At 70.0% G+C, this 115,008-nt stretch carries 98 protein-coding genes and 2 pseudogenes (2 of these 100 cut by a window edge); 49 read left to right on the top strand and 51 right to left on the bottom strand.

Going from position 1 to position 115,008, the window contains the following annotated elements; all coding sequences use genetic code 11:
• Nucleotides 1-828, bottom strand: the beginning of a protein-coding gene (locus tag ACFFRH_RS18640; RefSeq protein WP_344747397.1) for a CASTOR/POLLUX-related putative ion channel. The gene continues 1,038 nt to the left of window position 1, outside the view; only the first 828 of its 1,866 coding nucleotides appear in the window; the start codon lies at nt 826-828; its stop codon lies off the left edge, out of view.
• A 367-nt stretch (nt 829-1,195) separates the two neighbouring features.
• Nucleotides 1,196-1,735 carry a DUF4262 domain-containing protein gene (locus ACFFRH_RS18645; RefSeq protein WP_344747396.1) on the bottom strand — a complete coding sequence of 180 codons (540 nt, stop codon included), beginning with the start codon at nt 1,733-1,735 and terminating at the stop codon, nt 1,196-1,198.
• 176 nt (nt 1,736-1,911) lie between these two features.
• Here ACFFRH_RS18645 and ACFFRH_RS18650 point away from each other — a divergent pair, with 176 nt between their 5' ends.
• The 9 genes from ACFFRH_RS18650 (at nt 1,912) to ACFFRH_RS18690 (ending at nt 12,836) form a co-directional block, all read left to right on the top strand.
• The gene (locus ACFFRH_RS18650) at nt 1,912-2,703 is read left to right on the top strand and encodes an IclR family transcriptional regulator (RefSeq protein ID WP_344747395.1); all 792 of its coding nucleotides are present in this window, start codon (nt 1,912-1,914) and stop codon (nt 2,701-2,703) included.
• Between the two features lie 123 nt (nt 2,704-2,826).
• Nucleotides 2,827-4,242, top strand: coding sequence for an aldehyde dehydrogenase family protein (locus ACFFRH_RS18655; RefSeq protein WP_386158086.1), 1,416 nt, complete (start codon nt 2,827-2,829; stop codon nt 4,240-4,242).
• On the top strand, nt 4,239-5,954 hold the full coding sequence (locus tag ACFFRH_RS18660; protein ID WP_386158088.1) for an ATP-binding cassette domain-containing protein: 1,716 nt from the start codon (nt 4,239-4,241) through the stop codon (nt 5,952-5,954). The genes ACFFRH_RS18655 and ACFFRH_RS18660 overlap by 4 nt, the downstream gene beginning before the upstream one ends.
• 166 nt (nt 5,955-6,120) lie before the next feature.
• Nucleotides 6,121-7,173, top strand: a complete 1,053-nt coding sequence (locus ACFFRH_RS18665) for an ABC transporter permease (RefSeq protein ID WP_386158090.1) — start codon at nt 6,121-6,123, stop codon at nt 7,171-7,173.
• Between the two features lie 37 nt (nt 7,174-7,210).
• The gene (locus ACFFRH_RS18670; protein ID WP_386158092.1) at nt 7,211-8,197 is read left to right on the top strand and encodes a substrate-binding domain-containing protein; all 987 of its coding nucleotides are present in this window, start codon (nt 7,211-7,213) and stop codon (nt 8,195-8,197) included.
• A 250-nt stretch (nt 8,198-8,447) separates the two neighbouring features.
• Entirely contained in the window at nt 8,448-10,448 is a 2,001-nt protein-coding gene (locus ACFFRH_RS18675) for a discoidin domain-containing protein (protein WP_386158095.1), read from the top strand.
• A 327-nt stretch (nt 10,449-10,775) separates the two neighbouring features.
• Nucleotides 10,776-11,582 carry an SDR family NAD(P)-dependent oxidoreductase gene (locus ACFFRH_RS18680; protein ID WP_446697421.1) on the top strand — a complete coding sequence of 269 codons (807 nt, stop codon included), beginning with the start codon at nt 10,776-10,778 and terminating at the stop codon, nt 11,580-11,582.
• A 217-nt stretch (nt 11,583-11,799) separates the two neighbouring features.
• Nucleotides 11,800-12,039, top strand: a complete 240-nt coding sequence (locus ACFFRH_RS18685; protein WP_386158101.1) for a helix-hairpin-helix domain-containing protein — start codon at nt 11,800-11,802, stop codon at nt 12,037-12,039.
• A 92-nt stretch (nt 12,040-12,131) separates the two neighbouring features.
• A complete protein-coding gene (locus ACFFRH_RS18690; RefSeq protein ID WP_386158104.1) occupies nt 12,132-12,836 on the top strand; it encodes a DNA alkylation repair protein in 705 nt (234 codons plus the stop codon).
• Nucleotides 12,837-12,869: 33 nt separating this feature from the next.
• Here ACFFRH_RS18690 and ACFFRH_RS18695 read toward each other — a convergent pair whose 3' ends face one another.
• Nucleotides 12,870-14,408 carry a glycosyltransferase family 39 protein gene (locus tag ACFFRH_RS18695; protein WP_386158106.1) on the bottom strand — a complete coding sequence of 513 codons (1,539 nt, stop codon included), beginning with the start codon at nt 14,406-14,408 and terminating at the stop codon, nt 12,870-12,872.
• Nucleotides 14,409-14,725: 317 nt separating this feature from the next.
• Between ACFFRH_RS18695 and ACFFRH_RS18700 the strand changes: the two genes are divergently transcribed.
• Nucleotides 14,726-15,241, top strand: coding sequence for an FBP domain-containing protein (locus ACFFRH_RS18700; protein WP_386158109.1), 516 nt, complete (start codon nt 14,726-14,728; stop codon nt 15,239-15,241).
• Between the two features lie 31 nt (nt 15,242-15,272).
• Here ACFFRH_RS18700 and ACFFRH_RS18705 read toward each other — a convergent pair whose 3' ends face one another.
• Both ACFFRH_RS18705 and ACFFRH_RS18710 read right to left on the bottom strand, forming a co-directional pair.
• Nucleotides 15,273-15,689: an SRPBCC family protein gene (locus ACFFRH_RS18705; RefSeq protein WP_386158111.1), complete on the bottom strand. Its 417-nt coding sequence runs from the start codon at nt 15,687-15,689 to the stop codon at nt 15,273-15,275.
• Nucleotides 15,690-15,903: 214 nt separating this feature from the next.
• Nucleotides 15,904-16,509, bottom strand: a complete 606-nt coding sequence (locus ACFFRH_RS18710) for a MarR family winged helix-turn-helix transcriptional regulator (RefSeq protein WP_386158114.1) — start codon at nt 16,507-16,509, stop codon at nt 15,904-15,906.
• A 163-nt stretch (nt 16,510-16,672) separates the two neighbouring features.
• Between ACFFRH_RS18710 and ACFFRH_RS18715 the strand changes: the two genes are divergently transcribed.
• The 4 genes from ACFFRH_RS18715 (at nt 16,673) to ACFFRH_RS18730 (ending at nt 21,830) form a co-directional block, all read left to right on the top strand.
• Nucleotides 16,673-18,049 (top strand): alpha/beta fold hydrolase, encoded by a 1,377-nt coding sequence (locus ACFFRH_RS18715; RefSeq protein WP_386158117.1) that lies wholly within the window; start codon nt 16,673-16,675, stop codon nt 18,047-18,049.
• Nucleotides 18,050-18,238: 189 nt separating this feature from the next.
• Complete coding sequence (locus ACFFRH_RS18720) at nt 18,239-18,760, top strand: RNA polymerase sigma factor (RefSeq protein WP_386158119.1); 522 nt, start codon at nt 18,239-18,241, stop codon at nt 18,758-18,760.
• Nucleotides 18,757-19,986 carry a CU044_5270 family protein gene (locus ACFFRH_RS18725; protein ID WP_386158121.1) on the top strand — a complete coding sequence of 410 codons (1,230 nt, stop codon included), beginning with the start codon at nt 18,757-18,759 and terminating at the stop codon, nt 19,984-19,986. The genes ACFFRH_RS18720 and ACFFRH_RS18725 overlap by 4 nt, the downstream gene beginning before the upstream one ends.
• A 383-nt stretch (nt 19,987-20,369) precedes the next feature.
• Nucleotides 20,370-21,830 (top strand): serine/threonine-protein kinase, encoded by a 1,461-nt coding sequence (locus ACFFRH_RS18730; protein WP_386158124.1) that lies wholly within the window; start codon nt 20,370-20,372, stop codon nt 21,828-21,830.
• Between the two features lie 175 nt (nt 21,831-22,005).
• Here the strand turns inward: ACFFRH_RS18730 and ACFFRH_RS18735 are convergent, their stop codons facing one another.
• The gene (locus ACFFRH_RS18735) at nt 22,006-22,734 is read right to left on the bottom strand and encodes an FHA domain-containing protein (protein ID WP_386158127.1); all 729 of its coding nucleotides are present in this window, start codon (nt 22,732-22,734) and stop codon (nt 22,006-22,008) included.
• Between the two features lie 163 nt (nt 22,735-22,897).
• On the opposite strand from ACFFRH_RS18735, the gene ACFFRH_RS18740 reads away from it, so the two are divergent.
• From ACFFRH_RS18740 to ACFFRH_RS18750, 3 genes and pseudogenes are all read left to right on the top strand, one after another.
• Nucleotides 22,898-23,341 carry a hypothetical protein gene (locus tag ACFFRH_RS18740; RefSeq protein WP_386158130.1) on the top strand — a complete coding sequence of 148 codons (444 nt, stop codon included), beginning with the start codon at nt 22,898-22,900 and terminating at the stop codon, nt 23,339-23,341.
• 356 nt (nt 23,342-23,697) lie between these two features.
• A pseudogene (locus ACFFRH_RS44815) lies at nt 23,698-24,045 on the top strand (cryptochrome/photolyase family protein); the annotation flags it as partial.
• A 73-nt stretch (nt 24,046-24,118) separates the two neighbouring features.
• Nucleotides 24,119-25,141: pseudogene (locus tag ACFFRH_RS18750) on the top strand (cryptochrome/photolyase family protein); the annotation flags it as partial.
• Nucleotides 25,142-25,234: 93 nt separating this feature from the next.
• On the opposite strand, the gene ACFFRH_RS18755 reads toward ACFFRH_RS18750, so the two are convergent.
• The 6 genes from ACFFRH_RS18755 to ACFFRH_RS18780 all read right to left on the bottom strand — a co-directional run bounded on the left by ACFFRH_RS18755 (nt 25,235) and on the right by ACFFRH_RS18780 (nt 30,138).
• Nucleotides 25,235-25,642 (bottom strand): hypothetical protein, encoded by a 408-nt coding sequence (locus tag ACFFRH_RS18755; RefSeq protein ID WP_344749039.1) that lies wholly within the window; start codon nt 25,640-25,642, stop codon nt 25,235-25,237.
• Between the two features lie 354 nt (nt 25,643-25,996).
• The gene (locus ACFFRH_RS18760; RefSeq protein ID WP_386158133.1) at nt 25,997-27,226 is read right to left on the bottom strand and encodes a serine hydrolase domain-containing protein; all 1,230 of its coding nucleotides are present in this window, start codon (nt 27,224-27,226) and stop codon (nt 25,997-25,999) included.
• Nucleotides 27,227-27,282: 56 nt separating this feature from the next.
• Entirely contained in the window at nt 27,283-27,582 is a 300-nt protein-coding gene (locus tag ACFFRH_RS18765; protein WP_386158137.1) for a hypothetical protein, read from the bottom strand.
• Between the two features lie 19 nt (nt 27,583-27,601).
• Nucleotides 27,602-27,982, bottom strand: coding sequence for a VOC family protein (locus ACFFRH_RS18770; protein WP_386158140.1), 381 nt, complete (start codon nt 27,980-27,982; stop codon nt 27,602-27,604).
• Nucleotides 27,983-28,309: 327 nt separating this feature from the next.
• Nucleotides 28,310-29,041: a CPBP family intramembrane glutamic endopeptidase gene (locus tag ACFFRH_RS18775; RefSeq protein ID WP_386158143.1), complete on the bottom strand. Its 732-nt coding sequence runs from the start codon at nt 29,039-29,041 to the stop codon at nt 28,310-28,312.
• A gap of 503 nt (nt 29,042-29,544) precedes the next feature.
• On the bottom strand, nt 29,545-30,138 hold the full coding sequence (locus ACFFRH_RS18780; protein WP_386158146.1) for an ATP-binding protein: 594 nt from the start codon (nt 30,136-30,138) through the stop codon (nt 29,545-29,547).
• Between the two features lie 943 nt (nt 30,139-31,081).
• Between ACFFRH_RS18780 and ACFFRH_RS18785 the strand changes: the two genes are divergently transcribed.
• A complete protein-coding gene (locus tag ACFFRH_RS18785; RefSeq protein WP_386158149.1) occupies nt 31,082-32,305 on the top strand; it encodes a helix-turn-helix domain-containing protein in 1,224 nt (407 codons plus the stop codon).
• An 87-nt stretch (nt 32,306-32,392) separates the two neighbouring features.
• Here ACFFRH_RS18785 and ACFFRH_RS18790 read toward each other — a convergent pair whose 3' ends face one another.
• Nucleotides 32,393-32,899: a very short patch repair endonuclease gene (locus ACFFRH_RS18790; RefSeq protein ID WP_386158152.1), complete on the bottom strand. Its 507-nt coding sequence runs from the start codon at nt 32,897-32,899 to the stop codon at nt 32,393-32,395.
• A gap of 104 nt (nt 32,900-33,003) precedes the next feature.
• On the opposite strand from ACFFRH_RS18790, the gene ACFFRH_RS18795 reads away from it, so the two are divergent.
• From ACFFRH_RS18795 to ACFFRH_RS18815, 5 genes are all read left to right on the top strand, one after another.
• Nucleotides 33,004-34,263 carry a DNA cytosine methyltransferase gene (locus ACFFRH_RS18795; RefSeq protein ID WP_344748844.1) on the top strand — a complete coding sequence of 420 codons (1,260 nt, stop codon included), beginning with the start codon at nt 33,004-33,006 and terminating at the stop codon, nt 34,261-34,263.
• A gap of 186 nt (nt 34,264-34,449) precedes the next feature.
• Complete coding sequence (locus ACFFRH_RS18800) at nt 34,450-35,901, top strand: PIN-like domain-containing protein (RefSeq protein WP_344748843.1); 1,452 nt, start codon at nt 34,450-34,452, stop codon at nt 35,899-35,901.
• Nucleotides 35,902-35,982: 81 nt separating this feature from the next.
• Nucleotides 35,983-38,505: an ATP-binding protein gene (locus tag ACFFRH_RS18805; RefSeq protein WP_386158157.1), complete on the top strand. Its 2,523-nt coding sequence runs from the start codon at nt 35,983-35,985 to the stop codon at nt 38,503-38,505.
• Entirely contained in the window at nt 38,502-40,250 is a 1,749-nt protein-coding gene (locus ACFFRH_RS18810) for a DEAD/DEAH box helicase family protein (RefSeq protein WP_344748840.1), read from the top strand. The genes ACFFRH_RS18805 and ACFFRH_RS18810 overlap by 4 nt, the downstream gene beginning before the upstream one ends.
• A gap of 30 nt (nt 40,251-40,280) precedes the next feature.
• Nucleotides 40,281-40,859 (top strand): KpnI family restriction enzyme N-terminal domain-containing protein, encoded by a 579-nt coding sequence (locus tag ACFFRH_RS18815; protein WP_344748839.1) that lies wholly within the window; start codon nt 40,281-40,283, stop codon nt 40,857-40,859.
• Nucleotides 40,860-41,131: 272 nt separating this feature from the next.
• Here the strand turns inward: ACFFRH_RS18815 and ACFFRH_RS18820 are convergent, their stop codons facing one another.
• A complete protein-coding gene (locus ACFFRH_RS18820; RefSeq protein WP_344748838.1) occupies nt 41,132-41,941 on the bottom strand; it encodes a hypothetical protein in 810 nt (269 codons plus the stop codon).
• A gap of 226 nt (nt 41,942-42,167) precedes the next feature.
• Between ACFFRH_RS18820 and ACFFRH_RS18825 the strand changes: the two genes are divergently transcribed.
• Nucleotides 42,168-42,890, top strand: coding sequence for an HNH endonuclease (locus ACFFRH_RS18825; protein ID WP_344748837.1), 723 nt, complete (start codon nt 42,168-42,170; stop codon nt 42,888-42,890).
• Nucleotides 42,891-42,909: 19 nt separating this feature from the next.
• On the opposite strand, the gene ACFFRH_RS18830 is transcribed toward ACFFRH_RS18825, so the two are convergent.
• The gene (locus ACFFRH_RS18830) at nt 42,910-43,092 is read right to left on the bottom strand and encodes a DUF6879 family protein (RefSeq protein ID WP_344748836.1); all 183 of its coding nucleotides are present in this window, start codon (nt 43,090-43,092) and stop codon (nt 42,910-42,912) included.
• A 56-nt stretch (nt 43,093-43,148) separates the two neighbouring features.
• A complete protein-coding gene (locus ACFFRH_RS18835; RefSeq protein WP_344748835.1) occupies nt 43,149-43,526 on the bottom strand; it encodes a hypothetical protein in 378 nt (125 codons plus the stop codon).
• Nucleotides 43,527-43,829: 303 nt separating this feature from the next.
• On the opposite strand from ACFFRH_RS18835, the gene ACFFRH_RS18840 reads away from it, so the two are divergent.
• The 3 genes from ACFFRH_RS18840 to ACFFRH_RS18850 all read left to right on the top strand — a co-directional run bounded on the left by ACFFRH_RS18840 (nt 43,830) and on the right by ACFFRH_RS18850 (nt 46,322).
• Nucleotides 43,830-44,300: a glycine-rich domain-containing protein gene (locus tag ACFFRH_RS18840; protein WP_386158164.1), complete on the top strand. Its 471-nt coding sequence runs from the start codon at nt 43,830-43,832 to the stop codon at nt 44,298-44,300.
• Nucleotides 44,301-44,302: 2 nt separating this feature from the next.
• Nucleotides 44,303-45,187 (top strand): phosphotransferase family protein, encoded by an 885-nt coding sequence (locus ACFFRH_RS18845; RefSeq protein WP_386158167.1) that lies wholly within the window; start codon nt 44,303-44,305, stop codon nt 45,185-45,187.
• A 406-nt stretch (nt 45,188-45,593) separates the two neighbouring features.
• On the top strand, nt 45,594-46,322 hold the full coding sequence (locus tag ACFFRH_RS18850) for a DUF8817 family protein (protein ID WP_344748832.1): 729 nt from the start codon (nt 45,594-45,596) through the stop codon (nt 46,320-46,322).
• An 84-nt stretch (nt 46,323-46,406) separates the two neighbouring features.
• On the opposite strand, the gene ACFFRH_RS18855 is transcribed toward ACFFRH_RS18850, so the two are convergent.
• Nucleotides 46,407-46,814 carry a YybH family protein gene (locus ACFFRH_RS18855; RefSeq protein ID WP_344748831.1) on the bottom strand — a complete coding sequence of 136 codons (408 nt, stop codon included), beginning with the start codon at nt 46,812-46,814 and terminating at the stop codon, nt 46,407-46,409.
• Between the two features lie 62 nt (nt 46,815-46,876).
• Between ACFFRH_RS18855 and ACFFRH_RS18860 the strand changes: the two genes are divergently transcribed.
• A complete protein-coding gene (locus ACFFRH_RS18860) occupies nt 46,877-47,242 on the top strand; it encodes a winged helix-turn-helix transcriptional regulator (protein ID WP_344748830.1) in 366 nt (121 codons plus the stop codon).
• A gap of 153 nt (nt 47,243-47,395) precedes the next feature.
• Here the strand turns inward: ACFFRH_RS18860 and ACFFRH_RS18865 are convergent, their stop codons facing one another.
• On the bottom strand, nt 47,396-48,277 hold the full coding sequence (locus ACFFRH_RS18865) for a TIGR03619 family F420-dependent LLM class oxidoreductase (RefSeq protein WP_344748829.1): 882 nt from the start codon (nt 48,275-48,277) through the stop codon (nt 47,396-47,398).
• Nucleotides 48,278-48,630: 353 nt separating this feature from the next.
• Between ACFFRH_RS18865 and ACFFRH_RS18870 the strand changes: the two genes are divergently transcribed.
• The gene (locus ACFFRH_RS18870; RefSeq protein ID WP_344748828.1) at nt 48,631-49,398 is read left to right on the top strand and encodes a MerR family transcriptional regulator; all 768 of its coding nucleotides are present in this window, start codon (nt 48,631-48,633) and stop codon (nt 49,396-49,398) included.
• A 202-nt stretch (nt 49,399-49,600) separates the two neighbouring features.
• Here the strand turns inward: ACFFRH_RS18870 and ACFFRH_RS18875 are convergent, their stop codons facing one another.
• Nucleotides 49,601-49,957 (bottom strand): DoxX family protein, encoded by a 357-nt coding sequence (locus ACFFRH_RS18875; protein ID WP_344748827.1) that lies wholly within the window; start codon nt 49,955-49,957, stop codon nt 49,601-49,603.
• Nucleotides 49,958-49,972: 15 nt separating this feature from the next.
• The gene (locus ACFFRH_RS18880; protein ID WP_386158173.1) at nt 49,973-50,314 is read right to left on the bottom strand and encodes a hypothetical protein; all 342 of its coding nucleotides are present in this window, start codon (nt 50,312-50,314) and stop codon (nt 49,973-49,975) included.
• A gap of 111 nt (nt 50,315-50,425) precedes the next feature.
• Here ACFFRH_RS18880 and ACFFRH_RS18885 point away from each other — a divergent pair, with 111 nt between their 5' ends.
• Nucleotides 50,426-51,322 (top strand): LysR family transcriptional regulator, encoded by an 897-nt coding sequence (locus ACFFRH_RS18885; RefSeq protein ID WP_344748826.1) that lies wholly within the window; start codon nt 50,426-50,428, stop codon nt 51,320-51,322.
• Nucleotides 51,323-51,653: 331 nt separating this feature from the next.
• Nucleotides 51,654-52,127 (top strand): hypothetical protein, encoded by a 474-nt coding sequence (locus ACFFRH_RS18890; protein WP_344748825.1) that lies wholly within the window; start codon nt 51,654-51,656, stop codon nt 52,125-52,127.
• A gap of 82 nt (nt 52,128-52,209) precedes the next feature.
• On the opposite strand, the gene ACFFRH_RS18895 is transcribed toward ACFFRH_RS18890, so the two are convergent.
• The gene (locus tag ACFFRH_RS18895) at nt 52,210-53,064 is read right to left on the bottom strand and encodes a hypothetical protein (protein ID WP_344748824.1); all 855 of its coding nucleotides are present in this window, start codon (nt 53,062-53,064) and stop codon (nt 52,210-52,212) included.
• Nucleotides 53,065-53,429: 365 nt separating this feature from the next.
• Between ACFFRH_RS18895 and ACFFRH_RS18900 the strand changes: the two genes are divergently transcribed.
• Together ACFFRH_RS18900 and ACFFRH_RS18905 are read left to right on the top strand one after the other, a co-directional pair.
• Nucleotides 53,430-54,383 (top strand): endonuclease/exonuclease/phosphatase family protein, encoded by a 954-nt coding sequence (locus ACFFRH_RS18900; protein WP_386158178.1) that lies wholly within the window; start codon nt 53,430-53,432, stop codon nt 54,381-54,383.
• A 97-nt stretch (nt 54,384-54,480) separates the two neighbouring features.
• The gene (locus ACFFRH_RS18905; RefSeq protein WP_344748822.1) at nt 54,481-55,206 is read left to right on the top strand and encodes an HAD family hydrolase; all 726 of its coding nucleotides are present in this window, start codon (nt 54,481-54,483) and stop codon (nt 55,204-55,206) included.
• 93 nt (nt 55,207-55,299) lie between these two features.
• Here the strand turns inward: ACFFRH_RS18905 and ACFFRH_RS18910 are convergent, their stop codons facing one another.
• The 7 genes from ACFFRH_RS18910 to ACFFRH_RS18940 form a co-directional block, all read right to left on the bottom strand.
• On the bottom strand, nt 55,300-56,037 hold the full coding sequence (locus ACFFRH_RS18910) for a phytanoyl-CoA dioxygenase family protein (RefSeq protein ID WP_344748821.1): 738 nt from the start codon (nt 56,035-56,037) through the stop codon (nt 55,300-55,302).
• A gap of 128 nt (nt 56,038-56,165) precedes the next feature.
• Nucleotides 56,166-56,963: an alpha/beta fold hydrolase gene (locus ACFFRH_RS18915; RefSeq protein ID WP_386158183.1), complete on the bottom strand. Its 798-nt coding sequence runs from the start codon at nt 56,961-56,963 to the stop codon at nt 56,166-56,168.
• Between the two features lie 81 nt (nt 56,964-57,044).
• A complete protein-coding gene (locus ACFFRH_RS18920) occupies nt 57,045-57,899 on the bottom strand; it encodes an NAD-dependent protein deacetylase (RefSeq protein WP_386158185.1) in 855 nt (284 codons plus the stop codon).
• Nucleotides 57,900-58,092: 193 nt separating this feature from the next.
• On the bottom strand, nt 58,093-58,965 hold the full coding sequence (locus tag ACFFRH_RS18925; protein WP_344748817.1) for an NAD(P)H-binding protein: 873 nt from the start codon (nt 58,963-58,965) through the stop codon (nt 58,093-58,095).
• Between the two features lie 666 nt (nt 58,966-59,631).
• The gene (locus ACFFRH_RS18930) at nt 59,632-61,524 is read right to left on the bottom strand and encodes an ABC transporter ATP-binding protein (RefSeq protein WP_386158188.1); all 1,893 of its coding nucleotides are present in this window, start codon (nt 61,522-61,524) and stop codon (nt 59,632-59,634) included.
• A gap of 113 nt (nt 61,525-61,637) precedes the next feature.
• Nucleotides 61,638-63,371, bottom strand: coding sequence for an ABC transporter ATP-binding protein (locus tag ACFFRH_RS18935; protein WP_386158191.1), 1,734 nt, complete (start codon nt 63,369-63,371; stop codon nt 61,638-61,640).
• A 311-nt stretch (nt 63,372-63,682) separates the two neighbouring features.
• On the bottom strand, nt 63,683-64,291 hold the full coding sequence (locus ACFFRH_RS18940; RefSeq protein ID WP_386158194.1) for a TetR/AcrR family transcriptional regulator: 609 nt from the start codon (nt 64,289-64,291) through the stop codon (nt 63,683-63,685).
• Between the two features lie 430 nt (nt 64,292-64,721).
• Here ACFFRH_RS18940 and glyA point away from each other — a divergent pair, with 430 nt between their 5' ends.
• Nucleotides 64,722-66,059, top strand: coding sequence for a serine hydroxymethyltransferase (glyA, locus tag ACFFRH_RS18945; RefSeq protein ID WP_386158197.1), 1,338 nt, complete (start codon nt 64,722-64,724; stop codon nt 66,057-66,059).
• A gap of 399 nt (nt 66,060-66,458) precedes the next feature.
• Entirely contained in the window at nt 66,459-66,815 is a 357-nt protein-coding gene (locus ACFFRH_RS18950) for a DUF3140 domain-containing protein (protein WP_386158200.1), read from the top strand.
• Between the two features lie 25 nt (nt 66,816-66,840).
• On the opposite strand, the gene ACFFRH_RS18955 is transcribed toward ACFFRH_RS18950, so the two are convergent.
• The 4 genes from ACFFRH_RS18955 to ACFFRH_RS18970 all read right to left on the bottom strand — a co-directional run bounded on the left by ACFFRH_RS18955 (nt 66,841) and on the right by ACFFRH_RS18970 (nt 70,045).
• Nucleotides 66,841-67,818, bottom strand: a complete 978-nt coding sequence (locus ACFFRH_RS18955; protein ID WP_386158202.1) for an NAD-dependent epimerase/dehydratase family protein — start codon at nt 67,816-67,818, stop codon at nt 66,841-66,843.
• 303 nt (nt 67,819-68,121) lie between these two features.
• Nucleotides 68,122-68,553, bottom strand: coding sequence for a MarR family winged helix-turn-helix transcriptional regulator (locus ACFFRH_RS18960; RefSeq protein ID WP_386158205.1), 432 nt, complete (start codon nt 68,551-68,553; stop codon nt 68,122-68,124).
• 308 nt (nt 68,554-68,861) lie between these two features.
• A complete protein-coding gene (locus ACFFRH_RS18965; protein WP_386158208.1) occupies nt 68,862-69,332 on the bottom strand; it encodes a MarR family winged helix-turn-helix transcriptional regulator in 471 nt (156 codons plus the stop codon).
• A gap of 257 nt (nt 69,333-69,589) precedes the next feature.
• Nucleotides 69,590-70,045: a hypothetical protein gene (locus ACFFRH_RS18970; protein ID WP_386158211.1), complete on the bottom strand. Its 456-nt coding sequence runs from the start codon at nt 70,043-70,045 to the stop codon at nt 69,590-69,592.
• A gap of 380 nt (nt 70,046-70,425) precedes the next feature.
• On the opposite strand from ACFFRH_RS18970, the gene ACFFRH_RS18975 reads away from it, so the two are divergent.
• Nucleotides 70,426-75,969, top strand: a complete 5,544-nt coding sequence (locus ACFFRH_RS18975; RefSeq protein WP_386158214.1) for a non-ribosomal peptide synthetase/MFS transporter — start codon at nt 70,426-70,428, stop codon at nt 75,967-75,969.
• 148 nt (nt 75,970-76,117) lie between these two features.
• Here the strand turns inward: ACFFRH_RS18975 and ACFFRH_RS18980 are convergent, their stop codons facing one another.
• A complete protein-coding gene (locus ACFFRH_RS18980) occupies nt 76,118-77,122 on the bottom strand; it encodes a GAF domain-containing protein (protein WP_386158217.1) in 1,005 nt (334 codons plus the stop codon).
• 622 nt (nt 77,123-77,744) lie between these two features.
• Here ACFFRH_RS18980 and ACFFRH_RS18985 point away from each other — a divergent pair.
• Entirely contained in the window at nt 77,745-78,752 is a 1,008-nt protein-coding gene (locus ACFFRH_RS18985; RefSeq protein ID WP_386158220.1) for an iron-containing redox enzyme family protein, read from the top strand.
• A 248-nt stretch (nt 78,753-79,000) separates the two neighbouring features.
• Here the strand turns inward: ACFFRH_RS18985 and ACFFRH_RS18990 are convergent, their stop codons facing one another.
• The 4 genes from ACFFRH_RS18990 to ACFFRH_RS19005 form a co-directional block, all read right to left on the bottom strand.
• The gene (locus ACFFRH_RS18990; protein ID WP_386158223.1) at nt 79,001-79,591 is read right to left on the bottom strand and encodes a hemerythrin domain-containing protein; all 591 of its coding nucleotides are present in this window, start codon (nt 79,589-79,591) and stop codon (nt 79,001-79,003) included.
• 133 nt (nt 79,592-79,724) lie between these two features.
• Nucleotides 79,725-80,159, bottom strand: a complete 435-nt coding sequence (locus ACFFRH_RS18995) for a hypothetical protein (protein ID WP_386158225.1) — start codon at nt 80,157-80,159, stop codon at nt 79,725-79,727.
• Between the two features lie 14 nt (nt 80,160-80,173).
• Entirely contained in the window at nt 80,174-80,752 is a 579-nt protein-coding gene (locus ACFFRH_RS19000; RefSeq protein WP_386158228.1) for an RNA polymerase sigma factor, read from the bottom strand.
• A gap of 66 nt (nt 80,753-80,818) precedes the next feature.
• A complete protein-coding gene (locus ACFFRH_RS19005; protein WP_386158231.1) occupies nt 80,819-82,264 on the bottom strand; it encodes a S8/S53 family peptidase in 1,446 nt (481 codons plus the stop codon).
• Between the two features lie 183 nt (nt 82,265-82,447).
• Between ACFFRH_RS19005 and ACFFRH_RS19010 the strand changes: the two genes are divergently transcribed.
• A complete protein-coding gene (locus ACFFRH_RS19010) occupies nt 82,448-85,093 on the top strand; it encodes a CHAT domain-containing protein (protein ID WP_386158233.1) in 2,646 nt (881 codons plus the stop codon).
• Between the two features lie 271 nt (nt 85,094-85,364).
• Here the strand turns inward: ACFFRH_RS19010 and ACFFRH_RS19015 are convergent, their stop codons facing one another.
• Complete coding sequence (locus ACFFRH_RS19015) at nt 85,365-87,770, bottom strand: helix-turn-helix transcriptional regulator (RefSeq protein ID WP_386158235.1); 2,406 nt, start codon at nt 87,768-87,770, stop codon at nt 85,365-85,367.
• Nucleotides 87,771-87,935: 165 nt separating this feature from the next.
• Here ACFFRH_RS19015 and ACFFRH_RS19020 point away from each other — a divergent pair, with 165 nt between their 5' ends.
• The 3 genes from ACFFRH_RS19020 (at nt 87,936) to ACFFRH_RS19030 (ending at nt 91,438) form a co-directional block, all read left to right on the top strand.
• The gene (locus ACFFRH_RS19020) at nt 87,936-88,994 is read left to right on the top strand and encodes a M12 family metallopeptidase (protein WP_344743453.1); all 1,059 of its coding nucleotides are present in this window, start codon (nt 87,936-87,938) and stop codon (nt 88,992-88,994) included.
• Between the two features lie 87 nt (nt 88,995-89,081).
• On the top strand, nt 89,082-89,528 hold the full coding sequence (locus ACFFRH_RS19025; RefSeq protein WP_344743455.1) for a VOC family protein: 447 nt from the start codon (nt 89,082-89,084) through the stop codon (nt 89,526-89,528).
• A 653-nt stretch (nt 89,529-90,181) separates the two neighbouring features.
• Nucleotides 90,182-91,438, top strand: a complete 1,257-nt coding sequence (locus tag ACFFRH_RS19030; RefSeq protein WP_344743456.1) for an RNA-guided endonuclease InsQ/TnpB family protein — start codon at nt 90,182-90,184, stop codon at nt 91,436-91,438.
• Nucleotides 91,439-91,466: 28 nt separating this feature from the next.
• Here the strand turns inward: ACFFRH_RS19030 and ACFFRH_RS19035 are convergent, their stop codons facing one another.
• From ACFFRH_RS19035 to ACFFRH_RS19055, 5 genes are all read right to left on the bottom strand, one after another.
• Nucleotides 91,467-92,951 (bottom strand): glycoside hydrolase family 130 protein, encoded by a 1,485-nt coding sequence (locus tag ACFFRH_RS19035; RefSeq protein ID WP_344743458.1) that lies wholly within the window; start codon nt 92,949-92,951, stop codon nt 91,467-91,469.
• Nucleotides 92,952-93,320: 369 nt separating this feature from the next.
• The gene (locus ACFFRH_RS19040) at nt 93,321-94,385 is read right to left on the bottom strand and encodes a glycosyltransferase (RefSeq protein ID WP_344743459.1); all 1,065 of its coding nucleotides are present in this window, start codon (nt 94,383-94,385) and stop codon (nt 93,321-93,323) included.
• Nucleotides 94,382-95,521: a glycosyltransferase gene (locus tag ACFFRH_RS19045; protein WP_344743460.1), complete on the bottom strand. Its 1,140-nt coding sequence runs from the start codon at nt 95,519-95,521 to the stop codon at nt 94,382-94,384. Before ACFFRH_RS19045 ends, ACFFRH_RS19040 begins: the two co-directional genes overlap by 4 nt.
• Nucleotides 95,522-95,710: 189 nt before the next feature.
• Entirely contained in the window at nt 95,711-96,733 is a 1,023-nt protein-coding gene (locus ACFFRH_RS19050) for a glycosyltransferase family 4 protein (RefSeq protein ID WP_344743461.1), read from the bottom strand.
• Between the two features lie 46 nt (nt 96,734-96,779).
• The gene (locus ACFFRH_RS19055) at nt 96,780-97,031 is read right to left on the bottom strand and encodes a hypothetical protein (RefSeq protein ID WP_344743462.1); all 252 of its coding nucleotides are present in this window, start codon (nt 97,029-97,031) and stop codon (nt 96,780-96,782) included.
• 877 nt (nt 97,032-97,908) lie between these two features.
• On the opposite strand from ACFFRH_RS19055, the gene ACFFRH_RS19060 reads away from it, so the two are divergent.
• The 5 genes from ACFFRH_RS19060 to ACFFRH_RS19080 all read left to right on the top strand — a co-directional run bounded on the left by ACFFRH_RS19060 (nt 97,909) and on the right by ACFFRH_RS19080 (nt 103,711).
• Nucleotides 97,909-99,096 (top strand): esterase-like activity of phytase family protein, encoded by a 1,188-nt coding sequence (locus ACFFRH_RS19060; protein WP_344743463.1) that lies wholly within the window; start codon nt 97,909-97,911, stop codon nt 99,094-99,096.
• A gap of 283 nt (nt 99,097-99,379) precedes the next feature.
• Nucleotides 99,380-100,174 (top strand): MerR family transcriptional regulator, encoded by a 795-nt coding sequence (locus ACFFRH_RS19065; protein WP_344743464.1) that lies wholly within the window; start codon nt 99,380-99,382, stop codon nt 100,172-100,174.
• Nucleotides 100,175-100,979: 805 nt separating this feature from the next.
• The gene (locus ACFFRH_RS19070) at nt 100,980-101,615 is read left to right on the top strand and encodes a GOLPH3/VPS74 family protein (protein ID WP_344743466.1); all 636 of its coding nucleotides are present in this window, start codon (nt 100,980-100,982) and stop codon (nt 101,613-101,615) included.
• 33 nt (nt 101,616-101,648) lie between these two features.
• Entirely contained in the window at nt 101,649-103,121 is a 1,473-nt protein-coding gene (locus ACFFRH_RS19075; RefSeq protein WP_344743467.1) for an APC family permease, read from the top strand.
• The gene (locus ACFFRH_RS19080; RefSeq protein ID WP_344743468.1) at nt 103,118-103,711 is read left to right on the top strand and encodes a GNAT family N-acetyltransferase; all 594 of its coding nucleotides are present in this window, start codon (nt 103,118-103,120) and stop codon (nt 103,709-103,711) included. Before ACFFRH_RS19075 ends, ACFFRH_RS19080 begins: the two co-directional genes overlap by 4 nt.
• A gap of 138 nt (nt 103,712-103,849) precedes the next feature.
• Here ACFFRH_RS19080 and ACFFRH_RS19085 read toward each other — a convergent pair whose 3' ends face one another.
• Both ACFFRH_RS19085 and ACFFRH_RS19090 read right to left on the bottom strand, forming a co-directional pair.
• On the bottom strand, nt 103,850-104,809 hold the full coding sequence (locus ACFFRH_RS19085) for an anti-sigma factor RsbA family regulatory protein (protein WP_344743469.1): 960 nt from the start codon (nt 104,807-104,809) through the stop codon (nt 103,850-103,852).
• Complete coding sequence (locus tag ACFFRH_RS19090; protein ID WP_386158246.1) at nt 104,806-105,675, bottom strand: MEDS and STAS domain-containing protein; 870 nt, start codon at nt 105,673-105,675, stop codon at nt 104,806-104,808. Before ACFFRH_RS19090 ends, ACFFRH_RS19085 begins: the two co-directional genes overlap by 4 nt.
• Before the next feature lie 277 nt (nt 105,676-105,952).
• Between ACFFRH_RS19090 and ACFFRH_RS19095 the strand changes: the two genes are divergently transcribed.
• On the top strand, nt 105,953-106,345 hold the full coding sequence (locus tag ACFFRH_RS19095; RefSeq protein ID WP_344743471.1) for an STAS domain-containing protein: 393 nt from the start codon (nt 105,953-105,955) through the stop codon (nt 106,343-106,345).
• A 698-nt stretch (nt 106,346-107,043) separates the two neighbouring features.
• Entirely contained in the window at nt 107,044-107,367 is a 324-nt protein-coding gene (locus ACFFRH_RS19100) for a helix-turn-helix domain-containing protein (protein WP_344743472.1), read from the top strand.
• A gap of 20 nt (nt 107,368-107,387) precedes the next feature.
• Here ACFFRH_RS19100 and ACFFRH_RS19105 read toward each other — a convergent pair whose 3' ends face one another.
• The 4 genes from ACFFRH_RS19105 to ACFFRH_RS19120 all read right to left on the bottom strand — a co-directional run bounded on the left by ACFFRH_RS19105 (nt 107,388) and on the right by ACFFRH_RS19120 (nt 110,913).
• Nucleotides 107,388-108,461: a lytic transglycosylase domain-containing protein gene (locus ACFFRH_RS19105; protein ID WP_344743473.1), complete on the bottom strand. Its 1,074-nt coding sequence runs from the start codon at nt 108,459-108,461 to the stop codon at nt 107,388-107,390.
• 254 nt (nt 108,462-108,715) lie between these two features.
• Nucleotides 108,716-109,102, bottom strand: a complete 387-nt coding sequence (locus ACFFRH_RS19110; protein WP_344743474.1) for a nuclear transport factor 2 family protein — start codon at nt 109,100-109,102, stop codon at nt 108,716-108,718.
• 81 nt (nt 109,103-109,183) lie between these two features.
• A complete protein-coding gene (locus ACFFRH_RS19115; RefSeq protein ID WP_344743475.1) occupies nt 109,184-110,185 on the bottom strand; it encodes a hypothetical protein in 1,002 nt (333 codons plus the stop codon).
• Nucleotides 110,182-110,913, bottom strand: coding sequence for an SDR family NAD(P)-dependent oxidoreductase (locus ACFFRH_RS19120; RefSeq protein ID WP_344743476.1), 732 nt, complete (start codon nt 110,911-110,913; stop codon nt 110,182-110,184). The genes ACFFRH_RS19115 and ACFFRH_RS19120 overlap by 4 nt, the downstream gene beginning before the upstream one ends.
• A 199-nt stretch (nt 110,914-111,112) precedes the next feature.
• Here ACFFRH_RS19120 and ACFFRH_RS19125 point away from each other — a divergent pair, with 199 nt between their 5' ends.
• Nucleotides 111,113-111,976 (top strand): helix-turn-helix domain-containing protein, encoded by an 864-nt coding sequence (locus ACFFRH_RS19125; RefSeq protein ID WP_344743477.1) that lies wholly within the window; start codon nt 111,113-111,115, stop codon nt 111,974-111,976.
• Nucleotides 111,977-112,125: 149 nt separating this feature from the next.
• On the opposite strand, the gene ACFFRH_RS19130 is transcribed toward ACFFRH_RS19125, so the two are convergent.
• Together ACFFRH_RS19130 and ACFFRH_RS19135 are read right to left on the bottom strand one after the other, a co-directional pair.
• Nucleotides 112,126-114,294, bottom strand: coding sequence for an alpha-galactosidase (locus tag ACFFRH_RS19130; protein ID WP_386158252.1), 2,169 nt, complete (start codon nt 114,292-114,294; stop codon nt 112,126-112,128).
• A 26-nt stretch (nt 114,295-114,320) separates the two neighbouring features.
• Nucleotides 114,321-115,008, bottom strand: the 3' portion of a protein-coding gene (locus ACFFRH_RS19135) for a carbohydrate ABC transporter permease (protein WP_344743479.1). The gene runs 227 nt beyond the window's last position; the window shows 688 of its 915 coding nt (coding positions 228-915); the start codon falls outside the window, past its right edge — the gene reads right to left on this strand; it ends in the stop codon at nt 114,321-114,323.

Genomic DNA, 115,008 nt, shown 5'->3' on the forward strand with positions numbered 1-115,008 from the left:
CTGCACGATGAGCCGGGAGGCGGTGTCGTCGGAGTCGACGAGGTGGACGTCGGGGCCGCCCGCGAGACGCGCGGCGGCCATGTTGGAGCTCTCGGCGATGGCGGCCACCACCGGCGGGTGGCCGCCGGGCCGTTTGGCCAGGGCGAGCAGCGTCTTGATGACGTGCGCGTCGGGGTCCTCGCCCTGCGGGGAGAGGACGACCACCGAGCGGGCCGCGGCCAGGTTCATCAGGTCGAGGTCGGTCGGTTCGGTGGGCCGCCCGGTCCGGCAGACCAGCCTGGTCCTGCCGGTCTCGCTCGCGAACTGCCGGATCTCGTCCTCCATCGCGATCTTGTCCTTGTCGGCGAGGATCGCGATGACCGACCTGCGGTCGCTCGCGTGCGCCTGGGCCAGCTCGCTGACGATCGTGAAGACCTGCTCCGACCAGCCCAGGACCACGATGTGGCCGGTCTCGATGATCCGGGACCTGCCCTTGCGCAGCTCCTCGAACCTGCTCTTGAGATCGTTGGAGAGGACGCCGACCAGGGCGCTGACGATGAAGATCCCACCCAGCGACGCGGCGAACATCAGGGCGATGAACGGCGCGCTGCCGGTGTCGCTGGCCACCTTCCCCGGGCTCAGCGCGCGCATCAGCGTCATCCACAGCAGGCCCGGGGCACCGTGGTGCTCGGCGGCCTCCTGCGGGGTCAGCCACAGGCCCAGCGCCGTGACCAGCAGGATGAGGCCGAGAGAGATGACCGCGAGCCAGCCGATCAGCGCTGTCGTGCCCCGCGACATGGTGTTGTCGAACCAGTAACGCAGGCGTTCTCGAAACGTCGCCCTCAGCATGAAATTCCCCCCGGTCAGTAAAGCGGAGTCAACAATTGTACAAAAACCACGGGTCGCCGAGAGGACGGTCGGGCGAACGGGCCGGGTGGCTGCCAGGGGGCGCCCGACGTTTCACGGGCCGGGGCTTCACGGGCCGACGCTTCACAGGCTGGGAACTTCACAGGCTGGAGCTTCACGGGCTGGGGGCTTCGTGGGCCCGGAGCGCGAGGCGAAAATGGCAATGGGGTTTATGTGGGGCTTTATGAATTAATGCGGTGAATCGCCAATAAACCTGATGGAACAGTTGAGTTGAGTTGTTCATCCGGTTGCCGGTGGCGTGTCGTCCCGCTCGGGTTCCCCGGCCCCGAACCCGGAGCTCGCGTTCGTCTCAGGGAAGTTTGGTCCAGGGGCCCGGGGCGTGGTCGCCCTTCGGGATCCACAGCGCGGGCTGGAGCTCGCGGAGTCGCGGGGCGCAGCCGTCGTTCCAGGGGAACCGGCCCACGGCGTCCGGCCAGACGATCTCCATGAAGGACAGCGGGGGCCGCTGGTAGAAGTGCAGCGCGGTGCCGAACAGCGACCGGTACCAGCTCGTGTCCACCGTTCTCGCGACGACCGGATAGTTCCTGATCACGTCGTCCCGCTCCCGGCCCTCGACCAGGTGACGCCCGGCGGCGATCTCGTCGGCGAGGGTGTCGAGGCAGTTGCCCATCACGTCCGCGCGGAGCCCGAACATGGCCGCCTCCGGGGAACGGAGCGTGTGCCACAGCCCGACGGTGAACGCCCAGCCCGGCCCGTCCTCGTCCTCCGGGACCATCACGACCGCCCACCCGCGATCCCGGACACTCCGCACCGTCCTGAGGCCGGACTCGTCGAGCTCCACCTCCTGCTCGACGCACAGCAGGCAGTGGCACGCGCTCTGGTGGAACATGTGCCTGATCGTAGTGCTTTGTGGTTGTTCGTGCCTACAAGTCCGACCGCACCTGCCTCGCTCCGGCCTCACTCGGTGCGGGAGGTATTTGTGCGTGAGGGTTGACAGTGGTTATCGCTGATGTAACTATCGCAAAAATCTTACAAATATCTGAAAATAGATTCGAGTAACTCGAAATGAAGAGCGGTAGGAAATCATCAAGCGTCGATAAGGCATTTGAGCTGATCAGTGCCGTGTCCGGAAGCGGCCAGTCCGGAATGACCCTGGGCGAACTCGCGGCGCACACCGGCGTCGCCGTCAGCACCGCCCACCGCTACGCCATCTCGCTCCTGGAACTGGGCGTCCTGGAGCGGGACGCCACCGGCGCCTTCCGGCTCGGCGTCACCCTCATCACCCTCGCCGGGCGCTACCTGGAGGAGGACGGGCTCCGCGCCGCGGCCCAGCCGTACCTGGCCGAGCTGGTCGAGATCAGCGGGGAGACCGTCCACCTCGGGGTCCCGGTCGGCCAGCACATCGTCTACGTCGACAAGGTGGAGAGCGCCAAGTCGGTGCGCCTGGTCTCCCGGATCGGCAGCCGCGTACCGCTGCACTGCACCGCGATGGGCAAGGCGGTCCTCGCCTTCCTGGACGAGCCGCGCCGCGCCGAGATCCTGGCCGTGCGGACGGAGCCCCGTACCCCCAGAAGCCTCACCGGCGACGCGCTGCTCGCCGAGCTCGACACCGTACGCGACCAGGGCTTCGCGATCGACGACGAGGAGAACGAGGAGGGGGTGCGCTGCATCGGCCTGCCGATCATGAACGCCTCCGGCCGCCCGGTGGGGGCGTTCAGCGTGTCGGCGCCGGCCGGACGGTTCAGCGTCGGCGACTGCCACCGCCTGGCGCCGGTCGCGCTCGGGATGGCCGCGGACATCGGCCGCCGCATCGGCTACGCCGCCCCCAGAGCCCCAAGAGCCCGCAAGCCCGCCTGACTCCGCCTGAATCCTCCCGATCTCGACCGATCTCACCTGCTCTCCCCTGATATCGCCTGATCCCGTCCTTTCCCAGGATCCGCAGCTCGTACCGCAAGGCTTGCATGGAAGGAAGTGCTACGAATGTCCGCTCTCACCTCGCCGGACGCCTCCGTCATCACCGTCCGTAACCCCGGCACAGGCGAGCAGCTCGGGGAGGTGGAGGCGGCGGGCGCGGAACGGGTGGCCGCGGTCGTCGAGGCCGCCCAGGAGGGTCAGAGGGCGATGGCGGCGATGCCCGCCCACGAGCGCGCGGACCTCCTGCGCCGGGTGGCCGACCTGGTCGAGGCCGAGCGGGACGATCTCGCCGCGCTGCTCGCCGCCGAGAACGGCAAGCCCGTGCAGCAGACCCGGGGCGAGGTCGACGCCGCGATCCGGATCTTCCGCGGGTACGCGGGGGAGGCCACCAGGCTCTTCGGCCGCCAGATCCCGCTCGACGCCGTACCCGGCCTGGAGCGGCACCTCGCGGTGACGATGCGCGAGCCCCTCGGCGTCGTCGCGGCGCTGGTCCCGTTCAACTACCCGGTCGAGCTGTACGCGCACAAGGCCGCCGCGGCCCTCGCCGCGGGCAACGCCGTCATCGTCCAGCCGCCCGCCCGCTGCCCGCTCGCCCTGGTCAGGGTGGCCGAGCTCGTCGAGCGGGCCGGTGCGCCCGCCCACGCCCACCAGCTGGTCGCCGGAGGCGTCCAGGTGTCCCAGGCGCTGGCGCAGCTCCCCGGGATCGCCGCGGTGAGTCTCACCGGCAGCACCGCGGCGGGCCGCGAGATCGCCCGTCTCGGGTCCGCGACCCTGAAGAAGGTCTTCCTGGAGCTCGGCGGGAACGACGCGCTCATCGTCTGCGACGACGCCGACGCGGAGGAGGCCGCCCGCGCGGTCGTGCTCGGCCGCCTGGCCAGGGGGAACGGGCAGATCTGCTGCGCGGTCAAGCGCGTCTACGTCCAGGACGGCATCCACGACGCCTTCGTCGAGTCACTGCTCGGCCAGACGGCGAAGCTCTCCGTCGGCGACCAGCTGCTCGAGGAGACCGACGTCGGCCCCCTCATCGCCGAGGAGGCCGCCGAGCGGGTCGAGGCCGCCGTCGGCAGGCTCGTCGGGGAGGGCGCCAGGCTCGCCGCCGGGGGCGGCAGGCGCGGCGCGTTCGTCGACCCGGTCGTGCTGGTCGACGTGCCCGCCGCCAGCCCCACCTTCGCCGAGGAGATCTTCGGCCCGGTCGCGCCCGTCGCCCGCTTCACCGACCCCCTCGACGCGGTGCGGATGGCCAACGAGTCGCCGTACGGCCTGCACGCCGCCGTCTTCACCCGGGACGTCTCGCGGGCGTTCGCCATCGCGCGGCGCCTCGACGTCGGCGGGGTCGTCATCAACGGCTCGACCGCGCTGCGCGCCGAGAACCTGCCGTTCGGCGGTACCAAGGACACCGGCGGTTACCGCGAGGGCCTGCACGAGACCGTCCTCGACTTCACCCGGCAGAAGACGGTCGTCGTCATGGAGGCGTTCGGATGAGCCTGGAGCTCCGGGGCGTCCGCAAGGACTACGGCGGCGTCGAGGTGCTGCACGGGGTGGACCTCGTCGGCCACCCCGGCGAGGTCCTCGCCGTGGTCGGCGCGAACGGAGCCGGCAAGTCGACCCTGATCAGGATCCTCGCCGGTGCCCAGCCCATGAGCGCGGGCGAGATGTGGATGGACGGCGAGCGGGTCGAGCTGCGCTCGCCGCACGACGCGCACGCCCGGGGCATCCGCACCGTCTACCAGGAGCTGACCCTGGTACCCCAGTTGTCGGTCACCGAGAACCTGCTGATGGGGCACTTCCCCAGGAGGCGCGGCGGGCTCATCGACTGGTCGGCGGCGCACGCCCGCGCCGGGGAGCTGCTGGAGAGCATCGGCTTCGGCGCGATCGACCCGTGTACCGTCGCGGGCCGCCTGACGGTGGCCAGGCAGCAGATGGTGGAGATCGCCAAGGCGCTGGTGGACGAGCCGCGCGTGCTGGTGCTCGACGAGCCCTCCGCGGTGCTGGCCGGAAGCGACCTCGATTCGCTGTTCGCGCTGATCAGACGGTTGCAGGAGCGCGGGGTGCTGGTCGTCTACGTCTCCCACCGGCTCGCGGAGGTCCTGGAGCTCGCCACCTCCATCGTGGTGATCAAGGACGGCAGGATCGTCGAGACGACCGAACCCGCCCGCACGGGCGAGAACGAGCTGATCCGCCTCATGGCGGGCCGCCGCCTCGAACAGATCTACCCCGACCGGCGAGCGGGGCACGGCGAGGTACGGCTCAGCGTCTCCGGGCTCACGCGCGGGGGCGAGTTCGAGGACGTCTCCTTCTCCGTGCGCTCGGGGGAGATCGTCGGGCTGTTCGGGCTGGTCGGCTCCGGCCGCAGCGAGCTGGCCCGGTGCGTCTTCGGCGCCGAGCCCGCGTCCGCGGGCCAGGTGCACGTCCGGTCCGGTGCCGAGCCCGCGTCCGTCGACCAAGGCCGCGCCCGATCCGGTGCCGAGCCCGCGTCCGCCGCTCCGGAGCACGTCCGGTCCGGTGCCGAGCCCGACCGGGCCCGGTCCGGGGCCGGGCCCGCCGTCCGGACGGGCGCGGAGTCCCCGCCCGCCGACCCGGCCCGCGCCCGCGCCCGGTCCTGGGCCGGGTCCCTGTCTCCCGGCAGGGCACGCGGCCGGTCCGGGGTCGTCGGCTTCCGTACGCCGGCCGAGGCGATCGCGGCCGGGCTCGCGCTCGTCACCGAGGACCGCAAACGCACCGGCCTGGTACTCGGCATGAGCGTGCTCGACAACATCACGCTCACGACCCTGTACTCGGCCACCCGGGGTCCGCTGATCGACACGGGCCTCAGGCGCGGGAACGTCAACGACATGATCGACCGGCTGGGCATCCAGCCCTCGGGGTGCGCCTCGATGCCGGTGGTCAACCTCAGCGGCGGCAACCAGCAGAAGGCCGTGCTCGCCAAGTGGCTGCTGGCCGAGCCGCGCGTGCTCATCCTCGACGAGCCGACCCGAGGCGTGGACATGGCGGCGAGGGTCGACATCTACCGCATGATCGACGACCTCGCCCGGCAGGGCCTCGCCGTCCTGCTCATCTCCTCGGACCTGACGGAGGTGCTCGGCGCCACCGACCGGGTGCTCGTGATGAACCAGGGGCGCATCACCGGCGACCTGCGTTCCGACCAGACCACGGAGGACGAGATCCTCGCCCACTCGATCGGGCGGACGGCATGACCCGCCCACCACGGAGGGACAGCATGACCCGGCCAGCCCGGAGGGACAGCAAGACCCGGCCAGCCCGGAGCGACGACACGACCCGGCCGGCTCACGCGGGCCGGACGACCTGGCCGGCCCGCGGGGGCCGGACGACCCGGCGGCCCGCCACGTTCGCGAGGGTCGCGTGAACGGGCGACCGGCGGGGCCCGCGCGGGCCTCCACCGCTCCGGATCCCAGGGGTCCGGCCCCCTCCGCGCCGGTGGCCGCCGGTCCGGCGGCCCCGATCTCCGGCGGGTTTCCCCGGCTGGTCGTGGCGAGCCGGGACCTCACCGCGCAGGTCGCGTTCGTCACGCTCATCGTGGCGCTCGTCGCGGTGGCGGCGCTCACCTCCGACACGTTCCTCACCCCGACCAACCTCACCAACCTGCTCAAGCAGATGGTCACCACCGGCCTGCTGGCGTACGGGATGCTCGTGGTGATCCTCACCGGCGGCATCGACCTGTCGGTCGGGTCGGTGGTGGCCTTCTCCGGCATCATCACCGCCGGTCTCGTCTCCGGCCTTCCCATCCCGATGGCGACGCTCGTGGGCGTCGCCTGCGGGATCGGGTTCGGGCTGGTCAACGGCGTGCTGGTCGCCCGGTTCGGGCTGGCGCCCTTCGTGGTGACCCTCGCGGCGCTGACCACCATCAGGGGCCTGGCCTTCGTCTACTCCGAGGTGCCGATCACCCCGGAGGACCCGGCGTTCCTCACGCTCGGCTCGGCGATGCTCGGCCCCGTCCCGCTGAGCACCGTGATCATGCTGGCCGTGTTCCTCGCGGGCGGCCTGTTCCTGACCCGCTTCCCGGCCGGCCGCTCCATCGTCGCGATCGGCGGCAACGCCGAGGCCGTACGGCTCGCGGGCATCAACGTGCGCAGGCACGTGATCCTCGCCTACACGATCAGCGGCGCGTGCGCCGGACTGGCGGGCGTCATCCTGGCGAGCCGGGTGGGCATCGCCCAGCCGAGCGTCGGGGTCGCCTTCGAGCTCGACGCGATCGCCGCGTGCGTGATCGGCGGGGCGAGCCTGGCGGGCGGGCGAGGATCCGCCAAGGCCACCTTCGGCGGCGTCCTGGTCCTCGTGCTGATCAACAACCTCCTCAACCTGTACGGCGTGCAGAGCTTCTGGCAACAGGTGCTCAAGGGACTGATCATCATCGCCGTCATCCTCGTCCAGCGCGCCAACCAGGCGCGCACCTGACGTACCCGCTCCACAACACCCCCCGAGGTATACCGAAATGAACGCCAGGAAACTCAGCGGCCTGCTGGCCGCCGGCCTTCTCGCCCTCAGCCTCGCCTCCTGCTCCTCCAGCGGGGACGAGCCCACCACCGCCGCCTCCGCCTCCGGCGACGGCTCCTACACGATCGGTGTCGCCAACTTCATGCTGAGCGGCCCCTACTTCAGCGGCATGGACAAGGCGATCGCCGCCCAGGCCAAGAAGAAGGGCAAGATCGAGATCATCAGCACCGACGCCAACGGCGACGCGGCCAAGCTCGCCTCCAACGTCGAGGACCTGCTGAGCAAGAACGTCGACGCCATCATCATCTCCGGCGGCCCGCTGGAGTCGGCGCCCGCGGCGCTCAACGCGGCCAAGACGGCGAACAAGCCCGTGGTCCTGGTGGACCGCAAGTTCCAGACCGGCGAGTACACCAGCTGGATCGGCCCGGACAACAAGGCGATCGGCGTACAGAACGGCCAGTTCCTCGCCGAGAAGCTGCCCAAGGGTGGCAAGGTCGCGATCATCAAGGGCGGCCCCGCCGACAACAGCATCGGCCTGGCCCGTACCGAGGGCGTGAAGTCGGTGCTCGGGAGCACCGCGGGCATCACGCTCGTCGAGGCCCCCGACTTCGGCAACTGGGGATCCGACGGCGGCCTGACCGTGATGGAGAGCCTGCTGGCGACCAACCCCGACCTCGTCGCGGTGTTCTGCGAGAACGACGCGATGTGCCTGGGCGCGCAGCGCGCCATCGCGGACGCGGGCAAGTCCGAGCAGATCGTCATCGCGGGCGTCGACGGCCAGGCCGAGGCGCTCAAGGCGATCCTCGACGGCACCAACTACCTGGTGACCGGCCTGAACGACGCGGACATCATCGGCGCGATGGGCCTGGACCGGGCGGTCGAGATCCTGAGCGGAGCCAAGGTCGAGAAGGACACCGTGGTGCCCTCCCCGCGGGTCACCAAGGACAACGCGGCCGAGTACCTCGACCCGAAGGGCGGCTTCTAGCCCTTCCCGATCCGCGGCCGTTCGGGGGAACGGTTCTGATCCGCGGACGTTCGGGGGAACGGCTCGGGCCCGCGGCCGTCCGGGGGAGCGGCGCGTGGAGTACGGCCGGTTGTGAACGGCGGCCGGGTGGCGGTCGGCGACGCCACCCGTGGTCGCCGGTATCGGGACGGAGGTGCGCACACCCGCGAGGACGCGGGTCGCGTCCAGGCACGAGCAACGCCTTACTCGTCGAGTGAAGGGCACGTAACCCATGCGAAGAAACGTCAGAGGGGCCGCGCGCAAGGCGGCCCTCGCCGCGGTCACCACGACCGTCGTGGCACTCACCTCGTTCGGGGTCAGCACCCCCGCGACGGGCGACACCGCCGCACCGGCCGGGAGCCGTACTCCCGGCACTCCCGGCACTCCCGGCCCGAGCCCCACGTCCGGTACGTCGGTCACGCCGAGCGCCCAGGCCGAGCAGGACAAGCAGAACAAGCAGGACAGGAAGGCCGAGCAGGCCAAGACGGGCGCGGAGAGCAAGGCGGGCGCGGCGAAGAGCGCCGCGGCCTGGACCCTGCTGCACTCGGAGAACTTCTCGTCTCCCATCAACACGGGCAACGCCCCGTGGGTGAGGGAGAACTACACCACCCCGTTCGACACGATCATGGACGACTCCGGCCAGTGGTACCGCAACGACTACGGACCGGCCTGGACCACCGCGTTCAACTCCTTCGCCACCTACCGGAAGGAGTTTCCGGTCGGCCAGGGCGGCTGGCTGACGGCTTCGCTCTCCGCCCGCGACTGGAACAAGGACGGCGTCATCGAGTCGCCGCCGTCGATCACCACCGCGACGGTGGGCGGCGCGCCCGCGGCGGTGCTGAACGTGCCCGACCACACCGGCGGAGCGATCTTCCGGCCCACCAACAAGCTGCCCGACCAGTATCGCGTCGAGTACAAGCTCAAGACCATCGACTTCGGCGGCAAGCGGAACGGCTCGATCGAGTACAACGGCAAGGTCAACGGCTACAGCACCCAGGGATGCAAGACGCAGCACCCCTGGGGTGAGGGGTCCAGGAGCCCCGGCTGGAGCGGCAACGCCGCCGCGCCCTACTGCGAGTGGCAGGACGTGCGGTCGGGCCCGTACGGCTACAACGGCTTCCACTTCATGTCGATCGTGGACTTCGCCAACCCCGCGCCGAGGAACAACCACTTCTGGCACTATCGCCGCAAGGTGCTGATGGACTCCTTCTCCCAGCACCCCGACCGGGTCGGCAGCGGCACCGGCGGGCGGGTCTGCAACTCCAACACCAACCAGTACTACAACTACCGCGACGGCAACTTCAACACGGTCAACATGTGGATCAGCGGCCTGCCCAACTGGACGCCGGGACCCGGCGGCCTCGCGGGCAACTCCCAGTGGTTCATGACGAGCTGCTCCGGCGGCGTGGCCGAGCAGCAGCTGTCGTCGGCGGCCGAGCTCCAGCCCGAGCTGATGCCCGACCAGTCCTACACCTTCGCCATCGAGCGCGACGCCACCGGCTACGTGCTCGAGGCCAGCGGAAACTTCGCCAGGGTCGGGCAGAAGACGATCCGCTTCCACCGCCCCTTCATCGTCAACAACGCGCCGATCTGGCACTACAACGTCAAGCCCGGCGAGTACGACGGCCGTTACAACGCCACCCTCGTCCAGAACGACGTGAACGGCAGCGCGTCCTGGCCGAACCAGTGGCCGGCCGACTCCCAGTATCCCGACTACTTCGTGATCGGTGACCTCTACACCAACGTCTACGAGGGCAGCGCGAGCCTGACGGACATCCGTCTCTACGTCCCCGAGACGACGCAGCCGGTCACCAACCTCGCGCTGAACAAGCCGGCCACCGCTAGCAACCAGTGCGCGGCCAGTGAGGGTCCCGCCAAGGCCGTCAACGGCAGTTGGACGGCCGGCAACTCCGACAAGTGGTGCGCGCTGGGCGCCAACAAGTGGCTCCAGGTCGACCTGCAGTCGAACACGCAGGTGGGGCGGTTCGTGGTGCGCCACTCCGGCGCGGGCGGTGAGAAGGCGGCCTGGAACACCCGCGACTTCGACCTCCAGGTCAGTACCAACGGCACCACCTGGACGAACGTCGTGAGCGCCCGGGGCAACACCGCCAACGTCACCACCCACACCTTCACCCCCGTCAGCGCCCGGTACGTGCGGCTCAACGTCATCACCCCGACCAGCGACAGCGACACCGCGGCCCGCGTCTTCGAACTGGAGGCCTATTCCAGCTGACGAGGTCCTGTCCGGCCGGCTCCCCTCCGGCCGGCGTCCGCTTCGATCAACGTGGTGAACGTGGTGTTCGGCCGGCGTCCCGCCGGGCCGATGTCCCGCTCGGCCGCCCCGGGGCGTCCGGCCGAACCGCCGCGCGCCGCGCCGGGAGTCGCGGGTCGGAATCCGGCGGGAGTCGCGGGTCGGAATCCGGCAGGAGTCGCCGGTCCGAATCCGGCGGTAATTGCCGGTCTGAATCCTGCCAGCCCGGGGTCGCGTGCCCGCCATAGCTTTGCTCGCGTGCAGGGCCCCTCCCTCCGTACGGGGCCCGACGACGAGAGGGCTTACCCCATGGACCTGCAGCTTTCCGGTCGTGTCGCGGTCGTCACCGGCGCCTCCAAGGGCATCGGCCTGGCCGTCACCCGTACCCTGCTCGACGAGGGGGCCCGCGTCGTCGCGGCCTCGCGCAAGAGCACCCCCGAGCTGGACGCGCTCGACGGCGCCGGCCTTCTCCACGTACCGGCCGACCTGACCGACCCCGAGGCGCCGGGCCGGATCGTGGCGCGGGCCGTGGAGGCGTTCGGCGGGCTGGACATCCTGGTGAACAACGCCGGTGGCCCGCCGCCCGGCGTTGCCCTGCCGCGCTTCTCGTTCCTCGCCCCCACGGACGACGACTGGCGGGCGATGTTCGAGTTCAACCTGTTCTCGGTCGTACGGGCCGTCCGCGCCGCCGTCCCGGTGATGCTCCAGCGGGGCGGCGGCTCGATCGTCAACGTGTCCTCGGGCAGCGCCCGGCTTCCGGCTCCCATGAACGTCGACTACAACGCGGCCAAGGCGGGTCTGAACAATCTCACCAAGGCGCTGTCGGAGGAGTTCGCGCCGCAGGGCATCCGGGTGAACACCGTGTCGCCGGGGCCCGTCCGGACGGCGTGGTGGACCGAGGAGGGCGGCGCGGCCGACATCATCGCCGCGCAGGCGGGGACCGATCGCGACACCGTGCTGGACAGCGTCGCGGTGGAGATGATGAGGCTCACCACCGGCCGCCTCGTCGAGCCGCGGGAGGTCGCCGACGTGATCGCCCTGCTCGCCTCGCCGCGCTCGGCGAGCACCACCGGCGCCGACTTCGCCGTCGACGCCGGTTTCCTCAAGGAGATCTGACCCACCCGGCTCCGTTCCCACCGGAGGCCGGCTTCTCCGAGGTCACCTGACACCCTCGATGTGGTCCGGCAGCCGCGGGACGGTCTCGCCGATTCTGTCGTAGGGGAATGCGAGACTTGCGCCACCGCGCCGCGCGTTCCCGTGGCGCGGTGTTCTCGCGCCGAGGGGTTCCCCGTGGCGCGGTGGCAACCGGTTGCCCGTTCCGCGAGGAGGCGTGATGACGACCCACGGCCAGGGCGACGAGGGCGATGTCCTCGTCGACATCCCCACCGACATCGGACGTCCCGCGCGCAGAGCCCTCGCCGCGGCCGGTCGCACGACGCTCGCCCAGGTCGCCGCCATGAGCGAGCGAGAGCTCCTGCGGCTGCACGGCATGGGCCCCAAGGCCGTCGGCCGCCTGCGCGAGGCGCTCGCCGAACGCGGCCTCGCCTTCGCCGAGCATCGAGCCGAGCATTGAGAAGTCGTCCTGTCCGGTGAGCCGGAGTGTGCGCCAGGAGGCCGGCTTCCACCGCGAACCGAATCTCGTACGTGAACGGATAGGGGGCTGAGATGGCCGAGATGACGGTGGCCGAGGTGATGGCCGAGCTGGCCGGGCTGGAGGACCCGAGGGCACGCGAGGTGAACGAGAAACACGGTGACGATCACGGTGTGAACCTCGGCAGGCTGCGCGCGCTCGCGAAGCGGCTGAAGACGCAGCAGGAGCTCGCGTGCCGGCTCTGGGAGACGGACGACAGCGCGGCGAGACTGCTGGCGATCCTGATCTGCCGCCCGAAGGCGTTCGGGCGTGACGAGCTGGACGTCATGGTGCGCGAGGCGCGCACCCCCAAGGTGCACGACTGGCTCGTGAACCACGTGGTGAAGAAGAGCCCGCACTCCGAGGAGCTGCGCCTGGCCTGGTCGGCCGATCCGGATCCGGTGGTCGCGAGTGCCGGATGGGCGCTGACCACCGAACGCGTGGCGAAGAGGCCCGAGGGCCTCGACCTCGCGAGACTGCTCGACGTCATCGAGGCGGAGATGAAGGACGCCCCGGATCGCCTGCAGTGGGCGATGAACCACTGCCTGGCGCAGATCGGGATCGAGCACGCCGAGCACCGCGCCCGCGCGATCGACATCGGCGAGCGTCTGGAGGTGCTCAAGGACTACCCGACCTCTCCGGGCTGCACGTCTCCGTTCGCGCCCGTCTGGATCACCGAGATGGTGCGCCGACAGCCACCGCGAGACGGTGACTCGTCCGGTGAGCCGGTGAGCCGGTGAGCCGGTGAGCTGGCGAACGAGGGTGGCGGGATGTCAGCCGTTGTGCCGCATCTCGGGCCAGAGCGCCTGCCACGGGCGCGACGGATCGCGGCAGACGAGGATGGGCAGGTGCTGCTCCTCGTTGGACAGTCCGACGCCGTTGTCGATCCTGCCGCGTTCCTCGCAGGTGGCGAACACGCGGGCGTAGCCGCCAGGAGAGTCCGTCACGACCACCGCGATCCGGGCTGACGGCGCCGGCGGGCCACGCCGGTAGAGCTCGTTGTGCCCGCTGTGGACCTCGGGCAGGCCGTATTCCCCGGCGTAGCGGTCCAGCGCCCCGGCCTCGCCGTAGTTGTCGGTGAGGAGTACGGCCCGCGCGCGCTCCTGAGGCGTCAGCTCGCCGACCACCGCCGCGACCCGGGCGGCGAACTCCGGCCATCCGATCGACTCGCGCGCCACCTCGTTGATCCTGGCGACCGGGGTGCCCTCCAGGGCCGGGGGAGGGATCACCGGCAGCGCGATGACGACGGAGACGACCGCGTTGACCGTCAGGGCGCCGACGACCAGCGCACGCCGTCCCGTACCCGACATCCACCGGCTGACCGGGCCGCAGCCCGCGGCGAAGAGCAGCACGAGCAGGCCCCCCACGTAGTCGGGGCGCCCGCCGGAGTAGAGCGTCAGCGCACAGGCCAGCGGGTAGGCCAGGGCGAGGCAGCGCAGGCGGGGTTCCCGCCACAGCCGTACGGCGCCGACCACCTGGACGACCGCCTGGGGCGGACCGAGCAGCAGGAGCTGCAACGGTACGAAGACGAGACGGTTGTCGGCCCCCTCGTCCGCCTCCAACGCCCCGGCCATCACCAGTTGCGGCCAGCCGTGGGTCGCCTGGTAGACCAGGTTGGGCGCGGCGATCACGAGGGCCAGCAGCGCGCCGAGCCAGAGCCTGCGGTCCCGCAGCACCTCGCGCGGCCCCGCCAGCAGCACGCCCGCGCCCACGCTGACCAGGAACAGCACGATCAGCTGCCGGTTGTACGTCGCCACCCCCGCGACGGCGCCCAGCGCGGGCCACCAGCGGCCGTCGCCCCGCAGCGCCCGTACGGCGAACAGCGCCGCCGCGACCCAGAGCGGCAGGTCGACGCCCAGGGTGAGCAGGGAGTGCCCGCCGATCAGGAGCAGGCTCGTGGTGGCGATTCCCGCCGCGGCGACGAGCTGCGCCCTCCGGTCGCCGCCGAGCTCCCGGGCCAGGAGGGCGGCCAGGACGACGACGAGCGACGCGATCAGGGCGGGAACGACGCGCAGGGCGACCACGGTGTCGCCGAACACGGCGACCGAGGCACGCGCGATCAGCGGGGTGAGCGGCGGAGTGTCGAAGTATCCGAGGGCGGGCTGTTCGCCCAGCATCCGGAAGTACAGCTCGTCCCGGTGGTAGCCGTAACGCGGGCTCGCGACCAGCAGCACGGCGAGCGTGGCCAGCGCGACCACGCCGACGGGCCGCCCGGCGAAGGGGGTGGCGGGGGCGGCCGTGTCACGAGTGTGCGGCGCGGAGGAGGAAGACACGTCAGGGGTGCGCGGCGCGGAGGGGGAGGATTCGGACACTCGTTCATCATCGGCTTTCGATGCCGGTGACGCGAGGGATGATCCTGATCGTTCCCGCCCCCCTCTCCAGGCGTCGGGGAAAAATCCCTCGACGTCCTCGATGTCGTACTGGGACACTGGCCGCTGCCGGACGTCCGGGAACACCTCGGCCTGGCTGTGACCTGGTCTGACCAGGCCGTGAGCGGGCCTGGCCCGATCGCTCGCCGGTCGGAGGAGGCGCCGGACGCGGTGGCCGGACCAAGGGGCCAAGAGGCCAAGAGGCCAAGAGGCCGAGGGGCCGAGGACCTTTGAATGATCTTTATGACAGTGGGTGAACCATGAAACCGGTCGGCGAGCCAGAGATCCGCGGATCCTTCGTCAACTGCTCCAAGGGGGAGGCGCGCAGGATCAACCTGCCCAGGAACCTGCCCGAGCTCCCCTGGGCCGACCTCGACTTCCTGGGCTGGCGCGATCCCGGCGCTCTCGACCGGGGCTACCTGGTCGTCGAGCGGAACGGCGAGCTCGCCGGAGTCACCTTGCGCGTCGCGCAGGAGGTACGCAGGAGCTTCACCAAGAGCACCGTCTGCTCGATCTGCGTGACCCCCCACTCCGGCACGGGCGTCGCCCTGTTCGTCGCGCCCCGGGTGGGCGCCGCGGGCCGCCAGGGCAACACGGTCGGCACCTACATCTGCGCCGACCTGGCCTGTTCCCTCTACATGCGGGGCGTGAAGCGGACGGATTCCGGCGTGCGGTTCGAGGAGACGCTCACCTTGGAGGAGCGGATCGGCCGGGCCGTCTCCAACCTGGAGGGCTTCCTGGACAAGGTCTTCGACGGCGACGTGCGCTCGGCGTGATCTGGCGCGGCCGTTTCCTCCAACGTCCGCCTCATGTCCGGCGCCCCCCTTCCTCCAGCGTCCGCTTCATGTCCGCCGCCCCCCGCTCGACGCGCGCGCGGATCTCCCCCGCGAGCGCGTCCGGCAGCACGTCGGTTATCCAGACGAGCCGACTGCGATCGGGCTCCTCGGAGAAGACCTGGAACGAGGCGTGGTGGTGCGCGAGGGCCGGTCGCGCGCCTTCGACCACCGTGTACGCGAGCCGGCGAGTCGCGTCGTCGACATCGACGATCAGCTCGCGGACGACGTTGCCGTTGGGAAAGACGAGAATCCTCACGTCGCCCTCGATGCGGGTGTCGGCGACGCGATCCGGCAGAAGGCGCCGATGCACCGCGCCCACGTCGCGTATCGCCGCCCACACCTGCTCCGGGCTGGAATCGATCACGACTTCTGTGCGGATGGAAGCCATTTCGCTGTCTCCTGTCTGAGTGGTTCCCGGACGGCGGATTTCCTCCGCGCGGACGCCCGGACCCCGGCCCCGGAGGATGCCGGGCCCGCGACGCGTGTTGATGTGCTGACATGTCCGCCGAGAAGCGGGCACCCTTCCGGGTTCGCCGGGCTCGCCAAGCCCGGCGAACCCGGCGAACCCGGCGTTCGGTGGCCTGCCGTACGGGACGCCCGGCTCACGCCGTGCCGCTGTCTGTGCCGCCGTCCGTGGCGCTGTTCGTGGCGCCGATCTGGTCCAGGTGCAGGGAGACCCGGTGCTGGTTCTCGGCGAGGCGCAGGCACAGGTGTCGCAGCTGGGTCAGCTCGGCGGGCGTGAAGTCGCGGAAGATCGCCGCCATCGCGGCCTGGGTCGGCCCGCGGAAGGACTCGATCCACGCCTGTCCCGCGGGAGTGATCTGGGCCAGGACGGAGCGACGGTCGTGACGACCGGGGACCCGCCGCGCCAGCCCGTCGCGTTCGAGGGTGTCGACCAGCCCGGTGACGTTGCGGGAGCTCACTCCGGCCGACTGGGCCAGGTCGCCGATGCTGACCCCGTCGCCGGTCGAGGCGCTCAGGCGCATCAGGATGTCGAGCGCCCCCGAACTCAGCCCGCGGCCCTGAGCGCCGTGGGCCCGTATGCGCTCGACCGCGTGGAACGCGGTGCGGACGGCGGTCGCGGCCTCAAGGGCGAGAGTGTCGTCTCCGGCGGTGAACCGGGCCATGGCCGCCCTCGCCCCGGGATCGAAGAAGGAGCCGTCGGGATCGCGGGCGAACTCGGTCGATGATTTATGTACGTCCTTCATAATGAAGTAGCACTTTAGTACCTGCTTCCCTGGATTGTCGACGCGGAGACCTCGGACAGAGCCCGCTCGTCGCGGGATGACATCCCCCGGTCTGATCCGCCGTCCCCGGAATCAGACCGGGCTCCGATGTGGCCGGGGTGACCGTTCGGCGATCGTGGCCGTCATGCTGACGTCAATCGCCATCGCCCTGACCCTCCTCGGCTCGGGCGTACAGGCACCACGGACCGACCCCCTCGACTGGAGCGCCTGCCCGGGTGACAAGATCGGGATGGAGTGCGCCGACCTGCGGGTCCCGGTCGACTGGCAGCGGGCCGGCGGTCGCGAGATCACCCTGAAGCTGGGCCGCCTGAAGGCCACCGGCACCTCCGAGGGCTCCGTCCTGATCGCCTACGGCGGGCCGGGCGCGCCGGGGATCGCCATCACCCAGTCCATGACCCAGTGGGCCGGGCTCCGCGAGCGCATGGACATCGTCACCTGGGACACCCGGGGCTACGGCGAGCAGTTCCGCGGCCTGAGCACCGGCCTGCCGTGCACCTGGACGCGCGTCCCGCTGCCCGCGTTCCCCGAGGACGACGCCGACTTCGGGCGGCTCTCCGACACCAACCGCGGCTACGCCGAGGCCTGCCGCAACAAGGATCCCGAGTTCTTCGCCAACATGAGCTCGGCCGACCACGCCAGGGACATGGAGGCGATCAGAAAGGCGCTCGGCGGTGGCAAGCTCAACTTCTACGGCGCCTCCTACGCCGGGTTCTACGGACAGGACTACGCCCGCCTCTTCCCCGGCCAGGTGCGCACGATGGTGCTCGACGGCACGTGGAACCACAGCACCTCCGACTGGACCGGCGAGCTGGAGGCGATGGCCAGGAGCAACGAGGAGGCCATCGGCCGCTTCTTCGACTGGTGCGCCGCCGCCGGAAAGTGCCGAGACGTACCCGCGAAGTGGCGCGAGCTGGTCGCCAGGGCCGACCGCACGCCGATCCACGCCAAGCAGGCCGGCATCGCGTACGACGGACGCGACCTGCGGGCCTTCGTGGTGAGCTCCGCCAGGGGCGGGGCCGAGGCGTGGCCGGAGCTGGCGCGGGACATCCGCGCGGCGGCCGGCGGCGACGCCTCCGGCTTCGTGCCCGAGCGCGGTTCCCGCTATCCCGACCAGTCGACCGGCGTCACCGAGTGCGTCGACTGGCCGCGTCCCGCGAACCGTGCCGAGCTGGGGGCGACGATCGCCCGGCTGCGCGAGGTCGCGCCCAACGCGGGCACCGCCAACACCCTGGCGACCGGGACCCTCGGCTGCGTCGGCTGGCCGGTGCCGGTGACCAACCCGCCCGCCCCGTTGCCGAAGGGCCTGCCGCCCATGCTCGGCGCGGGTGCCTGGGGCGAGTCCGACGCCGTCCAGCGGGTGCTCGGGCCGGTGCCGGGCAGCGTCACCGTCCGCCACGAGGGACCCGGCCACACGCTCTACGTCTCCAACCCCTGCGCCCGCGCCCACATCGACCGCTACCTCACCGACCGCGTACTGCCTCCGGCGGGGACGAGGTGCTGACGCGCGAGCGGGCGGGACGCGGGGACCGCGGGCCGGGTGCCAGGGGTGCCTGGGACCGCCTCCAGGCAGGGACGATTCCTGATTTGTAGTGGTTCGTACCATTTTTCTGAAGGAGGCAGGTAACAAACGAGGGGTCCCGGCCATTTCCCGGTGTCAGAACAACACATCCGGTACGAAGGGGGCGGGGCGGTGACGGACGACTCGCAGCGGTTCACCAGCATGTACGACGAGTGCCGACAACGCGTCTGGGCCTACGTGGTCAGCCGCGCGGGACGGCAGGTGGCGGACGAGGTGGTGAGCGAGACGTTCGCGATCGCCTGGCGAAGGCTGGAGGAGGTGCCGGAGCCGGCCCTGCCGTGGCTCCTCGGGGTGGCCCGCAACGTGCTGCGCGACAACATCCGGGCCGAGGTCCGGCGCGACGCGCTCAGCGCCGAGTTGCGGGCCTGGACCGAGGACGACGTCGCCGAGCAGGTCGCGGAACGGCTCAGCGTGCTCAAGGCGCTGACGAGCCTGTCGGAGGACGACCGGGAGCTCCTGATCCTCACCGCCTGGCAGGGGCTCTCTCCCCGCGACGCGGCACGGGTCGTCGGCTGCTCTCCGACCGCCTTCCGGGTACGGCTCCACCGCGCGCGCAAGCGGCTCAAGCAGGGGATGGACACCGCCGCGTACCCCGGACCCCGGATGAGGAACCTCAGCGAGGAGTGGTCATGAACCCCATCGATCAGCTGCGGGCCGCACGCCCCGAGCACCTGGGGGACACCCCGGTCGATCCGCGTACCAGGGCCGCCGAGCTCTCCCGCGCCATGGCACGGCCCCGTCCGGCACCGGCCGGGCGCAGGACCGTCCGCCCGGGGTGGGGTCTCGGTCTCGGCCTCGCCGGAGCCGCCGCGGCCGTGACCGCGGTCGCCGTCACGATCTCCGCGACCGGCGGCACGGTCCCGGACGCGCCCTCCGTTCAAGCGGACCCGGGCCGGACGGTCTTCGGCCCGTCGACCTCCAGCCCGTCGGCCTCCACCCCGCAAGCCGAGCAGACCGAGCAGACCGAGCTCTCCAGCCGATCCATCCTGCTCGCCGCCGCCCACGGAGCGGCCCGCCAGCCGGACACGACCGGCGACTACTGGTACACCGTGTCGGTGAGCCGGATGCTGTCCGAGGTGGCGGACGAGGACTACAGCGTCGTCGAGCGGACCCGGAGCGAGGCCTGGACCCCGTCGGCGACCGGCAGGGACCGGTGGGACCGGACGTGGTCACTCGGGGCGCGGCCCGCGAGCCCGGATGACGAGGCGGCCTGGAAGCGGGCCGGTTCCCCGTCCAAGATCAAGGTCGAGGTCCCCGGCGGCAAGCAGGGGGGCGAAATGGAGGGGTACGTCCTGTCGACCGAGCCGGGAGAGGCGAAGGACAGCCGCACTCCGCTCGTCGACGGGGACAAGGTGTTCTGGCTGGGCCGCAACGTCACCATGAAGGACCTGCGCGGCCTGCCCGCCGACCCCGGCCGCCTCAAGGCGTGGCTGCTGCGCTCGTACAAGGGGACCGGCACCGAGGCGGACACCCCGATGGCGTCGGACGCCTGGCTGTTCACCGTCGCGGTCGGGCTGGTCACCGAGATGCCGATCACCCCGAAGGTGCGCGGCGCCGCCTTCCGGATGCTCGCCGACCTCAAGACCATCGAGGTCGCCCGCGGCGTCACCGACGCGGAGGGCCGCACCGGCAGCGCGGTCTCCATCGAGGAACGGGTCAGGGCGAAGGCGGACGCCAAGGGCGCCGAAGGAGTTCTGCGGAACCGTCTGATCTTCGACGAGGCGACCGGCAGGGCACTGGCCACGGACAGCGTCGTCGTACGGCCGGGCGGCCTGCAGGCCGGATTCGAACCGGGCACCGTGTGGAACTCCCGGACCGTCCTCGAAGCCGGATGGACCGACGAGAAGCCCGCGTCCTGAATCCCGGACCTCCCGGCCCCCACGACTCCCGGACCTCCGGCCCCCCGACCTCCGACCCCCGCATTCCCGGCCCGCCGTACTCCCGGGGCGTACGGCGGGCCGGGACATCCGCCGCCGACGCGATCCCGGCACGTCCTCCGGGCAGCCCGGCGGCGGTCGTCCCCGTCCAGGAAGGCGGTGACCGCCGGACGGCCCGGCGGAGGTCGTTCCAGCCGGGGAGGCAGTGGCCGCGGGGCGCGGCCGGTCACACCGTTCACCGCCGTGTGCCGGAAGCGTGGAAGCATATTTTCCGGCGCCGTCCACTCGTGCGAGTCGCGATAATTGACTGCACGGATCATGCTCTGACGATTCCGGCCGGGAAATGCCGGGAAGGCGGGAGGCCGGTGGACACCGAGGGATGGGCGGTCAACGTTCCCCGAGGGTATCGCGTCGGTGACTGGCGGGTCGGCAAACCCATCGCCACGGGGAGCTGGGCGAGCGTCTACCTGGGAGTTCGAGACGGTGAGGGCGCGACGCGCGCGGCGTTGAAATTCCTGCCCACGGGCACGGTCACCCGGCGGCAGTTGAAATACTTCGTGGACATGACGCAGCGGGAAATACGCCTGCACAGCAGGCTCCAGCATTCCCGGCTGATTCGGCTACGCGAAACGCTCGTCGTCGACGACACCGAAAATCCTGAACTCGACGGTGCGTGCGTTCTGGTCATGGACCTGGCGGAACGGTCGCTGGCCGATCTGATTCGAGCGGGGGGCGCCGTTCCCGACGCGCCAAGGCTGATCACCGAGATCTGCGAGGGATTGGCGTACATGCACGCCGAGGGATGGGTGCACGGGGATCTCAAGCCCAACAACGTGCTCGTGATGGCCGACGGTTCGGTGCGTCTCGCCGACTTCGGCCTGACCACCGAGATAGACGGGACCCACGGTTATCTCCCCCCGATGGGCTCCGTGGACCACGTGCCTCCTGAGCGCTGGAACGAGCCCGTGAGCGAGCGGGGGCACGCCGTGCGCGTCTCGGCCGATGTCTGGGCACTGGGCGTGACGGCATGCCAGCTGCTCACCGGCCATCTTCCCTTCAGCGCCCCGACCGCCCGCGCGCGCTACGTCGCCGCCGCCGAGTACGCGGCAGGCGATCGCCCCCTGACGCTTCCGGTCTCGCTGCCCGAGGCCTGGCGTTCCTGGGTGAGTGAGTGCCTGACCCCTGACGCGAGGCTCCGGCCCAGCGCGGCCCGCCAGCTCTACCGGGCGCGGGTGCTGGCCGGCACCGTCGAGGTCTCGCCCCGGCGAACGGGCACGCGGACGGCGGGGGCGATCGCCGGGGCCCTTCTGGTGCTGGCCGGTGTCTCGGGGGCCGGGATGGTCGACTCCTCCGTGGCCGATCCTTACGGGCGTTGGTTGCGTTCCGACTCCGACATTCCCCCGGAGTACCGCGCCCTGATCGTCGAAGCCGGGACGATGTGCGACGATCCGGGTCTGAGCCCGGCACTGATCGCCGGAATCCTGAAGGCGGAGAGCAACTTCGACGCGGGGCTCTCCGACGTGGCCAAGAACGAGTACGGCCTCGCGCGCTGGACACCGTCGGTGCTGCAGTACTACCTGCCCACCGAGCGCCGCGGCGTCATCCTCACCCCGCCCCTGTCACCCGAGGACACCATCCCCGCCGTCGGCCGCTACATGTGCGTACGGCTCCCCCTGCTGGCCGGGGTGCCCGGAGATCCCGGCCTGCTGGGAGCCGCGGCGTTCCGCTCCTCCGACGACGTGATCCGCAAGGAGAACGGGATTCCCGAACGTTTCCGGCCGTTCGTCGAACGGGTGCGGAAGTACCGGGCCCAATACGAGCCGTGATCGCACGGGAGGTCGGGCGCCGGTCGTGCCCGTACGGAAGGCCGGGCAGGGTGGCTGCCGTGCTCACACCGGAGGCCGGGCCGGATGGCCGTGCAGGGGATCGGGCCGGAGGTTCACGCAGGGGGCCGGGCCGGAGGTTCACGCGGGAAGCCGGGCCGGGTGTCAGCCGTGATGATCACGTGCTCAGCCGTTTCAGGTGCTCCTCCCGCACCAGGTCGAAGCGCAGCGCGACGGAGACCAGCGCGGCGCGCTGCCAGTCGGCCTTGCGTGAACCAGAGGACGGTTTGACGCGCAGTTTCGTGCGCGCCAGATAGTCGATGTGGAAGTTGACCGCGGCCCGGGTCAGCCCCGCGCAGCCGGGAACCTCGCGCAACCGTTCCAGCACCTCCGGCACCGTCGGGATCATCGAGGACGCGCCGTCGCGGAGGCGCGGCTCGCAGAGCGCGACCAGCACGAGAAAGTATTTCGCCGTCTCGTCCAGGGAGAAGCCGGAGATCGTCGGCTCGCCGACCGCCGGGGTCTCGGGCGCGTCAGGGTCGATGAAACTGTGCTGCGAGGCGAACACCAGGAAGGAACAGGTGCCGCCCGCCACGGGGAGCACCACGCGGGCGAACTCGAACGGCACGGGCGCCGCCACCCGCCGCGGAGCCACCTTGAGGAACTCCCCGCCGCCCTCGGGATTCTCCACGACCAGCGTGGAGTCATGGCTGAGATTGGTGAGCAGCCAGTAGTCCTCCATGGCGCAGATGATCCCGGCCCGCCTGGAGACCCCTGGATGATCCAGCAGGAAGTCGACGGGGGCGCTCGCCGCTCCGCGACCAAAAGTGATCTCGCGGCCGGGAGAAAGCTCGATGACGGCAGGTTCGGCGCCAGAGCCCTCGGCCTGCAAGAGGATCGTCCGCATCCATCACGCCCTCACCGCACCCTGGAATCTTCCAGGTTCCCAGTACCCCACCCTATGCCGAACGATGTTCACGTCAGCGCTGGATTTCAGGGGCCCAGCGTGCTGGCAGCCGCCGTTCGGCGAGGTCCGGTACGGCGCACGAAACAACCTACGGGAGAAAAGCATGTTCGCAGTACGTACGCGGGCGGGGGCCGCCGCGGTGGGGGCCACGGCGTTGCTTCTGACGTTGGCGGGAGCGCCGAGCGCCCACGCCGACCCGGTGGTGCCGCCGGACGCCCTGGTGATGACCGACGAGCCGCGCGACGGAGAGGTCGGCACGCTGGGAACCTCATGCGGCGGCGTCACCAACCCCTGCGGGATCGTCTACAACCGCACGGGCGCCACGCTGCAGCTGAGCCGGGACGCCAGCAGCCACTTCTACTGCGGTGCGAAGGGCCCGTACCGCGATCTGCCCAGCGGGAAGAACTCCAACGCCTACGGTTCCCCCCACTGGCCCGACGTCGACTGCGTGCGATCCAACAGCCGCTGGATCGTCACCAACGGCCGCGTCTACCCGCCGGGCGAGTGGATCAGGATCTGGACGTCGAAGTGGTTCTACGGCGCCTGACGTCCCGCCCGTCACACCTCGTGCGCCACGCCCGTCACGTCGCATCCCGCCACGCCACGTCACGTCGCGCTCGTCGCATCCCGCCACGTCACGTCACGCGCGTCGCGTCGTGTCTCGCTCGTCACGCCTCGCTCGTCCTGAGCCAGGGTGAGGTTTCCTCTCACTGAGACAGCGGCCGGTCCCCATGGGGACCGGCCGCTGTCTTCTTTTCCGGCACCCGGACCATCCGGGAACTCCGCGACGGGCCTGTGACCCCGTCCTCCTTCGCGGGCCACGAACTCACCCGCGCCGGTGGTGCCGAACCCGGATGAGGCCAGGCCGGCAAGGACACGGAGTTCACGGTGCCTCCACCCCGGATGGTGATCCTCGATGAGGCCACCGCGCACCTGGACCCCACCTCAGAGGCGGCGGTGCGGGAGGCCCCGGGGGAGGGGCCGGGCGAGGCGCGGTCGTCACGAGGAGCCGTACCGCACGCGGTCCGGCCAGCGAGGCGCGGAGGAAGCGGTGCGCCGAGCCGTCAAGATGGCGGCATGGGGGAACACGGCAGGCGATGGCTCTTCGCCGATCAGCTCGGGGACCACTTCCTCGACTCCGAGGAGCAGCCGGTGCTGCTGGTCGAGGCCAGGTCCGCGCTGCGGCGGCGGCGCCACCACCGGCAGAAGGCGCACCTGGTGCTCTCGGCGCTGCGGCACCGGGCGGCCGAGCTGGGCGACCGCGCGCTGTTCCTGCGGACCGGCACCTTCGCCGAGGCGCTCGGCCGCGGGCGACGAGCCCGCCGGCGGCCGGTGGAACCTCGACGCGGAGAACCGCGAGCCGCCACCCGCCGGAGGGCTGGACGTGCCCGGCCCGTGGACGGCCGAGGAGGACGAGATCGACGAGCGGGTGCGCCACGACCTCGACCGGTGGGAACGCGACGGCGAGGTGTCCTTCGTCGGGCGCGACGGCCCGCGCACCTTCCCCGCCACCGTCGCGGAGGCCCGTGGCGCGCTGCGGCACTTCGTCGGCCATCGGCTGCCCGCCTTCGGCCCGCACCAGGACGCGATGCTCGCCGGCGACCCGTTCATGGCGCACAGCATGCTCTCGCCCGCCATCAACCTCGGGCTGCTCGACCCCATGACGTGCGTACGGGCCGCCGAGGCCGCCTACCGGGCGCACGCCCCGCTCGCGAGCGTCGAGGGCTACGTGCGGCAGCTCATCGGCTGGCGCGACTACATCTGGCACCTGTACCGGTACTTGGGCGAGGACTACCGCGACCTCAACCGGCTGTCGGCCCGCGCGGCGCCGCCCGCCTGGTTCGAGGAACTGGACGCCGACGCCGTCGAGGCGCGCTGCCTGTCGTGGGCGCTCGCCCAGGTACGCGACACCGGGTTCACCCACCACATCGTCCGGCTGATGGTGCTCGGGAACTTCGCGCTCCAGCGGGGGTACGACCCCGCGCGGCTGACCGACTGGTTCCACCGCTGCTTCGTCGACGGGTACGACTGGGTGATGGTGCCCAACGTGATCGGCATGTCACAGCACGCCGACGGCGGCATGCTGGCGACCAAGCCGTACGCGGCCGGGGGCGCGTACATCAACCGGATGAGCGACTTCTGCGCGCCCTGCCGCTACCGGCCCTCCCGGCGGACCGGTGAGGACGCCTGCCCGTTCACCGCGGGCTACTGGTGGTTCTTCGCCCGCAACCAGGAGTGGCTGGCCGCCAACCCGCGCACGGCCCGCGGCGTGCACGGCATGCGACGGCTCGACGACCTCGACGAGGTATGCGCCCAGGAGGCCGCACGCGGCGACGCACCCCCCTGACCCCGGCCCGCCAGCCCGGCCGCCCCCCGAGCCCGGCCGGTCCCTCAGCCCGGTGGGTGGCACAGATGGCCGACGAACCTCCGTGACGTCCCCTCAAACGGCGTCGAGGGCTGCGGTGATCTTGCGGGTCATGTCCGCGAGGGTGGGGCTGGGGTCGCCGCGGTGGGTGGCTGTCTCGATGGCGAGGACGACGGTGCCGCGGAAGTTGTCGGCCTCCGCCGGGTCCTGCTCGTTGAGCAGGCTCATCGCCGCGGTCAGGGCGGGCAGTACGTGGTCGGCGATCGCGGCCACGGACTTGCCGTTCAGTTTGACGCCGGTGGACTTGTCGGCGAGTACGTGCCCGACCAGTCCGGTGGCGGAGGCCAGGGCGATGGAGCCGTCGGTGGCGATCCGGTGGGCTCCGGGCCTGCCGCCCGCGCCGGCGGCGGCCAGCAGCGTGACGGCGCCGTAGGCGGCGGTGCGCAGGGTGAGCCTGTCCTGGTCGGTAAGGGTGACGGACATGGTGATGTGCTCCTTCGAACCTTTGGGGAAAAGGGAGAACGGACGGATGGTGAAATGCGGTCCCAGCGGTGCCCGGGGTGTCTCGGTCGCTCAGGCCGGGCCGCCCGGTCGGATCGCGCTCTCGGGCGCCTCCGGCCTCAGGCGTCCCCAGCCTCAGACGGACAGGGCCGGGTCCGACCCGCACGGGAACGGTGGCGGTTCGGCCGCCAGGAGCCGCAGGTCGGGCGCCGCGGGCATGCCGGGCGTGGGCATGCCGGGCATGCAGGGCCTGGACGTGCCGAGCCTGGGCGTACCGGGCGTAGACGTACCGGGCCTGGACGTGTCGGCCTGGACTTACCGGGCGCGGGCTCGGTGTCAGTCGTCGATCGCCTGGTAGAGCGTGGTCCAGAAGTCGTGGATGAGCCGCGCCGGATCCGGGACCGACATCCCGACCTGGGTGAGCAGGATCCCGGTGAGCCGGTTCTCCGGGTCGGCGTACGTCGTGGTGCCGCTTCCGCCGTCCCAGCCGAACTGGCCGATGGGCGCGTAGTCGCCACGGTAGGTACGCACCGCCATCCCCATGCCCCAGCCGCCGTGCTGGCCCTGGCCGTACGACACATGGACGTTGTTGACGGCCATGGCGTGCCGGGCGGCCTGCTGCTCGGGCGTGAGGCGGTTGGTGGTCATCAGCTCGACGGCGGGCCGGGACAGGATTCGTTCGGTCCCGTGCGTCCCGCCGTTCAGCAGCATCCGGAAGTAGGCGTGGTAGTCGTCGGCGGTGGAGACCAGCCCTCCGCCACCCCCCTGGAACGCCGGAGGCCGGCTCCACCGTCCCCCCTTGGCCTCGTCCCAGACGTGGAACTCTCCGGTCCGCGGGTCGGGGGCGTAGAGGGTCGGCAGCCGGTCGATCTTCTCGTCGGGCACGTGGAAACCGGTGTCCTTCATGCCCAGGGGGCCGAAGATGCGCTCGCGCAGGAACTCCTCGAACGACTGGCCCGTGACCCTGGCCACCAGCACGCTGAGCACATCGTGGCTGATCTGGTACTGCCAGCGCTCTCCGGGCTGGTGCATCAGCGGAAGCGTGCCGAGGCGGCGCATCCACTCGTCGGGCTCGGGCATCGGCTCCGGCAGGTCGGGCGTGAGCCCCTGCTCGAAGATCGCGCCCATGATCGGAGTGCCCAGCGTCGTCATGTCCATGCCGAGCCCGAAGGTGGAGGTGAGCAGATCCCGTACGGTGATCGGCCGCCGCGCGGGCACGGTGTCGTCCAGCGGGCCGTCGATCCGCTTCAGCACCCGCCGGTCGGCGAGCTCCGGCAGCCACGGTTCCACCAGGTCGTCCAGCCGCAGCCTGCACTCGTCGAGCAGGACCATCGCCGCCGCCATCGCGACCGGCTTGGACGTGGACGCCATCCGGAAGATCGTGTCCCGGCGCATCGACGCGCCACCGTCATGGGACATCGTCCCGATCGTCTCGACATGCGTCTCGCCGCCCCTGCTAACCAGGGCGACCAGCCCGGGAATCCTCCCGGAATCGACGTGCCGTGCCAGCACGTCGTGCAATCTGCGCAACCCCGCTTCGGAGAAGCCGCTCTTGCCGGTTTCCATCATGAATCTCCTTGCAGACAGTATTCGATCTTGCGAGTCCCGCCCCGGGCCGGTGCTCATGGCTTCCACGAGCGGCGTACGGGGGCGGGGGTGAGTTCGGCGTGGTCCGGTTCGCGGCCCCCGAGGCCGCGATGGCCGGATCGTTCATGCGTCCACCATCGCCAACCGCTCTGATATCGCGGTGTCACCGTCCTGACACCGCCACTGACACGGCGGCGCCCGGTCGGCACCGTGACGGTGAGGGTGACAGCGGTGACGGTGATGACGGCGGCGACGGCGATGATGGCGACACCGGTGACGCTGACGGTGATGGTGACGCTGACGGTCGCGCTGACGGTCGCGGTGAACGAAGCCACCAGGTCGGCCGGTCCGGAGTCAGCCAGTGACGGGGGAGATCCACTCGACGAGCTGGATCTTCACACCGTTGGGGTCGGTGAGCTGCATCAGCAGCTCACCCCACGGCTCCCGCCGGAGCGGGATGGTGATGGCGGCGCCTTCAGCGCGCAGCCGTTCGTACTCGGCGGCCAGGCCGGTGACCGCGAACACCACGATCACCTCTGCCAGTCCCTGTCCCGGTCGCCACCGTTCGAGGTCGCGCTCGACCAGGACCAGGTCGACAGCCCCGTCGTCACGGCCCAGCCCGATGAACCTCTCGCCGACCAGGCTTTCCCGGAAGCCGAGATGATCGCTGAAGAACCGGCTGGAAGCGACCGGGTCGGCGACGGTCAGGGACACCGCGGAAGAGACGATGTTCACCCCGCGGCACCAGAAAAGGACATCCCCATCCACCTCCTGACATGCGTGTTCTTTGGATGAAGCAAGCATCACGCCAGGCGGTACCGCGGATCAACGGCGACCATCGCAACGGTCGTTAACCCCATGGTTGACGGTCCGAGCCGGGCAGCGCTCCACGCCGGTGAGCCGCTGCTGTTTCTGAATCCGCTTCTGGACCGCCCCCGAGTCGCCCACGTTGTACGTGGCCTCCAGCGGCGTACTTCCGGCACGAACACGTACCGCACAAACGCACCGCACCCATCTCGATGGGCGCGGCGCGGTCGAGCGGTTCCGTCGTGTCCATCTCGATCAGCCGGGCCCGGCGTTTCCGGTGATCAGCACGAACAGCGGCAGGCCCATGTTGTTGACGACGTGGACGGCCACCGCGGGCCAGATCGACCCGCTGCGGCGCATCACCTCGGCGGCGATGACGCCCACCACGAGCGCCGTGGTCATGGCGAGGTTGATGCCGTGGAAGAGCGCGAAGACCACCGAGCTGGACAGGACTCCGACGACGGGCCCGTAGCGCAGCAGTGCGTTGGTGACGACACCGCGGAAGAGGAACTCTTCGCCGATGGGGGTGAGGACGGACAGGAAGGCGAAGGTCAGGATCAGGGGCAGCACGCCGCCGCCGGCCGCGTCGTGGTACGAGCCTTGGGGATCGGCGTCGAACCCGGTCAGGGCGATGACGGCATAGTTCACCACGCCCTTGAGCACGAACGCGACCACGCCCGCGGCCGCGCCGATGCCCATCCAGCGCCAGGTGGTACGGCGCACGCTGAAGGCACCCCAGGAGCGGATGCGGATCAGCGCCGCCGCGGCGAAGCCGACGAAGCCGACGATGCCCGACCAGGCGGCCAGGATCAGCCCGTACGCCACCGCGTCCGCCTCCAGCCCCAGCGGGCCGAGGAACGCGAGCACGGCCATCGCGGCCACCAACGCGAGCAGGCCGACCACGATCTCGGGCCAGCCCGGGCGCGCCGGGGAAGTGGTGTCGGCCGGGGCCGGCCGCTGCGGGTGGTCGGCATTGTCAGGCGACATGGTGGTGAACTCCTTGTTCTCGTGGGCGCGGTGGGTGTCGCCGGGCCCGGTGCGTGGTGTCCGGCGTGTGCCCGGCAGGCAGGGGTCGCCGGTCGGCCTCCGGACCCGCTGTCAGTGCGTGGCCGAAGCGTTTCAGGACGTCAGGCTGGGCGGGGCCGTACAGGTCGTCGGTTGAGCCCGTCCAACGTCGAGGACATGCCGTCAATCTCAGCCGTCGCCACGCTCATCCGGCAGTGCGACCATGTCATGACCTCGCCATGACATTCCCGCAGGTGAGGTCATGACGTGGTGTCACTGGTGGTACCACGGAGCAGGAAGAATCATGGGGCGGACCCTGCTGCCCGACCCCGGACAGCCTCCGCTGCCCGCCGGACCGCCCAGCCGGGCCGTGTGCGGACGGTCGGCCACCGTGCTCAACCGCTGAGCAGAGACCGGAAGTGGCTCCGTTGGCCGGAGGCGTGGCGGCGCTGTCCCTTCAGGCTCGCGCCGCCGCGCCGGTCTGTTCAGGTGAGTTCGAACCAGATGACGGTTCCGGTGGGGTCGCGGTGAAAGCCCCAGCGGGTGGCGAGGTCGTTGACGAGCAGGAGTCCCCGGCCACCGGTGGCGTCCAGGCCGGGGTTCCTGAGGTGGGGGATCCGGGTGGAGCCGGGGTCCTGGACGGTGATCATCACACCGTGGGGGAGGAAGGCCACGGTGACGACGAACTCCCCGGGCCGCTCGCCCGGCCCGCCCCCGGAGCGTTCGACGGTATTGGACTGTTCACTACCGTCGAAGTGCTCACCGGCGTCGGAGTGCTCGACAGCGTTGGTGGCGAGTTCGCTGGTCAGGAGCATGGCGTCGTCGCGGAACGGGTGGCCGTCGCCGAGGAGGTCGGCGACGAAGGCGCGTGCGGGTCTCACCTGGTCAGGGCTGGCCGCGAACCGCTGGGAGATCACGGGCGTGGGGCTCAGCGGGGTCGACCAGCCGGGTATCCGTCCCAGGTGCGGCGACCAGATGGCGGGCGCCCTCGTGACGTCCCCGGCTGTCGTGTCGTCGGCTGTCGTACGGAAGCGGTCAGCGAGTACGCCGACGAGTGCGGACAGCAGGCGCGTCGCCATCTCGGTCACCTCCCTCGTGCGTGAGCTCGGTACTCGTGGTGCCCTTGTCACTTCCGCCGCCATGGTCTTCGTGCCACGACACCGCGTCCTCCCCGGCTTCGGGCATCGTGTCTATCCCGACCGATGCTCCGGTGACCGCTCCAACCGGTGGCGGGCTCATGCCGTCACCCCTTTCCGGTACGCCTCGCGCCTGCCCGGCCAGGGCCGCACACCCGACGCCTCCCGTCCGTACGACGGCTGCCCGTACGGCGCGGTCGTCGCGGACGGTCGCGCGTGCCGTCCTCTTCCCGCGGAAGAACCCGCGAGGGGACGACCTGCGGGGCGCGCGGTAACGGTGGTGAACGGGTTCGGCGCGGTGGATGGGGTGGGCGCGGCCGGTACCGGGGGCACGGCCGAGGGCAGCCGACCGCAGAGCCCGAGGCGACGCCGGGCCGTCATGCGGGTACGGACCTGGGCCGGGGTGGGCTGCTCCCACAGGTGACCGGGCCGATGCGGCAGGCTGGCGGCGTCGTGCGCGTACGGAGGATGGCCGCACCAACGGCAACCGAGGGGCGAGGGCGGCTGCTCGGCATGCCAGCGGACCCGGATGATCTTTGGTGTTCTATTAGGGTCGGACACAGGTCGCACCTCCAGTGTGCGGTCGAGGCTCTGCCGGGCGACGTCATTCGCCCTGGCAGAGCCGTTTTCATGGTGGTGTCATCGGCTACGTCTGTGCTTTGGCCGGTGGACCGGCTCCCGCTTCGGAAAGCCGTGATTTCCGTGTGAGGGGTTGCGTACGCGTCAGGCGAGGCACCCCGTACTCCTCGCCGTCGGCTGTCACGCCCACGCCCATCGATCCTCACGGAGAGTGAAGCTATTGATGCGCAGAGGCAGCGACATCAGTGCCGTTGATACTTTGACGAGGAGTGGAGCCAAGCGCGTCAGGGCGGGTTACCGTGAGGCCATGGCCTACTCGGATCCGGCAGCGGAAAGTGTGGGAACGCGCGTGCGACGTGCTCGTAAGCGCGTTGGCATCACCCAGAACGAGCTGGCGCGGCGCATCGGCCGCGCGCAGTCCTGGGTGTCCGGAGTGGAGAACGACAGCATCCCCCTGGACTCCATCGCGCTGGTCAACACCCTCTCCCGGGTGTTGCGCGTCCATCCCAACGAGCTCACCGCGCGTCCCTACCGCGGCGACACTCCGGCCGAGGACCGCGGCCACTCGGCGATTCCTGAGATACGTCGTCACCTGGAGCGCTACGACCTCGACCCCGAGTGGGTCGGTGAGGTGCGAGCGCTGCCCGACCTCCGCGCCGCGATCGATCACGCCCGCTGGCTACGGGGGGAGGCACGCTACGCGGAACTGGCCGACGCACTGCCGGCCCTGCTCTCCGAACTCCAGGCGGCGACCCACCTGTACCCCGAGCCCGACCGGAGTACGGCATTCAGGTTGCTCGCACTGACCTATCTGGCAGCCGACTCGGTGGTCTACAACCTTGGTTACGCCGACCTTTCGCTGATCACCGCCAGCCGGGTCCGCTGGGCGTGGGAACAGGCGGGGGATCCGTACAACGGAGCCGTGTTCGCCTATCTGCGAATCCGGAGCCTTTGGGCCAGTACCTCATGGAACGACGCGCTCACCCTGCTCGACGCTGCATGTGCCGACATCGAGGGCGAGTACACCGCAGGACATCCTGAAGCGCTGGCCGTCTGGGGCGGCCTTCAACTACGAGCAGCGATCACCGCCGCCCGCAAGAACGACGCCGATGAGGCGTGGTCACGTCACCGGCTCGCGGCCGAGGCGGTCACCCGACTCGGATCGCGCCAGCGCACCGACTACTACGACCTCTCCACCAATCAGACGAACGTCGACATTCACGGAGTCGCCGTTGCCGTCGAACTGGGAGACGGCCCCCAAGCCGTACAGCGCGGAGAGACCATCCAGCTCCCGAAAAGCCTGAAATCCAGCCGTGCGGGGCATCACCATCTCGACCATGCGCGCGGGCTGCTGTGGTGCGGCAAGCGGGAGGCCGCGCTGGCAGAGCTGGAGCGTGCCGAGAAGGTGGCTCCTCTGCTCGTCCGCAACCATCCGATGGCACAGCAGGCCGTGCGGACTTTGTTAGATCTTGAGCGATACAGCTACCGGGAACGAATCCGTCGGCTTGGTGTGCGTATGCACATCTTATAAACGTCGCAGGGTAGTTCACTGGCTTCAGTGCTTCATGGTCCGCTGATCTTACCCCCTCACTCTGTAGCGAGGTTCACAGCAGGACTGTCAGTCTTTAGCTGTACCTTCGAACTCGTGTTTGACAGAGGCTGGCCCTACTGCTTCTGTGACTGCATCGACAGCAGCGGGGAGGGGCTCGTGTTCCCACAGGCGTACTACGCGCCAACCTGCTACTTCAAGGGCGGCGTTTGCTGTTCGGTCTCGCTCCATGTTGCGACGAAGCTTAGGAGTCCAGTACCACTCATTTGTCGTTGGTTGCCTGCCGTGCTCAGGGCAGACGTGCCAGAAGCAGCCATCGACGAAGACGGCTACCTTGCGTGCAGTGAAGACGATGTCCGGCCGTACGCGGACGCCATCAGGAAGGTCGAGCCGGAGATCCTTCCTGTAGCGATAGCCCAGAGCATGCAATGCGCTACGCAGAGCTACTTCTGGCTTGGTGTTGGAACGTCGATTCGCACGCATGTTGCGCGATCGTCCCTCGTTCATCGGACGCGGGTACAAGCCCTTCGCCCAAGCCTGCTCACGAGGATCACTTTTAGGACTGTTGGACACCATCTCGCCGGATCCTGCACTCGATTCACTATCAGGGGAAGTCGTGAGAGAAGATACTGCTCATGACTGCTTCCCCGCTCGGCACTCAGGTATCACAGGAGGACTCCGTGGCGGAGCAACTCAGGGTCGTGGAGATCTGCGCTGGAGCAGGAGGACAGTCTCTCGGCTTGGAGCGTGCGGGCTTCGAGCACGAGCTCGCTGTGGAGCTCGATGCCAACGCCTGCAGCACATTGCGGTTGAACCGTCCTGGATGGAAGGTTGCCTCGGGTGACGTCGCCGATCCCGAGATCTGGACCCCGGCTGACTACCAGGGGATTGATCTGCTCGCCGGGGGGGTGCCATGCCCACCCTTCACTATCGCCGGCAAACAGCTTGGGGCTACTGACACGCGTGACCTGTTTGCTTGGACGGTCGAGCAGTGCCGCATAGTGAAACCGCGCGCGCTGTTGCTTGAGAACGTCCGCGGGCTCAGCATGAACCGCTTCACGGCCTACCGGCAGGCAATTTTGGATGAGCTCCACGATATGGGCTATGTCGCGGATTGGAAGCTCTTTCAAGCGTCGGACTACGGAGTGTCGCAGCTTCGGCCACGGTTCGTCCTCGTAGCGATGCGTCCTGAGGAGTTTGCGTACTTCGACTGGCCAGAACCTTCACGCACCAAACCCCCTACCGTTGGCGAGCTTGTCCATGACCTGATGGCCGCCAATGGATGGCCGGGTGCCGATGCCTGGCGTGAGAAGGCCAACAAGATAGCTCCCACCATCGTCGGTGGCTCCAAGAAGCACGGCGGTGCCGATCTGGGCCCCACACGCGCCAAGGCTGCCTGGGCGGAAATGGGTGTTGATGGCTGGGGGATCGCAGACAGTGCCCCGGGCCCGGAGGTCCCCGTTGACTTCAATCCCAAGTTGACCTGGCCGATGGTGGCTCGTATTCAAGGCTGGGACGACGATCGCTATAAGTGGGAGTTTTTCGGCCGTAAGACTTCGGTCTACCGGCAGATCGGGAACGCCTTCCCCCCTCCGGTTGCCGAGGCGATCGGCTCTGCCATCCGCAGAGCACTGGGGCACGAGACCGAGCCTAGGACACTGATCGAAGAGGTCAAGCCTGTTCACGACCCCGTCTATCACGTCCTCCGGAAGTCGACCCGCTACATGGGTGTCGAAGACATCTCCCGGGCTCTGCCTCACCCGCTCGACCAGCACACTCTGGAGCGGCATATCAATCATCTGAAGCGAGACTTCGAGATCGAAGAGAAGGCGCGTGGCAGCATCACCGTCTATCGCCTTGGTGAGTTCAAAGCCTTCACTGGTCAGGATGCTCACCCGCGCCACGAAGCGTTTCAGATGCAACTCCCGACGATCAGCTAGCGGGAAGCAGCCTGGGCTGCAGGGCCAGCACCAACCGTCCACCCGGCGGCCTCGCTCCAATGGACGAGCTAGCCATGGAAACCATGGTCGGCTTGCCTGCAAAGATCAGCTGGTTCTTGAAACGCCTTGACCAGCCCTCGGCCGTAGCGAGACCCTTCTGTTCCGATGTGAACGAGGTGGCTTCGCGTGGCTAACGAGGTGAGCAGCCAAGGGCTCTCAATCCTGCAGCAGTATCGGGCTTGGGTCGACTCAGACAGTGGTGTGACCGGAGACAGTCGGCAGGGCTTCTTCAACGACGCGCTGATTGTCCTTGACACGAACGTACTGCTCGATCTCTATCGATACACCCCTGATGCCCGAAAGCAGGTCCTTGATGCTCTGAACCTGGTTGCATCGCGGCTCTGGCTTCCATACCAGGTGGGGCTGGAGTTCGTCAGAGGCAGGCGAGGTGTCATCGCGGATCGCACGGACAGGCTTCAAAAGGCCAAGAATCGTCTCGACCAGCCCTTGCGAGAAGCATGGAAAGACGTTCGGGAAGCGTTGAACGGGGTGAAGGCTTTGCTCGGCACCTTTGCTGCCGACGAAGCAGGTAAGGCAGAATTAGACGAACTTATTAATGAGACGAGCTTCAAGCAGCTCCTCGATCCGTGGCGGCAAGCGCTTTGTGAGCGCATCGACAAGCTGAAGGCATCTCAGGACATCAAAATTGGCGATGTCAGCGGCGGCTCGGACCCTGTTCTTCCCAAGGTCGCGGCCCTCTATAGTGACAGGATCGGTCCCCCACCAGATCCTGACGAACTGCGGGCACATGTCGAGCGGGCTGTCGCTTATCGCTTCCCGAATAAGATCCCGCCCGGATACTCGGACCATGAAAAGCCAACTGCGCTTCAAGCAGCGGGCGACTATCTCCTCTGGGAAGAGATGATCAAGTATGCCGCGAGTGCAGTCAATATAGAACGTGTTCTATTCGTTTCTGCTGACGTGAAAGATGACTGGTACGAGCCTGCTGGATCCGGTTCGGACTTGCGTCGACCATGGCCCTCTCTCATCAACGAGTTCCGCAGTCGCACGAATAGCGACCTACTCATCATGGAGACCAAAGCGTTCTTCGAAGGAGTCAGCGAGTTCCTGAATGCCGAGCTCACCGCCGAAACGGTTGAAGAGATCAGCAGGACTGCGGAGTCGCGCGAGGACACCGACGAGGATTTCAACCAGATGGTTACAGTAACCGAGGCAGCGACTCTCTCTCCACCGGCAGATCTGCCCTTACTAGCCTATCGGGCAGCTCATCTCTCAAGCTCAGTGATCAGGGCCGCTATAGCGGAAAGCCGCCATCGCCTGTTCCAATGGTGGCTGATCGGCGTAACGCTAGAACTGGGCCTGCGTGAGGCCGATCTTGGCGAGTTGGCCGTGGACCTTGTTGCCTTCGCCACGGGCGACTTTCCCCCCGCTCCAGACTGGGTGCCGGGTACTAGCTTGCCCAGAGGAGAGTTCCCAGCGCCGAGTTCGACATGGATCGCTCCATGGCTGATGCAGATCATCAAGAGCTCTCCGAGAGCGGATCGTTCTTCCCTCCTACGGCTCGCGCAACGACAGCTCGCCCAACGAGAGAAGGCGGGCTCTGTTGTCATCTTCTGAGCTGCGCTACAGCAAAAGGTTGCAGAGAATAGCCGCCTGCCCCTTGGCCCACACCCCCGTCCAGACTGAGGACCGCCTCTGATGGCCCACAAGCTGCTTGACATCACACCCACGCCGGATGTTCTGGTCGCGTTGACGCGGACACCGATCACCCCACTCGACGCGCTAAGCGAGCTGATCGACAATGCGATTGATTCGTTCCACGCGGCCGAGATCGCTGGGGAGTCGTCTCCTGTTCGCCACGTCGTGATCGAGGTCCCCGGCCTTAGCAAGGTGGAGCGAAGTGAAGGCGTTATCCGGGTGCGCGATACTGGGCCAGGCCTAACGGAACAGCACATCGCGAACGCGATGCGGGCTGGATACACCTCCAAGAACCATTTCGACAACCTCGGCCTATTCGGTATGGGGTTCAACATCGCCACGGGCAAGCTAGGAAAAGTCACTCAGGTCATCTCTGCAAGGGCCGGAGACGCTCATGCCGTCCGTGTGACTCTGGACTTGCCGGAACTGGTCCGGAGTGGAACGTTCGAGGTCACAGCTGAGGAGATCGAAAAACCTCCAGGGCTCGAACACGGTACCATTGTGGAGATCCGTGGCTGGTGGCCAAATGGGGATGCCAACCATGGCTTTATACGCGAAGTCGCGCGCATGCCCAAGGCCACATTGCGAGACCGAATCGGGCGCCGGTACGCAACGATGTTGCGCGGCGATTCAGAGCGGGGCATACGGATCACTGTGAATGGTGAGCTCTGCCGGGCTTTCGAGCACTGCGTGTGGTCTGATAAGCGTTTTGTAGAAAGATCCAAGTACGGAAAAATCCCTGCTCTGATCCGCATCGACAAGGAACTCGGCCGATCCCGGCGATGCCTCTACGATGGCGTTGACTTCCGCGGCGCGAGTTCGTGCCCCCGCTGTGGACGTACGGAGAGCCGGGAGATCCCGCAGCGCGTACACGGATGGGTTGGCATACAGCGATTCGACGACAAGGACGACTACGGCATCGATCTGGTCCGTAACGGACGCGCCATACGCACCGATGAGAAGGAAGCCTTCTTCGTTCACGTAGACCCTGTCTCGGGTAAGAGCGAGCGAGAGTATCCGATCGACGGACAGTACGGCCGCATTGTCGGTGAGATTCACCTTGACCATGTGCCTGTCGACTTCCAGAAGCAGAATTTTCAGACTGCTACCGAGGAGTGGGCGAGCGCGATTGCGCTGTTGCGCCAAGGATCATTGTTGCCCAGCAAGTGGCCCGAGGGCCATACGAACGACTCGCCTGTTTCACTGCTTTACCAGGGCTATCGTAGAGTTCGCAACTTCGGGCGTGCCGACATGTACATGGGTGTGTACAACTCAGCAAAGCAGAAGGCTGAGCGAATTCCGCGAGACACCGAAAAGGATTTCTACCGGCGATTCCTGCAACGGCAGCCGGGTTACTACGATGATGCGCGGTGGTGGGAGTTCGTAGAGCAAGCGAACGAGCCGCCTATCGAAGAACTCCCTGAGTGCCCCACATGTATGTTCCAGAATGTCAAAGACGCTGAAACTTGCATCGGTTGCGGCGACGTTCTCATTGGCAGGTCGTGTCTGAACGCCGACTGCCGCCGAATGATCCTCAGATCAGCGGCAACTTGCCCACACTGCGACGCTGACCAGAACCCTGAGGTCCGCTTCCCCTGGCACTGCGCGGTTTGCCAAGCTGATAATAAGCCAGGTGAGGACCGCTGTGAGACCTGTGGCAGCCCGGAAGGTTCTCCCCATCCGGCTAGCACCGATGTCCTTAGGGAAAGATCTGAGATAGCTCCTAATCTCGGTGCGAGAACCCTCGTTGTCACCCTGGGCAACGGCAAACAGAGCAGCCCGCTCGATGTCACGGTACATGCCGTCTATCAGCCGATCATTGCGTCATACGGTAGGCCACCGGTTCCCCTCGTCACGCAGATCAGACCAGGCATGCTCATCGTGTTCGTGGATCTGACGCATCCCGTCTTCGCTAGTAGTGGCTTGCGGCCCGAATATCTCATCGCGGGGGAAGCCGCACAGTACATCTATCAGTTGCATCCCGAGATGCATGGCAAGCCTGGCCACAATGTCGCTGTTCTCACCACCGACCTGCTCATGCAGGGATGGGGCGACGCAGTGACCGATAATCCAGACACAGTCCGGGAGGAGATCCGGCAGCTGTTCAACGACATCATTGGGCGCATTCTCGATGCACCCAACGCCAGCGACTTCTACGACGAGCTGCCGGAGGCGGAGCAGCTTGCAATGGCGAAAGAGATGATCAGTGCGGGTGTCGACCTAGCCGAGCTCGGCACCCTTAAGAAGGGCGGCTATCTGAAGTACTGCTCCCGCGATGCGATCACTGACTTCTTTGGCAAGTATCCTGTGTCCTGGTTCGGTGGCCGAGTCTGGAGTGACCCGTGGCCGAGCGAAGCGGAGCTGGGCATGGTGGTCGCTGGCAAGCTGCAGGATGATCTTCAGCTCAAGTATCTGCGTTGCCTTCAGGACTGTGCCTCCTATCTCCGATATGAGCAACCAGAGCAGCTTCTGGTCGTACGCGCACGCGCCGCCGTACAGTTCCTGTCCAGCAAGCTGTCATGACCCAGGGCATCATTACCGATCTACTTCTCGCCGACATCGGATGGCAAGGTTTCGAGCGGCTTGTCGAACGGCTTCTACTGGCCCGGGGCTACGAAGCTGTTCAGCGGGTCGGCGCCTCTGGTGACGGTGGCGCTGACGTCATTGCGACGTTGAACGGTCGCCGCTGGCTCTTTCAGCTGAAGCGCTGGCGTACGCCTGTTGGCCCGAGTGCGGTCGCTGAGACGTTGGCCGCGTGCGGCAAGTACGACGCGGACGTCCCTGTTCTGGTCGGTCTGAATGGCTTTGAAGCTTCGGTGCATGTTCAGCGTGGCCAGCTTGCCGCCAACGGAATCCCCTTACAGCTCTGGGACCGGCGCACCCTCCTGAAGCAGGCTGAGCTGGTGCCGCTCGCTCCTCTTTCTGAGAGGCTCCCCGATAGATATGAGCTGAGGGCGTATCAGGAGCAAGCTGTCGACCGGATCATGGGAGAACACATCGCTGGTGCTCGGAGCGCCCTGGTTGTCCTGGCCACCGGGCTCGGTAAGACCTTCGTCGCCGCTGAGTTCTACAGGCGGTATGCCAAACTCCGTACAAGTTCGAAAACGCTCGTCCTTGCCCACCGCAACGAACTCGTCTATCAGCTCGAACGAGCATTCTGGCCCATGCTCCCGGCTTCAGCTGCAACTGGTGTATGGAACGGTTATGAGCGTCCGAGCGCCGACACCTTGGCAGACCTGGACATTGTCTTCGCATGCGTCGACAGCGTTGCGAGCGCCATCAACTCCGGCCGCTCACTGCCCGACTTCAACTTCGTCATCGTCGACGAATGCCATCACCTTGGCACCACGGCATACAACACCGTGCTCACTGAACTATCAGCCGGCGATGGCGGATCGTTTCTCATGGGGATGACGGCGACACCATGGCGGCCGGACGGCAAAGCACTGAATCAGTGGTTCGACTTCCCTATCGTCGACATCGATCTGGTACGTGGTCTGCGTGAAGGGTACCTATCCAATGTCGACTACCGGATGTATACCGACAACATCAATTGGCAAGCACTCACCCACGGCTTGCCCGAACATGCGCACGATTTCTCCCCCAGAGGCATCAACCGGACCCTCTTCATTGAAGAGTGGGACGACGCCGTGGTACTCCGCCTTTCTGAGGCGTGGCGCGAACAGGCCGTGCCACGAGGGATCGTGTTCTGCGGCACCATCGACCACGCCGAGCAGATGGCCGCTCGGATCAACGCAATCGGCTTCACTCGCGCGGAAGTCATCGCCTCAAAGACCAGCGATGGCAAGGTTCTCGACATCCCTACACGCAGTCGCATCCTGTGGGACTTCGCGGACGGTCGTGTCGGGATCCTCTGTGCTGTGGACATCTTGAACGAAGGGATCGATGTTCCTGACGTCAACATCGTTGTCTTTCAGCGCGTCACTCACAGTCGGCGCATCTTCATCCAACAACTCGGTCGGGGTTTACGACTCGCGCCAGGAAAGAGTCGCGTCATCGTACTCGACTTCGTCTCTGACATCCGCCGTTTTGCGGTCGGCATCGACCTCCAGAACCAGCTTGATCGCAGTGACGCTCTCAAACCCCGCGTCCGCCTCGGTAGCAAGGTCACCTTCATGCGCGCTCACTCGCCTGACCAGCCCACCGCCGATTTCCTGCGGGAGTGGCTGGGCGATGTAGCAGCTGTCCAAGACGCGGGGGAAGATGCCCATATCCTCCGCTATCCTCCTGAAGTGTTTCCAGGCTGACCTACGCCGCAGGAGAGTACGAGGTAAACCATGAATCCCCTCGATGATTGGAACCGGCTCAAGCCAGACACCGAACTGGCTGTTGTCAAACTGCTCGACCAGCTCCAGTCCAGCACTTCAACCCAGGACCTGCTCGACTCCTACCTGTACGCGAAGAAACTCCTTGCCGAATCCATGCAGGCATTCATCCGCACCGGCATCGAGGAGCGCAACGAAACCTTCCATGAGCTGCGCCAACGACTGCACGAAGAGATCTGCCGCCGTTACGACGGCCAAGTTCCCGCACAGTACCTCAAGGTCCCCTACGGCAGCCGTGTTCACGAAGAGCTGTTCACGCTCCTTCTGCAGCGCCGAGGCACGCCAGTGCAGGCCGATCTGCTCCGCGTGGTGACTGGCGACAGCGTCCACACCGAACGCCGCATCCGCGAGTTCCGCGAGCTCGGGCTGGATATCCACAGCTCGAATGAAAACGGACACGATGTGTACATGCTTGGAAGCTTGAATATTGACACAACCTTCATTCCCACGATTGTAAGAAATATCATCAAAAAGGATAAAAGGTTGTCTGAAGCTGACAGGAAGGCTCTCTTGAAGAAGATAGGTGACTGATGTCAATACCGTTAGAGAATGCTGGATTGGGCATCTGCGGTCAGTGCTGACTCCTGACCAAAGTGCGTCCTCTTAGTCGTACACTTCTGCTCCCCCTTGCGAGGTGTGCCTCAAAGTCAAGGAGGCCCGCTATGGAGAACGGTGCTTGACGAAGGTGCGCTGGGCCGGGGTCAATGTTTTTCCCGGCCCAGTGTGAGAGGTCGGCCATTTCCTGCTGGGTGGTTGGGATGCTATGACGCTTACGCCGTCACAGTCACGAAAAGTATCCCTTGTCAGGAGAGAGTGATGCGGAGTTCTCTGGCTGCCGCACGGATACGCTCTGGGCTGGGAAGATGAACCACTCCGAATTTAGATGCCCTTTCCAGTTGAATTTTGTGGAACCGGAAAGTTGGAGTTGCGCCTGCTAGTAGCTCACTTGTGGGCATCTTGCGTCCTTGGCCGTCCTTGTGGAATTTGGCGTTTTTCACGAGCAAGCTGCACGCTGTACGACCACACCAGAAGTCCACGCGAAATAATGCATCCGCAAGCGGATGTATCCGCACGTCAAGGTCGGCAGCGCGAAGGTGAGCGACGACATAGATCTCACGAAGGAAGGAGTAGTAGGCGTTTCCCACGCGCCAGCGCATCGAATCCTTGGCTGTGGCTCGGCTAGGGCCGCTGGGCATTCCCGAGACGTGGGCTACTACCCGTTGGGCAGGGCGCCACAGCATTGCGTTACCTTGCGGGTCGTCGTGCACGAACTCATAAAATTGCTGCCAGGTGGGCAGGGTCTGTATGGACTCCAATGCGTAGTGGAAGGTGTGGGTGAAGGCGAAGTCTGGATGCCAGTCAACGATCTGTTTGACGCTTTCGGCTACCGCACGCTTCACCTCGCCCAGTGCGTGGTGGGTTGATGCGCACACCCGCTCCACGTCTTCGGGACTGATCTGGTAGACGGTGGATGTCTGGTGCGCCAGCACATGCGGGACGACGTTGTCCTTCTTGGAAGGGTCATGGAGCCAGCGGTTCAGCACAGCTTCGGCTGGGCTGGTGACGTTGAACAGGTCGAGGACATCCTGAGCGGTGGTACGAAAGATCGTCATAGCCGTCCGAGGGTGGGCCTGCAGGAAGGTTGCGCTGCTGTGCCTCGAAGATACGTAGCGCCTCCGACATTTTGACCCCATAGACGCGACTTGGCTACTAATTCCCGTCATGTGCCGATGCTTGCCGTAAGTTGCCGGATCCTGCCGGATCGCCTACTCTTGCTTGGAAGGATCTTGGTGCGGCGATGAGTGTTGCCATAGGTCCACAACCGAGAGTGAGGGGCAGTTGGCAGAGGACGTCGTGTGGATGGACTGGCGGAGCAAGGAACTGGGCACGCGCATCCGCGTCGCTCTGTGGCTTCACGGTGAGATCGGAGAAGGGAAGCGATTCAGCAAGCAACAGCTCCGCAAGGCGATTCCTGACGTGGAGCAGGTCGACAGACGGATGCGGGATCTTCGGCCAGCCGGATGGGTCATCAAGACCTATCGAGACATGGCTAGTCTCAGTCCCGATGAATTGTTTCTGGAAAAGATCGGAACCCATATCTGGGAGCCTGGACAGCGGTCCATCGGCCTGCGCGCGATCAGTGGAAAAGTCCGGCGCGAGGTCATGGAGAGAGATAAACACCGCTGCGTGCGCTGCGGCATCAGTGCTGGGGAAGCATACTCCGACGATCTTGACAGCAGCGCCCGGCTTACCCTCGGGCATGTCACTCCGCACAGGCATGGATCCGCTGCGCAGCTCGAAGATCTCGTGACTGAATGCGCTCGTTGTAATGAGACTGCCAAGCACTTGACCGGTGTTCAGTTCTCTGCCGAACAGGTGTGGGATCGGATCCAGGAACTTCCTAAGAAAGAGAAGGCGAAGTTGTTGTCCTGGATGGCCGCCGATCGGCGGCCCATGTCGGACACCGAGCAGGCCTGGGCCAACTACCGGCAACTGCCTGCTGTCCACCGGGAAGCCCTAAGCAAGCGGCTCGGCCTAGTCCTCAGTGCAGGCGAAGGCTGAGGCCATCAGAAGCGAGTGATCAGGTAGGCGTGTAGTCGCCGTGGTCGGTTCCCACTGCCCACACTGCATCGAACGCCGCCGCACACAATTTCACCACGTCGGGTTCTTCACCCCATTCCACCCCGGCCCAGTCGCCGTCTCCGGTGAAGTGGTTGAACTGCACCCGCTCCCCCTCCAGCAGCCAGTAGTCGTTGCAGGTCACGCATCTCCAGATGGACCGCCGAACGCTCGCACGAGCGGAACATCGCGGCCCATTGGTCAAACGTCAGCGCCTCGGGGCTCCAGGTCACCGGTAACCTCCAGCACGGTCTTTGGGATCTCGATCACTGTCTCATGGCCGGGCAGGTCCAACTGGGCTAGCACTACCGGGTCGGTGATGAGCGGGCCCTGGAACACGTACGTTTCGCCGCGATCGAGCACCAGGGGCGATCCGCGGGGAACGATCACGCCTTCTGGCAGGAACGTCATGAGCTCTTTCGGCACTTCGGCGATGGTCTCGTGGCCAGCAAGGTCAAACCAGCTGAGCACAGTCGGGTCGGTGACAATCCAGCCTTGGAGCACGTATCTGTGGCCGTCGTCGAACAGCGTCGGCGAGCCACCGTCGATGGTGTCCTTACCGAGGAAGCGCAGCGTCACAGGGCTTCTCCTCTAATCGGAAAACGGGTGACCACGTCACCGAGCGTGGGCGTAGTGCGGTAACACCTCAAGGACTTTGCGCGAGTTTGCATGGTGGGCCAGGGAGGTTGCCCACTGCGTGAGCTGTTCCGCAAAGGGACTCAAATCCCTTGAGCAGTAGGTATGCGTTCTCTTTAGCGCCAATACATGCGCTCCTTCCCTCTCACTTCGGACGTGTCGGGCTCTCGACTGCTGCCCATTTCCCGTGGAGCCGCATCACCGCGCGAGATTCCCTCAAGGATCGCCCGTGTAACGGAGGCTGCAATGGCTGCTGCTACAACGGCTCGGCTCACAGACGATGATCTGGCCAACCCTCGTACCCTCATCCCCGAGGAGTTGTTCGGATTCCTGATCGACCGCATCGCCCGCGAGGAGGACATCCCTGCGGAGGAAGCCGCGCGCATCATGGAACAGGCCCTGGCGTTCTTGGTGGCGTGCGCGTTCAATCCGGATGCGCGTTTGCCCCTTTCCGAACAGGTGGACATCGGCTGGCACGCTTTTCTGGCGTACACCCGTCAGTACCAGGAGTTCTGCGTCAAGGTCGCCGGCCGGTTCATTCGTCACGCGCCCATCGACACTCCTGAGGACGCGATTCGCAACCCCATGGCCGCGATCGGGGCTACCGTCGAGGCCATGCGAGCCGCTGACCTGCCGGTTGCCCCCAAGCTGTGGATACCTGCCAGTCAATGCAGCCAGTGTTACGCGGGCTGCGCTGACGACCCGAGGGAGAGCTGACCGTGAAACCCCAGTGGGACGACCTCCCCGGCAACGTGCGGGCCACCGTCGAGGAGCAGGTCGGCCAGGTCCTCAAGGCCGACCCGGTGACCAAAGGGCTCATGCCTGGCCTCGCTACCCGGCTGTACACCGAGGATGGTGGAACCGTCTTTCTGAAGGCCGTCTCCACCGCCAGCCCGGCCGCGTCCCTGTACGAGCGGGAACGACGAGCCGGTGCCGTACTGCCGCCCGGCCTGCCCGCGCCCCGCCTGCGCTGGAGTGGCGAAGTGGACGGGTGGATCGTGCTGCTGCACGAGTACGTCGACGGTCGCGACGCCGATCTGTCGCCCGGCTCGCCGGATGTGCCGCTCGTGCTGGATACCCTGGCCGTCCTGAACGAAGCACTCACCCCGTGCCCAGGCGATGTTCCGGATGTCGCCGCGAACATCGCGGGACTCCAGGCCAAAGCCGCGCGACTGCTCGCCTTTCCCACCGAAGACCTGCCGCACCGGGCCATGTACCAGACGGCGCTCGACAAGCTCAGCCCCGACGCGCTGAACGGCGACACCCTCCTTCACTACGACCTGCACTCCGGCAACTTCCGGATCGATGACAATCGGCCGTACGTCATCGACTGGGCGTTCGCGGTGCGCGGTGCCACCTGGGTGGACGCCGCCCTGCTCGCCCCTCGCTTCATCGAGGCGGGCCACAGCCCCGAGCAGGCCGAGGCGCTTCTTGACCGGGTGCCCGCCTGGCGGTCCGCACCCGCGGACGCTGTCACCGCCCTGGCCGCGCTGTGGACGCTGTTTCGTCTTTACAAGGCCTGGTTCGGTTCTGCGGAAGGGCGAGCCTTCCGGGCGCGGGCCGCCGAGGCGGGGCGCGCATGGGTGCACCACCGCTCTGCCTGACCGGCTGACCACGTCAATTGCAGACGCCACAGGCTTGACGATCGACGCCCTGCTCCTGAAAGAACGACCGTGACCGTCCATGGCACGCCCGGCCTGGCCGTACGGTTCCGCCGTGACCTCGCCGACCGGCTCACCCGGACCGGATGCATGCGCCGGACCGAGCTGGGACCTGCCCGTCTGAGTTTCCCGGCCTGCCGGTCGTCCCCGAGCTGTGATCGTCGTCGGCGAACGCGGCCCGTACTACGCGGGCCGCGCCGATGGACGGGCCCGGCGCCCCCACTGGTCTGGGCTGTGCAACGGGTATCGAAGCAGCCCTCAGTGATGTCCGAAGGGGTGTGGAACGATCCATATGCGAGCTTCGCTGAAGGGTGCGAGCCTCGTCGGACGACCTGAAAGGCGGAATGCCATGAGCGAGACCGCGGTTCGTCCAAACGAGAAGACGGTGCCGTTGATGCCGTGCGCGTCGGTGGAGAACACCTTGGCGTTCTATGAGGCGCTGGGGTTCGAGGCCACCTACAAACAGAGCAAGCCCTATGTCTATCTGGCGCTGCGGTGGAGCGGATTCGAACTCCACTTCGGCCCGGCGCCCAAGGATTTGGATCCCGCCCGGGAGGAGTCCGGAGGCTGCCTGGTCATGGTCGACGCCGTGGCGCCGTACCACGCGGCGTTCGTCGCGGCGATGCGCCGGGTCCATGGGAAGGTGCTGAGTTCCGGCCTTCCGCGGATCACCCGATACCGGCCGGGTGCGTCCCGGTTCACGCTGATCGATCCCTCCGGGAACTCGATCATTTTCATCCAGCGCGACGAGCCGGCCGAACTGGAGTACGGCGGCTCGAAGAAGCTGACGGGCCTGGCCAAGGCGCTCGACAACGCCCGGATTCTGCGCGAGTTCAAGAACGACGATCTGCAGGCTTTCCGCGCGCTCAAGTCCGCGGTGCGCAGGCACGGCGCGGACGCCCCGGTGGTCGAGCGGGGCATCGCCCTGTGCCACCTCGTCGACCTGGCCATGACCCTCGGCGAGCCCACCGATCCGTGGGCCGCCGATTTACGCGCTCTGGAGCTCACCACCGACGAGCGGCAGCGCATTGAGTCGGAGCTCGGGCATCTCCCCAGGGTGCGGGAGTGGCTTGCCTGAAGAACACCACCCTTGAGCGGGTGCCGCGCCTGCCGGAGCCGGTCGATCTCGCGCGCCGTTTGGCGAGGTGAACGGACGCGGCCGTCAGGGACTTTCCTGGCCGTCGGGTTCCGTTCGTACTCCGAAAGGGTTGTCGATGGCGTATCTCCAGTACCCGTCCCGCCCGCGCCGGGCGACGTCGGTGGCGGTGCCCTGGATGTGTACGGGCCGGCCGTCCGGGTCCGTGCCGTCGATGACCCAGTCGACGATCAGCAGGGCGAGGTCCCCTGTGGTGTAGACGTGCCGTGGCCGGACGGTGATCGGCAACCTCAGGTCCAGGAACCGGCCGTTGGCGGCGTCGAGCCGCTGCCCGGTCAGCGGTGTGCCCGGCTCCGGGACGAACACGGCCCCGCTCTCGTAGACCTCCGCCACGGCCTCCGCGTCACCGTGATTGAACCGTTCGGCGAAGACCGCGGGCACGTCCTCGGGACGTTCGGCCAGCTGTCGCGTCATCAGCCTTCTCCATTCGGTCGGGTAGAAATCAGTCAGACGCGGCAACGCTAGGAGGCGCCTTCGTGACTCACCAAACGGTTGGTTCTCCGGGCCTGCCCGACGACCCTCACGCGAACGTCACCGAACCGACCCCGTCATGCCCGGTGGAGATCACCCTGGCGGCCCTGCACGGACGCTGGACGACCCTGCTCATCCGTGAGCTGCTGCGGGGCGACCGGACGTTCAGCGAGCTCCGCCAGGCGCTGCCCGCGCTGTCGGACAAGGTGCTGTCCGATCGGCTGGCACACCTGACCGGGGCCGGTGTGCTCGATCGCCACCGCCGGCCCGGCTGGCCGCCCCGGGTGAGCTACGGCCTCACCTCACGCGGGCGTGATCTCGGCCCTGTCCTCCAGGCCCTGTGGGACTGGGGTACGGGGCAACGACCATGAGGTACGTGAATCGCCAGACTTCGGTCGGACGTCTTCGGCATGGTCGGCCCGAGTTTGTGTCGGTGGTGGCCGTTACGGTCGCCGAGCATTGTTGATCTTTCGCTGGGGACCGCCGTGGTAGTCGGTCGCCCCTGCGGAACAGTGCGGCAGGCGTCAGGTGCGCGTCCCCGCCTCGGTGGTGTCGAGAAGGGCGAACCGCTGGGCGAACGCGGACATCTCCTCGCGTTGCCGTTCAGGTTCGGTGGCGGTGGCACCCACGACGACGCGGGTCACGCCTTGCGCGGCGAACGCCTCGACCTGTTCGACGGTCATGTCGATCGACCCCGATCGCGTGTACTCCAGTGTTTCCGGACTGCGGCCCGCCTCGGCGGCCGCGGCCCGGGCGAGGTCCATCTGGAGGGCGCGCTCGTCCGGGGCGAGCGCGCCACCCGGGAAGTAGCCGTCGCCGCGTCGTCCGGCGCGGCGTGCGGCCGCCCGGCTCGATCCGCCGACGTGGATCGGCAGGTGGGTGACCCCGTATGGCTTCGGGAACTGGCACAGCTCGTCGAAGGCGAAGAACTCCCCGTCGAAGCTGACCCCCTCTTCGCCACCGGCCCAGAGCAGCCGCATCACGTCGATCGCCTCGTCGGCGCGACGCCCACGGGTGCCGAAGTCGACGCCCACCGCCCTGGCCTCACCGGGCAGGGCGCCGAGCCCCACGGTCAGCAGCCGCATCCGCCCCTTGGACAGCACGTCGATGGTCGCCAGGCGCTTGGCGAGGATCACCGGATGGTGGTACGGCAGCAGCAGCACACCCGTCCCGAGCAGGATCCGTCGCGTGGCCGCGGCGACGAAGCTCAGGCAATCGAGCGGATCGAAGTACGGTAGCGACGGCGGGAGCTCGAAGCGCCCGACCGCCGCACCGGGGTACAGCGCGATGTGCTCGGGCAGATACAGCGCCTCGAAGCCGCAGTCCTCGGCGTGCCGGGCGTAGGCCATGATCTTGTCGGGGTCGACGCCGTGGTAGGGCGTGCTGTAGCTGACTGCGAACTTCATCGTCGTTCCTTCGGTCGGCCGGCCAGTGCGACGGAGGGGCGGTCGCAGGTCGGCATGGCCGGTACCGCGGCGGAGTCGTGGCCTCGCCGTGCGTCGACGACGCCCCCACCCGTCTGTCGCGGCCACGTTAGAACCTTGTCACTGGCGTCAAGGCAAGGCAGGGCGCGCATGGATGCACCACCGCTCCACCTTGACCGGCCACGTCGATCGAAGCCGCCACCGGCCTGCCGATCGCCGCCGCCTTCCGGCTTGACTTTGCCGTTGCGTCAACATCTAGCGTCACTGACGAGCCGGAAGATCCGGCTCGGTGACGGTGAGAGACACGGTGACGGCGAGAAACAGGTGGGTGGGTCATGGCGTGGTCGATCGCACAGGTGGCGCGGATGTCGGGAGTGACGTCGAGGACCCTGCGCCACTATGACGAGATCGGGCTGCTGACACCCGCCTGGGTCGGCGGGAACGGCTACCGCCACTACGAGGAGGAGCAACTGCTGCGGCTGCAGCAGATCCTCGTGCTGCGGGAGCTCGACCTGGGCCTCTCCGAGATCAAGGAGATCGTCGACCGGCACACCGACCCGGTGGAGGCACTGCGCGAGCACCACCGACGGCTGCTGGGGGAACGCGACCGGCTGGACGCGGTGGCCCGCGTGGTGGCCCGCACCATCACCGAACTCCAGGAGAGCGAAGGGAAAGGTGACATGTCCAAAATCAGCAAGCCGGAGAATCTGTTCGAGGGGTTCGACGGTGCACGGTACGGCGCGGAGGCCCGCGAGCGGTGGCCGGAGCACTGGGAGCAGGCCGGGCAGCAGGAGCTCCTGGACACCGTGACTCCCCAGGAGATCGACCGCATGGGGCGGGAGGCGACGGCGGGAATGATCCGGATGGCCGAGCTCATGGCCGCCGGCACCCCCGCCGACGACCCCGCGGTTCTCGCCGAGCTCGACGCCCACTACCGGCACATGACCCGGTTCTGGACGCCGACCGCGGCGGAGTACGCGCACCTGGGCCGGATGCAGGTCGACGACGAGAACTTCAGGGCGAACTACGAGCGGATCGCCGAGGGCCTGGCCGCGTACATGCGTGACGCGATGGCCACGTACGCGCACGCCCGGCTGAGCTGACCCTCGCCGCGTCTCGCCGCTTGAGGTGTGAGGAAGCTGCAGATTCCTCACGCCGTCGCTTCCAGGCCGTTCGCTTCCGGGCCGTCCCTTCGTACGGCCGCGCGCTGTCCAGGGGCTCGTGCGCACGTCGCCGGAGACAGCGACGGCCCCTCTCCGTTACGGCCTCACCGCTCCTCCGGGTCGTACGGCGGCGGCCTGACGGTCATCGCGCGGTGGCGATGACGAGGACGAGGGACGCGACCGCCAGCACCAGGAAGCCTCCGGGAAAGGCGATGTTGCGGAACACGCGGGTGCGGACGTGGACGGCGACGGCGCCGGTGAAGAACAGGACGAGCCCGACTGCGGCGGCGACACCGATGAACCGGACACCGAGCAGCCCCAGGAGAAGCCCGGCGGCTCCGGCGGCTTTCAGGGCGGCCAGCGGCGGGAGCCAGGATCGCGGGATACCCAGCTCGGCCGAATTGGCCAGGACGAACCCGGCCCGTGAGAAGTCGGCGAGGGCGGCCCAGGCGTTGGCCGCGATCGTGACGACGGTGACGACGACGTAGGCGGTGACCATCCGTACGGCCCGCCTTCAGCCGACGAAGCCGGAGATACCGGAGATACCGGAGAAGCCGGAGAAGCGGTAGGCGCCGAGGACGTCGAGTGGCTGGGGCGCCGGGGCGGGGCCCACGGCCCACTTGGCCACGGTCTCCTGCAGCCGTCGCGCCGCCGCGATGCCGGGCAGTGGATTCTCGACACCCTCGTCGAGTTCCAGCAGGGCGACGAACTCGGTGCCGCCGGCACGGCGCAGGTACGCGTACCGGACGCCCTCCGGCCGCTCCTTCTCCACCTCCGCGAAGGCCGTCCGGATCGCCTCGACAACCTCATCGACACCCTCGTCGGCCACCTGGTAACTGATCATCAAGACGGGCATGGTGTCCCTCCGTGAGTCGTGGGAGCGTTGGCGAGCCGCTGCCCGCCTGCCGTATCAAGCCTTGCCGGGGGCTGACGTGGCGTCCAATACCTGCGTCTATAACCTGGTGGCATGGATGTCGACACGCGGTTGCTGCGGTACTTCGTCGCCGTGGCGGAGGAGGGGAGCCTCACCCACGCCGCGGAACGGCTGTTCGTGTCGCAACCGGCGCTGACCAAACAGATCAAGCAGCTCGAAAGCCTGCTCGACGTGCGGCTGTTCACGCGATCCCGGGCCGGCATGACCCTCACCGAACCGGGCCGGGCCCTGGCGGAGCGGGTGCCCGCCCTGCTGGCCGGTTGGGACCGTACGCTGCGGGAGACCAGACAGGTGGCCGGCCAGGCGGCCCGCGTGCTGCGGGTCGGCTTCATGGCCAGTGCCGCCAACGAGGCCACCCAGCGCATCGTCACGGCGTTCGCCGGCCGCCGGCCGGACTGGAGGGCCGAGATGCGGCAGGCCGCGTGGTCGGACCCGACGGCCGGGCTCGCCGGCGGGGACGTCGACGTCGCCCTGCTGCGCGTGCCCTTCCCCGGGCAGGAGGCCCTGCGGGTGGAGGTGCTGTTCGCCGAGCCCCGCTGGGTCGCGCTCCCCACGGCACACCCGTTCGCCGCGCGTGACCTGATCCCCTTCCGGGACCTGTGGGACGAGCCGTTCGTGGCGGCGCCGCCCCGGACGGGCCGGTGGCGGGATTACTGGCTGGCCGCCGACGAGCGTGACGGCCACCCGGTCCGCGTCGGTGCCGTGACCGACCAGCCCGACGACTGGCTGAACGCGATCGCCAACGGCTACGGCGTCGCCCTGGCTCCCGAGTCCGCCGCCCGGTTCTACGCGCGTCCCGGCGTCACCTACCGGCCCGTGAGCGGTGTCAGCCCCACCCGCGTCGGCGTCGCCTGGGCGCCCGCCGACGACACCGACCCCGTCGTCCAGGACTTCGTCCGCTGCTGCGTCGAAAGCGGGCCGCCGGGGTGAACCGCACCCGGCGGGCCGTCGGCGTCGTCGTGGGATCCGCGGTGGGCGACGCGCCGGGCGCCCCTTTCGAGTTCGGCCTCACCACCTCCGCCGTGTACTGCGCCTGCCGGAGCCGGCCGATCTCGCACGGCGTCTGGTGAGGTGAACGAACGCGGCGGAGAAGAAGGGGAGAGGCAGGGAGCTCAGGGAGCGCCGGGTGGCTTGACCGGGGGCGGCTGAAGCCCGCCGGCCGACATGATGTCGGCGTGGTTGGGCCGGGTTTGTGTCGGTGGTGACCGTTACAGTCGCCGAACATTGTTGATCTTTCGCTGAGGACTGCCGAGGAGACCGGATGACCGAGCCCGATGTGACGATGGCCAGGATCGGCCGAGGTGTCGAGCTGGGGCAGCGCGGTGAGCGAGAGGCCGCCCGGGAGTTGTTCTCCGAGTTGTGGGAGGAGATCGGTGTGACGGGAGATCCCCTGCACCGGTGCGCTCTCGCCCACTCGATGGCCGATGTCCAGGACGAGGTGAAGGAGGAACTGCTCTGGGACCTTCGCGCCCTGGAGGCGGCCGACCTGGTGACCGACGAGCGGGCCCGGCAGGCGGGTGTCGTCGGTCCCGTGAGCGGTTTCTACCCCTCCCTGCACCTCAATCTGGGCGACGCCTACCGCAGGCTCGGCGACCTCGATCGGGCGCGTGACCACCTCGAACGCGGACGTGCCACCGTCGGCGTGCTCGGTGACGACGGGTACGGGCAGATGATCAGACAGGGCCTGGAGCGGCTCGCCGAACGCCTGTCGGCAGGCCAGGCGGGTAGGTCCTGAGTCCGATCGGTGATCGGATGGCAGGCTGAGCGGTGGCCCTGTTGCGCCGGATGACGGTGGTCGATGCAGGACGCGCCCCAGGTCAGCCGGCGCGGCAAGGGCCCGACCCATGGAGGCAGACGGGAAGTCGGCTTTTCGCGTCCAGCACCACCCGGTCGCCCAGTGGCTTCTGGAGCCGGACGACACCCTCGCCGGATGCGCCGACGCCCGCGCACAGCCTGTTGCCGGCGCGCTCGTGGATCTCGATTCCGAGGACCACGACGTCGGGCCGCTCGTCGGTCCGCAGATGGACGGTCGGGCTCTCGTCGCCGAGGCAGATGCCGTATTCGTAGCTCACTCGCAGCGTGCGCTCGTCGAGCACCTCGAAGCCTCTGACGTCGTGTGGCAGGTGATCACCGACGGCGTCCTCGACGGTGCCGAGCGTGGCTTGGTCGACCGCGACGTGATCGATCGGGCCGGGCAGGTTCGAGAAGGACAACCGCCACGCCGGGACGGTGGCCATGCCGCGCAGGGTCCGCAGGCGCACGGTCGTGAAGACCGCGGTGGTCATCTTGTACGCCCGATCGTCCTGGGCGGAAGCCTCCATCTGGTAGGGGGACAGGGCGATCAGCGCCTGGCGTGCGCTGATCACGGGGACCCGCATGGTGGAGCCGTCATCCCAGCGGATCCGCGCCTCGTCCGGGGTTGAGGGGAGCGGTCCTGCCACGGCGAAGCCGTACTCCTCGTCACTGGAGATCTGCTTCATCACGTCGCGTGGCATCTGGCTCAGGTCCTCCGTCGGGACGAAACCGTCGCGCCAGATCTCCGCCGCACCACTGGTCCGCCAGGTCCAGACGGCACGGGCGGCGTGGTCATCGAAGGTGAACTGTCCGATGAGGAAGTGGCCGCCGCTGAGGAGCAGGGTCACCATCAGGAGCGTCAGGAGTAATCGCGGCATCCGAAGATTATCGAGGGGCCCTGTGATCGGCAGGACGCCCTGCAAGGTCGGCTCGACCCCGAACCGCACGATGCCCGTCCTCCGGACTCGGTGCGCGAGACCACGTACCGCTCAGCGTCTTCTGACACTGAGGGCCGCCGTCCGGCACAACCACGCCACTGCCCGGCCCATCTCCCGAACACCGATCGCCCGCGACCGACCGGACTCGGGACTCATTCGGCTGGATATCCGTTCCGCGGCAGGGAACCCGGCAGGGCCGTGGTGATCGTACGGTCGGACGTATGAGCGTTGAAGATCGGAAGGCCGGCGGAGAGGGGAGGAACGCCCCTCGTGCCGGGCGACGGACGTGGGGACGGGGACGGGACATGCCGGACGGAACCTCCGGGAAGCCTGCGAAGCCACGGCCGCGCGGGTGGGTTCTCGCGTCGGCCGGCGTTCTGGTGGCGGTGCTGTCGGCGTTTCCCGCCGTCGTGCCCAACGCCGTGGGCAATCTCGGCAGCCTGCTGGAGACCTTCCTGCCCTGGACCGGCCTGGCCGCTCCCGTGCTGCTGGGTCTGGCGCTGCTGCGCCGTTCGGTCCTCGCGGCGGTGTCCCTGGTGCTGCCGGTGGCCGTCTGGATCGCCGTCTTCGGCGGACGGCTGCTGCCCGCCGCCCCGTCGGCGGGTGACCTGACCGTGCTCCAGCACAACGTCGGCGAGGAGAACCCCGACCACGAGGGGACCGCCTCGTCCCTGGTACGGGCCGGGGCCGATCTCGTCGCCCTGGAGGAGCTGACGCCTGACGTCCTGCCCGTCTACGAGAAAGCCCTCGCGTCCGGTCACCCTCACCGCGCGGTCACGGGAACCGTCGGCCTCTGGTCCAGGTACCCCCTGGCGGACTCGCGGCCGGTGGACATCAGGCCCGCGGACGTCGGGCCCGGCTGGAACCGCGGGCTGCGGGTCACCGCGCGGATGCCACACGGTGACGTGGCAGTGTACGTCGCCCACCTGCCCTCGATCCGCATCCGGCCGACGGACGGTTTTGGGTCCGGGCGCAGGGACGAGAGCGCCGCCAAGCTGGGGGCGGCCGTCGCCTCGGAGACCCTGGACAGGGTCGTCCTGCTGGGTGACCTCAACGGCACCCTCGACGACCGCGGCCTCGCCCCGCTCACCTCCCGGATGGCCTCGGCGCGGGAGAGGTTCGGTTTCAGCTGGCCCGCCGTCTTTCCCCTGGCCCGGATCGACCACGTCATGACCCGTACGGCGATCCCCGTCGCCGCCTGGACCCTGCCCGCCACCGGCAGCGACCACCTGCCGCTCATCGCCCGCGTCGACCTCTGACGTCCGCGGGCAGCCATGCTGTCCGGTGCCGGTCGGCGCCCTTCCAGAGGGTCGAGCCGTCAGGGCCAGGCGATCCGGGGTTGGCTATGCTCGGGCGGTGAGCTCCCCGAGAACGCTCGTGCTGTGGGACATCGACCACACGCTGATCGACGCCGGAGGTGTCACCGCCGACACCTATGACCACGCGTTGCACGCCACCACCGGCCGCCGGATGGAACACCCGGTGCGGGTGGCAGGGCGGACCGAGCGGGCGATCATCACCGAGATCCTCCAGACGCACGAGGTCGAGGTGTCGGACCTGCTCCTCGACTCCTTCTACGTCGCCCTCGCCGAGGCGTTCGTCGTGCGCGAGGCCGTCATGCGGGAGCGCGGCCGGGCACTGTCGGGAGCGCGTGAGGTGCTCGCGGTGCTGGCGGAACGCGAGGACGTGGTGCAGTCGGTGCTCACCGGCAACACCGAGCCGGTCTCGATCGGCAAGCTCACGGTGTTCGGGCTGGACGGCTTCGTGGACTTCGAGGTGGGCGCGTACGGCACCGACCACGAGGACCGCGCCGCGCTGGTGGCCCTGGCGCAGCGCCGCGCCGCCGGCAAGTACGGGGAGCCTTTCACCGTACGCAACACCGTGCTGATCGGTGACACGCCGAACGACGTCCGCGCCGGTCAGGAGGGCGGAGCGAGGGCGATCGCGGTCGCCACCGGCTTCAACGACGCGAGCGTGCTGGGCGAGGCCGGTCCTGAGCTGGTGCTGGGAGACCTCGCCGACACCGACGCCGTCGTACGGGCCGTGCTCGGCGTGCCGGACCGGCCGGGTGGCGACCGGTAGACCGAGACGGCCGGTAGACCGAGACGGCCGTAACGGCCCGCATCACCGGACGGCTTCCATGAAACCGTCCGGTCCGGATTCGCGGCCGGGGCGTCAGCGGGAGTGCGCGGCTCGCGCCAGTGGTGTCGAGCCCTCGGGGGTGAGCGGGCTGGTGAGGATGACGGGGAGCTGGGACATGAACCTCGGCTCGGTGCCCAGGTGCTCCTGCGCGGCGTGCACGGTGAACGGGTGGACCAGGTATATGTCTCCCGGCTGCCCGGTGGCGTGGACGACCGGCCGCTCCGAGCTGGCTCGCTCGACCATGCCGGCCGCCTCCATGAAGTCGAACACCCCGTCGGCGAGTGCTCCGGCCGAGTCACGCTGGGAGCCGGCCCTGATCCTGGTCGGCGCGTCGTCCGGGCCGACGTCGGAGAACAGGATCAGCAGCAGCATCGTCTCGGGCCTGCCGCTCACCGCCCAGGTGCCGTCGGGGCGGCCGAAGTTGGCGTCGATGTGCCAGCCGCGATCGTCGGCGGGCGCCACGTTGGGGAAGCGGATCGGGACCATGCCGACCGTGTGACGCGGTGCCCAGCCGCCCGCGCCGCAGATCTGGTCGAGCGCGGCGGCGAGCCGGGGGGAGCGGATCGTCTGCCCCAAGGCGCCCTCGCCGGTGTGGTCCGTGGCCCAGACCACCGGCTGGGTCCATCCTGCCGGGTCTTCGGGGGAGAGGCCTATCTGCCGCCAGAGCAGCTCCCGGGCCTGATCACCCACCTCGCGCGGAACCGCCGCCTCAAGTTTGACGAACCCGTCGGAGACGAAGCTCTGGATTTGTTCGGAGTCAAGTGGGTGCATGCGGAGCACGGTAGTGGTCTCTCCGCGTTCGCCTCCACAGGATTTTCCGCACTCGTCTCCGGGAGGCGTTATTCGAGGGGCATGTCCGCGCCCGGCGGCCGCCCCGCCGGCGAGGTTCGCTCATGTCGTCAGGGCGCTCCGGCGAGTGGTCCCACGGAGATGAGTTCTCCGGGCAGCGGACCGCCCGTGATCCTGGAACGGATCATGGCTGTGAACAGGCCGGGCTTCTCGCCGTTCCAGGCGTGGCCCACCCCGGGGGCCAGGCATGCCTCGCCCGCCGGAAACGCGGCGGCGATCTCGGCCAGGGAACGCCTGGTGAGATCGTGTTCGTTCTCGCCGGCCACCGCCAGGACCGGACACGGGGACTCCTTCGCCCGGTCCGGGAGCCGAAAGCGGAGGGCTTCGTCGTTGACCTTGCGAAACGCCTGCCGGGTGGTGGCCCGCGCGGCACTCCGGTAGCCGTCGACGTCCTCCGCGGGGACGTTGAGCGCGCGGGCGTTGGCCCGTAGCACCGGCCCCCACTTCATGACCGGCGCCATCAGGGTGCCCATGAGCCGCATCACGCCCGGGTTGGGGAACGGCAGGACGTTCACCCCGCTCACGATCGCACCGGTCACCACCTCGGGGGCGGTGGCGGTCAGATACGCGCCGACGTAACCGCCCAGGGAGAGTCCCACGACGTGCGCTCTGCCCTCCGGCGCCCGTGAGGCGATCACCTCGGCCACCAGGCGGGCGGTGTCGGCGATCGAGACCCACGGGTGAGTGTTGCTCTTACCGTGTCCCGGCAGGTCGGGAACCAGGACGCGAGTGTCCGTGGCCAGTTCGAGGACCTGCTTGGTCCACATCCAGCCGCTGGTGCCCACGCCGTGCAAGAGCACCACCACAGGTGCGTCCGCGGGGCCTGCCTCTTGGACAAAGATCGCCATGGCGGCCATATTGGCACAACCATGCTCCAACCGTGCTCCGGCCACCGAACGCGTTCCCGGCTTCGTCGCCCCCGCGGCGGATCAGTGAGGTGAGCCGGTCGAGACCGTTCCGGTGTCGATGAGACGGACCAGTTCCGGAAGGACCGTGCCCAAGGGGGCGTCGACGGTGAGGGTCGCGTAGCCGTCGCCTCGGGTCGGGCCCTGGTTCACGATCGCCACGGGAATGCCGAGCTTCGTGGCGTGCAGCACGAACCGGCGACCCGACATGACCGTCAGCGACGACCCGAGGACCAGGAGCAGGCGTGCTCCCTCCACGAGCGCGTAACACTCGCGTACCCGCTCCGCCGGGACGGTCTCCCCGAAGAAGACGACGTCGGGCTTCAGCATCCCTCCGGCGCACGCCCGGCATCCGACCACCTGGAACGCGTCGATCTCCTCGTCCGGCAGTTCGACGTCGCCGTCGGGGTTGATCGCGGTGGGCAGGGCGCCGAAACGCGGGTTCGCCCGGGTCAGGCGGCGGTCCAGCTCCTCGCGCGGGCTGGAGTGGCCGCAGTCCAGGCAGATCACCTCCCGCAGGTTGCCGTGCAGCTCGACGACGGACCGGGCGCCGCCCGCCTGGTGCAGGCCGTCGACGTTCTGCGTCACGATGCCGGACACCAGGCCCCGCCGCTGGAGGGACGCGACCGCGTGGTGGCCGCTGTTCGGGGTGGCCCGGGTCATCGCCCGCCACCCGATGTAGCTGCGGGCCCAGTAGCGCCGCCTGGCCACCGGGTCGCCGGTGAACGTCTGGTAGGTCATGGGGGTGTGCCGGGCCAGGGTCCCGCCCGGCCCCCGATAGTCGGGGATCCCCGACTCCGTCGACATCCCGGCGCCGCTCAGCACCAGGACACCGCCCTCGGCCAGTAGTCCCGCCAGCGTGCTCGTACCGTCGCTCACCCCCCCATGCTGCCCCACCCCGTGTGCCGGGCGATCCCAGGCCCCCGTCGAGCGGCGGAAGGCCGTTCGGATCGGGGCTCGGATCGGGGTTCGGACCGGCAGGGGTGGTCGTCGTGGACGATCTTTTCGGACCGGTGCGGCCGGTACGGGCTCGGCCCGCATCGAAGAGGTACGGCCCGATTCGCTCGGGGCGTCAGCGGAAGTCGTCGGCGTGGTCGGCCGCCCACTGCCGGAACGGGGTGGCCGGACTTCCGGTGATCTCCTCCACCGCGGAGGTGGCCGACTCGGGGGAGGTCGCCATCCGCGCGTGCGCGTCGATCACTCCCTCCGCCACGGCGGGCGGCCAGCCCTGGTCGAGCAGCCCGCGCAGCGCGATCTCCGGCGAGAGCTCCTCCCAGCGGACCGGCCGCCCGATGGCCTCGCCGATGGCGGTCACCTGCTCGATCTGGGTGAGGGGCTCGGGGCCGCTCAGCACGTATCTCGCCCCGGCGTGGCCGGTGCCAGGGCCGGTGCCGGTGAGCACGCTCACCCCGGCGGCGGCGATGTCCCGCTCGTGGATCAGTGCCCTGGAGGCCCCTCCGTGGACCCAGCGGACGATCCCGGTGTCCCGGATCTGTGGGGCCCACATCAGGGTGTTGGCGGCGAACCCGCCGGGCCGCAGGAACGTCCACTCCAGCCCTGACCCCTCGATCAGCCGTTCCAGGAGGGCGTGGGAGCCGAGGATCGAGTTCGGGTCCCCCTCGGGCGCGTCCGGTGCCGGGTCGGGGACGCCGCGCGCGGAGACGTAGACGATCCGGCGGGCGTGTCCGGCGATCGCCTTGATGGTCGCGGGTGCCGCGTGGTCGGCCGAGAGGGTGGGCCAGACGAGGAACACCGACTCGACCCCGTCCAGGGCGGTGTCCAGCGTGGCGGGGTCGGCCAGGTCACCCCGTACGACCTCGGCACCCTCGGGAAGGGCGGCGGACGCGGGGTCGCGTGTCAGCGCGCGCACGGCGACGCCCGCGTCGAGGAACTGGGACACGGCCTGCCCGCCGACCTTGCCGGTCGCGCCGGTGACCAGAATCATGTGGATCTCCTCCGTCGGTGGGATGTCCTCACCAGCCTGCAACCTCATCTTTGGTCGAGGTCAAGGAGATCGCCGCGCACCGTCCGATGGACACCGGTGTCGGGGCCGGAACGGTGTGGAGTGCCCTCTTCCCGGCCATCGGAGAGGCTGGGCGGCGGGCCACGACAACGACCGCGAGCCGGTCCGGGCGGGTTCCGGGCGGGTTCCGGGCCGGACCGGCTCGCGGCCGTGAGCCGGACCGGGCGCGGCGCGGAGGTGGACGCGGGGGCCGGGCGCGGGGGCGGTCGACGGTTTCCGGGATCGACCAATCCGGTGGCGCGGCGGCTACGGATTTCCAGGCAGGGGCGTCAGGCTCCCGGAGGTCTCCGCCGTCGCCCGAGCGGTACCCGACCGGCGGCGGGGCCGACGGGGTGGACGGCCGCGCGGTTCGGGATCGGAGGGCCCCGGGCCGCGTGGTCCGTTTCCGGCAGGTCTGCACCAGGTTCCGGTACCTCCGTGCTGGGTTCCGGCACGTTCGCGTTGGCTTCCGGTACGTCCGCACCGGGTGCCGGTACGTCCGTGCTGGGTTCCGGTACGTCCGCGACGCCCGGCGTGGCGTCCCCGGGGCCCGCCCGCCCGGCGTACGACGGGCGGGTGGACCCGCGTACGCCGGGCGGGCGGCGGTGTTCAGCGTATGGCGGTGGGCTCCTCCTCGTCCGTGACCACGGCGCCGCTGAACTGTGCCGAGTACAGGCGGTGGTAGGCGCCCCTGGCGGTGAGCAGCTCGTCGTGGGTGCCGTGCTCGACGATGCGCCCCGCGTCCATCACCAGGATGAGGTCGGCGTCGCGGATGGTGGACAGCCGGTGGGCGATGACGAAGCTGGTGCGGTCCGAGCGGAGCGCGGCCATGGCGTGCTGCACCAGGACCTCGGTGCGGGTGTCGACCGAGCTGGTCGCCTCGTCCAGGATGAGCAGGGACGGGTTGGCGAGGAAGGCGCGGGCGATGGTGAGCAGCTGCTTCTCACCGGCGCTGACGTTGCTCCCCTCCTCGTCGATCACGGTGTCGTAGCCGTCGGGCAGGGTGCGGACGAACCGGTCGACGAACGTGGCGCGGGCGGCGGCCTGGATCTGCTCCTCGCTGGCCTGGGGGTCGCCGTAGGCGATGTTCTCGCGGATGGTGCCGCCGAACAGCCAGGTGTCCTGGAGCACCATGCCGATGTGCGAGCGCAGGTCGTCGCGGCGCATCGCGGTGATGTCGACGCCGTCGAGGGTGATCCGGCCCGAGTTCAGCTCGTAGAAGCGCATGACGAGGTTGACCAGGGTGGTCTTGCCCGCGCCGGTCGGGCCGACGATCGCGACCGTGTGCCCGGGCTCGGCGACCAGGGACAGGTCCTCGATGAGAGGCTGTTCCGGGTCGTAGCTGAAGGACACGTGCTCGAACTCGACACGACCCCGCCTGACGGTGGGAGGCACCGGAGCTGCGGGGTCCGGGGCCTGCTCCTCGGCGTCGAGCAGCTCGAAGACCCGCTCGGCCGAGGCCACTCCCGACTGCAGCAGGTTGGCCATCGAGGCGACCTGGGTGAGCGGCTGGGTGAACTGCCGTGAGTACTGGATGAACGCCTGCACGTCGCCCAGGCTCATCGACCCGGTGGCGACCCGCAGGCCGCCGACGACGGCGATGGCGACGTAGTTGAGGTTCCCGATGAACATCATCGTCGGCATGATGATCCCGGAGACGAACTGGGCGCCGAAGCTGGCCTTGAACAGCTCCTCGTTCCGCTGCCTGAACACCTCCTCGACCTCGGGACGGCGTCCGAAGACCTTCACCAGCTCGTGACCGGTGAACGCCTCCTCGATGTGGGCGTTCAGGCTGCCGGTGTGGGCCCACTGCGCGACGAAGTGCTTCTGCGAGCGCTTCGCGATCTGCGCGGTGACGACCATCGACAGCGGGATGGTGACCAGGGCGATCAGCGCGAGCAGCGGCGAGATGAAGAACATCATCGCCAGCACGCCGATCACGGTCAGCGCCGAGGTCAGCAGCTGGCTCAGCGTCTGCTGCAGGGACTGGGACACGTTGTCGATGTCGTTGGTGACCCGGCTGAGCAGCTCGCCGCGCGGCTGGCCGTCGAAGAACCGCAGGGGGAGCCGGTTCAGCTTGTCCTCGACGTCCTCGCGCAGCCGGAACACGGTGCGCTGCACCACGTCGTTGAGCACGTAGCCCTGGATCCAGGCGAAGGCCGACGCCGCGACGTAGATCCCCAGGACCCACAGCAGGACCGTGCCCAGCGCGCCGAAGTCGATGCCCTGGCCGGGTACGAGGTCCAACCCCGCGAGCAGGTTGGCGAAGTTGTCGTTGCCCGACGCGCGGGCGGCGGCGATCGCCTGCTCCTGGGTCGTGCCGGGGGGCAGCTGCTTGCCGATCACCCCGGTGAAGATGATGTCCGTCGCGTGGCCGAGGATCTTCGGTCCGACGACGTTCAGCACCACGCTGATCACGGCGAGCGCGATCACCGCGAGGAGTTTCGGGCGGTCGGGATCCAGGCGCCGGATCAGCCGTCGCGCGGACGGCCCGAAGGTCATCGACTTCTCCGCGGGCATCCCGGCCCCCCCGAAGGGGCCGCGCCCTCCGAAGCCGGGTCCTCCGGCCGGAGGACCCGGAGGACGCGGTCGCGTGGTCGTCGTGGGACGGTCGCTCATGCTGCGGTCTCCGCGGCTAGTTGGGACTCGACGATCTCTAGGTACGTGGGACAGGAATCCAGCAGCTCGTCATGGGTTCCCAGGCCGACGATCACGCCGTCGTCCAGGACGATGATCTGGTCGGCGTCGGCGATGGTGGAGACCCGCTGGCCGACGATGATGACGGCGGCCTCCGCGGTGTGCGGGCGCAGGGCGGCCCGCAGCCGCGCGTCGGTGGACAGGTCGAGAGCCGAGAACGAGTCGTCGAACAGGTAGATCTCCGGCTTGCTGACCAGCGCCCTGGCGATGGCGAGCCGCTGCCGCTGCCCGCCGGAGACGTTCGTGCCGCCCTGCGCGATGGGCGCCTCCAGGCCCTCGGGCATCGCCTCGACGAAGTCGCGGGCCTGGGCGACCTCCAGGGCCTCCCACAGCTCCGCGTCGCTCGCGTCCGGGTTGCCGTACCGCAGGTTGCTCGCGACGGTGCCGCTGAACAGGTACGGCCTCTGCGGCACCAGGCCGATGCGCGTCCAGAGCGTCTGGGGGTCGAGGTCGCGGATGTCGACGCCGTCGACCGACACCGTGCCGGAGGTGGCGTCGAACAGCCGGGGTATCAGGGAGATCAGCGTCGTCTTGCCGGAGCCTGTGCTGCCGATGACGGCGGTGGTCCGCCCCGCGGTCGCGCGGAAGGAGATGCCGGACAGCACGGGTGCCGCCGCGCCCGGGTAGCGGAACTCGACGTCGCGCATCTCCAGCTCGGCGCGTCCGCTCACCTGCCGTACCGGGTCGCTGGGCGGCGTCACCGACGACTCGGTGTCGAGCACCTCGACGATGCGCTCGGCACAGACCGCGGCGCGCGGGATCATCATCGAGATGAAGGTGGCCATCATCATCGACATGAGGATCTGCATCAGGTACATGAGGAACGCGGTGAGGGCGCCGACCTGCATCTCGCCGCTGTCCACCCGCGCGGAGCCGAACCAGAGCACGGCGATGCTGGAGACGTTGAGGATCAGCATCACGGTCGGGAAGATGAGCGCGGTGAGCCGTCCGACGCGCAGCGACGTGTCGGTCAGCGCCTGGTTGGCCTCGGCGAACCTGCGGGTCTCCTCGCGCTCGCGGACGAAGGCCCGCACCACGCGGATGCCGGTGAGCTGCTCGCGCAGCACCCGGTTGACGAGGTCGATGCGGTCCTGCATCGCACGGAACTGGGGGACCATGCGGGTGATGATCAGGCCGATCGACACCAGCAGCGCGGGGACGCAGACCAGCATGAGCCAGGACAGGCCGAGGTCCTGGCGCAGGGCCATGATGATGCCGCCGACGCCCATGATCGGCGCGGCGACCAGCATCGTGCAGGTCATCACGACGAGCATCTGGACCTGCTGCACGTCGTTGGTGCCGCGGGTGATCAGCGAGGGGGCCCCGAAGTGGGAGATCTCCCTGGCGGAGAACCCGCCGACCTGGTGGAAGACGGCGGAGCGGACGTCCCGGCCGAACCCCATGGCCGCGTGGGAGCCGTAGTAGACCGCCGCGATCGAGCAGGCGATCTGCACGAGGGAGACGAGCAGCATCCAGCCGCCGGCGGACAGGATGTAGCCGGTGTCGCCGGTGGCGACGCCCCGGTCGATGATGTCGGCGTTCAGGCTGGGCAGGTACAGGGAGGCGATGGTGCCGACCAGTTGCAGCACCACGACCGCGGTCAGCACCCACGAGTAGGGGCGCAGGTACGTACGGAGAAGGCGGGTCAGCATGGGGACTCTTCACGTGGGGTGGCCGGGCGAGGGGCGTCGTGCCGGGGATCCGGCCGCCGGCCGGTCTCGCCCGTCGCCCCGGTAACCGGGGTCAAGGGAATCTCCTCCAGGGGAGTGTTGGGGATCAGCCTGCGACGTGAACCTCGGTTGAGGTCAAGGAGGTCAAGGAGGACGTCGAGGCTGGGATCGGGTCAAGGTGGGTCGAGACGGGTTGAGGGTTGAGGAGAGAGACCGGGGAGAGCGGGGAGGCGCTTCGGGAGCGCGGGGATCGGGGGTGGTTCGAGGCGGGGAGCGCTTCGGAGGGACTGGGGTCAGGGGAGCGGTTCGGGGGGGCCGGAGCGCAGGCGTACGCCGTCGAGCAGCATGGAGACGATCTCCGGGGCGGCCACCGGGTCGTTCAGGACGAGCCGGGGATGGGTGCACGCGATGGTCAGCAGCTGCAGTCGGCGCGCGGCCTCGCGAGGTTCGAACTGTAGCCGCTCGCGGGCGGGTTCGATCAGGTCGGTGAGTATCTGCCCGATGAGGGCGCTCTCGTCGGAGAGGTTCTTGCTGTTGCGACCGGCCTCGACGGCTTTCAGCCCTATCGCGTCCACCAGGCGGAAGATGCGCGCGGTGCGCCGCTGCAGGATCTCGACCGCGGCGACGAGCCGCACCTCCAGGGAAGTCGTACGGTCGATGGTCTTCAGCTCCTCCAGCAGCGGGGAGGAGTCGTAGGCGCTGGCCAGGGCCGCGTTCACGAGCTCGTCCTTGGTGCTGAAGACCCGGAAGATCGTCCCCTCGGCCACGCCCGCGGCCTGCGCGATCTGCCGGGTGCTCACGTCGGGGCCCTCGGCGAGCACGAGTGACAGCGTGGAGGCGATGAGAGCCGCGCGCCGCTCGTCGGGGGGGAGGGGGGCTGCCCGCTGTGAGGTCGAGGTCACGTCGGGCATCCTAGCCGAGGAGTGAGTGAGTCGCTCACTCATTTAATTGGACCCGGTCGCGGGGTCCTGAAGAGGTCCGATCTCGGGGCTTCGAGGGCTTCGAAGCGGTCCGGGCGCGGGGCTTCGAGGATTTCGAAGCGGTCCGGAGTGCGGGGCTTCGGAGCGGTTTGCCGCGGGGGTGTGGGATATGGGGCACGGAGTCGCCGGTGCGGGGAGTGCGGGGAGGTGGAAGGTGTGTCTGGGGTCCCTGTGAAAGAAGTGATCTTTTCCGGGGAAGTTCGAGTTCTTTTTCCGGCAAATGTAGGAAAAAGCAGCTAGAAAGCCCATCTTTCACCCGATGCGCCGGGCTTCATCTGCGATCTAACGTCGTGTGGCAGACACCATGACGTCATCGCGACAGCCGTCTGCCTGTCGGCCAGGAGATCACCTGATGCCCCGTGCCCTCGCCCACCGCCCCTGGGTGCCCGCCGTCACCGAGGATCGCGTCCAGTCCGTCCTGAAGGCCGTGACGGATCAGACCGCCTCCTCGGTCCAGAACGAGATCGAGAGGCTGGTGGCCGACAACCACCGCATCCACGACATAGAGTCGGTCAACCTGAATCCGGCCACGAACATCATGAACCCGAGGGCCGAGGCCCTGCTCTCGGCCAACCTCGGGTCGCGGCCGTCGCTGGGCTACCCGGGTGAGAAGTACGAGATGGGCCTGGAGGCGATCGAGCAGATCGAGATCATCGCCGCCGAGCTGGCCGCGGAGGTCTTCGGCGCGGGCTACGCCGAGGTGCGCGTCGGCTCCGGGGCGCTCGCGAACCTCTACACGTTCATGGCCACCTGCGAACCCGGGGACACGATCATCGCCCCTCCGGCGAGCATCGGCGGCCACGTCACCCACCACCAGCCGGGCGCGGCCGGCCTGTACGGGCTGAAGATCGTTCCCGCCCCCGTCACGTCCGACGGCTACACGGTGGACGTCGACGCCCTGCGGGAGCTCGCCGGGCGGGTGCGGCCGAAGCTGATCACCATCGGCGGCAGCCTCAACCTGTTCCACCACCCCGTGGCGCGGATCCGCGAGATCGCCGACTCGGTCGGCGCCCGCGTGCTCTTCGACGCCGCCCACCTGTGCGGGATGATCGCCGGGAAGGTATGGCCGCAGCCGCTCGACGAGGGCGCCCACCTGATCACCATGAGCACGTACAAGAGCCTGGGCGGTCCTGCGGGCGGGCTCATCGTGACCGACGACGCCGAGCTGGCCCAGCGGCTCGACGCGATCGCCTACCCGGGGCTGACCGCGAACTTCGACGCGGGCAAGACCGCTGCGCTCGCCATGACGATGCTCGACTGGAAGGCCGCGGGACCCGCCTACGCGCGGGAGATGATCGCGACCGCGCGGCGGCTGGCGGACGAGCTGCTCGCCCTCGGGGTCCCGATCTTCGCCGCCGAGCGCGGATGCACCCGCTCCCACCAGTTCGCCGTCCTGGCCCACCGCTACGGCGGCGGCCAGCGGGCCGCCCGGCGGCTGCGCGAGGCCAACCTTCTCGCCTGCGGCATCGGCCTGCCGTCGGAGGCGGTCGAGGGGGACGTGAACGGCCTGCGCGTCGGTACGCCGGAACTCGTCAGGCTCGGGATGACCGGGGCGGACATGCCGGAGCTGGCCTCGTTCATCGCCCGGGGCCTGGACGAGAACGTCGACCCGGCCACCGTGGCGCCCGAGGTCACCGAGTGGCGGAGCCGCTTCTCGGGAGTGCGTTTCACCGTGGACAACCCTGCCTGAGGACGTGCGGCCGGTCAGGTCCGTTCGACGGCCCGCCTTTTCCGATCGGGAAGGGCCTGTCCGGCCGGTGGCCCGCCCTGTCCGGAAGAGGCCGGTCCGGGAGATGCCTGTCCGGTCGGCGGCCCGCCTTTTCCGAAAGGGGTTCTTGCCGGTCGGCGGCCTGCCCTCCCCGGGAGGGTGCGTCCGGCCGGAGGGCGGTCCCGTCCGAGGTGCTTACCCGGCCATGGGTTCCCTTTCCGGGCCCGTGCCCCGGTTCCCGTGTTAGCGCTGTGGAAGGCGGGGTAGGGCGGGCCGTGCGCCCGCCGCCGCGCGCACTCCCGCCAGTGGGAGCTCCGATCCGCCGGTGGCCGGTTCGTGTCCGGGGCGTGGCCCTACGGCCCGGCATGAGAGGAGAGCACGATGGCCGACGAATCGGATCTGATCCTCGACCTGGTGTGGCAGGAGTTCCACGAGGTCGTGAACATGACGTCGGAGGAGCTGAGGGCTTTCCTGCTCGCCTCCGCCTCGGCGTCGGCCGGGGGCGACGCGGTGGACCCCGAGGCGGCCATGCCGCCGCTCGGGCGCCAGGTGCTCCAGGTTCTCGGCAAGCGGAAGGCCGACCTGACCGCCGAGGACGTCGAGACGATGCGGCAGGCCGTCGACCGCGTCGAGGACACGCTGGCCGAGGGAGCCGTCGACGATGACGACGACGACCGGCGGCGCGCACTGCTGGAGGTGGGGCACAACCCGCTGCGGCCGTCACGGCTGGGGGGCTGACCTCGGGCCACGGTTCCTGCCGGTCCTAGGCGCCGCGCGCCGACCAGCGGGACAGCAGCTCGGCCTCCCTGGCGGGGGTGATGGTGGTGTCCTTCGAGAAGGACGACTCCGCCTCGCGGATCTCGCGGATCGACTGCCCCAGGGGCCGCGGGGCGAGCCCCGCGGCGCGGGCGGCGGAGGGATCGGCGGTGTTGACCGACATCCACGGATCGCCCTCGGACCACAGGGGCAGCGACACGCCGGTCTCGCCCTCGGCGAGCAGGAAGTCCTGTCCGACCCAGGTCAGGGTCGTTCCCGGCGGACCGACCTCGGCCGCGATCGCCTCCAGCATGTCGCCGAAGGAGAACGGCGGGGGAGGGCTGACCGTGTGGAAGGTGCCCGGACGCGTCCCCTCGACCATGGAGACGATCCAGGAGGCCAGGTCGCGGGCGTCGATGACCTGGATGGGGTCGCCGGGGTCGCCGGGCGCGAGGACCTCGCCGCCCCGCGCGATCCGGTTGACCCAGTAGGTGAAGCGGCCGGTGTGGTCGTGCGGGCCGATGACGTACGTGGGCCGCACGATCAGCGTCGGGAACCCGAACGCCTCCGCCGCGGCCCGCTCGCACAGCACCTTCAGCGCCCCGTACGTCTCGCCCGTCACCGTCTCGGGGACCGGCCCGTCGGTCTCCGCCAGAGGCGAGTCCTCGGTGAAGCCCCGCGTTTCGGGTGCCCGGTAGACCGCGGTGCTGGAGACGAAGGCGTACTGGCCGGTGGAGAGCGCGCCGGAGAGCGAGGTCACCTGCGACGGCAGGTAGGCGCTGACGTCGATCGTCGCGTCCCACTGCCTGTCGTGCAGAACGGACAGGTCGGCGTCGCGATCGGCCGTCAGGTGCTCGGCCTCGGGGAACAGCCCGGGGCCCGACCGGCCGCGGTGCAGCAGGGAGACCTCGTGCCCGGCCGCGAGAGCGGCCCCGGTGATGTGCCGGCCGACGAACCGGGTGCCGCCGACGATCAGGATTCGCATACCCGCCATTGTCCCCAACCGGGTGACGATGCCCGCGCCGCCGTACGAACTCCCATGAGCCGGGTGAGCCGGGTGAGCCGATCAGGGCGGCGAGGCCGGCGGCTTCGCCGGTCCGGGGTGACGTTCGTCGGAGTGAGAGTCGGCGTGGGAGAGGGGGCGAGAGTCGGCGTGAGAGTCGGCGTGAGAGGGGGCACGGTCACCGGCGCGGGCCGCGAGACCGGCTTCTCGCGGTCCCAGGGCCGGGTCTCGTCTCCCTTGATGCCGGTGATCAGTGCCGGGTCTCGTCTCCCCTGACACGGGTGATCAGCGTCCGGTCTCGTCTCCCCTGATGCCGGTGATCAACCGGATGAGCTCGGCGCGCAGGGCCTCGGGGTCCTCCACGCGGTCGGTGACGATCCGCTCCACGACGTCGCTCGTGATGAGCTCGGTGTACGTCCCCTCGCCGAGCGGGGTGCGGGTGACCACCACGCGGCGCCGGTCGGACGGGTCGCGTTCCCTGCGGACGTGGCCGTCGCGTTCGAGCCGGTCGAGTACGGGGCGGATCGTCTGTTCCTCCACGTAGGTGCGCGCCGCGAGCTGCCGCTGGGTCTGCGGGCCCTCGCTCAGCGCGTTGAGCGTCATGAAACCCGCGTGGGTGAGGCCGCGCTCGGCGAGCACGGAGTTCCACTCCCGTTCGACCAGGCGCGCGGCGACCAGGAGCAGGCGCCCGGTCGCCCAGGAGGCGTGGTCGTCCATGAGTCCCCATCTGTCGCTGCCCGATGAGGGGCCCCGGCCGGTGGGGGTCCCTCGGTGGAATTCCGCTCGCAGGAGCCCGGTGACGTTCCCTCCGGTGGAGCCCCGCTCGCCGGAGCCCTGCGAAGTTCCCTTCGGCTGAGCCCCCTTCACCGGACTCCCGTTCGGCGGACTCCCGCGCCGGGGTCCTGTCCGGTGGGGTCCCGCGTGCCGGGGTTCCGTTCGGCGGAGTCCCGTTCCGTGAAGTCGCGCTCGGGGGGACTTCGTTGAAGTGGAGTCCCCCCGAGCACGTTAGCCGTTCTCGTGGGTGTTCAGTGGCCGCCGAACCAGCCGGGGACGTCGAGTCGGAAGACGTCCTCCGGGGTCACGGCGCGCAGGTCGGACTCCAGGGCGCGCAGGCGGTCCTCGCCGAGGGTCCTCGCCCAGCCCGCGCGCAGGTCCTCGAAGATGCGCGCCGACCGGACGAGGCTGTCGACGCCCCGCTCGGTGAGCCGCACGATCTTGCGGCGGGCGTCGCCGGGATCGGAGCCGCGCTCGACGTAGCCCAGCTGTTCCAGGGTGTCGACCGTCTTGCCCGCCGCCTGTTTGGAGACGCCCAGCCGTCGGCCGAGTTCCACGGCCGTGGTGCCCTTGGAGCCGATCGCCTGCAGGACGAAACCATGCATCGGCCGCATGTCGGGGTGTCCCTGGCGGGCGAGCTCCGCGTGGAGCTCGTCGATGAGCACCCGGAAGCCGAGGAAGAGCCGGAGCGGGAGCTCGAAGCCCGGAGGGTCGGCCGTCACGATCGCCTCCCGGCTCGCTGTTTCGACAATGGTGTTGTCGAGCTTAGGGACTACCGCCGTGCCCTGTCACCCGCGACGCGGTGGTCGTGTGTCCGTCAGGGAGGACCGGGCGGTCGCCGTGTCCTGTCACCCGTGGCACGGTGGCCTTACGTCGGTGACGAGGCTGGGCGGTCACCGTCGTTCATGGACACGGTGGTCGTGCGTCCGTGACGAGGACCGGGCGGTCGCAGGCCCCGCTCGTTCGCGGCGTGGAGCTCTCACCGCGCGCGGCCGTCGGGGCGGCGTTGGTCCTGGAGCCACTTGTCGGTCTGGCGGGTCGCGTTGGGCGCGCTGGGCGTGCCGGGAGAACGGCGGGTGGCGCGGGTCTCGGTCACGGTGAAGTCGGCCACCACGTGCCGGTTGTGCAGCAGGAAGCCGACGACGCCCGCGATCGCCTGCACGCTGTCGCCCGCGCGGGCGCGGCCGGTGAGGAGGTAGACCAGCGGCGTGGACGGCTGGTCGAGGGCGAAATGACGGCCGTGGTGGTGCGCGTCCTGAAGCGTTCTGATCGGGATCGGCCGCGAGGTGGTGAACCACGCGGCGACCTCCCAGAAGGGATTCGACGTGTCGGGGTCACTGGACTCCTCGTAGCAGGTCGTGCAACCCCGGCGAGCGTCCTGCCCGTGGGGGCACGCCCAGGCGGCGAGGTCGTGCGGCATGCTGCGCTCGGACATGAGCTGACCGTACCTTCCCGTACCGGGTGACCGGCCGTTCCCCCGCTCCCACGCGCCGGGTGCCGTGTTTTCCCCGGCGGAAACACCGGCGGAAACACCGGCGACGACAGGGGGGAGACGCCGGTGGAGGCACCGGTGTTTCCGCCGGGGGACGCCGGGCCGTGGTGAGGGCCGCCACCCCCTTCCTGCCGCCGGAAATGGCCAGTGGACCTTGATGGAGTCGCGGATTCTTTTGGGATACCTTCTTTCCTGTTCTGCGCACACTGGGGTGCGCGTCCGATGGTTTCCGTGGATTCATCGTGAGCGCGCCGCGCCCCCTCACCCCGGCGCCGCGCCGTCCCGGCGTACCCGTGGAGACGTCGTCACAGGGGGATGAGGCCATGTCCGTCGCCGATCTGTCCGATGCCAGGCGGGATCTGCTCAGGCGCAGGCTCCGGGGCGAGGCCGTCGAAACCGAACGCCCCGAGATCCCGCGCAGGCCCGAGGGCATGCCTCCCCCGCTCTCCCCGGCCCAGGAGCCCCTGTGGTTCATGGAGCACTTCACGCCGGGCACGTCCACGTACACCCTCCCGGTCGCGGTGCGGCTGCGCGGCCCGCTCGACGTCGACCGGCTGCGCGACCTGCTGGTCACGCTGACGGACCGGCACGAGAGCCTGCGCCACCGCTTCCCCGCGACGGAGGACGGGCGGCCCGCCGTCCACGTCGTTCCCGCCGCGCCGGTGCCGCTGCGCCTGGCCGAGGCCGCCACGGACGCGGAGGCCGCCGAGCTGATCGGAGCGGAGAGCGCCGAGCCGCTGGACCTGGCCGAGGGGCCGCTGCTGCGCGCCACCCTGATCAGGATCGCCGACGACGAGTACGTCCTGGCGCTGTTCGTCCACCACATCGCCGCCGACGGGCAGTCGACCCAGCTGCTCTTCGCCGACCTCCTCGCGCTGTACCGGGGAGACGCCCCCGCCGCGCCCGCCGTCCGGTACGGGGACTTCGCGCTCTGGCAGCGCGAGCGGTCGTTCGAGCGCGAGCTGGCCTTCTGGCGCGGGGAACTGGCCGGGCTGCCCCGCGCGGAGCTGCCCTCGGACCGCCCGCGCCCGCCCCGGCTCACCTTCGACGGCGCCTCCCACGTCCACCGGCTCGACCCCGAGCTGGTCACCGCCCTGACCGAGCTGGGCGCGGCGCGCGGCGCGACCCGCTTCATGACCCTGCTCGCCGCCTTCCAGGTGCTGCTCGCCCGCTACAGCGGCCGGGACGACCTCGCCGTCGGCACGCCGGTCGCCGGGCGGACCAGGGACGGGCTGGACGACGTGGTCGGCATGTTCGTCAACACCCTCGTGCTCCGCGCCCGCCTCGACGGCGACCCGGGCTTCGCCGACCTCGTCACCCGCACCCGGGACGTGGTCGTCGACGCCCTCGACCACCAGGAACTGCCCTTCACCCGGCTGGTCGACGCGCTCGACGTGCCGCGCGACCCGAGCAGGCAGCCGCTGGCCGACGCGCTCTTCTCCATGCACGACTTCGCCGTCGCCGCGGGCACCGCCGGGGACCTGGCGGCCGAGGACTTCACGATGGCGCCGGGCTCGGCGCGCTACGACATCGAGCTCTACCTCGTCCCCGCCGCCGACGGCGGCATGACCGCCACCTTCACCTACCGGACCGCGCTGTTCGACGCCGCGACCGTCGAGCGCATGGCCGGGCACCTGGAGAACCTCCTGCGGGACGCCGTCGCCAGGCCCGGCGTCCCGGTGAGCGAGCTGGAGCTGCTGGGGGAGGCCGAACGCCGTCTCCTCACAGAGGAGTGGAACGCCACGGCGGCCGGCTTCCCCGACGGCGCGACGCTGCACGGCCTCGTCGAGGCACAGGTGGCGCGGAGCCCCGAGGCCCCCGCGGTCACCTTCGGGGGCGAGTCGCTGACCTACCGGGAGCTCGACGAGCGGGCCGCCGGGGTGGCCCGCGTGCTGCGCGGCTCGGGGACGGGGCCGGGATCGCTGGTCGCGGTCTGCGCGGAGCGGTCGGCGGAGCTGGTGACCGCGCTGCTGGGCGTGCTCAAGACGGGGGCGGCCTACGTGCCGCTCGACCCCGACCATCCCGCCGACCGGCTCGCCTTCATGCTCTCCGACGCGGGCGCCGCCGTGGTGCTGACCCAGCGGCACCTGGCGGACCGGCTGGCCGGGCACGGCGCCACCGTCCTCGCGCTGGACGACCCCGCCGTCTGGACCGCCTCCGGGGACGCCGAGGACGTTTCCGAGGACGTCGAGGACGGCTCTGGGGACGCTGAGGACGTTTCCGGGGACGTTGGAGTCGTTTCCGGGAACGTCGGGGACGCCTCTGGGAACGTCGCCTCCGGGGATGTCGAGGACGTTTCCGGGGACGCCGAGGGCGCCGGGGCCGTTCCGGGTGGTGTGGGCGACCCGGGTGCGGCGGCGTACATGATCTACACCTCCGGGTCCACGGGCAGGCCGAAGGGCGTGCCGAACAGCCACCGCGGCATCGTCAACCGCCTCGACTGGATGCAGAAGCGCTACGGCCTGACGCCGGACGACGTCGTCCTGCAGAAGACGCCCGCCGGGTTCGACGTGTCGGTCTGGGAGTTCTTCTGGCCTCTCATGACGGGCGCCAGGATGGTGCTGGCCGAGCCCGGCGGGCACCGCGACCCGGCCTACCTGCGCGACCTGGTCGCCTCGGAGGGCGTCACCACGACGCACTTCGTCCCCTCGATGCTCGGGATCTTCCTGTCGGAGGACGGCGTACGGGACCTGATCTCGCTGCGGCGCGTCATCTGCAGCGGGGAGGAGCTCCCGGTCGACCTGGCCCTGCGCTGCCTCGCGACCCTGCCGGGCGCCGAGTTGCACAACCTCTACGGTCCCACCGAGGCCGCCATCGACGTCTCCTCCTGGCACTGCACCGCGGAGGCGCTCGCGGGCAGGACGAGCGTGCCGATCGGCGCGCCGATCCAGAACATCGCGCTGCACGTGCTCGACCCGCACCGCCGCCCGGTGCCGGTGGGCGTACCCGGCGAGCTGCACATCGGCGGGGTCGGCGTCGCCCTCGGCTACCACCGGCGGCCCGAGCTCACCGCCGAGCGGTTCTTCGCCCTCGGCGACGACCGTGTCTACCGGACCGGAGACGCGGCCCGGTGGCTGCCCGACGGCACGATCGAGTTCCTCGGCCGCCTCGACGACCAGGTCAAGCTGCACGGCCTGCGGATCGAGCTGGGAGAGATCGAGGCGGCGCTGCGGGAGCGCGCGGGGGTGCGTGACGCCGCGGTGATCGTCAGGGAGGACGTGCCGGGAGACCGGCGGCTCGTCGCCTACCTCGTCGCGGACGAGCCGCCGGAGACCGCCCGGGTGCGGGTCGCCCTCGGCGGCACCCTGCCCGACTACATGGTCCCCTCGATGTTCGTCACCCTGGACGCGCTGCCGCTCACGCCGAACGGCAAGCTGGACCGCAAGGCCCTGCCCGCCCCGGAGAAGCCGGGCGCCGCCGAGTACGTCGAGCCGGAGAACGACGCCGAACGGGCGATCGCCGCCGTCTGGGAGCAGGTGCTCTCGGTGGAGCGCGTCGGCGCGGGAGACGACTTCTTCGACCTGGGCGGCAACTCGCTGCTGGCGATCCAGGTCGTGGCCAAGCTGCGCAAGGCCCTTCCCGAGGGCAGCCTGCAGGTCGGCCTGGTGGACCTGTTCTCCTTCCGTACGGTGAGGGAGCTGGCCGGGTTCGTCGGCGGCCCCGGCGGCGGCGGGGTCCGTCCGCTGCTCCAGCGGCTCACCCCCCGGCGTACGGTGACGCGCAGCTACGTCTGCGTCCCGTACGGCTCGGGCAGCGCGATCGTCTACCAGCCGCTCGCCGACGCGCTCCCCGACGACCAGGCGCTATACGCCGTCGCGATCCCGGGCAACGACGTCGGGCTGGACGAGGAGCCCGAGGACTTCGACGAGGTCGCCAGGCGCTGCACCGAGGAGATCCTGCGGACCGTCGAGGGCCCGGTCGTGATCTACGGCCACTGCGGGGTCGGCGCGGGCCTCGCCACCGAGCTGGCCAGGCGCGTGGAGGCGGCGGGACGCGAGGTCGAGGCCGTCTACATCGGGGCGATCTTCCCCTTCGCCCGGCCCCGCGGCCTGATGCGCACCCTGTCGCGCATCGGGGAGTTCGAGAGCCTGCGCCGCAGCCAGGGCGACATCAACTGGCTCAAGGCGCGGGGCGTCGACCTGGAGGAGCTCGACCCGGGGGTGGCCGACCGGATCGTCCGCACGATGCGCCACGACGGCAAGGCGGCCGAGAAGTACTTCACCGACCTGTTCGACACCCCCGACCGCGTCCGGCTGCGCGCCCCGATCGTCTCGGTGATCGGCGAGCGCGACCCGGCGACCGACTTCTACGAGGAGCGGTTCAGGGAGTGGCACTTCATCGCCGACACCGCGGCCCTGGTCGTCCTCGACGAGGGCGGGCACTTCTTCCTGCGCTACCGGGCCGGGGAACTGGCCGGGATCCTGCAGGTCCACGACCGGCTGGACGCGCCCCCGGAACGCGGGCCCGACGACACCTGGTGGGTCCACGGGGTCGCCAGGACGTCGGACCCGAAGGCCGCGAAGGATTCCGTGCGGCCGAGCATGGGGCGTTTCCTCACCTTCTCCGCGGGCCAGCAGATATCCATGATCGGTTCCGCGCTCGTCGGGTGGGCGCTGCCGCTCACGGTGCTGGTCGACTCGGGCTCGGTGACGCAGTTCTCGATCCTGGCCGTGCTCAACCTCGCGGGGCTGCTGATCTCGCCGCTGGCCGGAGCGATCGTGGACCGGGGCGACCGGCGCCGGGTGATCCTGCTGGCCGACTGCGCCTCGGCCGCCATCCAGGCGGTGCTCGCCGGGATCATCCTCTTCGGTGACCTGCGACTCTGGCAGATCTACCTGCTGGTCATCTCGCTGTCGGTCGCGAGCAGCTTCCAGCGGCTGGCCTACAACTCCGCGGTCCCGCAGCTCGTCCCCAAGCACTACCTCGGCCACGCGATCGGGGTCACCCAGATGGCGGGCGGCGTGGCACAGCTGGTCGTCCCCCTGATCGCCGCCGGTCTGCTGGCCTGGATCGGGCTGGGCGGCATCGTCGCCATCGACGTGGTCAGCTACGTCTTCGCGATCGCCGTCGTGCTCCTCGTCCGCTTCCCCGACACGCTGCCGTGGCGGCCGAGGGAGCCGCTGACCACCGAGATCGCCAAGGGGTTCGGCTACACCTGGAACGAGCGGGGCCTGCGCTCGATGCTCGTCTTCTTCGCGGTGCTGAACATCTTCCTGTCACCGCTCATGCTGCTGGTGTCCCCGCTGGTGCTCTCCTTCGCGACCCTCGCCGACGTCAGCCGCATCTCGGTGGTGAGCGGCCTCGGCGTGCTGCTCGGCGGGCTCACCATGGCGCTGTGGGGCGGGCCGCCCAAGCGGCGTTTTCGGGGGGTCCTCATCGCGACGCTGGCGATGGCCGGGGGGAGTGTGGTCGTCGGGTTCAGCCCGTCGCTGGTGACGATCGGGGTCGGCGCGTTCGCGCTGACCTTCTTCCTCACCGTGATGAACTCGATCTACACCACGATCGTCCAGATCAAGGTGCCCTATCGCTACCACGGCCGGGTCTTCGCGCTGAACACCCTGGTCGCCTGGTCGACCCTGCCGATCGGCATGGGGCTGGTGGCCCCGCTGGGCGCCGCCCTGCTCGACCCGCTGCTCGTCCCCGGCGGCCCGCTCGCCTCGACCGTCGGCGCGGTGATCGGGGTGGGACCCGGCCGGGGCATCGGGCTGCTCTACCTGGTCTGCGCTCTCGGGATGGTGCTGGTCGTCGCCGGTTCGCTGCGGGTCAGGAGGCTGGTGCGGCTCGACACCGAGATGCCCGACGCCCTCCCCGACGATCAGGTGGGACTGGAGGCGATCGAGGCCCGCCGCGCCGTGGTGAACGCCTGACCGCGCTCCCGGACGACCCGGCCGACGAGTGGCCGGGGCGTCCTGGAGCGTCACCGGGGAGTCTCGCGGGGAAGCGGTACCGCGAGTGTCTTCGGGCGCGGTGCTGGGAGTGGTGCCGGGCGGGATCGGACGGGAACGGTGCGGGCGGTCAGGGGCGGTCGAGATAGGCGTTCAGGCCGCCGAGGTCCTTGTTGGCGATGAACACCGCCGCCACGAAGAGGGCCTCCTCCGCGTGCGTTGTGCAGGCCCACGCCGAGTCGCCCCAGCCGTCGGCGATCTTGAGCTCGGCGGGTTCGGGGCACTGCCGTCCCGAGCCGCCGAGCTGGCACAGCGCGGGGTGGCCGGTCTCGCGTTCCTCGGCGGCGACCTGGCGCAGCCGCTCGACGAGCGCGGCGGTCACGGTGCCGCGATCGTCGGCCTCCTCGCGCAGCCGCCGCTCGGCGCGTATGGCGTGGATGGTCGCCAGGCGCAGGTCCAGGTGCCGGCCGGCGAGCGCGGCGAGCCCGGTCAGCACCGCCAGCTGCGTGGCGGTGGCCTCGCGCGGGCGCCGGTCCATGACGTTCACGGTGCCCAGCCGATGTCCCCCGGCGGTGACGATCGGGGCGGCCGCGTAGAACCGCAGCCCCAGCTCCCCGCGGACCAGCGGGTGGTCCAGGGTACGCGGGTCGGCCGCGGCGTCCCCCACGACGTACGGGCCGTCCGCCAGGACCGCCGAGGCGCACAGGCCGGGCTCGACGCCTACCTGTTCCACCCCGTCCAGCCCATGGGCGGCGGCGAACCACACCCGTTCGTCGTCGACGACGCCGACCGTGGCGATGGGCGCCTCGAACACGGTCGCGGCCAGCTTGGCGATCTCGTCGAAGGTTCCGTCCGAGGGGGCACCGAGGATCTCGTACTCCCGCAGCGCGGCCAGCCGCCCTGTCCCGGCGTCGTCACCGGGAGACGGCCGTCCGGTTGCGGTGTCGTCCGTATGAGCTGATTGTCCGATCTCGGTGTCGTCCGCGGGATCCGGTCGTCCGATCCCGGTGCTGTCCGCGGGAGCCGGTCGCGCGGTCTCCGCCTCACCTCCGGGGGTGGGCGCGGCCGGGGGCGATCCGCTGTTCGCGGCGGTGGGCGGGTCGGCGGGCGCCGACGCGGATGGAGAGGCAGACACCAGGACCGCTTCCGGTAGGGGGACGGGCGGGAACCGCGGGACGTCGAGGTTCTCCATGGCATGACCGTAAACGGTCTTGTCAAACATCCCGAATCGACACCGGGTCTTGCCGGCGGGTTCCGTCATGTTTCGTTCGAACATGACGATGGCTCCAGGGCGGCAGGGGGCTCGCCGTAGCTACCGGAACATCAACATATTTCGTTGTTTCTGCAGTTCATCGGGAGGAAGAAGTGATCTTGAGGGCGTTTCGCGGGCTCCGGGGCGGGCATCGGACCGGTCTGGGGGTCATCGAACGGGGGGACGCATGACGCGCGGGTTCGACGCGTCCGCTCACTACGGGCGGCGCATCGCCGACGTTCACGACGACGGTGTCACGGTGGAAAGGCGCCCCGAGGCCGCGAGCGGGCCCCCGGCGATTGTCGGCTTCCCTGTGCCCCCGAAGTCCCCGAAGTCTCCAAAATCCTCTACGTCCTCGATGTCCCCGAAGTCCTCGCCGCCCCTGTCGCCTTCGTCGTCCTCGTCATCCCTGTCGTCTTCATCGCGTTCGTCGCGTTCGAAGCGGGACGACCTCCCGAGTCCGCAGGGGCCACGGGTTCCCGGCAGGGCTCCGGCGCTGCCCGCCGTGCGAGGCCCGATCACCTCCCTGCTCTTCGAACGGCTGGTACGCCCGCCACACCGCTTCGGACTCCTCTCGCTCCCGCTCCTGTCGTTCCCGGCGCGTTTCGCGGGTCCGGCCCTCGTGGACGAGGACGTGCAGCTGGCCCTCTTCGTCTGCTACGAGCTGCACTACCGGGGCTTCGACGGCGTGGACGACCGATGGGAGTGGAACCCCTCCCTGCTGGAGGTGCGGGAGATCCTGGAGGCGCGGTTCGAGGAGGGGCTCGCGCGGGCCGTACAGTATCCGCCCGGTTCGCGGCCCGAGCAGACGCGCCAGGCCCTGGCCGAGCTGGTGGCCGCGGCCGTCGACGGGCCCGACCTGGCGGGGTTCCTCCGGCGACAGGCCGACCTGGAGCAGTTCCGCGAGTTCGTCGCGCACCGCTCGATCCACCATCTCAAGGAGGCCGACCCGCACACCCTGGCGATTCCCCGGCTGAGCGGTCGCCCCAAGGCCGCGCTGGTGGAGATCCAGGCGGACGCGTACGGCGGCGGGAGGGCCGAGCGGATGCGCTCGGAGCTGTTCAGGGCCACCATGCGCGGGCTGGGCGTGGACGACTCCTACGGCGTCCACCTCGACCGGGTCCCGGCGATCACACTGGCCGTCTCCAACGCCATGTCGCTGTTCGGGCTGCACCGGCGCCACCTCGGGGCGCTGCTGGGCCACCTGGCGGCGGTCGAGATGACCTCCTCGGCGTCCAACCACCTGTACTCGCTGGGCCTGCGCAGACTGGGCGGCGACGAGACGACGAGGCGTTTCTACGACGAGCCCGCACGCGCCGGCGCCGTGCACGGGCAGATCGCCGCCGTCGACATGTGCGGCGGGTTCGCGGCACGGTATCCCTCGCGGGCCGGTGACGTCCTGTACGGGGCGGTCTGCGCCCTCACCCTGGACCGGCTCTTCGCCGAGCACGTCCTGGGCCACTGGCGGCGCGGCACCTCCTCGCTGCGGGAGGCGGGCGCGGCGACGAGATAGTGACCGAGACCTCACTTCGGTCCCGATCCCCGCCTCGCCCCCGCCACCCGGCCTCGATTCGCGCCCCGTTACCCGGCCTCGATTCCCGGTCTCGCTCCCGTCGCCCGGTTTCGATCCTTGGCCTCGATCTCCGCCACCCGGCTTCGCCCCCACCCGGCCTTGATTTCCGGTCTCCCCCCGCTGCCCGGTCTCGAACCCGGCCCCGTGGCCGGTCGTCGCCGACGAGAGCGGCGGGGGAGAAGCACGCCTCAGCCGCCCTGCCCCCGCATGGCCTGGCGGATCACGTCGCGCGTCCGGTCCACGATCGCCAGGGGCGGCCCGAACAGCAGGTTCATGACCATCGACTCCGTACCCGGGTGCGGGTGGGTCGGGGCCAGCGCCTCGGCCGCCTTCACCCCGGCCGCCATCGCCCGGCGCTCGGCCACGCTCGTCCGAGCGCGCAACTGGGCGAACTCGTAGCGCTCCTCGGCGCGGGCGTGGGCCAGCACCGCCGCCCGCAGTATCTGGAGGTGCGCGGAGAAGCCGGGATGGTCGATGCCCAGCTTCTCCAGGTCGGCGAGCATCTGCTTCGCCTCCCTCTCCTCCGCGAGGCGGTCGCCGACGACCTCGTCACCGTCCTCGATCTTGAGGCGCGCGTAGGGGTGCACGACCTCCTCCTCGGCGGTCTCGTGCACCGCCAGCATCCGCACGAGGCGCTCGAAGGCGTCGGCCCGCGCCGCCCCGGTGGCGGATTCCTCGACCTCGTCGAACAGATCCCTGATTATCGCGTGCTGGCGCACCAGCAGGTCCACGACGTCGTTCTCGCCCATCAGCTCGGGCATGGTATGGCGGTCACTCATGAGTCCCCCTGTCGTCTACAGGTTCGGGTACCCCCACCTGGGCACCGAAACCCGAGGACCGTCGTGGGGCGCGGACGCGGCGGTGCCACGGGCGGGCGTACGCCGGGAGCCGCGCCCATCACGCGGACCGCCGTCAGACGGTGATCCACTCGGTGACGACCGTCGCGTCCCCGAGACGGCAGCGGAGGCTGAGCGGCCCGGCGGGAACGTCGTCGTAGATGAACCTGCCCAGATCGTCGGCCGTCAGCGTGACCGGACGGCCCCCCAGGACCTCGACCTCCACGTGGCGCGGCGGCATCAGCTGGCCCACCACCCGCCCGCCGGTGGCGGTCACGGTGACCTCCAGGTCGACGGTGAGCCCCGCGCCCTGGAAGGTCAGCATGCGCGGCTGCCTCTCGCCCCGCACCTGCGCGGACCCGCTCAGCGAGTCGAAGACCAGCTCGGCCAGCTCCGCGTCGAGCGTGCGCAGCGTGTACGCCTCGACCGCGACCTGCATGAGATGCGAGGGAACGGGATCGAACAGCTCGACGGCGCGGCGCAGCTCCGCCTCCAGCTCGTCGTCGCTCATCGGAAACTCCGCGCTCATTGGAAACCCCGCCTGCCCAGGAGGACGCGCAGCCGTCGAAGGCAGCGCTGCCTGATCGGCCCGATGCTCCCGACGGCGATGCCGAGCGTCGCCGACACCTCCTGGTAGCTGAACGGAGGTGACGCCGTGAGCAGGCGCAGCAACCGCTGGCAGCTCTCACCGAGTTCCTGGAAAGCCTGCCAGGTCGCCCGCGCCCGCTCCCGCTCCCTCGCGGCGTCCTCCGAGTCGATCACCGCCTGCTCCGGGGTGCGGTCGTCGGCGGCGCGGTCGAACACCTCCGGGTCGCCGCTCGGCGAGACCCGCCGGGCGGCCCTGATCACCTTGATGCACTCGTTGCGCGCCGTGCTGGCCAGCCACGCGCCGACCTTGTCCGGCTCGCGGATCCGCGTGAGGTTCTGTGCGAGCCGGAACCAGGTCGTCTGGTAGACCTCCTGCGCGTCCGCGTCCCTCAGCCCGTGAGCGCGCACGACGGACCACACGAGGGGGCTGAGACCTTCCACCAGGGATTTCCATGCCGCTGCGTCGTCGGTGTCCACCGCGGCGCGGAAGAGGATGCCGATCGATTCTCGGTCCACGGTGACGTCCCCTTGCTTTCGGGACTGTCATCGTACGCCGGAGGGCCGATCCGCCCGCAGTGGTTTTCAGGGCGTGGCCGGAACACTTTGCACGCTCGCCGGCGTCCAGGTGGAGGGGATGAGGGCCGGGACGGGGACGCGCTGTATGCCGACGGAGGTCTCGTTCAGAAGCCTTCTGGCGGCGTCCCGGGAACCGGTCCCCCTGTTCCGCATCATGTAGTTGGCGATCATGCCGACCACCAGGGGCGTGGCGAAGGAGGTGCCGCTCCACTCCGCCAGGCCGTCGAACACGACGCGCTCGCGGACGGCGGTCGGCGACCCCTTCATCTTCTCGGTGAGCTCGCCCCGGTGCGGGGGGAACTGGCAGGTGCAGTCGTAGTGCTGGCCGTAACGGCAGTGGTCGAAGGTGGAGTGCTGGTAGTCGTACGCCGCCGGAGTGGGGTCCACCGCGGTGAAGGCGTTCACCAGGCGCTCGCCGGGCGCGTACGTCGTCACCCACGGCCCATAGTTGCTGAAGCAGGCGCGATCCGCGCCGTCCCTCCTCAGCGCCCCCACCGACACGACGGCACCGGCGTAGTCGGAGTGGTCGGCGTAGGCGGCGGGCCAGAACCTCACGTCGTTGCCGTTGTTCCCCGCGGCCGCCACGAGCAGCGTCTCGGGGTGGTCCAGCAGCGCCTTCATGAAGCGTTCGAGCCCCAGGAGCGTCTGCGAGTCCGTGCTCGGCGTCCCCGCGGACAGGCTGATGATGTCGGGCCACCGTTCCGCCGGCAGCATCCCGCCGAGCAGCTTGTCGCCCAGGTCCTTCTCACAGATGGCGCCCGCGTTGACGAGCGTCCCGTGCACCATGACGTCGGTGCCGGGCGCGACGACGCTGACCAGCCCGGCGATGAAGGTACCGTGCCCGACGTACTGCTTGAGGATGCCCTCCTTGTCGAGCTCCACCTCCTTGCCCACGCCCTCGACGCGGTGCATCCACGGGTGCGACTTGTAGTTCTCCACCAGCCCGGTGTCGACCACGAGGACGGACACCGGCACGTCCGGTTCGCCGGAGAACTCGGCCACCGACGGGTTGGGCGGCTCGCACCGCGACACCGGCACCGGCTCGTCGCCGGGGCAGCAGTTCACCGCGATGGACACGATGTGGTTCCTGGACACCATGCGACGGCGGTTGTCACGCTCCAGGTCCTCCACGGCCTTCAGCGCGTCCGACACGTCCTTGTCGCCGGAGCGCTCCCTCCTGTCCGGTTCGCCGACCCGGATCCTGAACACGCCACCCGGGTTGTCGTCCCGTTCCACCCTCACGTTCTCGGCGTGGTCGTCGCCGCGATCCCGGGCGAAGGCCTCCCTGACCACCGAGGCGACCTCGTCGGCGTCCTCCGCGCGGGCGAGGACGTAGCCCTTCTGGTACAGGAACATCCGTTCCTCGCCCTCGAAGCCCGCCGCGAGCACGACGTCGTCCCCCATGGCGTCCTGGATCTGGTCGAACTGTTCCTGGAACCTGTCTGGTGCCATATCCGCCGTCCTTGTCTCAGAGGTGTCCTGACGTCGCCACGGGTTAAGAGTCGCCGGCTGCCTCACTGATACACCCCCCGGGCGGGTTCCGTGGCGAGAACGGGAGGCCGGAGCCGGACGGGGGCGTCCTCGGAGGGCTCCGCGGCATGGACGCCCTGAACACACCACGTCTAACATCGATCCGTGACCGGGGGAAGCTCGCGGATCCCGCCGCCCGCGGGAGACCCGCTCTCCCTGCTGCCCCTGGTGTTCGCCCGCCCGGCGGACGCGCTGGCCGGAGCGCGGGCCGTGCTGTCGGGGCCGCCGGGGCTGCCGGGCGCCCCCTCCCCGCACGACGCCTCCGTCGCCCACCAGGTGATCGGCATCTGGCACCGTGACTTCGGCGACCTCATGGTGGCGATCGGCCATCTCAGGAAGGCCCGTGCCCTCGCCGCCAGGTCCGGTTCCCCCAACCGCGAGGCCGACGTGCTGGCCACCCTGGGAGCCGCCCTCATCCACGCGGGCCGTACCAGACAGGGGATGGCGGCCATGGAGGCGGCCGTCGAGAGGGGCAGTGGGGTCACCGGCGCCCGCGTGCTGTTCCGCCGGGGCTACGCCTGGTGGGTCCTCGGCGGGCACCGCGAGGCGCTCGACGACCTGCGGCGGGCCATCCCCACCCTGCGCCGCGCCCAGGACACGATCTGGACCGCGCGAGCGCTCACGCTCAGGGCGACCGTCCACCTGGCCATGGGGTCCGTCGAACGGGCCGAGGCCGACTTCGTCGCCGCCGAGCAGCTGTGGGAGACCACCGACCAGGAGCACGACAAGGCCGACGCCGTGGAGAGCCGCGGGCTGGCGGCGTTCAGGTCGGGCGACCTCCCCGCCGCGCTGCGTCTCTTCGACGAGGCCGCGAGCCGCTACGAGGCCCTCGGCACTCCCATGTTCGTGCTGCACATCCGGCGCTGCGGGGTGCTCCTGGCGGCCGGGCTGGCGCGCGAGGCGCTGGAGGAGGCCGACGCCGCCACGGAACAGCTGAACCGCATGGGAGGGCAGACGACCCGCAGCGCCGAACTCCTCCTGATCGCCGCGCGGGCCGCGATCGCGGCGGGGGAGCCGGAAGCGGCGATCGCCCGCGCGAGCACGGCCATCCGGCTGTTCTCCAGCCAGCGCCGCGACTGGTGGCAGGCCCACGCCCGGCTGGTGCTCGTCCAGGCCAGGTTCGCGGCGGGAAAGGTCTCCGGCCGCTCGGTGCGCGACGCCGCCGAGGTCGCGGTACGGCTGGCGGAGCTGCGCTCCCCCGAGGCGGTCCAGGCCTCGCTGCTGGCCGGGCGCACCGCCCTCGCCCTGGGCTGGGAGGCCGACGCGGAACGGCACCTCGCCGCCGCGGCCAGGACCAGGCGACGCGGACCCGCGTTCGCCCGCGTGGACGGCTGGGTGGCGCAGGCGCTCAGGGCCGCCGCGGCGGGACGCACGCGCGGCGTGCTGGACGCCTGCCGCAGGGGGCTCGACCTGCTGGACGAGCACCGGATGACGCTGGGCGCCTCGGAGCTGCGGGCGCGGGCCAGCGCGCAGGGGGCGGAGCTGGCCGTGCTCGCGCAGCGGGCGACCCTCTCCGGGGGGAGCCCCCGCCGGTTCCTCGGCTGGAGCGAGCGCTGGCGGGCCACCGTGCTCGCGGTCCCGCCGACCAGGCCCCCGGACGACCCCGAGCTGCTGCGCGACGTGACGGCCTTCCGCGAGATCAGCAGCCGGGTCGAGACGGCGAGGCCGGGAGGCGTGCCGGTCCCCGCGCTGGAACGCGAGCAGCGGCGGCTGGAGAAGGAGATCAGGGCCCGGACGCTCCGCACCCGCAGCGCGGGCGGCTTCGACGGGCACCGCTTCGACGCGGGCCCCCTGCTCGACGGGCTCGGCGACGGGTGGCTGATCGAGATCGTCGCCGTCGACGGCGAGCTGCACGTCCTGCTCTGCGGCCGGGGCCGGGTGCGCAGGTTCGCCGCGGGACGGCTGGCCGACGCGGCGATCGACGCCGACCACGCCCGCGCGGGTCTCAGACGGATCGCGTACGGGGGCTCGGAGGGCCGGTTGCCCGTCCTCGAAGCGGGTGGGCGCCGCCTCCAGGAGACGCTGCTCGGCCCCGCCGTGCGCCACCTCGGGGACGGGCCCGTGGTCGTCGTGCCGCCGGGCAGGCTGCACGGTGTCCCCTGGGCGCTGCTTCCGGCGCTGGGCGAGCGGGTGCTGAGCGTGTCGCCGTCCGCCAGCGCCTGGCTCCGCGCCCGGCGGATCGAGCCGTCGACGTCGGACGAGCGGGTCGTGCTGGTCAGGGGGCCGGGGCTGGCGACGGGCGGCGCCGAGGTCCCGCTGCTGGCCGCGCGCTACGGGGAGGCGACCGTGCTGGGCTCCGGCACCGCGGTCGCCCCGGCCGTGCTCGCGGCACTCGACGGCAGCAGGCTCGCCCACATCGCCGCGCACGGCACCTTCCGCTCCGACAGCCCGATGTTCTCCTCCCTGAGGATGGACGACGGCCCGCTCACGGTGCACGACTTCGAACGGCTGCACAGCGCCCCGTACCGGATCGTCCTGTCCAGCTGCGACTCCGGCAGGCTGCAGCCGGTCGGCGCGAACGAGCTGCTCGGCCTCGCCGCGGCGCTGCTGCCGCTGGGCACGGCCGGGATCGTGGCGAGCTCGGTGCCCGTCGACGACGAGGCGGTGGTGCCGCTGATGCTCGCCCTGCACGAGGGGCTGCGGCGCGGCCTGAGCATGGCCGAGGCCCTGCGCGACGCCAGGCTGGCGATGCCCGGCGACGCCCTCAACCGGGCGACCGGCTGGTCCTTCTCCGCCATCGGCGGAGCCTGACGCCTGTGACCGGGCGAGGTCCGGCGCTTCCGGCGGGGCTGAGCCTGCCTGGTCCGGGGCGGCCCGGGGCGGTCCAGGGCGGTCCGGTGCTCCTGGCACGGCGGAGCCCCGCCTCCTGGCCGGGTGGGGTCCGGCACCCGGCCAGGACGGTCCGCCCGGTCCGCCCGGTCCGCCTGGTCCGCCTGGTCCGCCTGGTCCGCACGGGCCGCCCGGTCCGCACGGGCCGCCCGGTCCGCACGGGCCGCCCGGTCCGCGCGGCCGGGCCGTCGTGTCAGCCGACGGTGAAGAGCCTTCCCAGACCGGCGCGGTCGCTGCTGCCGAGCCGCGCGTAGGCGTCGCACAGGTGGTTGGCCACCGTACGGATCGACACGGTGAGCTGCTCGGCGATCTGCCGGTTGGTCAGGCCCGCCGCGGCGAGGCTGACGATCTGCCGCTGGCGTGCGGTGAGTCTCGGCAGCGCGAGGTTGACGAGGGCGGAGCTGCGCGCCCCCTGGCAGGCGCCCGCCAGCGCGGAGGCCCGGTTCCTGGAGGACTGCGAGGCGCGCCGGTCCTCGTGGACGAGGGCCGCGTGCGCGAACGCCTCCGCCGCGTGCAGCATCAGGCCGAGGTCGGCGAGACCCCGCGCCACCTGGTCCAGGGCCTCACCGTCGCGCCCGGCCAGCGCTCGGGCGTGCCGCGCCAGCAGGGGGGCGAGGTCTCCCTCCGCGCGGTCGGCCAGCTCCCCGAGCCGGCCGACGACCAGCTCGGGGGTCCCGAGCCGCACCACGTCGTGCAGGGCGAACAGGTCGTCGTCGCGCGGGTCGTCTCCGGCGGCGCGCAGCGCGGAGCGCAGGGCCCCGTCGAGGTCTCCCTCGGCGGCGAGCGTCCAGGTCCGTGCCCGCTCGGCGGCGAGGTCCCACGACCTCGCGTCCCCCGCGGATTCCGGTGGTGTGGAGGATGCCGGGGGCCGGGGCCGGGCGGTGGGTCGTACGCGTGCCCGCGCGTCACCGCCGGCGGCCGGGCCGCGCGACAGGGCCTGCCGCGCCGTCGTCAGGTCGCCGAGGTAGGCGGAGGCGTGCGCGAGTTCGGCCAGGCAGGCGCGGTGGTGGGGGGAGCGGCGCAGCCCCTCGCGGCTCCAGGCGACGGCCTCGCGGGTCTCCCCGCGAAGCCGGGCGATCCGGGCGCGCCGCGCGCAGAACTCCGGCATCGCGGGCTCGTCCCAGCCGGTGTCGTCCTCGGCTATCCGCTCGCCGGTGCCGCGCGGTATCTCCGAGAGCCGCCCCGTGTACGCGCGGTCGGCCAGTTCCTCGCACTCGTCCGCCAGCGCCGTGGCCGTGACCGAGGCCCGTGAGAGCCGTGGCGTGCCGGACGGCCCGCCCGTTCCCGAGCGCTTCGCGGCGGCCCGGAGCACCGGGCCGTGCAGCGGGTGGGCGAGCCGGATCGAGAGCCGGTCGTCCACGACGACCAGCCCCTTCGTCCGCAGGCGTTCGAGGACGCCGAAGGCCGTCCCGGAGTCCGGAGTGCCTGAAGTATCCGGAGTATTCGAAGTGTCCAGTGTGTTCGGGGTACCCGCGGCACCCCGGTCCGGCGGCTCACCGGATGTGGCGCGTTCCAAAGGCGTGCCGGACGCGGTGGGGTCCGAAAGCCTGCGGGCCGCGGTGGGTCCCGAGGGCGTGCCGGGTGTGGGGGGTGCCGAGGGCGTGCCGGACGCGTTGGATGCCGGGGGAGCGGACATGACGGGTTGCGGGAGTTCGCCGGACATGACGAGTCTCAGCGGTCTGCCGGACGCGATGAGCTCCAGCGCCTCCCGTTCCTCCCCGTCGACGTCGCGGATCGTGTCCTCGACCAGTTCCCTGACGCGCGCCGTCATCGGGGGAGTGCCCCGCCAGGTCCACGTCCCCGACACGTTGCTCAGGTCCCCTCCGGCGTGGACGGCGACGACCAGCTCGCGCAGGAGACGGAGGTCACCGCGGCTCGCCCGGTGCAGGCGCCGGACGGTGAGAGTGTCCACGTAACCGCCCACCGCCCGGGACAGCAGTTCGCCACACTCGCCCTCCGTCATGGGGGCCAGCGTCACGCGTGGCAGGAGGTTCTCCTTCCAGAGCCTGGAGACGTCCTCCGGCACGGGCAGGCCCTCCCTGACCGTGACGAGCAGGCGGGTACGCCCCCTGAGCGCCAGGCGGTGGACGAGCGCGGCCGAGGAGTCGTCGAGGAGGTGGGCGTCGTCCACGACGAGCACGCGTATCCCGTCCAGCGCCTCGGCCGGGTCCGGCGGGCAGAGAAGTCCCGCGGGGCGCGGGGAGGATCCCGCGAGGGACGGGGAGAGGGGCGGGGAGCCGGGGTGCTTCGCGGAGTCCCGGGTGACGGGAAGCCCCGCGCGGCGCGAAGGACGGGAAAGGAGATGGGCGAAGGCGGCGAGCGGGGTGTCCAGGGTGTCCGGCGTTCCCGTGATCCACGCTTGCACCGGCCCTGTCACCGGCCCTGTCATCGACGTGGTCGCCGACGTGGTCGCCGGTCCGGTCACGGCTTCGATCACGGCCTCCAGAGCGGATACGGCCTCGGCGGCCAGGCGGCTCCTGCCGCTTCCCGCCGCGCCGGTCACGACGACGCCCCGGCGACCGGCCGCCAGGTTTCGCCGTGCGCGATCGAGTTCCTCAGTCCTGGCCGTGAACGGCCAGGGGGACCTTGGGTTTCTCACAGCGGTATGAGCCGGGCCGCCCGCCCGTGATACAGGGGGAATTGAGTAGGCCCCAACTCATGCGCGTCCGGGATTCCGTCCTCAGTCTCGTGGCATGTGGATCACGGTTTCCTCGTTCTCCTCCCCGTGCCCCCGGGCGAGGGCCGTCACGTCGCGGGGATCTCGATGAGGGCGGGCGACGGCGAGCGCGTCCGGCACTGCTCCCTCCCGCCGAACCCCGCCTACGCGCCGCCGGACGGGCTTGAGGGCAGGCGACGCGCGGCCCTGCTCTCGGGCCGGCGGGCGTGGCTGAACGGCACGGTCCTGCACTACTGCTTCCTGGACGAGCAGCGCGACGGCGGGCAGTGTGACGGCAGGCAGCGCGACGCCGTGCGCGGGGGTTTCCAGGAGTGGAAGGACCTCGGCATCGGGCTGGAGTTCGCCGAGGTCGCCGACCGTACCGAGGCGGAGGTGCGGATCGGGTTCCGGCGGGACGCCGGATCGTGGTCGGCCGTGGGACGCGACGCGCTCCGCGTCGGTACCGCCTCCCGCACGGTGAACTTCGGCTGGGATCTCACCGGGGTGTCCGGCCGGGGCACCGTGCTGCACCAGATCGGCCACGTCATCGGCATGGTCCACGAGCACCAGAGCCCGTACGCGGGCATCCTGTGGGACGAGGAGGCCGTCTACGAGGACTTCGCGGGGCCGCCGAACCTCTGGCCGAGGTCGCGGACGTTCCACAACGTCATCCGCAGGCTCGACGAGAGCGAGGCGAACGGTCCCGTATGGGATCCGCTGTCCGTCATGGGATACCGGTTCGGGCCGGGACTCATCCTGGAACCGTCGTGTCACCGGGCGGGGATCGTGCCGCCGGGCACCGTCTCCGAGCCCGACGCCGCGTTCGCCCGCCGCTGGTACCCGCCCCCGGGCGCCGGGCCGCCGCCCGAGCTGCGGCCCTTCCGGTCCGCCCCGCTCGGCACCGGGGCGGGGGAGCAGCGCGACTTCGTGATCGCACCTCGTGCCACCCGTGACTACACCGTCGGTGTCTTCGGCGAGTGTGACACGGTGCTGGTTTTGTTCGAGGAGGTCGGCGGTGACCCGCGCTATCTGGCGGGCGACGACGACGGCGGGCGCCCGCGCAACGCCTCCCTCCGCGTCCACCTGCTCAGGGGCCGTCGCTACGTCCTCCGCGTGCGTGTCCACTCCTGCTGGGGCCCCGGCCAGGCGGCCGTCATGTACTGGTGAGCGCCGGGTTCCGGGAACTGTCGTACGCGTGGTGCAGGATCGTCGGCGCCGGTGCCGTGCCGGTGAGGTGGCGATACGGAGACGATCATGGCGATCAGGTTTCAGGTGACCTTCGACTGCGCCGACCCCGACCGGCTGGCGCGGTTCTGGGCCGGGGCGCTGCACTACCGGCTGGAGGAGGCCCCCGAGGGGTTCGAGAGCTGGAACGACTACTGGCGTGCAGCCGGGCTGCCGGAGGAGGAGCTCTTCGACGGCTACGACTCCGTCGTCGACCCCGACGGTGTCGGGCCCCGGCTGTGGTTCCAGAAGGTGCCCGAGGGCAAGGTGGCCAAGAACCGCCTCCACCTCGACCTGCGCGCCAACGAGGACCGCGAGGCGCCCGCGGCGGTTCGCAGGGAGCGGGTCGACGCCGAGGTCGCCCGGCTGACGGCGCTGGGCGCCACCGTGGCGAATGTGCTGACGGTGGAGGGAAACGACGACTTCTACGGGGTGACGATGCTCGACCCCGAGGAGAACGAGTTCTGCGTCAGTTAGGTCTCCGGTAGATGTCCGGCGTTCACGCAACTCGTCATCTCCGGAGCGGGGAAGGCGGGCCGTGTTCGCGCTTCCTGGTGGGGGTGGGCGTCATGAGGGCGAAGGCGGAGAAGGCGGCGAACTCCACGGAATCGCGTGACGTTCACCGGACCCTGTGACATTCACGAGGTCGTGTGACCAAGAGTGATCAATGGTGACTGGGGGCACGAACGGCATTCCGCCGGATCTCGCCTTTCGCGGGTGTCTCGTCCGCCTCGAAGCCGTGCCGCCGTAGCGAGTGAAAAGGTCTTAAAGCGCCGTCTGGAGGTCGTTTCGGTCACCTGCGTCACCAAGCCCGCCTCGACCAGGCGTTTGACCGAACTCGAAGGGCGCAAGTCTCGGCCCTCAGGCCAGGGTTGGCCCGAACGGGCGTGACCGCTAGGGCGCGAGCGTGTCCTGATCCGCCGGGTGTCGCTGCTCGGCCCACCAGGCGTAGGGCACCAGGACAGCGTGGACTTCACCGTACTTCTCCACGATGGTGTGTTCGCCATCGTGGCGTGCGGCATCGACTCGGCGGCCAAGATGGTCCCGGAGTTCTCGAACACTCATACATTCAATCATGATTCTCCACGGTACCATTAGAGATCATAGAGTTTTCGTGAAGAAGGTGTTTCGTGCTGACCGGGCGCCGTTATCGGGTGGAGTTCACGCCCGAGCAGGTCGAGTTCGCCGAACAGGTCGGCGGCATCTGTCGGTCGGTGTGGAACACCGCGCTGGAACAGCGCCGCGCCTACCGCGAGCGCGGCGCGTTCATCGGGTACGCCGAGCAGTGCAAGCAGCTAGCCGACGCCAAACAAGATTTCAGCTGGCTCACGAACGCGCCGTCGCACTGCCTGCAACAGACCCTCAAAGACTTGGACCAGGCGGTCAAGACCCACGGGACATGGAAGGTCCGGTGGCGGTCGCAACGCAAGTGGTCACCGTCGTTCCGTTTCCCGGATGCCAAGCAGATCGTCGTGGAACGGGTCGGTCGCCGCTGGGGCCGGGTGAAGGTACCTAAGTTCGGATGGGTGCGGTTTCGCTGGTCGCGTCCGCTCGGCGGCGTCCTACGCTCAGCCACGATTGTCCGTGACGGTAGGCACTGGTTCATGTCGTTCCTCGTTGAGGACGGACAGGCCACCCCCGAGACGCATCCAGGCCCTGCTGTGGGGATCGACCGGGGAGTGGTAGTCGCCCTCACCACGAGCGACGGGGATTTCCATAACCGGCCGTTCATCACTGGCGGCGAGGCGCAGCGGCATCGCCGCCTTCAGCAGCAACTCGCCCGAACCCGCGAGGGCAGCAACCGGCGCAAGCGCGTGGTGGCCAAGCTGGGCACGGTCATGCGACGGGTTCGGTTGCGCCGCGCGGACTTCAACGCTCGGACCGCCGCGACGCTCACCAGCCGGTACGGCACGGTCGTGCTGGAAGACCTCGCGACAAAGAACATGACGGCCAGTGCGAAAGGTACCGTTGAGCAACCCGGCTCGCGGGTCGCTCAGAAGTCCGGCCTCAATAAGGCGATCTTGGATAAGGGCTGGTACGGACTCGAACTCGCCGTGAACAACGCGGCCCGGTATACCGGCAGCAAGGTGATCAAGGTCTCGGCGATGTACACGTCTCAGACGTGCTCGGCGTGCAGGGTGGTGGATGCGGCATCGCGTGAGAGCCAAGCGCGGTTCGCCTGCACCTCCTGCGGTCATGTCGAGCACGCCGATGTGAACGCCGCCAAGAACATCAAGGCCGCCGGGCAGGCGGTCTCAGGACGTGGAGACCTCGCCGTTGGGCGGTCTGTGAAGCGTCTACCACCCCGGCCACGAGCACGGCAGCATGCCGCGCCGGCGGTACGGGGAATCCCGGTCCTTCAGGGCCGGGAGGAAGTCAAGTGGTAGTAGACCCGCTGCGGGGGAGATGTGCCGTTCACCTGTTTTCCGTGAGCGGTCGCATCGCCCCCAGAAGGACGTCGAGGGTCACGCGGGCGAATCCGATCCGGGCGTCGCTCGCCCCGTACGGCAGCCACAGGGCGCCCGCGTGCAGCAGGCCACCGCAGGAGTAGACGACGTTGGGCACGTACCCCTCGCGCTCGGTGTCGCCGGGGGTGAGGAGCGTGCCCGGCAGCTCGGCGACGACGCGCTGCGGCTCGTCCAGGTCGAGCAGCAGCGCGCCGATGGCGTAGCGGCGCATCGGGCCGACGCCGTGGGTCAGGACGAGCCAGCCGGACCCGGTCTCCAGGGGGGATCCGCAGTTGCCGACCTGGATCAGCTCCCAGCCGCTGCGGGGGGTGTGGAGCTGCACCGGGCGCTGCCACCTGCTGTCCTCCCCGAGAGAGGTCAGGCCGAGGGTCTCGCCGTCGGAGCGGCACAGCGCGAGCAGGCGCCCGCCCACCGGACGCGGGAACAGCGCCATCCCCTTGTTGGTGGCGGCGGGCCCGCGCAGCGGGGTGATCTCGAAGGTGCGCAGGTCGTCGCTGGCGAGCATGCGCGAGCGGATGTGCCGCCCGTCGTAGGCGGTGTAGGTGGCGCGGTACGAAGGCGTGCCGTCCTCACCGATGATCCTCACGAAACGGGCGTCCTCCATCCCGTTGCTCTCGGCCGAGGTGGCGGGCCAGAGCACCCGCCGCTCGATCGGGACGTCGGCGGGGAAGGTCACGGCGTAGTCGGCGGTGGTCGCCCGGCGCAGCTCCTCCACGGTGGTGTGCGTGGTGGTGCGGGTGAGCAGGTCGGTGGGGAGACGGGCGATCGCCTGCTCGAAGTCCTCGTCGTCGAAGAGCTCGGGCAGCGAGCCCAGCACGGTCGCGGAGACCTCGTCGTCCCGGTCCTCGTCGGTGAGGGCGGCGGCGAGCAGGTCACGCCGGTGGGGGACGGCGTGCCGGGGACCGGCGGTCAGCGGTCCCGAGCGGTCGGCGACGACGAGCTCGTCACCGGGGCCGAGCACCGCCGTGGCGAAGCCGATGGACGATAGGTGGCCCTCGCCGATCTGCCGCGTGCTGATCACCGCGCGCAGCTGTCCCGGGCTCAGGCCGGACTGGTCGGGGTGGGCGACCATCGAGGGGTTGCACAGCGCGGCGCCCTCCACCGCGTACTCGTGGCTGAAGTAGGCGCCGACCAGCAGGCGGGCCGCCGGTCGCAGGTCGACATGGCTCGGGACCCGGTAGCGGACCAGGTCGTAGTGGTGCAGGAAGGTCGTCGCGAGGTCGTGGTGCCGGTCGCCGAACCCCCGGAGCGTCTCCTCGAGGAGCGCGGCGGTCTCGTCGTGGCCGAGAAGCGTGATGCGGTCGATCAGGGCGGCGGCCCGGCTGCGTGCCAGGGCGGCGTCCTCGCCGGGCACGAACAGCTTGATGATCACCCTTCGCGGGTCGGGGGCGAGGGTCTGGTCGAGCCTGGTGGCCAGGTCCCGGATGGTCATGGCACCTCGTCCGGGGATCTCGGGGCCGGGACACGGTCCCTGGCGGGGACAGGGGCCCTGGCCGGGGAGGCGGCCGGAAAGCCGCGTCTTTCGAGAAAAGCGTGCCTTTCTGGGAAAGCGTGCCTTTCGGGGGAGCCTCGCCTTCCGGGGGAGGTGGCCGGGACGCGGCACCGCCCGGGGGAGGTACCCGGAACCTCGCGCCCCGGGGGGAGGCCCGCCGGGACGCGGCGCTTTCCGGAGGACGCGGCCAGGACGCGGCGTCCTCCGGGGAGCGCGGTCGGGACGCGACACCGGACGAGGGCCGCGCCATATCCCGTCATGACACCCATGACATCACCCCGTCGGTCCCGTGACCAGGGCAGGATGCCCTCAGATGCCCTCACTCCGCTCGTTCACCAGGTGCCCGGAGTGCTGCAGGGTGGAGATGAGCGCGATCGTCGACTCCGCGCCCTGGTTCAGGTTGGGCCCGTACAGGGTCAGGCCGTCGTAGCCGCCGCCGGTCGCGGCGTCCCACATCGCCGTACCCCGGTCGTTGGCGCCCTGGAACCAGGCCGAGGCCCGCCGGACCCCCACCTGCCAAGAGGGGTCGCCGGTGACGGCCCCCGCCGTGGCGCAGGCGTCGGCGAGCGCGGCGACCTCGATCGGCTGCTGGTCGTAGCGGTCACGCGGCGCGTGCCGCCGCCAGCCGGCGACGGGCACGACCGACAGCCGCCCGTCCCTGGTCTGGATCTCGTGGAGCCAGGTCAGCATCCGCAGTCCGTCGGCGAGCATCGAGCCGTCGCCACCGAGGTGGCCCGCCGCGATGAGCACCTCGGCGAGGGCGGCGTTGGCGTACGTCAGCTCGGGCTGCGGCCATGGCCAGTCGGGGTCGGCCGGGGGGACGCCGACCGCGAGGGCGGCGTCCGCGAGCAGGGCCGCGGCCGGGGCGTTGTCCGGCAGGACGCGCAGGACCTCCGCCGCGCCGAGCCCGGCGAACGCCATGGCGCGCGGGTGCGTGGACCGCCGGGTGGCGCCGAGGGTGAAGGAGATCAGGGCCTCGTCGCGGATCCACGGGGCGGGGTTGCGGGCCGCCGCGGTGCCCAGGCCCCAAAGCGCCCGGCCCCACCAGTCGCCGAGGCCGGGTTCGTCGGTCCAGCGCCGGTCGTGGGAGAGCCGGTTGTGGAACGCGCCCGAGCCGTCCTGGGCGTGCGTGAGGAAGGCCAGGTAGCACTCCGCGAGCCGCCCCACCTCGGGGGACGGCTCCGGTTCGCGGCTGGTGACGACGAGCCCGCGGGCGACGTCGTCGGTGCAGTAGCCGTGCTGGCGGCGGACGACGGCGTGCCTGGCGTGCTCGAACAGGCCGGTGTCGTCGCTCAGCCGCTCCAGGTGCCGGAAGCCGGGGATGGCGGGGGCGACCGTGGGGGACGTGTGGGGGGCGGGGGTCGCGGAGGTCACGGCAGGGCCACCGCCACGGCCGCCGGGCGTCCGGTGAGCAGGCCCCGGGCGAGCTCCTCGTAGCGCGCCGCCACGGCGGGCCACAGCAGGGTCGGGACGAGGGCGTGGGTGCGGTTCCTCAGGTCCTCGGCCAGGCCGGGCTCGGTGAGGATCCGGCGTACGGCCGCGGCGAGCGCCACGGGGTCCTCGTGGGGTACGAGCAGGCCGGGCCCGCCGGTGAGCAGTTCCACGGCGTGCGGGAAGGACGTGGCGACGACCGGCACCCCGGCGGCCACGGCCTCGATCAGGACACCGGAGGTCACCTGCTCGTGCGAGTCGTACGGCAGCACGACCACGTCGGCCGAGCGGATCAGCCGGATCAGCGAGGCCTGGTCCCGGTAGACCGGGTCGTACCGTACGGAGGCGGCCACGCCGAGCCGCTCCCCCATCCGCCGCAGCCCGTCGCGGTAGGCCTCCCCGTGGTGTTCGAGCACCTTGGGGTGGGTCTTGCCCGCGACCGTGTACGTGGGCGAGGGAGAGAGGTCCCCCAGCAGGGCGAGCGCCCGCAACGCCCACTCGATGCCCTTGCCGGGGCCGATCAGCCCCCAGGTGAGCAGGTGCGGCCGCAGGCGGCGCTGGGCCGGGACGCGCATGTGGTCGGCGGCTCCGTGCGGGATGACGGACACCTTGTCCGCGTCGACGTGGTAGCCGGAGAGCAGCCGGTCGCGGGCGGTGCCGGTCATGGTGACCACCGCGCCCGCGGCCTCCACGATCTGCTCCAGCAGCCTTCGCTGCCGGGGTGTCGGCCGGGTCAGCACGGTGTGCAGGACCACGATGCTGGGCACCATGAGATGCCGCAGCAGCGGCAGGACGTCCTCGCCGTCCGCGCCGGGGTAGATGCCGTACTCGTGCTGGACCACCGCGACGTCGAACCGCTCCAGGGCGGAGGCCGCCGCCTTCCAGTTCTCGTGCCCGCCGGGGGCCCAGGTGTGCACGACCCCGGGGACGGGGCGCTCGTCGTCGGCGTCCGTGGTGACGCGGACGATCCCGCCGCGGGCGCCCCCCTCGGTCAGGTGGGTGGCCAGGGCGGAGTTGAAGGTCGCCAGCCCGCACTGTGTGGGCGGGTGGGTGCTGAGAAATCCGTATGTACAGGCCACTGCCAAGCCTTCCGGTCATCGGCCGCTCCGTCTCACGGACGCGGACCTCACGCGGTGAAGACGTCCATCGGCCAGCGTGGTGGCGGATGGAGCTGAAGCCTGACGCCGGGGGCCGTCCTCGTCGGGGCCCGGCTGCCGCGACCCCGCAGAGGATCGCGGGGGCTACGTCACTCCGACAGTATCAGGGCATTACGCTCGGTCCACTATGTCGCGGTAGATGCGTAAATAACTGGTCACCATTCTCTCCACACCGAATCTGCGTTCGGCCTGGGCGCGGCAACCCGCCCGGTCGATCGCGCCGACCCGCGAAACGGCGGAGACGGCCTCCTCGACGGTGTCCACCAGAAAACCCGTCACGCCCGGATCCACGACCTCGGCCATCGACCCGCGCCGGTAGGCGATCACGGGGGTGCCGCAGGCCATCGACTCGACCACCGACAGGCCGAAGGGCTCGTCGAACGCGATGGGGTGCAGCAGGGCCGCGCTCCCGCCGAGGATCTCGGCGCGCCGCCCGGGGCCGACCGAGCCGAGGAACCTGACCCGCTCGCCGTCGACGTGCGGGGCGACCAGCTCCTCGAAGTACCGCTGGTCCTGGACGATCCCGCAGACGGTCAGCGGCAGCCCGGCCCGCCGCGCGATCTCGATCGCGGTGTGGGTGCCCTTGTCGGGATGGATCCGGCCGAAGACGACCAGCCCCCGGCCGCCGTCCGGGTCGAAGGGCAGGAGCCCGAGGTCGATGCCGTGGTGGACCGTGGCGACGTAGTCGAGCTCGGGGGAGCGGTCGGCGTCGGAGATGGAGACGTAGGCCGATCGGGCACGGGCGTAGGCGGGCAGGATCCCCGCCCCGGAGAACCCGTGGACCGTGGTGAGCAGCGGGGCGCGGCAGTGGTCCGCGAAGGCGAGGGGCAGCCAGTCGAGGTGGCTGTGCACGAGGTCGAACTCGGCGGAACGCCCCAGCGCGTGCGCGACGTGCATCGCCTCCCACACCCGCCCGTCGAGGGACGGATCCTCGGCGTACCCGGTGGGACAGACCCCGTCGAGCGTCCCCGAGGTGATCGAGTCGAGGGTGGCGAAGAGCGTCACGTCGACGCCCCTGGCGGTGAGTCCCTCGGCGAGCAGGCCGGTGACCTGCTCCCACGGCCCGTAGTGACGCGGCGGCGTACGCCAGGCGACCGGTCCCAGCAGGGCCACCTTCAGCGGAGCCGCCTTCACCGGTCACCGGAGCCGGCGCGTACCCGTTTCCGGCCCTCTCGCAACCTCACAGATTCACCCCTCTGCCGGACTGGTAAGGACAGAGCCAGGCAAAAACTACGCTGCCGAAATTCACCAGCATGGTGTGAGGTGTCCGACCGGCCGTTTCGGTGACCTGGAGCCTGACCACCGCTCCGTCCCGCATCCAGCCCGCCACCTCGTCCTCGGTGGGCTCGTGTCCGTGCAGGCGCAGCATCAGGTCGTGGGGCTGCCCGGATATTCGCAGGTGCAACTCGCACGCGGGCTCGGTGTCCGCCATGTTTCGCCGTCCAGATGTCCATATGGAAGTAGACCCGGCGGAATTGTCGGCGTCCTTTCGAGCGTACCCCTCGCGTCGAAGATCACCCCGGACGGGCGGACACCCGCCACGCCCGTCCAACCAGCAGCCCCGGCCCCTGACCTGCCCTGATCTGCCGCCGTCCGCTCGCCACCGCCCGGCTCCGCCCGGTCCCGGCCCGGCCCTCGATCCCCCATCGTCCGGCTCCAGGCCGGGTCCAGGCCGGGTCCTGACCGGCCATCGGCCGATCGCCTGGTCAGGCGCCGCCTCCGAGGTTCGGAACCGGGGCAAACCGGGACAAGTCTTGACGAGAAGGCCGGTGGGGCAGACCCGCCACGGCGTGCCGCATTCGTGTACGCGTTACCGCGATCGAGAAATGAACCCCGTAAAAGGATTGTGTGCGTCAGGGGGACATCTCCGCGCCATTCCGCGTCATTCAGGGTCGATCACCAGCCAATCCGGTGCGATTCGCGCGCCCTGTGCGATTCACGCGCCGGGAGAACAGCGCGAACCGTCGCCGTATGGATGCGCGCCGTCTTGGCCGCTTCCGGACGACGGACGTGGCGTCACGAGCGCCGCCGGACGGTCGCGAGCACCACCGCATATCCGTGCGTGTACGTGTTCCGCGTGCGAGCCGCCCGTACGGCGCTGTCCTCGGCGTCCTTGCCCGCATGTTTTGAAGGGTCTTGCCCCGATCGCCGATTTGGTGATGGAAATGCATGACAAATGGCTTGTTCTGTCCTGTCATTGAGTGGCCAATGGGCATTGAATTGTTGATTCTCGTGGAAATTTTTCGCAATCCGCGGTCTCATATTCCAGCCAGTTCTTTCGGGATCATTACTGGGAAGAGGAGAGTCATATGACCAATTCGCGAAGAATCACGGCACTCGCTGCCGCGCTCGCGACGGCGGTCAGCCTCGGGGCCGCCGGTGCGCAGGCGTCGGCGACGGCCGCGGAGTCCTCGGTGGTGGCCGCGCCTCCGGCGCAGGAGCTCCGGATCACCCGCTTCCTCGGCGAGCAGCGCCTACCGCACAGGATGCGTTTCCGGGGGACCACCGTCGGGGGCCTCTCGGGTCTCGACCGTGACCCCCGCACCGGCACCTGGTACCTCATATCCGACGACCGCTGGCGCTACAACCCGGCCCGTTTCTACACCGGCCGTTTCGACATCCACCCAGTCACCGGAGCGTTCACCAGGGTGAGCCTCACCGGGGTCACCACCCTGCGGCGCCCCGGCGGGAGCCCCTACCCGGCCTATGGTCAGCCCAGGTCGGCCGATCCCGAGTCGATCCGTTACGACCGGTGGAGCCGCAGGCTGCTGTGGGCCAACGAGGGCGACCGGCCGGACGCCGAGAACCCCAGCATCCCGGTGTCCGACCTGTCCGTCCGCTGGACCAGCGCCGAGGGCCGCCACCTCGGGGAGCTCGCCGTTCCCCGCAACCTGAAGATGACCGCCACCACCAGCGGCCCCCGCCGCAACTTCGGGTTCGAGGGGCTGACCTTCACGGAGCGGGGCATCGCGGCCGTCACGGAGGGCCCGCGATACGAGGACGGCGCGCTGCCGACCGTGAGCCAGGGCGCCACGGCCCGCATCACCGTGTGGGGCCGCGACGGCCGCCCGCGCGGGCAGTACGCCTACCCGATCGACAAGCTCCCGGCGGCGCCGATCCCGGCGAACGGCAAGTCCGACAGCGGGGTCTCGGAGATCCTGGCGATCGACGACAACCGCTACCTCGCCCTTGAGCGCTCCTGGATCGAGGGCGTCAACTACAAGGCCAAGCTGTACGAGATCGACCTGCGCGGCGCCACGAACGTGCTGACCCGCGACAGCCTGACCGCCGGACGCCCGTACCGCCCGGTTTCCAAGCGTCTCGTCTCCGATTTCAGCACGGTGCCGCAGCCGTTGCAGAACCTGGAGAGCCTCGCCTGGGGGCCGCGCCTGCGTAACGGCGAGTGCACGCTGGTGGTCGGCTCCGACGACAACTTCGCCGGCAACGAGGCCACCCAGTTCCTGGCCTTCGCCGCCCGAGGCTGTGGCGGCCGTTGAGATAGCACCGGACGGCCGGTGCCGCCGCTGACCACGAGGTGACGGCGGCCCGGCCGAGCGAGAACCCCGGCGTGGCCGGGACCCGTGACACGGGTCCCGGCCACGTCCGCTGTCCGGCCGCCCCCCGCCAGGGGAAACGCGGCGATCCGGCACCCGGCCGGGTGCCCGCTCTCCCGGCGGGACGGGAGCCGGCGGGTCTCCGTCCCCCGCGGCCCGTGGGGGATCGAAAGACGGCGGCGGGTCCGGCGGCCCTTCCCTCGGCGGGAGCCCTCATGCTGATGACGTGAACGAGGAACACCTGCCGATCGGGCGGTTCGCACGGTTGTGCCGGCTCAGCGTCAAACAGCTGCGCCACTACGACGAGCTGGGCCTGCTGACCCCGGCCCGCGTCGATCCGGACACCGGCTACCGCTACTACCGGCCCGACCAGGCACGCGCCGCGATGCTGATCGGCCTGCTGCGCTCGCTCGACGTACCCCTTCCCTCCATCGGACGGGTGCTGTCCGGCGAGGCGGGCGTGCTCGGCGGCGTGCGCGACCGCATGGAGGCCGACCTGGCGCGCCGCGAGCGCAACTTCGCCGCGCTCGAACGCATTCTGTCCGAGGGCCTGCCCCGGCCGGAGGTGACGGTCGTCCGCGAGCCCGCCCGGCGGGTGGCCGTCGTACGCGACACCGCGCCCCAGGATCGGATCGGCCCGGTCACCTCGGCGTGCGTGGCCCGGTTGCTCGCGGCGGCGGGCGCGCCGGACGGGCTGCTGGTCGGCCTGTTCCCGCTCGACATGGCGGAGGAGGTGGCCGTGGCCGTCGCGCTGGAGACGTCCGAGGACGTCCCGGGGACCTTCGCGGACGTCCTGCCGGGTGGCCGGTACGCGTCGGCGACCCATGTCGGGGCGTACGACCAGATCCCTCTCACCGTGCACGCGTTGCTCGCCTGGGCGGGCGAGCGCGGGTACACGCCGCACGGCCCGCTGCGCGAGGTGTACGTCTCCAACCCCGCCACCACGCCACAGGACCGGCTGGTGACACATCTGATGGTCAAACTGGAGGGCCCCGAACAACCGGTGTTCGGCCGCCGGTGATCCCGGGGGTCGGGTTCGGCCCCGCGCGCTCTCTCGGTGGGACGAGGTGTGCGAGGCCGCGGGCATCCGGCCGCCGCCGCCCGGGTACGGCTCGTCACCTCACCGAGGGCCTCCGCGCACGGGGTTCGCGTATGGGCTCCGCGTATGGGGTCCGCGACGCGGGCTCCGCGTCGCGGACCGTGCGCGGAGAACCCCGGAACCCTCGTCCGGACGGACACGCGGACGCGGGACGCCGGACTCGTTCACGACTCCACGACTCCACGACTCCACGACTCCGTGAATTCGTGGCCCGGCGACTCCGTGACCCCGTGACGGCCCGTGCCATGAGGTCTACCTGGCCGAGGTGCGGGAGACCGGCCCGGGGAAGAGGGGGCATACCCCTCCGGCCCGCCCGTGTGGCCTGAGCCGCCCTCTGCCACCGTGACCTGAACCGCCCACTACCACCCCCGCAGGGAACACGGAAGCCGTCACGGTATTACGCCGGTCCTAAAATGCCTAAAGTGTCTGCATAAAAGTCCCGTGAAGATTCGTCGGGATTGTTGGATTTCCGCTTTCCGGAGCCGCCTGACCGGGGTTGTTCCGGTCGCGGAGATCTCCGTCCGGACACCTCCCGACGCCTGACTGCGGATGGCCAAAAATAAGTAAATTTCTGGATTCGTCGGGATCTTCGTAGCTTCACCGGTATGGCTATGGGTTTTCGGCTACCTGTCCGATTCTTCGATTCTCGTCGGACTCATCAGGTTCGGCGCTAGAACTTTGTTCGCATAATGACAAATTTAATGATTTAGCTATACGATCGCCGTTCGTGGTTGGAGTTGATCTTTCAGGAACCCGATTGGCCAACGACCTGTTCTTTGTCATGCATGACAACGCGACCGGCCGGATGAGGCTTCACGCCCGTCTGACCGGTCTTGGGCTGGCCGCCGCCGTACTGGGAGAACTGATGCTCGCCGGGCGGATAACCGTGGGATCGGCGGCGGGTCAGATCCGGCTCGTCGTCCTCGACGCGGCGCCGCCCCAGGACGCGCTCACCCGGACCGCCCTGGGGCACATCGTCGCCGAACCCTCGCACCGCTTCCGTACCTGGCTGCAGTTCCTCGCCCGTACGGCGATCACCGACGTGGCGGACCGGATGACCGCGGAGGGGCTGCTGCGCCCGCCAGGCAGGCGCCCGTCGCGGAGGCGGACACCGGTCGACGTGAACATCGCGGGATGGCCCGTAGGACGCGTCAACCTGGCGATCCAGCGCCGTGAACCACTCAACGTCCAGGACGGTGTCCTGCTGGGACTGCTCGTCGCGACCGGCGGCAACCAGCTCGTCCTGTGGGAGCAGAACCCGGCGTACCTCTCCGGCACGGTCGCCGCCCTCCCGGCGCCGCTCCAGGAACTGATCGCCCAGACCGAAGCCGCCGTCGGCGACGCCGTCATCACCCGCCGGTGAGCCCACCCCCCCTCATCCCAAGGAGTCCCCCCGATGTCCGTGACAGAGCAGAGAGCCGGCGCGGTCTCCGCCGCGCTGGCCCAGGACCGCCTTGGCGTGCCCTCCGTGGTCTTCTTCGTCATCTCGGCGGCGGCGCCGCTCACCGTCATCGGCGGCTCGGTGACCGCCGCCTACGCCGCGACCGGCGTGACCGGCGTGCCGCTCGCCTTCATCCTGCTCGGCGCCATCCTGGGCCTGTTCGCCGTCGGCTACGTGACGATGGCCCGTCACGTCGTCAATGCCGGGGCGTTCTACGCGTACACCGCGAAAGGGCTCGGCAGGCCGGTGGGGGTGGCGACCGCGTGGGTCGCGTTGCTGGCCTACAACGCGCTCCAGGTGGGTCTCTACGGCATGATCGGCGCGGCCGCCCAGCCGCTGATCGCCGACTGGTTCGGCAGCTCCCCGCCCTGGTGGGTCATCGGCCTGGTCGCCTGGGTGCTGACCGGGGCGCTCGGCCTCATGCGGGTCGACGTGAACGGGAAGGTCCTGTCGGTCCTGCTGCTGACGGAGATAGCCGTCGTCGTCCTGTTCGACATCGCGGACCTGGTCAACCCGTCGGCCTCCGGCTACAGCCTCGACGTCTTCGACCCGTCGAACCTCTTCGTCCCCGGGATCGGAGCGGTGGTCGCGATCTGCATCGCGTCCTTCGCGGGCTTCGAGTCGTCGGTGGTCTTCTCCGAGGAGACCAAGGACCCCAGGCGCACCGTGCCGATCGCGACCTACGTCGCGCTCGCCGTCATCTCCGGGCTCTACGCCCTCTCGTCCTGGGCGATGACCGTGCCGATCGGCTCGGGCAAGATCGTCGATGCCTCGCGCGAGCAGAGTTCGAACCTCCTGTTCAACCTGGCCGGGCAGCACCTGGGGGCGACCATCGCCACCATCGGCTCCCTCCTCTTCGTGACGAGCCTCTTCGCCGCGCTGATCGCCTTCCACAACACGATCTCCCGCTACGTCTTCGCCCTCGGCAGGGAAAGGGTCCTGCCCGAGACCTTCGGCCGCACCTCCCCCCGGACCGGCGCCCCGGTCAACGGCTCGGTGGCGCAGAGTGTCATCGGGCTGGTCACGATCGTCATTTACGCGTTCTTCGACCTGGACCCGGTCATCCAGCTGTTCTTCACCGTCGGGTCGTTCGGCGGCCTGGGACTGCTCATGATGCTGGCGGCCACCTCGGTCTCCGTGCTGGTCTTCTTCTCCAAGAACCCCCACCAGGAGAACGCCTGGCGGACCCGGATCGCCCCGGTCATCTCCTCCGTCCTGCTGTTCGTCGTCATCGTGCTCGTCCTGCTCAACTTCGACACCGTGCTCGGCGTGGCCCCCGACTCCCCGCTCCGCTGGATCATGCCCGCCATCTACTTCGTCGCCGCGGGGTTCGGCGTCATGTGGGGACTCGCCCTGCGGGCCAGGCGGCCGAAGGTGTACGCCAACATCGGGCTGGGCGCCCAGGCGGCCGTTGGCGGGAACGAATGACCGAGATCATTCGCATCCAGAACGCTCCCGGAGCCGCCGAGACCATCGGCGCGATCATCGCCACCTCCTTCCACGAGCAGGAGGTCTCGGCCTGGATGATCCCGCCGGACGAGGACCGCCGCCGGGTGATGCCCCCCTTCTTCTCCATGCTCAGCGAGGGCGCCCTCACCCACGGGGAGGTCCACGCGACGGCCGACATGTCCGCCGTGGCCGTGTGGTACCACAAGGGCGTCGAGCCGCTTCCCGAGGTCCCCGACCGGGCCGCCCGGGTGGAGGCGTTCGCCGGTCCCCACGCGGAGCGCATCGAGCAGATGGGCGAGGAGATGGACAGGCGCCATCCCGACGAGCCGCACCACTACCTGGCGTTCCTCGCCGTGCTCCCGGGACACCAGGGACGGAAGACGGGGACCCGGCTGCTGGAGGGATACCACCGCCGGCTCGACGAGGAGGGCATACCCGCGTACCTGGAGGCCAGCAGCACCCGCAGCCGCAGGCTCTATCTGCGGCACGGCTACCGGGACCTCGGCGACCCGCTGGACCTGCCCGGCGGCCCGCCGATGTATCCGATGTGGCGCCCGCCGAACCCCTGATCCCCTGACGCCCTCGGTCCGGGAACGCCGGACCGGGGGCGGGCGCGGGCCCGGCGCCGTCGGCGTCGTCCGGCCGGATCGGGCACCTGGTCCCGGGAGGCCCGAGCAGGCGCCTGCTCCCGGGAGGCCCGATCGAGGTCAGGCGCGGGTCAGGTGCAGACGGACCTGGGTGCCGGGCAGGCCGGTGCGGATCTCCACCAGGTCGCAGACCTGGCGGACCACCCACATCCCGTGGCCGCGAGGACCGGTGAGGCGGGGCGGCAGGTAGCCGGGGAACGGGGCGTCCATGTGCCCGGGGTCGGTGACGTCGCAGCGGACGATCGGGCCGTCGGTCCACAGCCGGATCTCGCCGTGCCCGCCACCGTGCTCGACGGCGTTGGTGACGACCTCGTTGACGGCGAGCAGGAGCCGTTCGAGCTGCTCGCCCGGCAGGCCGGACGTGACGGCCCACGCGCTCACCCGCTGCCGAGTCCGGGCCAGGTCGGCGTCGAACCGGACGGTCACCTCGGCCCCGGCGGGTGGCGGCGGCAGGGGACGGTGGTCGGCGGCGTGGGTGAAGGCCGCCGGGTCGCCGTACTCCCGGCTCGCCCGCGAGTCGCCGTCGACCAGCAGGTCCGGATGGGTGCGGCGGGCGTCGGCGACGATGCGCCCGGGCAGCGTCCGCGTGTCGTAGGGGCAGACGATCCAGGCCGGGCTGCCGGCGAAGGCGACGTTGAGCATCGCCTCGTACCGTGTCCACTCCGCCTCCTGCCGCTCGTCGCGGCCGTGCCAGACGGGCTCGCCGATGACGCGGATCCGCCGGTGGGCGGGCGAGTAGGTGTCGACGTAGGAGTTGTAGGCGGCCAGTGTCCGGCCCGGCGTGTCGTACCACCCCCGCGCGTCGACGAACTCCACCCGGTCCGCCGCACCGCCCAGAGCGGCTCTCAGCAGCTCGATGTTCGCCTTGGTGGTCACCGCGAGAACCCTGTCGTCCCGCGCCAGGCCGTCGAGGCAGAAGGCGGTGGTGACGGAGAGGAACGCCTGGTCGGTGTCGTACACCAGTGCCTGGTGGATCAGCTCGGGCGCCGCGTCGGCGGGCCGGACGGTGATGCCGCTCATGCGGGGATGGCCTCCGGGTCGATTATCAGGCCGGGTGTTCGGTCCCAGCCGACCAAACGGACGACCTCGCCCAGCATGGGGGCCAGGTTCAGGATCAGGAGGCGCCGTCCCCGGGGGAGACCGGCGGCCGCCTGTGCCAGGTCGCGCAGGCCCGCCACGTCGATGAACTCCAGGCCGGCCATGTCCAGGCGCACGTCCGCGCTCGAATCGGCGTCCAGGATGTCGCGCAGCACCGTGGTGTTCCTGTGGTCGATGGTGCCGATCACCCGCAGCACCGGGCCGCCGACGGCGTCGAAGGACGGGATGACACAGAGCTGGCCGTCGTGGAACAGGGCGTTCATCCGCACGTCGTCCGAGTGGCTGCCGGCCAGCGCGTCGAGCCGGTCGGCGGGGAACAGGCGCGTGTCGTACTGGCAGATCGCCGCCGACAGCCCCTCGGCGAACAGGGCGGTGACGCGGCGTTCGTAGCGCTCAAGCTGCTCGGCGCCCGGTACGTCGCGCAGTGCCCAGCTCATCTCCCCGCTCACCCGGAACCCGGTGAACCCGGCGTCCAGGCTGGCCTCGGTCTCGCGCCGCAGCGTGGTGATCATCGCGTCGGCGTCGAACCGGCCCGAGGTCAGGTAGCCGTCGTCGCTGGAGACGACGTCGAGCCGGCCCGCCCGCATCGCCGAGGTCACGTCGATCCCCGCGTCCTCCAGCCAGTGACGTACCCGTTCGGGTGCCGGGCCGTCGGTGAAGTACAGCACCCGCTCCCGGCGTTCCAGGCCGGCGGAGACGAAGGCGGAGGCCACCTCGCGCTGCTCGTCCTCGTGCGAGAACGCCAGACACAGGTGATCGCCCAGCTTCACGTCCTTGACATGGCGCATCACTTCACCCATCACCAGCTCGTCAGGGAAAGGGGATATTTCGGATATTTCGTAGTCCTTGCCGCGTAAGCCTATACAGCCCGCTCCCGCCCGGAGCGGACCCGTCGCCGTCGAGCCGGCCGCACCCGCCGTCGTCGCACTCGTCGTCGCGCCCGCCGTCGCATCGGTCGCCGCATCGGTCGGCGGATCCGTGTTTGATTCGTGAGAAGCGGTATCGCCGCCCGTTATCGGGGTATCGCGGGGGTCCGCCAACGGTACGCGGCCAGGGAGGGCTGAGGTGGATCGTCACAAGCAGGCGTTGTGGGTGCGGGTGACCCATCGCGGGCACTGCAGCGTGCTGGAGGTGGGCGGGCACCTGGACTTCATCACCGCCCCCGCGCTCACCAGGCATGTCAACGAGGTCTGGGAACTGAGCGCCGGTCCCCGCCTGGTGCTGGAGCTGTCGCAGCTGACCTTCTACGACTCCACCGCCCTGGGGGTCCTGGCCGGCACCCGGCAGCGCATCCAGGACACCGCCACCGGCCGGCTCCTGTTCGCGGGCGTCCCGGACGGCCTGCGGCACCTGCTGCGACGCACCGGCCTGCTGCCCCGCTTCGAGCTGCGCGACGACACCGAAGAGGCTGTCGCCGAGTTGCTCCCCTCGGAGGGAGAGTCGCCTCCCTCGGGGTGAGGCGCCACTCCTGTCTTCGCGAGGATGGAAAACCTGTAGTGGCCGATGTAGACATTCGTGCTGAGCGGGGGTATGGTTTCTGACATCGCAAGGAACGGATCCACGAGGGCAGGCATCACGAGGAGCTGCCCGGACGAGCGTGGACAGCGCAGGACGACGTGGAAAGACGGGCAGAAGGTCGGACGTGCCAGGGCCGAGCAGGTGAAGGGTCCCGGCCGTGGACGCGCTGCCACAGCGGTAACGGTGAAGGAAACGCGACGTCGGACGTGCCGGGGCCAGCGCAGCTGAAGGGTCCTGACCGTGGACGCGCGGTCGTTGCACATGAGATCGAAGAAGTACGCACAGCGAAGGGAGTGTTGAACGCCATCAGGATCGCCCGTTGTCGGCTGATGTTCCGCCGCACGGGTACCGCAGTCCCACGGAATGGAAGGTGGTCTACGGTCACGCATACGCGATCCCCGCATCCCCGTCCCATCGGACGGCCAATGCGGAAGAGACAGATCGGCCCCCAGGGCCGATAGATGGTGTTGAACCTCGCGGGCCCCGGCGCTTCAAGGCGCCGGGGCCCCTGTTGGCATTACAGGAAGGCTGTATGGATCAAGCGCCGATGACGGCGGCCGTCCGCGTCGAGCCCAGGCTCCGCGACACCGCCGGTGAGACTGGGACGGCCCGCCGGGTCACCACCGCGGGGAGGGCCGATGGGCTCGGGTGACATCTCCGGTGACCGGCTCGACGACGAGGACTACCCCGCCTACAGCATGGGCCGGGCCGCCGAGATGCTCGGCGTCACCCCGGCGTTCCTGCGCAACCTGGGCACCGCCAGGCTGATCGAGCCGCAGCGATCCGAGGGCGGCCACCGCCGTTACTCGCGCTACCAGCTCCGCCTGGCCGCCCGCGCCCGCGAGCTGGTCGACCAGGGCACCGCCCTGGAGGCCGCCTGCCGCATCATCATCCTGGAAGACCAGCTCGCCGAGGCCCTGCGCATCAACACCGAACTCCAGCGGAGCCGCGACCGCCAGTGAGGACCCCGCCGGGCGTGGGGTCAGGGGCCGGTGAGGCGCCGGTCCCCACGGGTGGTGACCACGAACACCTGCCAGTTGTAGTACGCGTAGTAGTTCCTGATGTCCCGCTTGATCTGGCGGGCGTGCAGCAGCACCGCGTCGACGTACGCGTAGGAGTGGTTGTAGGCGTACAGCGCGCGCCGGTAGTCGCGCGGCGCCCCCGACGCGCGCAGATAGTTGGCGGCGGCGAGCAGGGAGTCGCGGGTGTCCTGGATGTCACCGCCCATCCCGTACGCGGCCCAGGTTCGCGGCATGAACTGCATGGGCCCCTTGGCGCCGGTGTGGCTCGGTGACCGCACCCGGCCGAACTTGGTCTCGACGAACATCACCGCCGCCAGCACCTCCCAGTCGACGCCGAACTTCCGCTCGGCGTACCGGAAGTGGCCGAGCAGGAAGTCGGCGGGCTTGGCCGGCTGGACGCGGAACTTCACCGCCCCGCTGAGGGGCCGGACGAGGGAGCGCAGGCCCCGGCCCGCCGTCACATTGTCCCTCGCCTGCCCGGCCAGGGCCTTCGGCAGTCTGGCGTAGGTGCGGGAGGCGACCTTCGGGTTGAGGACCAGGTAGCGGTAGATGCGCTGCTGGTGCAGGGCCAGCAGCACCACCGGCTCGGGGGGCTGCCCCTTGGCGGGGTCGCCCTCGCGTCTCCAGTCGTCGATGGCGCGCCGGAGCTCCGCGGTGGTGGTGGTCAGGGAGCGGGCCAGCCGCGCCGGGTCGGTGGGGATCGCCACGTCCGGGTCGGGCAGAGCGGGTGCCGCCCGGCCCGCCGGGCTCTGCCCCGCGGATTCCGCCGCCGACGGCGATGCCGTCTTCGGGGTGTCAGGGGTGTCAGGGGTGTTCTGGGTGTTCTGGGTGTTCGGGGTGGGAGCCGCAGGCGCGGCGTCCTGTGCGGTACCGATTCGCGAGGCGGCGCTTTGCGGGACGACGCTTTGCGAGGTGGCGCAGCCGGAGATCGCGACGACCATGCCGATGAGCGAGGCGACCAGCGGCCTCCCGCGCGACCGGCCCGCGCGCATGCCCCGCGACCTGCTCTCCGAGGCGTCCGAGGCGTTTGACACTTCCGAGGCGTTCAGGGCGTTCGAAGCGTCTGGGGCGTTCATGATGTCCAAGACGTCTGAGGCCCCCGCGGGCGTCGTCCGCCCGCCCGGCCGGCGGCCACGCTCCGGCCCTGAAACCTGCGCGCGCTGATCGTTCATCGGCCCCAACGTACCCGAGCGGCGGCCTCCCGGATCGCTTTCTCGAACTTCCCTATTTCTCGAATTTCGTGAATTTCCCGAACAAACGGGACTCGTCGCGGGAGACGCCGCGGTCGTCAGGCCGGGCCGGCGTGGGCGGCCAGGACCCGCCAGCCGTACTCGTTCGTGTGCACCCAGGTCCGGGTGTAGCGCATCCGTCCCGCGAACGGCTCCCCGGCGAACGTGCCCTCCAGCGTGCCGAGGAAGCAGGTGACACCCGTGCTGCCCTCGACGATCACGGTGAGGTCCTCCTGGACGAGTTTTGTCATGATCTGGGTTCGCGAGCGATGGTTGTGTAGATCGAGCTGCTTGGCTCCCGGATGGCACCCGCCGTCCGGCGGTCCGGTGAAGACGAGCTGCTCGTCGAGCAGCCGGTCCAGCATCTCGACGTCCCCGGAGAGCTGTGCCGCCTGCAGACGCTGCTCGGCCTCGTGCAGCGCGTCGATGAGGGTACGGTCGGCCATCAGGGTCCTTTCCGGAGAAGACGTTCGAGAGCCTAGGCGAACATCGGGCGAGAGCGGGCTGTCCGGCATACGGCCGGGCGGTCAGCCGTCGCTCATCCGTTCCGCCGCCAGCACCAGCCGCCACGTCAGCTCCCCGGAGGCCGGGACCACCGCGGCGTCCCCCGGCCCCGCTTCCGCCAGGTCGAAGACCGCGCCGAGCATCGGCTCCACGCCGATGCTGCGGTACGGCGCGTGGGCGGGGAATCCGCCCAGGTTGCGCCACAGCGCGGTGGACACCGGCACCCCCTCGGGCGCCTCCACGCGCAGATGGAGGACGTCGGGGCCGTCCACCACCCGGACCGCGGCGCACCGGAGCACCGCTCCGGCCGCGGTGCCGTCACACGGTCCGAACCGGCCGAGCGGCAGGCCCAGCGGTGCCGGCCAGCGGCCCTCCAGGTAGGGGACGCCGGAGGGCCAGGGGTGGGCGAGCATCCCGGCCGCCTCGGGAAAGACCCTGGTGGCGGTCTCCGCGGGAGCGATGAGCCGGGCGTCGTCGCCGAGGTCGAGCAGGGCGTGGGCGGCCCAGACGAACGCGTACCCGGGGTCGGCCGACAGACGGTATTCGGCGACCACCGCCCCGGCCTCCTCGGTGACCGCGCGCCGCAGCTCGAAACCGTCCCCCCGCACGAAGCCCTCGCCCGCCGACCCGCTCCAGGGGCGGCTCCACACGTCGCCGTGGTCGGGCAGGCCGCGCACCGTGGGAAGGCACTCCTCCAGACCGCCCACGTCGACGAAGTCCACGCCGGGGAGCACGCCCTCCCGGGCGGGGTCGGGGCGTGACCACAGCCACTCACGGCCACCGCCGGCCAGCGACGTCCACCTGCCGCCGCGCCCGAGGTCGAGATGGGGACGCAGCGGGACCGGGACCACCCGGCTCCGGCCGGTTCGATCGTCCAGCTCTCCCGCTCGCTCCCGGCCGTTCACGCGGAGTCCTTCGTCGCTCTGGTCGTTCGCGTGGATTTCTTCGTCGTTCTGGTCGGCCGTGCCGAGTCCTGCATCGCCCTGGCCGGTCACACGGAGTCCCTCACCACCCCTGCCGTTCACGCGGAGTCCTTCACCGCGCTCCAGCCGCCGTCCACGACCAGGCACGCCCCGGTGACGTACGAGCTCTCCTCGCAGGCGAGGAAGGTCACCGCGGCCGCCACCTCCTCGGGCCTGCCGAAGCGCGCCGCGGCGGTGCCGGCCGCGCTGCGGCGGCGGTCCTCCTCGCCGATGCCGTCCCAGGCGGGGGTGAGGATCGGCCCGGGGAGCACGGTGTTGACCCGCACCTCGGGGCCGTACTCCACGGCCAGCTGGCGGCCGAGCGACACCAGGCCGCCCTTGGCCGCGGCGTAGGCGGGGTGCGCGGGCAGGCCCGCCAGGGCGTGCACGGAGGAGCTGAGCACGATGGTGCCCCGGGTCTCCCGCAGGAGCCCGACGCACGCGTGGACCGCCAGGTACGCCGCCGTGAGGTTGACCGCGATCTGCCGGTCCCAGTCGGCCTCGGCCAGTTCGTGGGCGGGAGCCCGCGTCACCACGCTGGCGTTGCCGTGCAGCACGTCGAGCCGCCCGAACTCGCTCCGCGCCGTGTCCGCGATCCGCCGCCAGGTGCGGGCGTCGGCCACGTCGCCGGTGATCGCGAGCACTCCGGGCCGGTCGGCGCCCTGCCCGGCCAGGTCGACCGCGATCACACGCGCGCCCTCGGCCAGGAAGCGGTCCACCACCGCGGCGCCGATCCCGGAGGCCGCGCCGGTCACCACGGCCACCTTCCCGGACAGCAATCCCCGTCCCATGATCTACATCCCCCAGATGGTGTGGAGCCCGCCCGCCGGACGGTCTCCACGATCGGCCGGGCACGCGAGTCGTCGTTCGTCGCGGACCGGTCACGCCGTCGTTCACTGCGGACCAGTCAACACGCGGCGACCGGCCGCGAGGAATGTTCATTACGCGGCACTGCCTGGACGATCCGATGATGTGTGCCATACTGCTCCCGTGCCGATCCAGGAGGGGTTCCTCAACCAGCGGCTCACCGTCGTGCCGCGCCGCGTCGTCGCCGAGGCGCACGCCCGCCCGGTGACCAGGCGCCTCATGGTCACCGACTGCGGTTACTATCCCAAGGCGGCAGACCACCTGATGACGAGGCCGAACGGCACCGAGGAGACCGTCCTCATCCTGTGCACGGCCGGCACCGGATGGGCGAACGTCGGCGGCGCGCAGCACCGCGTCGGGTCGAACGCGGCCCTGGTGATCCCGCGCGGCACCCCGCACTCCTACGGCGCGTCCGCCGACAACCCCTGGACGATCTGGTGGTGTCACCTGCGTGGCAGCGACCTGGCCGAGCTCGTCGAGGAGATCGGCGCGAGCGCGTCCAGGCCGGTGATCCCCATCCGGCGCCTCGACCGGGCGGTCGCGCTGCTGGACGAGATCGTCACCATCCTCGAACGCGACCACTCACCGGCGAGCCGGATGGGAGCGGCCGGCGCGGCGTGGAAGCTCCTCACGCAGATCGTCGTCGACCGCGCCATGCCGGCGCCCGGTGACCCCCTGCAGCGGGCGATGGCCTACCTCGCCGAGCGGCTGGACAGCACGGTCCGGGTCGCCGACCTGGCGTCGCTGGTCGGCGTCTCGCCCTCCCATCTGAGCGCGATGTTCCGCCACGCGACCGGGGGCGGGGTGCTCGCGCACCACACGGCCCTGCGGATGGCGCAGGCGCGCAACCTGCTCGACACGACGGACGCGACCGTCGCCACCATCGCCCGCGAGGTCGGCTACCCCGACCCGTTCTACTTCTCCCGCCACTTCAAGCGGATGCACGAGGCCAGTCCCACCGAATACCGCAACCGCGCCAAGGGCTGAGCCCGGGGCGTTCTCCAGCGGCCCGCGGGCCCGGCCACGCGGCCCGGCTCACGACGCCGTCACGGGCCCGGGAGGCGAGACGTCCGTCGCCCCGGTCACGGCGTCAACGGTCGTGGCCCCGGTTGCGACATCGACAGCCGTCGCCCCGGTCACGGCGTCGCCGTCCGGCTCACGACGCGGATCAGCACCGAGCGGTCGACGTCCAGCGACGGCGCCTCGACACCGACGAGCCGCAGCACCCGTCCGGGCAGGGTCACCCCGTCGCGCTGCCACGGCGGGAGCACGGCGCCGGGCGCGGGCGTGGGCGGGGAGCCCGGGTGAACGGCCTCGACGGTGTAGGTCCGTTCGTCGTCGAGCCCGGGGAACCGGACGCGCCCCGGCGGCCAGGTCGACGGGCGCTCGACGACGCTGAACGCGTACAGCGCCTCGCTCCGGTCGCCCGCCACGACCCCCTGGAGGCGCAGCGCCGCGTCGGCGAGGTCGGCGTGCACGACCTCCCCCGAGTGCAGCAGCGCCCGGTGCTCCTTGTGGAACGCGATCCATCTCGCGAGCGCGGCGCGGGTCTCGTCGTCCATGCCGAGCAGGTCGACCTCGACGCCGAGGTGCCCCCACAGGGCCTTCTCCGCGCGGTAGTCGAGCGGATGCGTGCGGTGGGTCGTGTGCGTCTCCTCGGCGGCGATGTGCGTGCCCTGCATCTCCGGAGGCACCAGCAGCCCGGTCCAGCGCTGGATCTCCAGCCGCTCGTGCGGGTCGTTGCAGTCGCTCGGCCAGACCCGGTCGGCGTACTCCAGCACGCCGAGGTCGACGCGGCCGCCGCCGCTGGCGCACGACTCGATCTCCAGCCCCGGGTGGGCGGCCTTGAGCTCCGCCATCAGCCGGTACGCCTGCCGGACCTGGTCGCGCACCCCCGGCCGCCCGTCGGGGCCGTGCCCGGCGTCGAGCAGGTACCGGTTGTGGTCCCACTTGACGTAGGCGATGCCGAGCGAGCCGATCAGGGCGCTCATCCGCTCCAGGACATGGGCGTACGCGCCGGGATGGCCGAGGTCGAGGACATGCTGGTGGCGGGAGGGCAGCCCGGGGCCGTGTCCCGCGTCGAAGATCCATTCCGGGTGCTCGCGGGCCAGCTCGGAGTCGAGGTTCACCATCTCCGGCTCGAACCAGAGCCCGAACTCCATGCCGGCCTCGCGCACGCGGGCGACGAGCGGTTCGAGGCCGTCCGGCCAGACGGCCGGGTCGACCGTCCAGTCGCCCAGCGAGGTCGTGTCGTCCCTGCGGCCGAGGAACCAGCCGTCGTCCAGCACGAACCGCTCGGCGCCGATCTCCGCCCCGCGCTCGGCGAGCGCGGCCAGGGTCGCGAGGTCGTGCCGGAAGTAGACGGCCTCCCAGGTGTTCAGCACGACGGGCCGGGGCGAACGAGGGTGCTCGGGACGCGACCGCAGGTACCGGTGGAACCGCGAGGCGAGGTCGTCCAGCCCCACCCCCCACGAGCCGTACTGCCACGGGCTCAGGTACGACTCTCCTCGCCCGAGCACCACCTCGTCCGCGAGCAGCGCCTCTCCCGCCGCGAGGTGCCTGGTGCCCGCCGGTGTCCGCTCGGCGGCGAGCACCTGGTTGCCGCTCCAGGCGAGGTGGGTCGCCCACACCGTCCCGTGCCGGAACCCGAACCCCTCCTCACCGGCGACGAGCAGCATCGTGTGTTCGAGCCCCGGCTTGCCGCCCCGCGAGGCCCGGACCCACTCCCCGACGTGGAACGGGCGACGCTGCGGCACGCGTTCGAGCGCCCAGCGGCCGGTCAGGTCGAGGACCTCCGAGGCGTCCGACGGCACGGGGAGGGCCATCTCCAGGCCGCCGACGCGGTACGGCGTCCCGGCGTCGTTGGTGATCCGGGCCCGCTGCCGTACGAGGCCACCGGCGGCGAGGACCTGGATCTCGACGTCGGCGGTGAGCCCGTACTCCGGGTCGTGCGCCGTGCCGCGCAGCACCGGGCCGCCGTCGGCCTCGCCGTCGAGGTGGTACGTCGCGTCCCGGAACTTCGCCGCCCAGCGGCGGCCGTCGCTGTCGCCGACGAGCCCCGGGCGCCCGAGCCAGCCCTCCGCCAGCTGGGGGAGCACCGGGACGGGCTGCGGATAGGTGACCGCGCTGTCGCCGATGGCCGGGAGCGCGGCCAGGCGCAGGTCCGCCAGGGTGTCGTCTCCCAGCGGGCCGAGGTCCGCTCCCCAGTGCAGGACGCGCGGGAGCCGTCCGCCGTCGACGGCGACGACGAGGCTGGTGCCTCCCGCGCGCAGGTGTACCGGTACGTCGTTCGTGGTGTCGTTCACTTTATGATCTTTACCCATCTTTTCCGTCATCCCTTGAGCCCGCTGCTCGCGATGCCCGCGAAGAACTGCCGCTGCAGGAGCAGGAAGACGATCACGAGCGGGATGGAGCACACGAACGCCCCAGCCATGAGGGTCGGGTAGTCCGTACCGAACTGTCCCTGCAGCCCCGCCAGCCCGACCGGCAGCGGCCGGTTCTCCCCCGAGGGGGAGACGATGAGCGGCCACAGGAGGTCGTTCCACGAGTAGAGGCCGGTCAGCACCGCGAGCGCGGCGAGCATCGGCCTCGCCATCGGGAGCATGACGTGCCAGAACACCTGGAAGGTGTTGGCGCCGTCGAGCCGTGCCGCCTCCTCGTAGTCCTTCGGCATGGTGAGGAAGGCCTGGCGCATCAGGAAGGTGCCGAACGCCGAGAACAGGCCGGGGACGGCGAGCGCGGGCAGGGTGTCCAGCATCCCCAGGCCGCGGATCAGCTCGTACTGGCCGATCAGGAACAGCTGGCTCGGCACCATCAGCATCGCGATGAACAGGCCGAACAGCACGCCGCGGCCACGGAAGGGGATGCGGGCGAAGGCGTACCCGGCGAGCGCCGCGACCGCGAGCTGGCCGGCGACCCGCAGGACCAGCGAGCCGACCGAGACCGCGAACATCGACCAGAACGGCACGGTCGTGAAGAACGTCGCGAACGCGTCCAGGCCGAAGTCCTCCGGCAGGATC

The organism is Streptosporangium vulgare, assembly GCF_042428775.1.
Classification (GTDB): Bacteria; Actinomycetota; Actinomycetes; order Streptosporangiales; family Streptosporangiaceae; genus Streptosporangium; species Streptosporangium vulgare.

Bases quoted from the DNA above. Each gene is read 5' to 3' on its own strand.
- ACFFRH_RS18790 (WP_386158152.1), bottom strand. From the start codon at position 32,899: ATGGTGTCCAACAGTCCTAAAAGTGATCCTCGTGAGCAGGCTTGGGCG.
- ACFFRH_RS19035 (WP_344743458.1), bottom strand. From the start codon at position 92,951: ATGACCATCCGGGACCTGGCCACCAGGCTCGACCAGACCCTCGCCCCC.
- ACFFRH_RS19060 (WP_344743463.1), top strand. From the start codon at position 97,909: ATGACCAATTCGCGAAGAATCACGGCACTCGCTGCCGCGCTCGCGACG.
- ACFFRH_RS19080 (WP_344743468.1), top strand. From the start codon at position 103,118: ATGACCGAGATCATTCGCATCCAGAACGCTCCCGGAGCCGCCGAGACC.
- ACFFRH_RS19025 (WP_344743455.1), top strand. From the start codon at position 89,082: ATGGCGATCAGGTTTCAGGTGACCTTCGACTGCGCCGACCCCGACCGG.
- ACFFRH_RS18880 (WP_386158173.1), bottom strand. From the start codon at position 50,314: ATGCCCGTCTTGATGATCAGTTACCAGGTGGCCGACGAGGGTGTCGAT.
- ACFFRH_RS18870 (WP_344748828.1), top strand. From the start codon at position 48,631: ATGGCGTGGTCGATCGCACAGGTGGCGCGGATGTCGGGAGTGACGTCG.
- ACFFRH_RS18865 (WP_344748829.1), bottom strand. From the start codon at position 48,277: ATGAAGTTCGCAGTCAGCTACAGCACGCCCTACCACGGCGTCGACCCC.
- ACFFRH_RS19120 (WP_344743476.1), bottom strand. From the start codon at position 110,913: ATGGGACGGGGATTGCTGTCCGGGAAGGTGGCCGTGGTGACCGGCGCG.
- ACFFRH_RS18895 (WP_344748824.1), bottom strand. From the start codon at position 53,064: ATGCCGCGATTACTCCTGACGCTCCTGATGGTGACCCTGCTCCTCAGC.
- ACFFRH_RS18760 (WP_386158133.1), bottom strand. From the start codon at position 27,226: ATGGAAACCGGCAAGAGCGGCTTCTCCGAAGCGGGGTTGCGCAGATTG.
- ACFFRH_RS18705 (WP_386158111.1), bottom strand. From the start codon at position 15,689: ATGGCTTCCATCCGCACAGAAGTCGTGATCGATTCCAGCCCGGAGCAG.
- ACFFRH_RS18785 (WP_386158149.1), top strand. From the start codon at position 31,082: ATGGCCTACTCGGATCCGGCAGCGGAAAGTGTGGGAACGCGCGTGCGA.
- ACFFRH_RS18715 (WP_386158117.1), top strand. From the start codon at position 16,673: ATGCTGACGTCAATCGCCATCGCCCTGACCCTCCTCGGCTCGGGCGTA.
- ACFFRH_RS18995 (WP_386158225.1), bottom strand. From the start codon at position 80,159: ATGAGCGACGACGAGCTGGAGGCGGAGCTGCGCCGCGCCGTCGAGCTG.
- ACFFRH_RS19085 (WP_344743469.1), bottom strand. From the start codon at position 104,809: ATGAGCGGCATCACCGTCCGGCCCGCCGACGCGGCGCCCGAGCTGATC.
- ACFFRH_RS18970 (WP_386158211.1), bottom strand. From the start codon at position 70,045: ATGTCCGAGCGCAGCATGCCGCACGACCTCGCCGCCTGGGCGTGCCCC.
- ACFFRH_RS18840 (WP_386158164.1), top strand. From the start codon at position 43,830: ATGGCTGCTGCTACAACGGCTCGGCTCACAGACGATGATCTGGCCAAC.
- ACFFRH_RS18755 (WP_344749039.1), bottom strand. From the start codon at position 25,642: ATGTCCGTCACCCTTACCGACCAGGACAGGCTCACCCTGCGCACCGCC.
- ACFFRH_RS18890 (WP_344748825.1), top strand. From the start codon at position 51,654: ATGACCGAGCCCGATGTGACGATGGCCAGGATCGGCCGAGGTGTCGAG.
- ACFFRH_RS18710 (WP_386158114.1), bottom strand. From the start codon at position 16,509: ATGAAGGACGTACATAAATCATCGACCGAGTTCGCCCGCGATCCCGAC.
- ACFFRH_RS19100 (WP_344743472.1), top strand. From the start codon at position 107,044: ATGGGCTCGGGTGACATCTCCGGTGACCGGCTCGACGACGAGGACTAC.
- ACFFRH_RS18955 (WP_386158202.1), bottom strand. From the start codon at position 67,818: ATGCGAATCCTGATCGTCGGCGGCACCCGGTTCGTCGGCCGGCACATC.
- ACFFRH_RS18775 (WP_386158143.1), bottom strand. From the start codon at position 29,041: ATGTCGCCTGACAATGCCGACCACCCGCAGCGGCCGGCCCCGGCCGAC.
- ACFFRH_RS18950 (WP_386158200.1), top strand. From the start codon at position 66,459: ATGGCCGACGAATCGGATCTGATCCTCGACCTGGTGTGGCAGGAGTTC.
- ACFFRH_RS18700 (WP_386158109.1), top strand. From the start codon at position 14,726: ATGAAACCGGTCGGCGAGCCAGAGATCCGCGGATCCTTCGTCAACTGC.
- ACFFRH_RS18850 (WP_344748832.1), top strand. From the start codon at position 45,594: ATGAGCGAGACCGCGGTTCGTCCAAACGAGAAGACGGTGCCGTTGATG.
- ACFFRH_RS18925 (WP_344748817.1), bottom strand. From the start codon at position 58,965: ATGATTCTGGTCACCGGCGCGACCGGCAAGGTCGGCGGGCAGGCCGTG.
- ACFFRH_RS18690 (WP_386158104.1), top strand. From the start codon at position 12,132: ATGGCCGAGATGACGGTGGCCGAGGTGATGGCCGAGCTGGCCGGGCTG.
- ACFFRH_RS19005 (WP_386158231.1), bottom strand. From the start codon at position 82,264: ATGGCACCAGACAGGTTCCAGGAACAGTTCGACCAGATCCAGGACGCC.
- ACFFRH_RS18780 (WP_386158146.1), bottom strand. From the start codon at position 30,138: ATGGCGACGCGCCTGCTGTCCGCACTCGTCGGCGTACTCGCTGACCGC.
- ACFFRH_RS18820 (WP_344748838.1), bottom strand. From the start codon at position 41,941: ATGACGATCTTTCGTACCACCGCTCAGGATGTCCTCGACCTGTTCAAC.
- ACFFRH_RS18935 (WP_386158191.1), bottom strand. From the start codon at position 63,371: ATGCTGACCCGCCTTCTCCGTACGTACCTGCGCCCCTACTCGTGGGTG.
- ACFFRH_RS19020 (WP_344743453.1), top strand. From the start codon at position 87,936: ATGAGGGCGGGCGACGGCGAGCGCGTCCGGCACTGCTCCCTCCCGCCG.
- ACFFRH_RS18675 (WP_386158095.1), top strand. From the start codon at position 8,448: ATGCGAAGAAACGTCAGAGGGGCCGCGCGCAAGGCGGCCCTCGCCGCG.
- ACFFRH_RS18930 (WP_386158188.1), bottom strand. From the start codon at position 61,524: ATGACCTTCGGGCCGTCCGCGCGACGGCTGATCCGGCGCCTGGATCCC.
- ACFFRH_RS18960 (WP_386158205.1), bottom strand. From the start codon at position 68,553: ATGGACGACCACGCCTCCTGGGCGACCGGGCGCCTGCTCCTGGTCGCC.
- ACFFRH_RS18900 (WP_386158178.1), top strand. From the start codon at position 53,430: ATGCCGGACGGAACCTCCGGGAAGCCTGCGAAGCCACGGCCGCGCGGG.
- ACFFRH_RS18680 (WP_446697421.1), top strand. From the start codon at position 10,776: ATGGACCTGCAGCTTTCCGGTCGTGTCGCGGTCGTCACCGGCGCCTCC.
- ACFFRH_RS18655 (WP_386158086.1), top strand. From the start codon at position 2,827: ATGTCCGCTCTCACCTCGCCGGACGCCTCCGTCATCACCGTCCGTAAC.
- ACFFRH_RS18885 (WP_344748826.1), top strand. From the start codon at position 50,426: ATGGATGTCGACACGCGGTTGCTGCGGTACTTCGTCGCCGTGGCGGAG.
- ACFFRH_RS18740 (WP_386158130.1), top strand. From the start codon at position 22,898: ATGTTCGCAGTACGTACGCGGGCGGGGGCCGCCGCGGTGGGGGCCACG.
- ACFFRH_RS18735 (WP_386158127.1), bottom strand. From the start codon at position 22,734: ATGCGGACGATCCTCTTGCAGGCCGAGGGCTCTGGCGCCGAACCTGCC.
- ACFFRH_RS18670 (WP_386158092.1), top strand. From the start codon at position 7,211: ATGAACGCCAGGAAACTCAGCGGCCTGCTGGCCGCCGGCCTTCTCGCC.
- ACFFRH_RS18650 (WP_344747395.1), top strand. From the start codon at position 1,912: ATGAAGAGCGGTAGGAAATCATCAAGCGTCGATAAGGCATTTGAGCTG.
- ACFFRH_RS19075 (WP_344743467.1), top strand. From the start codon at position 101,649: ATGTCCGTGACAGAGCAGAGAGCCGGCGCGGTCTCCGCCGCGCTGGCC.
- ACFFRH_RS18685 (WP_386158101.1), top strand. From the start codon at position 11,800: ATGACGACCCACGGCCAGGGCGACGAGGGCGATGTCCTCGTCGACATC.
- glyA (WP_386158197.1), top strand. From the start codon at position 64,722: ATGCCCCGTGCCCTCGCCCACCGCCCCTGGGTGCCCGCCGTCACCGAG.
- ACFFRH_RS18915 (WP_386158183.1), bottom strand. From the start codon at position 56,963: ATGGCGATCTTTGTCCAAGAGGCAGGCCCCGCGGACGCACCTGTGGTG.
- ACFFRH_RS18910 (WP_344748821.1), bottom strand. From the start codon at position 56,037: ATGCACCCACTTGACTCCGAACAAATCCAGAGCTTCGTCTCCGACGGG.
- ACFFRH_RS18990 (WP_386158223.1), bottom strand. From the start codon at position 79,591: ATGAGTGACCGCCATACCATGCCCGAGCTGATGGGCGAGAACGACGTC.
- ACFFRH_RS18805 (WP_386158157.1), top strand. From the start codon at position 35,983: ATGGCCCACAAGCTGCTTGACATCACACCCACGCCGGATGTTCTGGTC.
- ACFFRH_RS18815 (WP_344748839.1), top strand. From the start codon at position 40,281: ATGAATCCCCTCGATGATTGGAACCGGCTCAAGCCAGACACCGAACTG.
- ACFFRH_RS18810 (WP_344748840.1), top strand. From the start codon at position 38,502: ATGACCCAGGGCATCATTACCGATCTACTTCTCGCCGACATCGGATGG.
- ACFFRH_RS18875 (WP_344748827.1), bottom strand. From the start codon at position 49,957: ATGGTCACCGCCTACGTCGTCGTCACCGTCGTCACGATCGCGGCCAAC.
- ACFFRH_RS18660 (WP_386158088.1), top strand. From the start codon at position 4,239: ATGAGCCTGGAGCTCCGGGGCGTCCGCAAGGACTACGGCGGCGTCGAG.
- ACFFRH_RS18855 (WP_344748831.1), bottom strand. From the start codon at position 46,814: ATGACGCGACAGCTGGCCGAACGTCCCGAGGACGTGCCCGCGGTCTTC.
- ACFFRH_RS19090 (WP_386158246.1), bottom strand. From the start codon at position 105,675: ATGCGCCATGTCAAGGACGTGAAGCTGGGCGATCACCTGTGTCTGGCG.
- ACFFRH_RS19110 (WP_344743474.1), bottom strand. From the start codon at position 109,102: ATGGCCGACCGTACCCTCATCGACGCGCTGCACGAGGCCGAGCAGCGT.
- ACFFRH_RS18725 (WP_386158121.1), top strand. From the start codon at position 18,757: ATGAACCCCATCGATCAGCTGCGGGCCGCACGCCCCGAGCACCTGGGG.
- ACFFRH_RS18975 (WP_386158214.1), top strand. From the start codon at position 70,426: ATGTCCGTCGCCGATCTGTCCGATGCCAGGCGGGATCTGCTCAGGCGC.
- ACFFRH_RS19055 (WP_344743462.1), bottom strand. From the start codon at position 97,031: ATGGCGGACACCGAGCCCGCGTGCGAGTTGCACCTGCGAATATCCGGG.
- ACFFRH_RS18645 (WP_344747396.1), bottom strand. From the start codon at position 1,735: ATGTTCCACCAGAGCGCGTGCCACTGCCTGCTGTGCGTCGAGCAGGAG.